Below are 114046 nucleotides of genomic sequence, written 5' to 3'. Positions count from 1 at the left end.
GAATTCGCCACGGGCGAGATCCCCGGCTTCGTCCACCTGTATGCCGGCGAAGAAGCCTCCGCCGCCGGGGTCATGGCCCACCTGCGCGACAGCGACTGCATCGCCTCGACCCACCGCGGCCATGGCCACTGTATCGCCAAGGGCGTGGACGTGTACGGCATGATGGCCGAGATCTACGGCAAGAAAACCGGGGTATGCGGCGGCAAGGGCGGCTCGATGCACATTGCCGACCTGGAAAAGGGAATGCTCGGTGCCAACGGCATCGTCGGTGCTGGCGCTCCGCTGGTGGCCGGGGCCGCGCTGGCGGCCAAACTCAAGGGCCGTGACGACGTGTCGGTGGCGTTCTTCGGCGATGGCGCCTCCAACGAGGGAGCCGTGTTCGAAGCCATGAACATGGCGTCGATCATGAACTTGCCGTGCATCTTCGTGGCCGAAAACAACGGCTACGCCGAGGCCACCGCCTCCAACTGGTCGGTCGCCTGCGACCACATCGCCGACCGCGCTGCTGGCTTTGGCATGCCAGGCGTCACCATCGACGGCTTCGACTTCTTTGCCGTGTACGAGGCCGCAGGCGCGGCCATCGAGCGCGCACGTTCCGGGCAAGGCCCGTCGCTGATCGAGGTCAAGCTCAGCCGCTACTACGGCCACTTCGAGGGCGATGCGCAAACCTACCGCGCCCCCGATGAAGTGAAAAACCTGCGCGAATCCCGCGACTGCCTGATGCAGTTCCGTAACAAGACCACCCGCGCCGGCCTGCTCACTGCCGAGCAACTGGACGCCATCGACGCGCGCATCGAGGACCTGATCGAAGACGCCGTGCGCCGCGCCAAATCCGATCCCAAGCCACAGCCCGCCGACCTGCTCACCGACGTCTACGTCGCCTACCCCTGAGCCGCGGATTACAAGAACAACAGGAGAACCACCATGGCAAGAAAGATCAGCTACCAGCAGGCCATCAACGAAGCCCTGGCCCAGGAAATGCGCCGTGACAATACCGTGTTCATCATCGGCGAAGACGTCGCCGGTGGTGCCGGTGCACCCGGCGAGGATGACGCCTGGGGTGGCGTGCTGGGGGTGACCAAAGGCCTGTACCACCAATTCCCGGCCGCGTGCTCGACGCGCCGCTGTCGGAAATCGGCTATGTCGGCGCCGCGGTCGGTGCCGCCACCCAGGGCCTGCGCCCGGTGTGCGAACTGATGTTCGTCGACTTCGCCGGCTGCTGCCTGGACCAGATCCTCAACCAGGCCGCCAAGTTCCGCTACATGTTCGGCGGCAAGGCGGTCACCCCGCTGGTGATGCGCACGATGTACGGCGCCGGCCTGCGCGCGGCAGCCCAGCATTCGCAGATGCTCACCTCGCTATGGACGCACATCCCCGGCCTGAAGGTGGTGTGTCCGTCCTCGCCCTACGATGCCAAGGGCCTGTTGATCCAGGCGATCCGTGACAACGACCCGGTAATTTTCTGCGAACACAAGCTGCTGTACAGCATGCAAGGCGAAGTGCCAGAAGAGGTGTACACCGTGCCGTTCGGCGAAGCCAACTTCCTGCGCGATGGCGACGACGTGACCCTGGTGACCTATGGACGCATGGTCCACGTGGCACTTGAAGCGGCCAACAATCTGGCCCGCCAGGGCATCGACTGCGAGGTGCTGGACTTGCGCACCACCAGCCCGCTGGACGAAGACAGCATTCTGGAAAGCGTGGAGAAGACCGGCCGGCTGGTGGTGATCGATGAAGCCAACCCGCGCTGTTCGATGGCCACCGACATCAGCGCGCTGGTGGCGCAGAAGGCCTTCGGCGCACTCAAGGGCCCGATCGAAATGGTCACCGCGCCGCACACCCCGGTGCCGTTCTCCGACGCACTGGAAGACCTGTACATCCCTGACGCGGCGAAGATCGAAACTGCCGTGCGCAAGGTGATCGAAGCTGCAAGGAGTGCCGCATGAGCCAGATCCATACCCTGACCATGCCCAAGTGGGGCTTGTCGATGACCGAGGGCCGGGTGGACGCCTGGCTCAAGCAGGAAGGTGACGAAATCAACAAGGGCGACGAGGTGCTGGACGTCGAGACCGACAAGATCAGCAGCAGCGTCGAAGCCCCGTTCAGTGGTGTACTGCGCCGCCAGGTGGCCAGGCCGGATGAAACCCTGCCGGTCGGCGCGCTACTGGCAGTGGTGGTGGAAGGCGAAGCCGAAGAAGCAGAAATCGATGCGCTGGTGCAACGCTTCCAGGCCGAGTTCGTCGCCGAAGGGGGCGCCGATCAGGCACAAGGGCCGGCCCCGCAGAAGGCGGAAGTCGGTGGCCGCCTGCTGCGCTGGTTCGAGCTGGGCGAAGGCGGCACGCCGCTGGTGCTGGTGCACGGTTTTGGCGGCGACCTCAACAACTGGCTGTTCAACCACCCGGCGCTGGCCGCCGAACGCCGCGTAATCGCCCTGGACCTGCCGGGGCACGGCGAGTCGGCCAAGGCCCTGCAACGGGGTGACCTGGACGAGCTGAGCGAAACCGTGCTGGCCTTGCTCGACCACCTGGACATCGCCAAGGCCCACCTGGCGGGCCATTCCATGGGCGGTGCGGTAAGCCTCAACGTGGCGCGCCTGGCGCCGCAGCGGGTGGCCAGCCTGAGCCTGGTGGCCAGTGCCGGGCTGGGTGACGCAATCAACGGGCAGTACCTGCAAGGTTTTGTCAGCGCCGCCAACCGCAATGCGCTTAAACCACAAATGGTGCAGCTGTTTGCCGACCCGGCGCTGGTCACCCGGCAAATGCTTGAGGACATGCTCAAGTTCAAGCGCCTGGAAGGTGTTGATGATGCCTTGCGCCAGCTGGCATCGGCCCTCGCCGACGGCGACCGGCAGCGCCACGACCTGCGCGGGGTGTTGGGACAGCACCCGGCACTGGTGGTGTGGGGCGGCAAGGACGCGATCATCTCGGCCAGCCATGCCGAAGGCCTGGAGGCAGAAGTACTGGTGCTGCCGGAGGCTGGGCATATGGTGCAGATGGAAGCGGCTGAACAGGTCAACCAGCAACTGCTCGCGTTCCTGCGCAAGCACTAAGCCCTTTCCGTGAGCCTGGAGAACAACAATGAACGACCTGAGCCACACCCATATGCGCGCCGCCGTCTGGCATGGCCGCAACGATATTCGCGTCGAACAGGTACCCCTGCCAGCCGACCCTGCGCCGGGCTGGGTACAGATCAAGGTGGACTGGTGCGGCATCTGCGGCTCCGACCTGCACGAATACGTCGCCGGCCCGGTATTCATCCCGGTGGAGGCCCCGCACCCACTGACTGGCATTCAGGGCCAGTGCATCCTCGGCCACGAATTTTGCGGCCAGATCGCCAAGCTGGGTGAAGGCGTGGAAGGCTTTGCGGTCGGCGACCCGGTGGCCGCAGACGCCTGCCAGCATTGCGGCAACTGCTACTACTGCACCCACGGCCTGTACAACATCTGCGAGCGCCTGGCCTTCACCGGCCTGATGAACAACGGCGCCTTCGCCGAGTTGGTCAACGTGCCTGCCAACCTGCTCTACCGGCTGCCGCAGGGCTTCCCTGCTGAAGCCGGGGCACTGATCGAGCCGCTGGCAGTGGGCATGCATGCAGTGAAAAAGGCGGGCAGCCTGCTCGGCCAAACCGTGGTGGTGGTGGGTGCTGGTACCATTGGCCTGTGTACCATCATGTGCGCCAAGGCTGCGGGAGCAGCGCAGGTCATTGCCCTTGAGATGTCCTCGGCGCGCAAGGCCAAAGCCAAGGAAGTCGGTGCCAGCGTGGTGCTGGACCCCAGCCAGTGCGATGCCCTGGCGCAAATCCGCGCACTCACTGCCGGGTTGGGGGCGGATGTGAGCTTTGAGTGCATCGGCAACAAGCACACGGCCAAGTTGGCCATCGACACCATCCGCAAGGCGGGCAAGTGTGTGCTGGTGGGCATTTTCGAAGAGCCTAGCGAGTTCAACTTTTTCGAGCTGGTGTCCACCGAGAAGCAGGTGCTGGGGGCGTTGGCGTACAACGGTGAATTTGCCGATGTGATTGCCTTTATCGCTGATGGACGACTGGATATTCGCCCCTTGGTGACCGGGCGGATCGGGCTGGAGCAGATTGTCGAGCTGGGCTTCGAGGAACTGGTGAACAACAAGGAAGAGAACGTGAAGATCATCGTTTCACCGGGCGTGCGCTGAAGCCATTGGTTGGGGCAAACACTTGCATATGGCACCAATCCCTGTGAGAGCGGGTTTACCCGCGAAGAATGCGACGCGGTGCATGGCACCGGCTTCGCCGGTGTTCGCGGCCAAAGCCGCTCCCACAGGTACCGCGTGAGCTTTAGGGGCCGTACAAGCCTTGCGCTCCCTGTCTCAGGATCCCATTCTGCGTCATACTCGGCAGACCTATTGCCCGGTCCTCGCCATGCGTCCACTGCTCCCCATTACCCTGGTCCTGCTGCTCGCCGCCTGTGGCGATGGCGAATCGCTGCTTCCGCCAGACGCGCGCCTGCCTGACGGCGGGCGTTACCGGGGGCAGGTGGTCGATGGCCTGCTGCAGGGTGAGGGCCGGATCGACTACCCCAACGGCAGCTGGTACGCCGGCAGCTTCAAGGATGGCCAGTGGCACGGCCAGGGCGAATGGCATGGCCAGAACGGCGAGGTGTACCGTGGCCAGTTCGCCGAGGGGCTGTTCCAGGGCCTGGGCGATTTGACCACCCCGGGCAGCCACTATGGCGGCACGTTCAAGCATGGCCGTCGCGACGGCGAAGGCACCCTCAAGCAGGCCGACCAGACCTACCGCGGCCAGTTCAAGGACGACCTCTACGACGGCGCGGGCGAGCTGGAACTGGCCGATGGCAGCCGCTACCAGGGGCTGTTCGCCAAAGGCAAGCCCAACGGTGCCGGCGTGCGCAGCGACGCCAGCGGCAACCAGTTCAGCGGCCACTTCATCAACGGCCAGTTACAAGGCAGCGGCACCTTCGACAGCGTTGACGGCGAGCAGTACATCGGTGAGTTCAAGGACAACCGCCTGGAGGGCCGTGGCCGCTACGAAAATGCCGATGGCGATGTATGGATCGGTGAATTCAAGGATGGCTCGCTGGTGGGTGAAGGCGAACTGCTGGGCAGCGATGGCAGCCACTACAAAGGCGAGTTCGCCGATTGGCGCCTATCGGGCCAAGGCAGCCTGCAACTGGCCGACGGCAGCCAGTACATCGGCGGCTTCCTCAATGATGCCTACCATGGCCATGGCCGATTGATCCTGCCCAGCGGCAAGGTTGAAAGCGGCGTGTGGGCAAATGGCGTGCGCGTGCGTGACCAGAAAGGCAAGCTGCTGCCCGACCCACTGGACCTGGCACTGCTCAACCAGGGCCGGCTGCTGGAAGAAGCGCTGGCCAGGGTGCCGCGCTCGGCGCCCCCGATCCAGCTGTACAGCCTGGTGGTGGCCGGCGATGGCCAGCAGAGCGTGTTCCTGCGTGAAGCCGATTATGTCAGCAACATGCTCAAGGTGCGCTTTGGTGCCCGTGGCCAGGTGACCCTGGTCAACCACCGCGACCATATGGCCACCCGCCCCATGGCCACCCGCGAGAACCTCACCCGTGCCGCCAGCACGCTGGCCGAACGCAGCGGCCCCGAAGACCTGGTGTTCATCTACCTCACCAGCCATGGCAGCCAGGACCACCAGTTGGTGCTCGACCAGCCGCGCCTGCAGCTGGCCGACCTGTCCGCCGACGAGCTGGCCACCGCCCTGGCGCCGTTGAAGGACCGCGACAAGGTAATCGTCATATCCGCCTGCTATTCAGGGGGCTATATCGCCCCTCTCAAAGATGAGCGCACGCTGATCATGACCGCCGCCCGGGCCGACCGCGTCTCCTTCGGCTGCTCGGAAGAGGCCGACTTCACCTACTTTGGCGATGCCTTGTTCGCCGAAGCGCTGAACCAGACCGACGACCTGAAACAGGCGTTTGAACTGGCGCGCGCCAGCGTTGCCGAACGAGAACAAAGGGAAGGCTTCGAGGCCTCTGAACCGCAGCTATGGGCGCCGCCAGCCGTGCTTGAACACTGGCAGCACCTGCGCCGCCAACAGGCCGAAGAAGCTTTGCGTAACGCCGCACAAGCCGCCGTGGGGGAACAGGCAAAAACGCCCCGCAGCCACTAAGCTTGTGTGTAACAAGGGAGAGACATCATGTATTTGACGCCTCAGCATGTCCTGCTTGCCGGTGCCACGGGCCTGACGGGTGAACACCTGCTGGACCGCCTGCTCAACGAGCCCACCATTACCCGCGTATTGGCGCCCACCCGCCGGCCACTGGCCGAGCACCCACACCTGGAAAACCCGGTGGGCGACCCGGCGGTGTTCCTCCCGCAGCTGGCCGGGCGCGTCGATATTGCCTATTGCTGCCTGGGCACCACGTTGAAACAGGCCGGCTCCGAGTCGGCCTTCCGCGCGGTGGACCTGGACATGGTGGTGGCGTTCAGCAAACGCGCAAGGGAAATGGGCGCACGGCATCTGCTGGTGGTCAGTGCAGTAGGCGCCGACCCCAAGTCGTCAATTTTCTATAACCGGGTCAAGGGCGAGATGGAAGAAGCGCTCAAGGCTCAGGACTGGCCACAGCTGACCATCGTGCGGCCCTCCTTCCTGCTGGGCGAGCGGATAGAGCCACGGCTCACTGAGCAGCTGGTTGCGCCACTTTCCAGGTTGATTCCTGGCAAGTACCGGGGGATCGAGGCGTGTACCCTGGCGCGGGCGTTGTGGCGACTGGCGCTTGAGGAAGAAGACGGGATACGGATTGTGGAGTCCGATGAATTGCGCAAGCTGGGCAAAAAATAGGGGGTTACCTGCCAGGGCCTCTTCGCGGGCAACCCAGCGAAAGGGCCCTTAAAGGCCGCCTGTGGCCTGGAAGCCTACACCTGCCGCTGTCAGTAAGGATAACGGCAACAACAGGGTATCGAGCAGCATGCTCCCCGGCAGGTCCAACCCCGGATAGGCCGGCGCATCAGCCCCATAATGATCACGCGGGCAGCACCCGCCGTTGATCACATACAAATCCAGCCGGGTGCCGGCATATACCACCGGTGCCCCAGGCTTGGCGGCATCCAGCGTGCGCACCGTGGCACAACCACTCAACAGCCCCAGCGCCAGCAAACTGGCCAGCGCTCGCTTCAATCATCCACCCCAAAATGATGCTCGCCCCAACGCGGCAGCATGTCCTGGGGGATGTTCAGCAGGTTGAGAATGCGCGCCACGACAAAGTCGACCAGGTCGTCGATGGTCTGTGGCTGGTGATAGAAGCCCGGCGCCGCCGGCAGGATCACCGCGCCCATTTGCGACAGCTTGAGCATGTTTTCCAGGTGGATGGTGGAGAACGGTGCTTCGCGTGGTACCAGGATCAGCTGGCGACGCTCCTTGAGGGTAACGTCGGCAGCCCGCTCGATCAGGTTGTTGCACGCACCGGTGGCAATCGCCGACAACGTGCCGGTAGAACTCGGCACCACCACCATCGCTGCTGGGGCGCCAGAGCCCGAGGCCACGGGCGACATCCAGTCCTCCTTGCCGTACACACGGATCTGCCCATCGGCGGCGCCGGTGTACTCCGTCAGAAAGGCCTGCATTGCCTGGGGCTTGGCCGGCAGCAACACATCCGTCTCGGTGGCCATTACCAACTGCGCGGCCTTTGAGATGAGGAAATGTACCTCGCGGTCCTCACGCACCAGGCAATCGAGCAAGCGCAGGCCATATTGGGCGCCAGAGGCGCCCGTCATGGCCAGGGTGATGCGTTGCGGCCCGTTCACTTCAGCGCCTCGGCCAACTTGCCGTGCAGGCCACCGAAACCGCCGTTGCTCATGATCACCACATGGGTGCCTGGGCGAGCCTGGCCTTTGACCCGTTCGATGATCGCTTCGAGGCTGTCGGCCACCACGCTCGGCACCTTGCATTGGGCGGCGGTGGCGGCCAGGTCCCAGCCGAGGTTGGCCGGTGCATACCAGATCACCTGGTCCGCATCGTTGACGCTTTCTGGCAGGCCGTCACGGTGAGCACCAAGCTTCATTGAGTTGGAGCGTGGCTCGATCACCGCGATCACCGGTGCCTCGCCAACACGCTTGCGCAGGCCGTCGAGGGTGGTGGCAATGGCGGTCGGGTGGTGGGCGAAGTCATCGTAGATGGTCACGCCCTGCACTTCGGCCACCTTCTCCATGCGCCGCTTGACGCTCTTGAAGGCACTCAGGCCAGCGATCCCCATGGCCGGCACCACGCCAACATGGCGGGCCGCAGCCAGGGTGGCCAAGGCGTTGGCGACGTTGTGCTGGCCGGTCAGTGCCCAGTCCACCACGCCCTGCGCCTCGCCTTCGAACAACACTTCGAAGCGCGAGCCATCAGGGCTGAGCAGGCGAGCTTGCCACTGGCCTCCTTCACCGGTGGTTTGCACCGGGGTCCAGCAGCCCATGCCGATCACTCGCTCCAGCGCTTGCTCGGTGGTCGGATGGATGACCAGGCCCTCGCTGGGGATGGTACGCACCAAGTGATGGAACTGTCGCTCGATCGAGGCCAGGTCCGGGAAGATGTCCGCGTGATCGAACTCAAGGTTGTTGAGGATCGCAGTACGTGGGTGGTAGTGAACGAACTTCGAGCGCTTGTCGAAGAACGCGCTGTCGTATTCGTCGGCTTCGACCACGAAGAACGGCGTGTCGCCCAAACGCGCCGACACCGAGAAGTTCTGCGGCACACCGCCAATCAGGAAGCCTGGGCTCATGCCGGCGTGCTCCAGCACCCAGGCCAGCATGCTGCTGGTGGTGGTCTTGCCGTGGGTACCGGCAACGGCCAGCACCCAACGGCCTTGCAGCACGTGGTCGGCCAGCCACTGCGGGCCGGAGACATAGGGCAGGCCCTTGTTCAGCACGTATTCAACCGCCGGGTTGCCGCGCGACATGGCGTTGCCGATGACCACCAGGTCTGGCGCCGGGTCCAGCTGAGCCGGGTCATAACCTTGGGTCAGTTCGATGCCCTGGGCTTCGAGCTGGGTGCTCATCGGGGGATAGACGTTGGCGTCCGAGCCGGTGACGCGGTGGCCAAGTTCCTTGGCCAGCACCGCCAGCGAGCCCATGAAAGTGCCGCAAATACCGAGAATGTGAATATGCATGGTCGACCTCGCAAAACATCGAGGCAGGGTAGCCCAGGGCGCGACAAATCGCACCCGCTGTTTCGCTCAGTCGGCCCTGGTGATGCCGTGTTTGCGCAGTTTTCGATACAAGGTATTGCGGCTGATGCCCAAGTGCTCGGCGACGCGGGTCAAGTGCCAGTGTTTTGCCTCCAGCATGGCCAGCAAAACTTGCCGTTCCGCATCCTGCAAAACCTGGTTACCCACGGATTCACCGTCAACTGCGGAATCAACGCAGGTTGTGCGGGAGCGGGCTTGCCCGCGAACGAGGGCAAAACCCTCGCCCTCATACGGCTGTGAGGCAGCCTTCGCGGGCAAGCCCGCTCCCACAGGATTGGCGTTGTTGCGGACGATGGTTGGGAGATCCGCCAATGCGATTCGGGAATCTTCGCAAAGCGCCACCAAGGTACGCAGCACATTGCGCATTTGCCGCACGTTCCCCGGCCAGGTGAATTCGAGCAGTGCCTGCCGCGCCCTGGGCTCGATGTCGATCAACTGCCCCTGCGCCTCCTGGCGCAGCAGGAAGTCCAGCAACTGCGCCTTGTCACTGCGCTCGCGCACCGCTGGCAACGCCACTTCCAGGCCATTGAGGCGGTAATAAAGGTCTTCGCGGAAACTGCCCTGCTCTACCCGCTCCAGCAAGTCACGGTGGGTGGCGCTGACAATGCGCACGTCCACCGCCTGCGGCTCGCCCCCGATCGGCACCACCTGGCGCTCCTCCAGTACCCGCAGCAGGCGGGTTTGCAGGGCCAGCGGCATGTCGCCGATCTCGTCCAGCAGCAAGGTGCCGCCGTCAGCCTGCAGCAGCTTGCCGCGCATGCCTTCCTTGCGCGCGCCGGTAAAACTGCCGCCACGGTACCCGAACAGCTCACTCTCGATCAGGCTTTCTGGGATCGACGCACAGTTGATGGCAACGAACGGCTTGCCGCGTCGCTCACTGGCCTGATGCACAGCCTGGGCGAAGGCCTCCTTGCCACAACCGGTCTCGCCGCGCAGCAGCAAGGGCACATCGCGCTCGAACACCCGCACGCTGCGCCGGAAGTCGTTTTGCAACGCCGGGTCGAGCAGGCAGACCAGCGGCTCTACTTCGCACGCGGGCCGCGGCTGGGCGGCTGGCACCGACCACACCGGCGCCCGGGCCTGCCCTCGCAGGCTGGCGAACACCTGGCGGCCGTCCAGGGTACGCAGCGGCCAGGCGGTGCTGCCGCCGGGCGTGGCGCGGCTGAACAATTCGTCATGGCTGCAGGCAAAAAATCGCTTCAATGGTTTGCCCAGCACACCGCCCCGCACAGTGCCCAGCAGGTTAAGCGCGCTCTGGTTGGCAGCGCAAATGCGCCCATCGCCGTCGAACGCCAGCAAGCCTTCGCTGAACAAGCCGACCGACTCGGCCTGCAGGTGAAAACGCAGCAGCCATTGCTGCTCGAAATGGCGAAGGAAGTAACAGCTTTCGATCATCTTCGCCGACAGGTTGACCAACGCCATGGTGTGGAACTGGCTTTGCCGTGATACGTCAGGACGCGCCGAGGACACGTCGAGTACCGCCAGCAACTCGCCATGCGGGTCGAACACTGGGCTGGCCGAGCAGGTCAGGCCGGTGTGGCGGCCACGGAAGTGCTCGTTCTGGTGGATAGTCAGCGCTTGGCGCTCGACCAGGCAGGTGCCGATGCCATTGGTGCCCTCGCGCGCCTCGCTCCAGTCGGCGCCCAGCCACAGCCCGGCACGCTCGAAGCTACGCCGCTCGGTGGGGGCGCTGACACAGTTGAGGATCACCCCGCGGGCGTCGGTCAGCAGCACTGCGTGGCCCGCGCCGGAAAGCTGCTGGTGCAGGCTGTTCATTTCATGGTCGGCAATTTGCAACACCTGGCGCAGGCGCTCGCGGCTTTCCAGCAGGCGCCCATGCTCAAGCACCACCGGCGCTTCGATCACCGTAGGGTCGAGGTGGTAGTCCTCCAGGCAGCGCAGCCAGGAGCGGGCGATGGACGGGTCACTGCCGCCCTCCCCAGCCCGACCATGGGCAACGCTATGGACCTGCTGGGCATGGCGACTGAAAGGGTTGCTCTGCATTGTTGTAGTTCTCCGCAGATAGAGCGTCAGCCCAGCATCCTCCACCCGGAAAGGCTTTGCAATGCACGCGCCTGTGACGTGTCGCAAATGGCACAAAATGTCACCCAGCGCGTACCGGCGCCGGCACAGCGACTGTTGATCAGCGCCGTGATACTGACCCAAGTCATTGATTTGCCTGGCACAGCCAACGCTGGCCCAACCTTTGCTCTACGCTTTTCAACTCCCTAACAAACACAATAGCCAGGAGACACACCATGCGTTACGCACATCCCGGTACCGAAGGCGCGAAGGTTTCCTTCAAGAGCCGCTACGGCAACTACATCGGTGGTGAGTTCGTTCCTCCGGTAAAGGGGCAGTACTTCGAAAATACCTCCCCGGTGAATGGCAAGCTGATCGCTGAATTCCCTCGCTCCACTGCCGAAGACATCGACAAGGCCCTGGATGCCGCCCATGCTGCGGCCGACGCCTGGGGCCGCACGTCGGTGCAGGACCGCTCCAACGTTCTGCTGAAGATTGCCGACCGTATCGAGCAGAACCTCGAGCTGCTGGCCATTACCGAAACCTGGGACAACGGCAAGCCAATCCGCGAAACCCTAAACGCCGACATCCCGCTGGCGGTCGACCACTTCCGCTACTTCGCTGGCTGCATCCGCGCCCAGGAAGGCGGCGCGGCCGAGATCAACGAAGGCACCGTGGCCTATCACATCCATGAGCCGCTGGGCGTGGTCGGGCAGATCATCCCGTGGAACTTCCCGATCCTGATGGCGGCCTGGAAGCTGGCGCCCGCGCTGGCCGCGGGTAACTGCGTGGTGCTCAAGCCTGCCGAGCAAACGCCCCTGGGCATCACCGTGCTGCTGGAAGTGATCGGCGACCTGCTGCCACCTGGCGTGCTGAACGTGGTGCAAGGCTATGGCCGCGAAGCCGGTGAAGCCCTGGCCACCAGCAAGCGCATCGCCAAGATCGCCTTCACCGGCTCGACTCCGGTTGGCTCGCACATCATGAAATGCGCCGCCGAGAACATCATCCCGTCAACTGTCGAACTGGGCGGCAAATCGCCGAACGTGTACTTCGAAGACATCATGCAAGCCGAGCCAAGCTTCATCGAGAAGGCGGCCGAAGGCATGGTGCTGGCATTCTTCAACCAGGGCGAAGTGTGCACCTGCCCATCGCGGGCACTGGTACAGGAGTCGATCTACCCGCAGTTCATGGAAGTGGTGATGAAGAAGGTGCTGCAGATCAAGCGCGGCGACCCGCTGGACACCGACACCATGGTCGGCGCCCAGGCCTCGCAGCAGCAGTTCGAGAAGATTCTGTCGTACCTCGACATCGCCCAGAAGGAAGGCGCCGAGCTGCTGACCGGCGGCAAGGTGGAAAAACTGGAAGGCTCGCTGGCCACCGGTTACTACATCCAACCGACCCTGCTCAAGGGCAACAACAAGATGCGCGTGTTCCAGGAAGAAATCTTCGGCCCGGTGGTCAGCGTCACCACCTTCAAGGACGAAGCCGAAGCGCTGGCGATTGCCAACGACACCGAGTTCGGCCTGGGCGCCGGCGTATGGACCCGCGACATCAACCGTGCCTACCGCATGGGCCGTGGCATCAAGGCTGGCCGTGTATGGACCAACTGCTACCACCTGTACCCGGCGCATGCCGCGTTTGGCGGGTACAAGAAGTCCGGTGTTGGCCGTGAGACGCACAAGATGATGCTCGACCACTATCAGCAGACCAAGAACCTGCTGGTGAGCTACGACATCAATCCGCTGGGCTTCTTCTAATCCGCGTCGCGGCCCTCGCGGGCTCGCCCGCTCCCACAAGCTCTGCACATGACTTGAATGTTGTGCAATCCCTGTGAGGGCGGGCAAGCGCGCGACGAGGCCGGGCCTGCATTTAACAATGCCAAAGCGGTTGCCGTGCACCAACCGCTCTGGCTCGCTTCCTGCAGTACCCATCACCATCGGCCCGGAACCCTTCCGGCCACCAAGAAAAACAACAGGTGAAACTATGCCAAGCGATCATTCCGCCGGCTCGCCGGCAGGCTCTTCCGTAGACTTCGAAAAAGTCGGTTCGGACTATTTCCAGCAACGTGAACTGAAAAAAGGCGCCGCCGGCTGGGTACTGCTGGTCGGCCTGGGCGTGGCCTATGTCATCTCCGGCGACTACGCTGGCTGGAACTTCGGCCTGGCCCAGGGCGGCTGGGGTGGCATGTTCCTGGCCACCCTGCTGATGGCCACCATGTACCTGTGCATGTGTTTCTCATTGGCCGAGCTGTCGTCGATGATCCCCACCGCAGGCGGCGGCTACGGCTTTGCCCGCAGCGCCTTCGGCCCGTGGGGCGGCTTCCTGACCGGGACGGCGATCCTCATCGAATACGCCATCGCACCCGCCGCCATCGCCGTGTTCATCGGCGCCTACTGCCAGTCACTGTTCGGCATCGGCGGCTGGATGATCTACCTGGCGTTCTACATCGTGTTCATCGGCATCCACATCTTTGGCGTGGGTGAGGCGTTGAAGCTGATGTTCATCATCACCGCTATCGCAGCCATCGCCCTGGCGGTGTTCCTGGTGAGCATGGTGCCCCATTTTGATGCAGCCAACCTGTTCGACATCGCCAAAACGGACGCGGTAGGCGCCAGCAGCTTCCTGCCGTTCGGCTATGTCGGTGTGTGGGCGGCGATTCCTTACGCCATCTGGTTCTTCCTTGCCGTAGAAGGTGTGCCACTGGCCGCCGAAGAGACCAAGAACCCCAAGCGCGACCTGCCACGCGGCCTGATCGGTGCCATGCTGGTACTGCTGGCCTTCGCCCTGCTGATCTTGGTGGTCGGGCCTGGCGGTGCGGGGTCCGAAGCCCTGAAAGCGTCCGGTAACCCGCTGGTCGAGGCATTGTCCAAGGCCTACGGCGGCAACACCTGGATGGGCGGTTTCGTCAACCTGGTGGGCCTGGCCGGGCTGATCGCCAGCTTCTTCTCGATCATCTACGCCTATTCCCGGCAGATCTTCGCCCTGTCCCGCGCGGGCTACCTGCCCCGCAAATTGTCGCAAACCAACAAGAGCAAGGCCCCGGTGCTGGCCTTGATCATCCCTGGCATCATCGGTTTTGCCTTGTCGCTGACCGGCCAGGGTGACCTGCTGATCCTGGTTGCCGTATTCGGCGCTACCCTGTCTTACGTGCTGATGATGGCCGCGCACATCACCTTGCGCATCCGCCGGCCGAAGATGGAACGCCCATACCGCACCCCGGGTGGCGTCTTCACCTCGGGCGTAGCCTTGGTGCTGGCGTGCATCGCCGTGGTCGCCGGCTTCCTGGTCGACCCACGGGTGGTGATTGGCGCCGCAGTGATCTATGCGGTATTAATTGCCTACTTTGCTTTCTACAGCCGCCACCACCTGGTCGCGGGCACACCGGAAGAGGAATTCGCCGCGATCCAGAAGGCCGAAGAGGCCCTGCACTGATCGCCGCCACCCGCCGCGGGGCAACCCGCGGCTCTGGAGATTCTGTATGGCAAGTTTCGTACACACGGTCGGCCACCTGGTCTACCGCTTCGACAGCCTCAAGGACGTAATGGCCAAGGCCAGCCCGGCACGCTCGGGGGACTACCTGGCGGGCGTCGCGGCCAGCAACGACGGCGAACGTGTCGCGGCGCAGATGGCGTTGGCCAATATCCCACTGACGCACTTCCTCAACGAAGCCCTGATCCCTTACGAGGATGACGAGGTCACCCGCCTTATCGTCGATACACACGACGCCCAGGCTTTCGCCCCGGTCAGCCACCTGACCGTGGGCGGCCTGCGCGACTGGCTGCTCAGCGAAGAGGCCGATGAAGACAGCCTTCGCGCCCTGGCGCCCGGGCTGACACCCGAAATGGCGGCAGCGGTGTCGAAGATCATGCGCGTGCAGGACCTGGTGCTGGTGGCGCAGAAGATCCGCGTGGTCACGCGCTTTCGCGGCACCATGGGCCTGCGCGGGCGCCTGTCGACGCGGTTGCAACCCAACCACCCGACCGACGAACCGGCCGGTATTGCCGCCAGCATTCTCGACGGCCTGCTGTACGGCAACGGCGACGCCATGATCGGCATCAACCCGGCCACCGACAGCATCGCCTCGATCTGCGCCCTGCTGGAAATGCTCGATGCCATCATCCAACGCTACGACATCCCTACTCAGTCCTGCGTGCTGACCCACGTCACCACCTCGATCGAAGCGATCAACCGTGGCGTGCCCCTGGACCTGGTGTTCCAGTCCATCGCCGGCACCGAGGCAGCCAACGCTGGCTTCGGTATCAACCTGAACGTGTTGCAGGAAGGCTACGAAGCCGGCCTGTCGTTGAAACGTGGCACCCTTGGGCAAAACCTGATGTATTTCGAAACCGGCCAGGGCAGCGCACTGTCGGCCAACGCCCACCATGGCGTCGACCAGCAAACCTGCGAAACCCGCGCCTATGCCGTGGCCCGCCACTTCAAGCCGTTTCTGGTCAACACCGTGGTCGGCTTCATTGGCCCGGAGTACCTGTACAACGGCAAGCAGATCATCCGCGCAGGCCTTGAAGACCACTTCTGCGGCAAGCTGCTGGGTGTGCCGATGGGCTGCGACATCTGCTACACCAACCACGCCGAAGCCGACCAGGATGACATGGACACCCTGCTGACCTTGCTGGGTGTGGCCGGGATCAACTTCATCATGGGCATCCCCGGCTCCGACGACATCATGCTCAACTACCAGACCACCTCGTTCCATGACGCGCTGTACGCGCGCCAGACCCTCGGCCTGAAGCCTGGGCCGGAATTCGAGGCATGGCTGGCCCGCACCGGCATCTTCACCCAGGCCGATGGCCGGGTGCGCTTTGGTGACAACCTGCCACCGGCCTTTCGCCAGGCCCTGGCACAGCTTGCATAGGGATGACCATGGACCATCGCACGCCTACCCCCGACAACCCTTGGCTGGCCCTGCGCAACCTGACCCCGGCGCGCATCGCCCTGGGCCGCACCGGCACCAGCCTGCCGACCGGCGCGCAACTGGACTTCCAGTTCGCCCATGCCCAGGCCCGCGATGCCGTACACCTGGCCTTCGACCACGCCGGCCTGGCCAGCCAGCTGAGTGATCGCGGGCGCGACAGCCTGGTGCTGCACAGCGCCGCCAGCGACCGCCACCAGTACCTGCAGCGCCCGGACTTGGGGCGACGGCTGAACGAAGACTCGATTGCCACCCTGCGCCAGCACACCCAGGCCAACCCCGGCGGCGTCGACCTGGCCATCGTGGTCGCCGACGGCCTCTCGGCGCTGGCCGTGCATCGCCACACCCTGCCGTTTCTGAACCGCTTCGAGGAGCAGGCCGCCGCCGACGGCTGGACCAGCGCCCCGGTGGTGCTGGTGCAGCAAGGCCGTGTGGCAGTGGCCGATGAGGTCGGCGAGCTGCTCGGCGCACGCATGACAGTGATGCTGATCGGCGAACGCCCGGGGCTGAGTTCGCCTGACAGCCTGGGCTTGTATTTCACCTATGCACCGAAGGTTGGCCTGACCGACGCCTACCGCAACTGCATTTCCAACATCCGCCTGGAGGGGCTGAGCTATGGCATGGCGGCTCACCGCCTGCTGTACTTGATGCGCGAAGCCTGCCGGCGCCAACTTTCCGGGGTGAATTTGAAGGACGAGGCCGAGGTCCATAGCCTGGAGAGTGAAGGCAGTGCCAGCCAGAAAGGTAACTTCCTGCTCGGCAAAGGGTAAAAAACATGTCACGGAAGGCGGATTGCACTTGTGCCGCGCATTGGGCAGCATGCCCTTGAAAGCTGCTGGCATTCCGCTGTTTCCCAAAATGGACTCTGAGGGCCGCACATGCGCATCATCAAGGCAACCCTGGAACACCTCGACCTGCTCACGCCATTGTTCGTCAAATACCGCGAGTTCTATGGTCAGCTGCCCTACCCCGACAGCTCGCGCAGCTTTTTGGAAAAGCGCCTGAAACGGGATGAATCGGTGATCTACCTGGCGCTACCGGATGATGACGACAGCAAACTGATGGGCTTCTGCCAGCTGTACCCCAGCTACTCGTCGCTGTCATTGAAGCGGGTGTGGATTCTCAACGATATCTATGTAGCCGAAGACTCGCGGCGCATGCTGGTGGCCGACCACCTGATGCGCGAAGCGAAGAAAATGGCCAAGGACACCAACGCCGTACGCATGCGGGTGTCGACCAGCGCGGACAACGAAGTTGCACACAAGACTTACGAATCCATCGGTTTTCGCGAAGACACCGAGTTCAAGAGCTATATCCTGCCGATCAGCCAGGATTGACCGGTGGCGGCCTTTTCGCGGGCACGCCCCCGAAGAGGCCGCCACAGGATTACCTCTATCGTAACCCCCCGCTACAAACTCCCCGGGCATGTTCCTGACTTAGCCGTATAATGCCTCTTCTGTCATGTGTGAAATTTTACCCATCCCCAGGTAACCGAGCCTACGCCCCAGAACACAGGTGCTGTACATGGATTTCAACCCGCTGGACCTTATCCTGCATCTCGATGCTTACCTCGATCTGCTGGTCACCAATTACGGTCCCTGGATCTACGCCATCCTGTTCACCGTGATCTTCTGCGAAACCGGGCTGGTGGTAATGCCCTTCCTGCCGGGCGATTCGCTACTGTTCATCGCCGGCGCCGTGGCTGCGGGTGGCGGTATGGACCCTGTCCTGCTGGCCGGCCTGCTGATGGTTGCCGCGATCCTGGGTGACAGCACCAATTACGTGATCGGCCGAACGGCCGGCGAGCGCTTGTTCAACAACCCCAACTCCAAGATATTCCGCCGCGATTACCTGCAACGCACCCACGAGTTCTATGAACGCCATGGCGGCAAGACCGTGACCCTCGCGCGCTTCCTGCCCATCCTGCGCACCTTCGCGCCGTTCGTCGCCGGCATCGCCCACATGCATTACCCACGCTTCCTTGGCTTCAGTGTCGCCGGCTCGCTGCTGTGGGTCGGCGGGCTGGTCACCCTGGGTTATTTCTTCGGCAACGTGCCGTTCATCAAGCAGCACCTGTCGCTGATGGTGGTGGGCATTATCATCCTGTCGCTGGTGCCGATGATTCTCGGCCTGCTGCGTGGGCGTCTGGGCCGCACGGCCAAGGCTCACTGAACACGCACAAGAGCAACCGGCATGTGGTCATTCAGCGCCTGGCGGCGCAAGCGCACTCTGGCGCGTTACCCGATCACGCCACAGCAATGGCAGGCCGTACGCGAGCGCCTGCCCATGCTGGACGGCATCACTGACGCAGAAGACCAATGGCTGCGCGAAGCCTGCATCCTGTTCCTGCTCGACAAGCACCTCACCTGCCTGCCCGGCGTCGAACTGGACGACGAGCAGCGCCTGTTGCTGGCCGCCCAGGCACAGTTGCCACTGCTGCACCTGGGCGAGCTGAACTGGTACCAGGGCTTCCACGAAATCATCCTGTACCCCGACGACTTCAAGAGCCCCCAGCGGCACCGCGATGCCAGTGGCGTGGAGCATGTGTGGGACGGCGAGCACAGCGGCGAAGCCTGGCAACAGGGGCCGATCATCCTCGCCTGGAACGGCGTGCTGGGCAGCGGTGGCTGGGAGGCCTACAACCTGGTCATCCATGAGCTGGCGCACAAGCTCGACATGCTCAACGGCGATGCCAACGGCCTGCCACCACTGCACAGCGGCATGCCGGTGGATGAGTGGGCAACAGCCATGCAGCAGGCTTACGACGACCTCAACCGCCAGTTGGATGCCGACCCTGACGCCGAAACCGCCATCGACCCATACGCTGCAGAAAACCCGGCAGAATTCTTTGCCGTCACCAGCGAATATTTCTTTAGTGCCCCCGACCTGCTGCATCAGGCTTATCCACAGGTCTACCGCCAGTTGTCGCAGTTCTACCGGCAAGACCCGCTGGCGCGCCTTTGCCGGCTGCAGGCCGAACACCCCGAGTACCGCGAAAGCCACGCCTGACGGGGCCGCACATCAGGCCAGACGTGGCATGCCCCGGCAGAATGTGCCTATAATCGCCGCCACTTTTTTGGTCAAACACGGGGGCACTGCCCAATGAGCTACAGCAAGATTCCGGCGGGCAAAGACCTGCCGAACGACATCTACGTCGCCATCGAGATCCCGGCCAACCACGCGCCGATCAAATACGAGATCGACAAGGACAGCGACACGCTGTTCGTCGACCGCTTCATGGCTACCCCAATGTTCTACCCAGCCAACTACGGTTTCATCCCGAACACCCTGGCTGACGACGGTGACCCGCTGGACGTGCTGGTGGTTACCCCTTATCCGGTAGCGCCAGGCTCGGTAATCCGCGCCCGCCCGGTTGGCGTACTGAACATGACCGACGACGGCGGCGGCGACGCCAAGGTCATCGCCGTTCCTCACGACAAGCTGTCGCAGCTGTACGTCGACGTGAAGGAATACACCGACCTGCCAGCCCTGCTGATCCAGCAAATCGAGCACTTCTTTGCCAACTACAAAGATCTCGAGAAGGGCAAGTGGGTCAAGATCGAAGGCTGGGAGGGCGCTGACGCTGCCCGTGCTGCGATCACCAAATCGGTTGCTGCCTACAAGGGCTGATACCGGTTGCATAAAAACCCCGCCTTGGCGGGGTTTTTTTACGCCTGAAAGGGCGATGCGCTGATTACTAGTAAGAAATCCTACGCAGTCCTACACCAACGCCCTACAGGCGGCCTCTTTTCACACAAACCCCATCAACACCCGGTTCATATCCTTGCTGGCACCCCGCCGCTACACTCGCTGCCATGAACACTTCCGGTGACCGCCTCAAGGCCCTGCTGCATGAATGCGGCCTGACCCCTTCCGATTTCGCCGCCCAGCGCAGCGTCACACCGCAGCACGTCAACAACTGGTTCAAACGCGGTGTGCCTTTGGCCCGGCTGGATGAGCTGGCCGACCTGTTTTGTGTGCACCGCCGTTGGCTGCGCACCGGTGAAGGGCCCAAACACCCCAACCCGATCCTGCGCAACGGCCCGCCAAAGCCGGCACTCGCCAACCCACCCACTCCGCTGTCGGTGCGACACGGCCGGGTACTGAACGTGCCTTATTACGAGATGCATAACAGCCTGCTGTCGCCAGTGGCGGGCAAAAACCTGCGCCTGCCGGCAAAGGCCCTGAAGGGGTTGGGTGTACAGGCCGGTAACGCGATCTGCCTGGCGATGCCGGCCGGCAACATGCTCCCGTTGATTCCGCTGGAGGCCACCCTGGCCATCGACCTGAGCATGACCCGAGTGGTCGATGGCGAGACCTATGCCCTGCTGCACAACGGCATGCTCAGGGTTAACAGCCTCAGCCTTGGCCTGCACGATACGCTCTATCTGCACAGCCATGACCGGCGTAACTATGCGGTCGAACGCTACACCCCAGCGCAGCGCCAGGCGCAGGGGCTGGAGATCCTTGGCTGGGTGTTCCACTGGTCACATTTCCGCCAGCAGCGGCCAGGCTGAAACACCCTGTGCCATTTTTTGCTGGGCATCCTGCGCGGGCCCTTGTATGCTACGCGGCACATTTAGCCCCGACCGGCGCAAGCCGCGGTCCAGAGGGCTCGGCGATATCCCACACGGGCATCTGCCATCTCTTTCAGGCCCTTGATGGCCACACAGTTAAGGCGATTGCGGCTTACCATAAATTAGTCGGAAGCGTCCCCGAGAAGCCGGCCACAAGCCGGCTTTTTAATACCCCGTCGTATACGCTACAACCGGCAGATCCTCGTACGTGGCGTCAGATGTGCGGGCTGGCCGAGAGCTTCAAGCTGCTCTTCAGGAATTCCTCACGAACCTGATGCATCTGCAAGTGGGTTTTCCCCGTCGCATAGTCCAGCCCCGCGAGCCCCATTTTCAGCGCCAGCTCGGGGTGCCGCGCCGCATATCGAATACGGTCAGCCAAACTGGACGGGTTACCGGTTTCAAACGTGAGCGCATTGTGCCTGCTGGTAATATCCTGCACCCCGGATGTGTCGGAGCCGATGACGGGAACGCCCTGGCTGAACGCATCGAATATGATTCGGGGTTGTTCCTGCTTCAATGTCGGGACCAACAGCCAGTCATGCTGGGCAATGATCGTGAAAAAGTCTTTGCCATAATCGACTGCGCTCTGAAACCTCACCGCGACGGCGCCACGGTACTCAGCGGCAAAGCGTAGGCAGTGCGCTTTCAAATCCCCGTCACCCATGAGAGTGATCGTGATTTCAACGCCTTCGACGTTCAGTTGTTCAATGGCTTCAAGAACGACCATGACACCTTTATCCACGACCAGGCGTGAGGGGTAAAGCAAGTTGAGTGTACGCTCACGCCTACCTTCGAATCGCCTCCTGACTGCCTCCGGGGCCGCCATGTACTGCTTATCGAGCCAGCTGGCAGGGTTAATTAACGTGTGGCTATTGTTGCCCCCGAGAAAATATTCCTTGTAGAAAGATTGAGTGAATATCCTGGCGTTTGCCAGCTTCAAACAGCGTTTCAACAGGAGGGAGTGTGCGTAGTGCTCGATGACTGCCCTGAACGTCCGCGTATCACCCTGGCCCAGCATCCAGAATGAAGACTCTATGACAACAACCCATTGAAAGCGAAACAGGGGTTTCAGGGGCAGCAGGTAGAAGGACAACGGAAATGCCCAACCGGCACCGTCGGAATGCACGACCCTCGCCGATTTACAGGCTTTGGCGACGCACATGAAATTGGGTAGGAAATTCTTTAATACAGAGGCAAGCCCATAGTCTTTTCTCAAGCCGTAAAGCCATTTCACATTCAGATGACTAATGCTTTGCAACCCTTCGACGTTGTTGCTTTTTTCAACAGGGCAGCAGATGCCGAAGTTTTCTATGTAGCTCAGATGAAGCTCTATATCCTTGACCCACAAAGGGTCAGTAAAAAGTTCACCTTGCTCGTTTACAACAATCGGTATTCGGGTAAACAGGATATATGGGTCTTCAATCATATTCCCCTCACAGGGATGCCTGGACACGATCAGTTGAATTGTCTACATGGGGCCTACTCCTCAAAACCAGCCGTCCATCTCAACAACGTTTCAGCGTCCTTGCAGACCTCCTGCACACGCAGTAAGCACTCCGCTAGGGCTACACTCTAGTGCGACTCAACCGATTGCACACGCAGTGCTGCAAAAAAACCAGGCGGTCATGGCGCCGGTAAGCCGGCGCCAAAAACAGTCATGCCAAACTAGCTATATATATCGTTCAATGAGCGCCGCACCTGGGATATCGACGCATCAGAAGTCATACCGCGCGCCAACCATCATGCTGCGCGACGGCCCGTAAAAGTTGAATGTCGAAGTTGACCCCACCCGCGACAGGTAGTCCCGATCGAACAGGTTGTTGACGTTGAAGGTGGCCGTCAGCTTCGAGGTAACCGGGTACGACAGCATCGCATCCACTGTGGCATAGCCCGGTGCATCGATACGCACACCGCCATTTTCGGAATAGAAGTTGCTCATCGCCGATATGCCGCCACCCACGGCCAGGCCAGTCAGCGGCCCTTGGTTGATGGTGTATTTGCTCCACAGTGATGCCTGGTTGCGCGGCATGATGAAGAAGGTGGTTTCGGCGTCACCCTTGACGGTTTCGGTTTCCATCCAGGTGTAGCCGGCCAGCAGTTCCCAATTTGCCGTCAGCTTGCCGCTCACTTCTACTTCCGCGCCCTTCACACGTGTCTTGCCGGCTGCAACGGAGTCGGTAGTTGCTACGCCATCAGCGTCGTACAGCGTGGTGGCGCGGTTCTTGTCGGTCAGCCGGAACACCGACAACCGGGTATTCAGGTCGCCGCCAAAGTAGCTGCTCTTCAGGCCGAGCTCATACTGCTCGCCTTCACGCGGCTTCAGCACGCGGCCGTTGCTGTCGGTGTCGGACTGCGGCTTGAACACCTGCGAGTAGCTGGCATACAACGCGTGGTTATCGGTCAGGTCGTAGACCAGGCCGCCATATGGAGTGAAGTGACCGTCCACGCGTTTGCTGTCATTGGTGGTGGCGCCGCTGCTCAGGGTAGTGGTGTAGAAGTCACCGCGATACCAGCTGAAACGACCACCGGCGATCAGCGCCAGGCGATCGATCGGGCGGAACGTAACCTTGGAGTACAGCCCGTATTCCTCTTCCTGCATGCCGGTTTCGGTGCTGTAGTTGGGCGACGGCTTGGCGAACTGCTTCGGCGAATAGGTGTTGACGTTGATGGCACCCAGGTTGGTGGTGCCGTTGAGGTACTCGGTATCGTAGTTCTTATAGTCGCTGCCGACCACGAACTCGCTGACCTGGCCGAATGTTTCGAACGGCTGGCTGTAGCTGGCGTCCAGCGAGTAGGTGTCCTGGGTGAAATCGCGGGCGCTGGCGCGTTCGGAGTTGGCACCGGTAGTGGCGTTGGTCGCAGTGAAGGCATACAGGTAATTTGTATCGCGGTGCGAGCCACGGGCAGCGACACGGCCGTAGCCACCGTTATCGAAGCGGTGGGTCAGTTCAGCAACCAGGTCGGTGGTCTTGCCGTCGAAGTAGTTCCAGTCGGCCCCCAGGAAACGCGAATGGCTGAAGTCGGGCACTTCACCGGACAACGTGGCCGGGTAGCCGTTGTGCGGGGTGATGTTCTTCACTTCGTGCATCAGCCCGAACGACAGCGTGGTGGCCTCGTCCAGGTCGATGTCCAGCGCACCGTAGTAGCTGTTACTGGTGTTGGCGTTGTAATCGACTTCGCCATTGGTGTCGTCACGGGATGCGATGAAGCGCCCGCGCACGCGGCCGGCGTCATCCAGCGGCCCGCTCAGGTCGATTTCCTCGTGGTTGGTGTCCCAGGTGCCGTAGCTGCCTTCGATGTGGCCCTGGAATTCGGCCGTCGGGCGCTTGCGCACCATGTTGACGATGCCACCCAGTTCACTGGTACTGCTGAACAGCCCAGCCGGGCCACGCATGATTTCGACTCGGTCGAACGCCGCCAGCGACGGCACAGTGCCGAAGATACTGGCCATGGGGGCCGGCAGGCCGTCGATGTTGAATTCGCTGTACTCGTAGCCACGGGCGTAGATTGACGAGCGGCCGCTATCGTTGGTCAGGGTGCGCAGGCCGGCGGTGTACTTGGCCAGGTCATCCAGGTGCACGAACTGGCGGTCCTTGACGTAGTCCTGGGTGTAGACGGTGATGGACTGGGGAATGTCCTTTAGCGCTGCTGGCGTCTTGGTGCCCACTGTAGCGGCATCGACGCTGTAGCCCCCGGTTTCTTCCGATGGCAGCATGTCGTAAAGGCGGTTGCCCTCGATGGTCAATGCTGGCAGGTCGAGCGAGGCATCCTCGGCTGCCGCCTGAGTCGCTACAGTTTCAGCCAGTGCCGACAACGAAAATGGCGCCAGCAGCCCCAGTACCAGCCAGCCCCGCACCCGTCGCGGGCTCCCCACACCTTTGAAACCGTTCATGCCACACCCTTCGCCCAAGTGATAATAATTCGCAAACGAAACAAGTTGCTTTTTGCGAACGATACCGGAGCGAAAACGGGGGTGCAGCATCATTAACCTTCTTAACACATTGGGGCGTTGCCCTCGGGCCGCTGGCAATGGGATGATTCGTAACTGATAGAAGTTCTCATTCAAGGCTCGCCGTGCCCACCTCACTTCTCCTTGTCGAAGACGACCCTCGCCTGCTTCAAGACCTGGAACGCCATTTCCTCAACCGCGGTTTCCAGGTGCACGCCTGCGCCAGCGGCACCCAGGCACTGAATGCCATACAGCAATCGCAGTTCGATTTGGTGCTGTTGGACATCATGCTGCCAGGCATCGACGGCCTCAGCCTGCTCGACGAGCTGCGCCGACAACAGGCGGTACCGGTCATGCTGATGTCGGCGCTAGGCGCCGAGCAAGATCGCATCAGCGGCTTTACCCGTGGCGCGGACGATTACCTGCCCAAGCCCTTCAGCCTGGCGGAGCTGGACGCCCGGGTCGACGCCTTGCTGCGGCGTGTGGCATTCGACCGTGGCACGGCGCTGCGTACCGACGTCGGCGAGGTGATGCTGGACCACGACCGTCAAGACGTTATCCACAACGGCAATGCCGCTGGCCTCACCGCTTCCGAATTCCGCTTGCTGGTGACGCTGCGGGCGCACCCCGGCGAAGCCTTGAGCAAACCCTTCCTGTACCGGAGCGTGCTGCACCGGGCCTATACCCGCCTGGACAGGGGCCTGGACGTGCATGTGTGCAACCTGCGCCGCAAGCTGGCCGACATCAGTGCCCAGCACCTGCAGATCCAGGCCGTGCGTGGCCAAGGGTATGTCCTGATCGACACGGAACAGCCCTGATGCGTCGCCACCCTTTGCTATGGAAACTGGCGGTACTGCAGGTCAGCTTCTGCCTGCTGCTGGTCTGGCTGATCTGGACCTGGGGCCTGTCGGTAGAGCGCAGTACCTACTTCCTGTCCCAGGGCGACCAGGATTACCTGGCCCGCTATGCACAACAAGCCGAACAGGCCTGGAACCAGGGCGGCGCGGAAGGCGCCGAGGCCTGGCGCAGGCAACTGGAACAAGCCGAGGACACCTGGGTTGCCTTGGTCGGGCCGCACCTGCAAAGCCTTGGCACCACGCCACTGAATGCCGAGCAAGCCAGCCACCTGACCTTCATGCGCAAACTCGACTGGCCAATGAGCCGGCGCCTGCAGGATGAGCTGCCGTATGTCAGCATCGAGTTCCCGCAACACCCCGAGCACGGCCGCCTGGTGCTGCAACTGCCCGAGCGCCTGCTGCCCACCGGCCTGACACCGTGGACCCATGTGATCACCCACGGCGTTGCACCCGCACTGCTCGCACTGCTGCTGGGCCTGGCGTTGTACCGACATTTGGTCGTACCGCTGAACCGCCTGCGCGACCGCGCCGACGCCCTGCGTGCCGACGACCTGGACAGCCCCGCCCTGCCCCTGCAGGAACGCCGTGACGAGCTGGGTGAACTGGCACAGGCCTTCGAACACATGGCCGGGCGCCTGCGCCAGAGCCTGGAACAACAGCGCCTGCTGTTGCGCACACTGTCTCACGAATTGCGCACGCCACTGGCGCGGCTGCGCATTGCCCATGACAGCGACTTGCCACCGCCACAACTGCGCGAACGCCTGGACCGCGAAGTCGCCGACATGCAAAAGCTGCTGGAAGACACGCTGGACCTGGCCTGGATGGACACCGAACAGCCCAGCCTGCCGACCGAACCGGTGTTGATGCTTTCGGTATGGGAAGCACTGTGCCAGGACGTTTGCTTCGAAAGCGGCTGGGCCCCGTCGCGCCTGCCGTGTTCGCTCGGTACCGACTGCCGGGTACAGGCTCACTTGGACAGCCTGGCCCAAGCCCTGGAAAACCTGCTGCGCAATGCCATTCGCCACTCGCCGGCCGAGGGCCGGGTGAGCCTGGATGGCTGGCGTGAGGGCGATTGCTGGCACCTGCGCCTGAGCGATCAAGGCCCCGGTGTGCCTGACATCGACCTGGAACGCATCTTCAAGCCTTACCAGCGCCTGGCCGGTAGCGGAGCGGGCTTCGGCCTGGGCCTGGCCATCGCCCGCCGCGCCATCGAGCTGCAAGGTGGCCGCTTGTGGGCCAGCAACGGCCACCCTGGCCTGTGCCTGCACATGACCTTGCCGCTTGCCAGGGACTGTTTAGAAAGTTAATGCGCTTTACGCCCAATCAGGACTGATTATCATCTTGGCGCACCCGCCTTGCGCTCCTCGCAAAGCCCTGACGAGACGCCTGATGAGCAAGATGACCCTGACGCTGGCTTTGGCACTGGCCCTTGCAGCCCCTGTCGCCCTGGCGCAGCCCGAGCACAACCAGAAAATGGACACTTCGCTGCTGCAGCGCAAGGGCCTGGCGTACCGCTTCAGCCATCTCGATATGGACTCGGCAGACGGCCAGCGCCACTACCGCCTGTGGGTCGGCCAGCCGAACCGCCCGGCACCCGCATCCGGGTATCCGGTGCTGTGGATGCTCGATGGCAATGCCGCGCTAGGGGCGCTGGACAGCCAGCAACTGGGCAAGCTCGCTGCCGGTCAGGCGCCATTGCTTGTGGCCGTGGGTTACCAGACCGACCAGCGTATCGAGCGAACTGCGCGCACCTATGACTACACCCCGGCATTGCCTGGGCGGACAGAACAACACGACCCGTTGACCGGGGAGCCCAGTGGCGGCGTGGAGGCGTTCGTTGACCTGCTGACCGGGCCCATGCGCAACAAGGTGGCTGGCGTGGCACCCATCGACCTGCGAAGGCAAACCCTGTGGGGCCACTCCTACGGCGGGCTGGCCGTGCTGCATACACTGTTCACCCGGCCCGGCGCATTCAGCGACTACGCCGCCGCCAGCCCATCACTGTGGTGGCATGACGGGGCCATCGTGCAGGAGGCGCGGGGGCTTGAGCAGCGCTTGGGCAACAACCCTGCGCGGCTGCTACTGATGCGGGGCAGCGAGGAACCTGCGAGCCCCAGGGCGCAGTTAAAGGGCGATGTGGAGAAGCCCGCGCGCGAACTGACGGCAGACCTGGCCAAGGTAAAAGGCCTTCAGGTGCGCTTCGAACGGTTCGAGGGGCTGGACCATGGGCAAATGCTGGGGGCTTCTTTGCGTACGGTGCTCAAGCAGCTGGCCAGATAACGACGTATCCGGCTGCAGTTGTTCGAGGCGCTCCTGGCTAGCCCTTCACACACACCACCTGCCGCAGGGTGTGAACCACCTCGACAAGCGCCTGCTGGGCACGCATCACCGCGTCGATGTCCTTGTACGCCATCGGGATTTCGTCGATTACATCCTTGTCCTTGCGGCATTCCACATGCGCCGTGGCCCGCCGTTGGTCCTCGACGGTGAAGCGGCTTTTGGCCTTGGTCCGGCTCATCACGCGCCCAGCGCCATGGCTGCAGGAGCAGAACGACTCCTCATTGCCCAGCCCACGCACGATGAAGCTTCTGGCGCCCATGGAGCCTGGGATGATGCCCAACTGCCCCTTCTGCGCCGACACCGCCCCCTTGCGCGTGACCAACACTTCGCGGCCAAAGTGCTGCTCACGCTGTACATAGTTGTGGTGGCAGTTCACCGCTTCCAGGCTGGCCTCGAACGGTTTGCCCAGCGCCTTGCGAGCAGCGCCGACCACGGCCAGCATCATCAGCTCGCGGTTCTGCCGGGCGTAGTCCTGTGCCCACTCCACGGCCTGGACGTAGTCCGCGAAATGGCGACTGCCTTCCTCGAAATACGCCAGGTCCTTGTCCGGCAGGTTGGCCAGGTGCTGACGCATGTCGGCCTGGGCCAGTTCGATGAACAGGTTGCCGATGGCATTGCCCACACCGCGCGAGCCGCTGTGCAGCATGAACCAGACGCGGTCGGCCTCATCCAGGCACACTTCGATGAAGTGGTTGCCACCGCCCAAGGTGCCCAGGTGGTGACGGTTGTTGGTCTTCTCCAGGCGCGGGTACTTGTCGGTAATGGCCTTGAAGCGCCCGGCCAACTGGCCCCAGGCCTTGTCTGCCTTGGCCGGCACATCGGCCCAGGCGCCCTGGTCACGTTTGCCGAAGGTTTTGCCATGGGGCACCGCCTGCTCGATGGCGCTGCGCAGGCCATGCAGGTTGTCTGGCAGGTCACGGGCGTGCAAAGAAGTGCGCGCAGCGATCATGCCGCAGCCGATGTCCACGCCAACCGCTGCGGGAATGATCGCACTGACCGTGGGGATCACGCTGCCGATGGTCGAGCCCTTGCCCAGGTGCACGTCCGGCATCACCGCCAGATGCTTGAAGATGAACGGCATCCTGGCCGTGTTCATCAGTTGCCGGCGGGCGTCCTCCTCGACCGGCACGCCATCAGTCCATAATTTGACCGGCTTGCCGCCGGCGACTTGGAGAATGTCCATGGGGGTACTCCAGAAAGGCCATGCCTGCATGATACCGCCGAAGGTCGTAGAACAGCGGGTTGCCAGTGGGGTGGCACTGTGCGGTATGCTTGCCCGGTCTTCAGGGCGGGGTGAAAGTCCCCACCGGCGGTAAATCGAAAGATGAGCCCGCGAGCGCCCCGGCCATGCCGGGGGTCAGCAGATCTGGTGCAACTCCAGAGCCGACGGTCATAGTCCGGATGAAAGAAGGCGTCAGGCAGGGGCCATTCGGGCGCCCTTGCGCGCGCATTTTGTTCGCCCCGAGACGTTCATCGATCATTCACGAGGAGCGTTTCATGTCCACCCAGCACCTTTCGCAATTTCCCAATGTTTCCGCCGCCATCGCCGCCTTCCAGGCCGGGCGCCCTGTACTGCTGCTCGACGATAACGACCGCGAGGACGAAGCGGACATCATTGCCGCCGCCGAGAACATTACGTTGCAGACCATGGCCATGATGATCCGCGACTGCAGCGGTATCGTCTGCCTGTGCCTGGATGAAGCCACCGTCGACGCGCTGCAGCTGGCACCGATGGTGCAGAACAACCAGGCCCGCCACGGCACCGGCTTCACCGTCACCATCGAGGCAGCAGAAGGCATTACCACCGGGGTTTCTGCCCAGGACCGTATCACCACCATCGACGCGGCACTGCGTTCCAGCGCCGAACAGCGCCATATCGTCAGCCCAGGCCATGTGTTCCCGCTGCGCGCCCGCAATGGCGGGGTACTGACCCGCCGTGGGCACACCGAAGGTTCGGTTGACCTGGCGCGCCTGGCTGGCCTGCGCCCGGCGGCTGTGTTGTGCGAACTGATGAACCCCGATGGCAGCATGGCCCGGGGCGAGCAGGTGGCGGTGTATGCGCGGCAGTACAATTTGCCGGTGCTCACCATCGAAGAACTGGCGCGGTATCGTGAGGCCTTGTTGGAGCTGGAAGCAGAGCCAGCCTGATAGGTCACCTTCAGGTTGTTCGCGTTCACGCCCGCTGCCACAGGTACCCCACAGTTCTTCAAGGCTGTGGAGTACCTGTGGCAGCGGGGGTGCCCGCGAAAGAGCCCTTGATACCCACCTCATTGCCCCTGAAGTTTGCTCCCCCGCCCCGCTCTGCTAGTGTCGCGCCGTTCTGAATGCCACCGAGACAGTCGCCATGGCCCGCAAAAAAGCCTCCCTCGATTTCGAGCAATCCCTCGCAGACCTGCAAGCACTGGTCGAGCGCCTGGAGAACGGCGAGTTGTCGCTGGAAGAGTCGCTGGCCGCCTTCGAACAAGGCATCGCCCTGACCCGTGATTGCCAGGGCGCCCTGGCCCAGGCCGAACAGAAGGTGCAAATTCTGCTGGAGCGCGACGGCGAGCTGGCTGCCCAGCCCTTCGACGCGGAGCCAGACGTATGATTGGTACCTACCAGGCCAGTTGCCAGGCGCGGGTCGATACCGCCCTCGAACCGCTGTTCATCGCCCCGACCAAAGAGCTGGAGCGCCTTTACGCCGCCATGCGCTACAGCGTGATGAACGGCGGCAAGCGCGTGCGCCCGTTGCTGGCCTACGCGGCCTGCGAAGCCCTGGGCGCACCCGCCGAACAGGCCAACGGCGCCGCCTGCGCGGTCGAGCTGATCCACGCTTACTCGCTGGTGCATGACGACCTGCCGGCCATGGACGACGACGACCTGCGTCGCGGCCAGCCAACCACTCACAAAGCGTTCGATGAAGCCTGCGCCATCCTGGCTGGCGACGGCCTGCAGAGCCTGGCGTTCAGCGCCCTGCTCGACCCACACCTGAGCCCGCAGGCAGACAACATCCGCCTGGCCATGGTCCAGGCATTGGCCAAGGCTGCCGGCCCGGCCGGCATGGTCGGCGGCCAGGCCATCGACCTCGGCTCAGTGGGCCTGAAGCTGGACCAGCAGGCGCTGGAATTCATGCACCGACACAAGACCGGCGCGCTGATCGAAGCCAGCGTCCGCCTCGGCGCCCTGGCCAGTGCCCGCGCCGAACAAGCGCAGCTCGATGCCCTGCAAACTTATGCACAGGCCATCGGCCTGGCATTCCAGGTGCAGGACGATATCCTCGATGTGGAAAGCGATACCGCCACCCTGGGTAAACGCCAGGGCGCCGACATAGCCCGTGACAAACCGACCTATCCGGCCCTGCTGGGCCTGGAAGCGGCCAAGGCCTATGCAATCGAACTGCGCGACCAGGCGCTGATCGCACTGCAAGGGTTCGGTGAAACGGCCGAGCCGCTGCGGGCGCTGGCGCGCTACATCGTCGAACGCCGTAACTGATGGATTGGGGCCGCTGCGCGCCCCATGCGACACCCGTCTGAATGGGCAGTATTTCCTACAATGGGGTAAACTGCCGCGTCTTCACACACCTATAACGACTCGCCTGATGCCCACGACGTTTCAAGAGATCCCCCGCGAACGCCCGGTCACGCCGTTGCTCGACCGCGCTGACACGCCTGCCGGCCTGCGCCGGTTGGCCGAAGCCGACCTGGAGACCCTGGCCGACGAATTGCGCCAGGAACTGCTCTATACCGTGGGGCAGACCGGTGGGCACTTTGGTGCCGGTCTGGGCGTGATCGAGCTGACCATCGCCCTGCACTACGTGTTCGACACCCCGGACGACCGGCTGGTGTGGGACGTGGGCCACCAGGCCTACCCGCACAAGATCCTCACCGGGCGCCGTAACCGCATGCTCAGCCTGCGCCAGAAGGACGGCATCGCCGCCTTCCCGCGCCGCAGCGAAAGCGAGTACGACACCTTTGGCGTCGGCCACTCCAGCACCTCCATCAGCGCCGCGCTGGGCATGGCCATTGCCGCCCGTCTGCAAAACAGTGCACGCAAGTCGATCGCGGTGATCGGCGATGGCGCGCTGACCGCCGGTATGGCCTTCGAGGCGTTGAACCACGCCCAGGAGGTCAACGCCGACATGCTGGTGATCCTCAACGACAACGACATGTCGATTTCGCGCAATGTCGGCGGCCTGTCCAACTACCTGGCCAAGATCCTCTCCAGCCGCACCTACGCGAGCATGCGCGAAGGCAGCAAGAAAGTGCTGTCGCGCCTGCCAGGTGCCTGGGAAATCGCCCGCCGCACCGAGGAGTACGCCAAGGGCATGCTGGTGCCAGGTACGCTGTTCGAAGAGCTGGGCTGGAACTACATCGGCCCGATCGACGGCCACGACCTGCCGACCATGATCGCCACCTTGCGCAACATGCGTGACCTGAAGGGCCCGCAGTTCCTGCACGTGGTGACCAAGAAGGGCAAGGGCTTCGCCCCGGCCGAGGTCGACCCGATCGGCTACCACGCCATCACCAAGCTGGAGCCAGCCGACAAGCCAGCCGCGCCGAAGAAAGTCAGCGGCCCGAAATATTCCGCCGTGTTCGGCCAGTGGCTGTGCGACATGGCCGCCGCCGACAACCGCCTGGTGGGCATTACCCCGGCGATGAAGGAAGGCTCGGACCTGGTCGACTTCAGCGAACGCTACCCGCAACGCTACTTCGACGTGGCCATCGCCGAGCAGCACGCCGTGACCCTGGCGGCCGGCATGGCCTGCGAGGGCAGCAAGCCGGTGGTGGCGATCTACTCCACCTTCCTGCAGCGTGCCTACGACCAGCTGATCCACGACGTGGCCGTGCAGAACCTCGACGTGCTGTTCGCCATCGACCGCGCCGGCCTGGTCGGCGAAGACGGCCCGACCCACGCCGGCAGCTACGACCTGTCGTACCTGCGCTGCATTCCGGGCATGCTGGTGATGACGCCTAGCGACGAGAACGAGCTGCGCAAGATGCTCAGCACCGGCCACCTGTACAACGGCCCAGCGGCCGTGCGCTACCCGCGTGGCACTGGCCCGAACGCGCCGATCAGCGGTGACCTGCAGCCACTGGAAATCGGCAAGGGCGTGGTTCGCCGCCAAGGCGAGAAAGTCGCCTTGCTGGTGTTCGGCGTGCAACTGGCCGAGGCCATGCAGGTGGCCGAGCAGATCAACGCCACGGTGGTCGACATGCGCTTCGTCAAGCCGCTGGACGAGGCCTTGGTGCTGGAGCTGGCTGGCAGCCACGAACTGCTGGTAACCATCGAAGAGAACGCCATCATGGGTGGTGCGGGCGCTGCCGTGGGTGAGTTCCTGGCCAGTCAGGCGGTGCTCAAGCCGCTGCTGCACCTGGGGCTGCCGGATATCTATGTCGAGCACGCCAAGCCTGCGCAAATGCTGGCAGAGTGCGGGCTGGATGCAGCCGGGATCGAGGCTTCGGTGAAGGCTCGCATGGCCAAGCTCGGGCTGTAACCCTCGGGGCCACTTTGCGGCCCATCGCAACACAAGGCCGCTTCTACAGAGGAACGCGGACTCCTGTAGGAGCGGCCTTGTGTCGCAATCGAGGGCGCAGCCCTCGCAATATGGTACTGCCCATGAAAACCCCAACCTTCGCCACCCTGCTCTGCCTCCCTCTTCCGCTGCTGGCCACTGAGCGCGACGACGCCCTCAAGCTCCCCGACGTATTGATCAGCGCCAGCCGCCAAGTCGAATCGCGCACCGCTACCAGCGCCGCCAACACCGTCTTCACCCGCACCGACATCGACCGCCTGCAACCCACCAGCGTCACCGACCTGCTCACCCGCGTGCCCGGCGTGCAGGTGGCACCTACCGGTGGCCGTGGCAGCCTGCCTGGCATCTTCATTCGCGGCACCAAGGCAGCACAAAGCCTGGTGCTGGTCGATGGCGTGCGCATCGCCAACGCCACCTCCGGCGACAGCGGCCTGCAGTTTCTCGACGTCGACCAGATCGAGCGCATCGAAGTGCTGCGCGGCTCGCGCTCGGCGGTGTACGGCAGCGATGCCATAGGCGGGGTGATCCAGATTTTCACCCGCCGTAGCAATGGCCCCGGCCTGCAGCCGCGCCTGCGCATGGCCGCTGGCAGCAACCAGACCTTTCAACGCAGCCTGGGGCTTTCTGGCGGCAACGATGCGACCCGCTTCAACCTGGGCGCCAGCCTGGATGAAACTGCCGGCATCGACTCGACCGGGCCGTCCTTCGACAGCGATGGCGACCACGATGCCTACCGCAACCGATCGCTCAACCTGAGCCTGAGCCATACGTTCAACGAACGTTTCGAGGCAGGTGTAAACCTGCTCGACAGCCGCGGGCGCAGTGAATACGACAATCCGTACGGGCGACTCGATGAAGATACCTGGCTGAGTTATCCACAACAGCCCTACACCGATTTCAGCGTCAGCAGCCTGGGCGGCTGGTTCGATGCCCAACTCAACGACGCCTGGCACTCGAGGCTGGAACTGGGCCACAGCGAAAACCGCGACGACAAACGCGACAAACTCAGCGACCAGCGCTTCATTTACAACACCTATCGTGATCAGGTCACCTGGCAGAACGATCTCGCCTTCGACGACCAAAACCAACTGATGCTCGGTGGCGATTGGTACGAGGAACGCTTCCATGGCACGGCGAACTTCAGCGAAGACAGCCGCTGGAACCGCGCCGCCTTCGCCCAGTACCGTTTTACCGGGGAACACTTCTCGAGCGAGCTCGGCGTACGTCACGACCGCAACCAACAGTACGGCGACCAGACCACTTGGAACGCCAGCCTTACCCTTCCATTGAATTCCCGCAACGACCTACTGGCGTCTTACAGCGAAGGGTTTCGCGCCCCCACTTTCAATGACCTCTACGACGTACAGTACGGTAACCCGGACCTGCGCCCCGAGCACTCGAAGAGTTACGAGCTGCAATGGCGCAGCCAACTGGCCAGCCATACCCGACTGGAAGCCTCGCTGTATCGCACCGACCTACGCGATGCGATCAACTACGACCCAACGCTCAGGCGACCCGGCAATGTCGACAATGCACGCATCAATGGCTTCGAGTTGTCGTTGCTGCAGGAGTGGGCTGGCTGGACCTCTCAGTTGGGGGTGAGCATGATTGATCCCCGAGACCGCGAAAGCGGACATACCCTGCAGCGACGCGCCCGCCGCACGTTGAACCTTGACCTGGATCGTCAGTTCGAACGCTTCAGCGTGGGCGCGAGCTGGCAGGCTGTCAGCGGCAGCTACGACGATCCATCGAACAATGAGCGCATAGGTGGCTATGGACTTGTAGGCCTACGAGGCGGCATGCGCCTGACGACGGATGTAAAGCTTGAACTGAAGCTCGACAACCTGTTGGACAAACAGTACAGCCGAGCCATGTACAGCTTCGATGGCAGCCAGTACGGCTACCGCGAAGAAGGCCGCACGCTGCTGTTCAGCGTTACCTGGACGCCGGTGCTTTAGCCGCGAGCAACGCGCACAGGCGGGCGGTGGCCTCGATCATCTGCCCGCTGGGGCGCTCCAGGCCTTTGTCAGGCACCACCAGCAGGCGCCCATCAGCCACGGCTCGAAGCTGCGGCCAGGCCTTCCAGCTGGCCAACTGTGCCTGATCGCCGGCCAGGATGACCTGCGGATCACGCAGCAGTACAGACTCCACACTCACCTGCGGTGCCGGCTGGCTGAGGTCGGCGAATACGTTGCGCGCCCCGCACACGGCCAGGGCGTCGCTCACCACCTGGCGGCCACCGAGCGTGTACAACGGCCTATCCCACACTTGATAGAACACCTGCAAGGGTTCGTCTCGCCCATACTGCTGGCGCAGCTGCTGCAGCCGCTTGCGCAGGGCTTGAGCGTACGCGTGGCCTTGCTCGGCACGCCCAATGCGCCCGGCAATGGCCTCGATCTGCTCGATCAGTTGGTCGATGTCATGGGGTTCGGCACTGAAGGTGGCAATGCCCAGGCGCTTGAGCTGGTCGCGCTGGGCGGGCGATACGCTGCCAGGCCACAGCAACAACAAGTCGGGGCGCAGGCTGAGCAAACGCTCCATGTCCAGCTGCCCTTGGCGCCCGACCGAGGGCAAGTCGCCCAGGGCAGCCGGCCGTTCGCCACCGTCGAGCACGCCCACCAACAAGTCGTCGGCCTGCAGCTCAAGCATGATTTCAGTCATCGAGGGGGCCAGGCTGACCACCCGCAAGGGGTCGGCGGCCAGCGCGGTGCAGGCTAACAGCGCCAGCAGGCCAGGCAGCAGGCGCATCAGCCGAGCTGACGCGGAATACGATAGAGGTACAGCACTACCACCGTGGACAATGCCAGCAGGATCTGCGGCACCGCCTCCAGACCGACAAGCACCGTCAGCGCTGCGACCCAGGCTGGGAAGCAGGCATACAGCATGGCCACGCGCCGTACCCGCGCCAGTTCGATCCAGGCGCCAGGCTCTTCGCCCGTGCCGAGCACTTTGGAGGTGGCGATCAGTGCACGCTTGTAGGCGCCGAAGCGCGGCAAGCTGAGGAACATGGTGGCCGCACCGGCAATGAACAGTGGCATGGCCAGCACCGGGATCAGCGCATCACCACCACCAAAGGCCCAGGCCATGACCGGCAGCGGCACCAGGCCCACGGCCAGGTACTGCCACCAGGCCAGCGCCAGGCGCCGCTTGACCTCGGCGCGTGTCACGCCTGTGGCGCCTCGCCCTGGTGCTCGTTGCCCAGCATGTGGCCCAACTTACCGGCCTTGGTCGCCAGGTAGTAACGGTTGTGCGGGTTGTGCCCGGTGTGCAGCGGCACACGCTCGGCAACCACGATATTCATGTCGGTCAGGGCTTTGACCTTGCGTGGGTTGTTGGTCATCAGGCGCAGCGACTTCACACCCAAGTGCTCGAGCATCGGCAGGCACATGGCGTAGTCACGCTGGTCGGCGGCAAAGCCCAGACGCTCGTTGGCTTCGACGGTGTCGGCGCCGCCATCCTGCAGTTCGTAGGCACGGATCTTGTTCAGCAGGCCGATGCCACGGCCTTCTTGACGCAGGTACAGCAGCACGCCACGGCCTTCGCGGGCGATGGCCTGCAGCGCGGCTTCCAGCTGCGAGCCGCAATCGCAGCGCTGGCTGAACAGGGCATCGCCGGTCAGGCACTCGGAGTGCAGGCGCCCCAGCACCGGCTGGCCGTCCGCGATATCACCCAGGCTGAGCACCACATGCTCACGGCCAGTGGCTTCGTCGAGAAAGCCATGCATGGTGAAGGTCGCGAAGGGAGTCGGGAGTTTAGAGGCGGCAACAAAGACGACGGGCACGTTGTGCTCCTGGAATAAGTTGAAAATTTCTCGTGGGCCGATTGTATCAGCAGGTAGCGGAATGTGGGCCGGCTCAATACCGTGGGTTAAGATCGAAAAGTTCGATGCTTAGGTCAAGCAGGCCCGGATTCAATGGGGTTTGCTATCGGCACTGAACGGATACGGCTGCTTCCAGCGTTCGAAGATCGGCTTCAGTTCGCCGCTGCGTACCAGCTCGGCCATGCGCTTGTCGAACAGGTCGCACAGAGCCTTGGCCTGGTCGTTGCGGGCGAAAGCCAGGTACAGCGGCAGTTCGGCCACATGGGTACGACGGAAGCGCTCGGGCTGCGAAGACTGGCTCAGGACATAATCGACTTCGGTCTGCGCATCGATATAGAAGTCCACGCGATCATGCTCGAGCATCGGCAAGATGCCTTCACGGCGCTGAATCTCGCGAAATTCGTGCACATCAGGCAAGTAGCTGCCGTAGTCGTAGCCACGCACCCAGGCCAAGCGATATTTGCCCACGTTCTGCGGTGTAGGCACTGGCTTGCTGGCCAGCCCCAGGGCGTAGATATGGTCCATGTCGAAGTGCCAGCGCGGGTACAGATTGTCGTCGTTTTCTTCCTTGTACGAGCCAACCCAGGCATCAGCCTCGCCGCGCTTCACCAGGCCGACCGCACGGCTGTAGGGCGCGCTCTGGGTAACCACCTTGACTCCGGCCGGCTCGAACACCTTGCGCAACACGTCCCAGGCCACCCCGGTACCGTCGGCGTTGGTGTAGTCGAGCCACTCCTCGCTGACCAGATGGATCTGCTTGGGTACGCCTTCGGCAGCGCTCACCCACGGGGCGACACTCAGCAGCATTGCCAGCAGCACAGTCCTTATGGCCATTCACGCGCTCCCTGTTTCAGGCAACCGCCCACACCAGAACCTGCATGCCCAGCCAGGCGAAAACACCGGCCAGGATATCGTCGAGCATGATGCCGACACCCCCGTGCACATGGCGGTCGATCCAGCGGATTGGCCACGGCTTGAGGATGTCGAAGAAGCGGAACATCAGGAACCCTGCCAACAGCCACTGCCAGCCTTCCGGCACTAGCCAGAGGGTGATCCACATGCCGACAATCTCGTCCCAGACAATGCCTTCATGGTCGTGTACGCGCAAGTCATTGGCAACTTTGCCGCACAACCAGAAGCCAAACAGCATGCTGACGCCGAGCAACAGCCAGTAACCCCAGTCGGGCAGCATCTGCCACAGCGGGATGAACGGTATGGCAACCAGCGAGCCCCAGGTACCCGGTGCCTTGGGCAAGGTGCCGGAACCGAAGCCAAACGCGATGAAGTGCCATGGGTTGCGCCAGACCGAGGGCGGAACGAACTCCGCAGGCACCTGATTGGGGTGATCGGTCACGGTGTCTCCCTAAAGTGTTGATAGCCCCGCTGCACGGGGGTGATGTCCTGGCCTTGGGCGTCGCGCAAGGTCACGCCCTGCCCTTCGAGCACTCGGCCGATGGTATGCACTTCGATAGTGTCGAAGGCAGCCAGGGGCGCGAGCGCCTCGGGCGGCAAAGTGAAGGCCAGTACGTAATCGTCGCCACCGGTGAGCGCTGCCCGCACCGCAGCTTCACGACCGAGGAAGGCTTCCAAAGCAGGAGACACTGGTACTTGCGCCAGGTTCACCTCCAGCGCAACGCCGGACGCCTTGGCGATATGCCCACAATCGGCGAGCAACCCGTCGGAGATATCCAGTGCCGCTGTGGCCCGGCCACGCAGCAGTGCGCCAAGGGTGAGCTGTGGCATTGGCGACCAGTAGTGGGCCAACAACGGCTCGGCTTGCGCAGCCGGCGCCTCGCGCTCACCGAGTACCAGCGGCAATGCACCGGCAGCCTTGCCCAGCGAACCACCGACACACAGCAGGTCGCCAGGCCGTGCGCCGCTGCGGCGCAAGGCCTGGCCTACCGGCACGCGACCAAACACGGTCACAGTGATACTCAACGGGCCGCGAGTGGTGTCGCCACCAATCAGGCTCATGCGGCAACGCTGGGCCATGCGGCTGAGGCCGTCGGCATAGGCCGACAGCCAGCCAGGGCCAACGTCAGGCAGGGTCAGGGCGAGGGTAAAGCCGATTGCAGTCGCGCCCATGGCTGCCAGGTCACTGGCCGCCACGGCCAACGAACGCTGGCCGAGCAGCAACGGATCGCAAGCAACAGGAAAATCCACCCCGGCGACCAGGGTGTCGGTGGACACCGCCAGTTGCTCACCGGGGGAAGATCCAGCAGGGCGCAGTCGTCGCCGATCCCCAGGGCCACGCCCTCGCCGCCCTGCGCACAGGGCGCGGCGGCGAAGTAATGGTTGATCAGCTCGAACTCACCCATGGCCAGGCTGCGCCAGGATCAGCGCTTGTTCGCCTTGACTTCTGCTTCACGCAGGGCCGGGGCGAGCTTGTCCAGCACGCCGTTGACAAACTTGTGGCCGTCGGTGGCACCGAAGACCTTGGCCAGCTCCACGCCTTCGTTGATCACCACGCGGTACGGAACGTCGACGCGCTTGATCAGCTCCCAGGTGGACAGGCGCAGCACGGCCAGCTCGACCGGGTCGAGCTCTTCCAGTGCGATGGTCATGCAAGGCACCAGTGCCTTGTCGATTTCGCCCTTGATTGCCGGGACCCGTGCAGGATCTCGCGGAAATAGGCACCGTCGACATCGGTGAAATCGTTATCGACCCGGAACTGCGCTTCGATCTCGTTCAGCGAATGCTGGGCCATGTGCCACTGGTAGAGGGCCTGGGTCGCGAGCTTGCGGGCTTCGCGGCGCTTGGCGCTCTTGGAGGGCTTGCCGGCATCCGCAGGTTTTGGATCGCGCGGGTTGAAACGATCGCTTTCGTCGCTAATCACTTGGCCTCCAACTGCGCCAGCAGGCTGACCATTTCCAGAGCGGACAGGGCAGCTTCAGCACCTTTGTTGCCAGCTTTGGTGCCGGAACGCTCGATGGCTTGCTCGATGGAGTCGACGGTCAGTACGCCGAAGGCCACCGGTACACCGAACTCCATGGACACCTGGGCCAGGCCCTTGGTGCATTCGCCCGCCACGTATTCGAAGTGCGGGGTACCACCACGAATCACGGCGCCCAGGGCGATGATCGCGTCGTAGGCGCCTTGCTGGGCGACCTTCTGTGCTACCAGCGGGATCTCGAATGCACCGGGGGCACGGATGATGGTGATGTCGCTTTCGCTGACACCGTGGCGAACCAGGGCATCAACGGCACCGCTTACCAGGCTTTCGACGACGAAGCTGTTGAAGCGGCCAACCACCAAAGCATAGCGACCTTTGGGGGCGATGAAGGTACCTTCGATGGTCTTCAGGGTCATTCCGATATTCTCATCTTCAAGAGCGAGGCCGCATACAAGCGGCCTCGACAGGGGTCTGGACTCGAGCAGAGGGCGTCAATGCCGCCTCAAGTCACTCGGAGGGCACGTATTCTACAACTTCCAGATCGAATCCGGATATCGCGTTGAACTTCATCGGCGAACTCATCAGGCGCATCTTGCGCACACCAAGGTCGCGCAGGATCTGCGAACCGGCACCCACGGTGCTGTAGGTGGTCGGTGCCTTGGTCGGTGCATCACCCGCGCTTTCACGAATGTGCGCCAGCAGCACGTCGCCATCCAGCGGGTGGCCCAGCAGCAAGACCACGCCACTGCCAGCCTCGGCCACGGCAGCCATGGCTGCGCGCAGGCTCCAGCGGCCCGGCTGCTTGACCAGCAGCAGGTCGCGCAGCGGGTCCATGTTGTGCACACGCACCAAGGTCGGCTCTTCGGCGCAGATCTTGCCCAGGGTCAGGGCCATGTGCACGTCGCCTTCCACCGCATCACGGTAGGTGACCAGGTTGAATTCACCCAGCTCGCTCTCCACCGGCTGCTCGGAAACACGCTGCACGGTGCGCTCGTGGATCATGCGGTAGTGGATCAGGTCGGCGATGGTGCCGATCTTCAGACCGTGCTCGGCGGCGAACACCTCCAGCTCGGCGCGACGCGACATGGTGCCATCGTCGTTCATCACTTCGCAGATCACGCCGCTTGGCTCGAAACCAGCCATGCGCGCAAGGTCGCAGGCGGCTTCGGTGTGGCCAGCGCGAGCCAGGGTGCCACCTGGCTGGGCCATCAACGGGAAGATGTGGCCAGGGCTGACGATGTCTTCGGCCTTGGCATCCTTGGCTGCGGCGGCCTGCACGGTGCGTGCGCGGTCAGCGGCGGAAATACCGGTGGTGACGCCTTCGGCGGCTTCGATCGATACGGTGAACTTGGTGCCGAAGCCCGAGCCGTTGCGCGGTGCCATCAGTGGCAGCTTCAGCGTTTCGCAACGCTCGCGGGTCATCGGCATGCAGATCAGACCACGGGCGTGCTTGGCCATGAAGTTGATGTGCTCGGGCAGGCAGCATTCGGCTGCCATGATGATGTCGCCTTCGTTCTCGCGGTCTTCGTCATCCATGAGGATGACCATTTTGCCCTGGCGGATGTCTTCGACCAGTTCTTCGATGCTGTTGAGCGCCACGCGGCACCCCCTTCTCAATCAGGATTTCAAGAAGCCGTTGGCGGCCAGGAAGCTTTCGGTAATGCCACTGCCCTTGCTCGGCTCGGCGGCCTTGTCACCCAAAAGCAAACGCTCCAGATAACGGGCCAGCAGGTCGACCTCAAGGTTTACCCGACGCCCTGCACGGTAGTCGGCCATGATGGTTTCGGACAGGGTGTGCGGGACAATGGTCAGCTCGAATTCGGCGCCATTGACCTCATTGACCGTCAGGCTGGTGCCGTCGACGGTGATCGAACCCTTGTGGGCGATGTACTTGGCCAGTTCCTTGGGTGCGCGTACGCGGAACTGGATGGCGCGGGCATTATCGCTGCGCGAAATGATTTCGCCGACCCCGTCGACGTGGCCGCTGACCAGGTGCCCACCCAGACGGGTGGTGGGAGTCAGGGCCTTTTCCAGGTTGACCTTGCTGCCGCTCTTGAGGTCGATGAAGGCGGTGCGCTTGAGGGTTTCGACGCTGACGTCGGCCCAGAAGCCGTCGCCCGGCAGCTCCACGGCGGTCAGGCACACACCGTTGACGGCGATGCTGTCGCCGAGCTTGACGTCACCCAGGTCGAGCTTGCCGGTTTCGACGTAGACGCGCACGTCGCCACCCTTGGGGGTCAGGCTGCGGATGGTGCCGATGGATTCGATGATGCCGGTGAACATGGGGTCTTCCTCAAAAAGCGGTTTGCGCGGGGCAAGCCCGGCATTATACGCCGGGCGCCGGCAAGGGGATGGCCGTGACCCGCCAGTCATCGCCCACTGCGCGCATTTCGGTAATTTTCAGCCTTGGTGCCTCGCTCATCTTGCCCAGCGGCCAGTCCAGCAGCGGCCGGGCCTGGGAGCCAAGGAAGATGCCGGCGACAAACAGCTGGTACTCATCGACAAGGCCTTGCTGGGCAAAGGCGCCGACCAGGCCGGCACCGGCTTCCAGCAGGATTTCGTTGACACCTCGGGCCGCCAGGGCTTGCAGCAGCGCCGGCAAGTCGACCTGGCCATTGTCACCCGGCAGGCTGAGCAACTCGTGGCCGGCAGCGGCATAACGCGGGTCATCTGCGACAGCAGCCACCACCAGCGCCGGCCCGGCTTGGAAGAAAGCCGCATCCAGCGGCAGGCGCAGGCGACTATCGACCAGCACCCTCAGCGGTGTACGGCTGAGTGCCAGGGCGGTGGTTTCGGCATCCAGGCCCAGCTCGGTGCCACGCACGGTCATTCGTGCATTGTCGGCCAGCACACTGGCAGCGCTGGTCAGCACCACGCTGGAACGGGCGCGCAAGCGCTGCACCGCCGAACGGGCAGCCGGGCCGGTGATCCACTGGCTTTCGCCACTGGCCATCGCGGTGCGGCCATCCAGGCTCATGGCCAGCTTGGCGCGGACGAACGGCAGGCCGTGCTCCATGCGCTTGAGGAAGCCCGGGTTCAGTGCGCGGGCTTCGGTTTCGAGCACGCCGCTGGCGACTTCAATGCCTGCCTCGGCCAAGCGCTGCAAGCCCTGGCCTGCCACTTGCGGGTTAGGGTCCTGCATGGCTGCCACCACCCGCGCCACACCGGCCTTGACCAGTGCTTCGGCGCACGGCGGCGTGCGGCCATGATGGCTGCACGGTTCAAGGGTGACGTAGGCACAGGCGCCAATGGCGCGCTCACCAGCCTGGCGCAGGGCGTGCACTTCGGCATGCGGCTCGCCGGCACGCACGTGCCAGCCTTCACCGACCACTTCGCCATCGCGCACGATCACGCAGCCCACGCGCGGGTTCGGGTGAGTGGTGTACAGGCCTTTGCGCGCCAGCTCCAGCGCGCGGGCCATGTAATGGGCGTCGAGGACGGCAGCTTGGCTGGGCATGTTCACTCTCTAGCAGGCTCACGGGCCAGGCGGTCGATTTCTTCGCGGAACTCGTCGAGGTCCTGGAAGCGCCGGTACACCGAGGCAAAGCGGATATAGGCCACTTCATCGAGCTTGCGCAGCTCGGCCATGACCATTTCACCTACCACCAGCGATTTGACTTCGCGCTCGCCGGTCGCGCGCAGGCGGCTCTTGATGTGCGCCAGCGCCGCTTCCAGGCGCTCGACGCTGACCGGGCGCTTTTCCAGAGCCCGTTGCATGCCGGCGCGCAGCTTTTCTTCGTCGAAGGGCTGGCGCGTGCCGTCCTGCTTGATCAGCCGGGGCAGCACCAGCTCGGCGGTTTCGAAGGTGGTGAAGCGTTCGCCACAGGCCACGCATTCGCGGCGGCGGCGCACCTGCTCGCCCTCGGCAACGAGGCGAGAGTCGATGACCTTGGTGTCGTTGGCACCGCAAAAGGGACAGTGCATGGTGGCAGGCAACAAAAAAAGGGAGGGCCATGGTAGCGCATTGCACTGGCAAGACAAGCCAAAGGGGTTAACATCCATGGGAAATCTGCCCGTGAAGGACTCCCCATGCACTACCGAGCGCTCGTCGTGCTGTGCTGCGCCGCCCTGCTCGCCGCCTGCGGCAGCGACAGGCCGAAGACCGACAACCTCCCAGCCCCCACGCCCGCCCGCTCGGCCAAGCAGGCCGAAGTACTGGGCCCGCTGCCGGCCTACCAGCGCGAGCTGAGTGGCACCTTGCTGGAAATTCCGGCCGGTGCCAACGTGGAGCTGGCCTTGCTGGTCATCGACGAACGCGACCGCCCGCAAGGCCTGCTGGCCAGCAGCACCCTGACCGGTACCGGCCAGGCCCTGCCCTATCACCTGCGCTTCAACCCCGAAGCCTTCCCGGCCGGTGCGCGGGTCGAGCTGCGTGGCCGTGCCAGCAGCTCCGGCCAACTGATCATGCACCTGCCCCCCGTGCGCATTACCCAGGCCCAAACCCAAGCCACTGGCCCGCTGCGTTTCGAGAAGGCGCCGTAAGTGGCACCGCTGGCCCTGCAACAGGCGCTCAGCGGCCTGATAGGCGAAGCGCGCCTGGTCGTCAGCGAACTGCCCGGCTGCGACCTGAAGCTGTGGCTGATCGATGACCAGAACATGGACCGGGCCTTCAGCAGCGAAGAAACCCGGCGCATTCTGGAAGAACCGCCCTACTGGAGCTTTTGCTGGGCCAGCGGCCTGGCCATGGCCCGCTACCTGGCCGAGCGCCCCGAATGGGTGGCGGGCAAGCGCGTGCTGGACTTCGGCGCAGGCTCCGGTATCGCCGGCATTGCCGCAGCACGCGCCGGTGCATTGGAGGTGGTGGCCTGCGACCTCGACCCGCTGGCCCTCGACGCCTGCCGCGCGAATGCCGCGCTGAACGGCGTCGAGCTGAGCTACAGCAGCGATTTCTTCGCAGAAGCCGACCGTTTCGACCTAATCCTGGTTGCAGACGTACTGTACGACCGCGCCAACTTGCCCTTGCTGGACGCCTTCCTTGGCCGCGGTCGCCAGGCCCTGGTGGCCGACTCACGAGTACGGGATTTCAGCCACCCGCTGTACCGGCAGTTGGGCGTGCTTGAAGCACTCACCCTGCCAGACCTGGCCGAGCCGCACGAATTCCGCCGGGTCAGCCTGTACCACGCCAGCCGCGACGCCTTATAGTGGTGCCATTCACGAGTTTGCGAGAGTCGCAATGAGCCAAGACACGCCTTACATTTTCGACGCCACCGATGCCACCTTCCAGCAACTGGTGATCGAGAACTCCTTCCACAAGCCGGTGCTGGTGGACTTCTGGGCCGAGTGGTGCGCGCCGTGCAAGGCGCTGATGCCGTTGCTGGCCAAGATCGCCGAGGGTTACCAGGGCGAACTGCTGCTGGCCAAGATCAATTGCGACGTGGAGCAACAGGTGGTTGCCCAGTTCGGCATCCGCAGCCTGCCGACCGTGGTCCTGTTCAAGGACGGCCAGCCGGTGGACGGTTTCGCCGGAGCACAGCCGGAATCGGCGATTCGCGCCATGCTCGAGCCGCATGTGCAAATGCCCGCCGCACCCGTCGCTTCGCCGCTGGAGCAGGCCAAGGCACTGTTTGCCGAAAGCCGCTTCGCCGAAGCCGAAGCACTGCTGCAGGTGCTGCTGGGTGAGGACAACAGCAATGCCGAAGCGCTGATTCTGTACGCTCGCTGCCTGGCCGAGCGTGGTGAGCTGGGCGAAGCGCAGGTGGTATTGGATGCGGTCAAGACTGACGAACACAAAGCTGCACTGGCGGGCGCCAAGGCCCAGCTGACCTTCCTGCGCCAGGCTGCCAGCCTGCCGGAAGTGGCTGACCTGAAAAGCCGCCTGGCGCAGAACCCGCAGGATGACGAGGCGGCTTATCAGCTGAGCATCCAGCAACTGGCGCGCCAGCAGTATGAGGCGGCGCTGGAGGGGTTGCTGAAGCTGTTCCAGCGTAACCGTGCCTATGAGAATGGGCTGCCGCAGAAGGCATTGCTGCAGGTGTTCGAGCTACTGGGCAATGATCACCCGCTGGTCAACGTTTACCGACGCAAGCTGTTCGCTGCGATGTATTGATAGCCAATGCCAGGTACGGCCGCCTGACATCGGGCGGCTGCATCGATCGACTCTATAGGTATTAGCCAATATCAAGGCTCAGCGCCGTCTGCGCGTCGATCAGTGGGACAGGCAAGATCAACACTGCCCAGATCAACGCCTCGCCCAGATCGCTGTGCGCCCGAATGATACAAAAGGGCTCATTATCAAACCGTTCGATAGCCCCATTGCTGGCAATAAAACAGTTAAGCCCATTCCAATAGGTTTTTTCATGGGGGATAACGACTTCCTGACCTCCCATTCGATAGCACAGCTTTACATGACCATGTAATGACGGCGTCAAACGAATATAGCCGGTCGGTACGCCTCGAAGAACCACAACTGTGGACGTGAACGCGCGGTTATCCACAGCGGCCTGAATAACGCAATACTCGCACAGTGTCTCGATACCAGATGCTTCCCGTTCGTCAGGTAGGAAGGTACACCCCCAACCCTTTGGCTCTACCTGACCGCCATATTGACTCCCCCACTTTGGAGGCTCACCTGTATTACTGGGCAAAAGGCTCAGCGTTACCGTTTGCGCCCCATTAATCACCCGCACCATGGGTTCAAGGCCGAACGACTGGCCCTCAACTTGCACCTGTGCGAATGGACGCTCATTCAGTTGACGTTCAAAGCGACTCCTAACAATTGAGCCATCCGTTTCCAAGACCCCACTCTGCACAAGCCCCGGTGGGATGAAGAGGCTGGGGCAGTCTTGTATATCCTGCTGGGCAAGCACTGCCCCAGGATAGCGCGTCGCATCCAGCACCATGGACACGCCTGCCGTTGATACAGGAATAGAAGGGTAGGTGTTGGGAAACGAACCGCTACCGTGCTCCCCAATCACTGGATGCAGGGCTAGAAACGATGATTGTGTATTTACCGGGGTTACCGAACGAAGCCAGAAATGCATGGGTTTGAGTACCCCGGTGCTCAACGGCTGAATTTTACCAAGCTGAATGAATTTGCTGGAATCAGCCTGCCCCTTGAAAAAGAGCGCATAGGGCAATGCCCCCTGTTCATCGCGAGTGGATGCTTGATAGGCACTGGAGAGATAGAAAACGGGATATTTAGCCCACCCTAGTGAAACCCGATGCTCACTGTCATAGCGTCCTGCGTTGGCTTCGAGGTCTATTTCCAGGCAGAGCTCAATACCTTGCTCCTCTATGACATGCCGTACTTGAGTGATGATCCTTGTCCGCCCACCCAATGAACGGGCCAGGTGAATAACTACACACGACAAGATTCTGCGTCTGACCACCCACCGTAACGGGCTACCGTCACCGCCCGTCACCTGCAATTTCAATGGCCCCAATGAGCATCGGAAGTACCGCGCCGATTCCATTGTCGTGTCGATTTCAAACTCGATATCCTTCGCACAGAACCCGTCGCCCTGCGGTTCTAGCGCATGAGCGTTCCAATACTCATTCACCTTGCGCCAGTCGAAGAACACCATGAAGGGCCAGCCGTAAAGGCTATCCTCGCCGGAGCGGACTTCATCGTTTGCGCCATTGCTGATATCCATTTTTTCCACCCGCGGTAGTGCCGTTCAGGTGACTGTCACGTATCACCCAAAGCGTCACAACTGGCAGAAATGACAGGTCATTCGGCTTTTCGTGGCCCCACCCAATGGTAAACCGGCGCATCACCCACGTTTTCAACCCGCACATCTGGACTATGGCGCAACCTGACCAACAATCGTTTACCTGCCGCGACACTTCCTACCAGCGCTTCCAATTGCTCCAACAGCTGAGGCCCTGCGACGTGCCCGGCCCGTTGCAGTAACTCACGTGCTGTTGCCCATTGCCCATCATCCTGACTTGGCGGGGCGTGGACCACTGCGGTTGCGTCTACAGACGCCTCACGCCCCGTCACCCGTTGCCCCAGCTGCGCCCACTCTTCTGGCGCCAGCTCAATGGTCAGGTCCACTGGCCATTCACCAATCTGTCCGCGAATTCTCATGATGCATTCCTTGAGCCCAGGTCAATGCAGCCATGCTACCGCAACATGAAACCTTAGCCACGCAGGCTGGCGGCGCGCAGAAAAATTGTTATAACATAACTCAATCTTCCAGCCCGCTCCGGAGTCGTCCATGCGTCGCCTGCTGCTCGCCCTGCCCTTCGCCTTGCTGCCACTGGCCGTGGCCCATGCCCACGATGACCATGATCACGACCACGCCCATGGCACACTCGGCGCCCATGAGCATGGCGTAGCCAAGCTCAACGTCGTACTCGATGGCAACACCCTGGAGCTTGAGCTGGACAGCCCGGCCATGAACCTGGTCGGTTTCGAGCACGCGGCCAGCAGCGATGCCGACAAGGCCAAGGTCGCCGCCGTACGCCAGCAGCTCGAACAACCGTTGACGCTGGTCGGCCTGGCTGCTGCCGCAGGCTGCAAAGAAGAACAGCAGGCGCTGGAAAGCCCGCTGTTCGGTGACGCCCCGAAAGCCGACGAGGATGGCGACGATCATGAGCATGGGCACCAACACAGCGACATTGGCGCCCATTACCAGCTGACCTGCGCCAACCCCGAGAAACTGACACAGGTGGACCTGGCACCACTGTTCAAGGCCTTCCCGGCCACCCAGAAAATCAACGTGCAACTGATCGGCCCCAATGGCCAGAAAGGTGTGGAAACCACGCCGGCCCAGGCAACGGTCGCCTTCTGAATGAGCCAGCCGTTGATCGAACTGCGTGACCTGGTGTTCGCCTGGCCAGGTCAGCCGCCGCTGCTGGACATTCCAGCCTTGCGCCTGAACGCTGGTGAAGCCTTGTTCCTCAAGGGCCCCAGCGGCAGTGGCAAGACCACCTTGCTGGGCCTGCTGGGCGGGGTGAGCGTGCCCGCCCAGGGCCGTATCGAGTTGCTCGGCCAGGACCTCGGCGGGCTGAGTCAGGGCGCCCGCGACCGTTTTCGGGTGGATCACACGGGGTACATCTTTCAGCAGTTCAACCTGCTGCCATTTCTGTCGGTACGTGAAAACGTCGAGCTGCCCTGCCGCTTCTCGCGCAGCCGCAAGGCCCGCGCCGAGCAGCGCCATGGCGGTGTCGACCAGGCAGCCAGCACGCTGTTGGCGCACCTGGGCCTGGACGACCCCGCCCTGCTCGCCCGCCGCGCCGACAGCCTGTCGATCGGCCAGCAGCAGCGGGTCGCCGCCGCCCGCGCACTGATCGGCCAGCCCGAGTTGGTGATTGCCGACGAGCCGACTTCGGCACTGGATACCGACACCCGCGAAGCGTTCATCCGCCTGCTGTTCGATGAGTGCCGCGCCGCCGGCGCAAGCTTGTTGTTCGTCAGCCACGATCAAAGCCTGGCACCGCTGTTCGACCGCCACCTTTCCCTGGCCGACCTCAACCGCGCCGCCAAGCCCCGGGAGGCCTGATGTACCTGCTCCGCCTTGCCCTGGCCAGCCTGGCCAACCGCCGTTTCACTGCGTTTCTGACCGCTTTTGCCATTGCCTTGTCGGTGTGCCTGCTGCTGGCCGTGGAGCGGGTCCGTACCGAGGCTCGCGCCAGCTTCGCCAGCACCATCAGCGGAACCGACCTGATCGTCGGCGCCCGCTCTGGCTCGGTGAACCTGCTGCTGTATTCGGTGTTCCGCATTGGTAACGCCACCAACAACATCCGTTGGGACAGCTTCCAGCATTATGCCCAGGACCCACGGGTGAAGTGGGCAATCCCGATCTCGCTGGGCGACTCCCACCGTGGCTACAGGGTGATGGGTACCACGGCGGATTACTTCAGCCATTACCAGTACGGTCGCCGCCAGCACCTGGAACTGAGCCAGGGACGTGAGTTCGCCAGCGACCCCTTCGAAGTGGTGCTCGGCGCCGAAGTGGCCGAGGCGCTGCATTACAAGCTGGGTGACAAGCTGGTACTGGCCCACGGCGTGGCCGCCATCAGCCTGGTCAAGCACGACGACAAACCATTCACCGTGGTCGGTGTGCTCAAACGCACCGGCACACCGGTCGATCGCACCCTGCATATCAGCCTGGGGGGTATGGAAGCGATCCATATCGACTGGCACAACGGCGTACCCGCCCGTGGCGCCGGGCGCATCAGCGCCGAGCAAGCACGCGCGATGGACCTGCAACCTGCCGCCATCACTGCATTCATGCTGGGGCTGAACAGCAAGATCGCGACCTTCAGCCTGCAGCGGGAGATCAATGAGTACCGCAGCGAGCCGCTGCTGGCGATCCTACCTGGGGTGGCCCTGCAGGAGCTCTGGAGCCTGATGGGCACTGCCGAACAAGCACTGTTCGTGGTGTCGCTGTTCGTGGTGCTGACCGGCCTGATTGGCATGCTCACGGCGATTCTTACCAGCCTCAACGAGCGCCGCCGGGAGATGGCGATCTTACGCTCGGTCGGTGCCAGGCCTTGGCATATCGCGGGGCTGCTGGTACTGGAGGCACTGTCACTGGCGGCGGTCGGGATCGTGGCCGGGCTTGGCTTGCTGTACGCGGGGATTGCCCTTGCGCAGGGGTATGTACAGGCGAACTATGGCTTGTATCTGCCACTGGCCCTACCTAGCGCTCATGAATGGACCTTGCTGGCTATCATCCTGGGGGCTGCGTTGCTGATGGGTAGCGTGCCTGCGTGGCGGGCGTATTGGCAGTCGCTGGCCGATGGTTTGTCCATACACCTCTGAGTGCGCGTAATGATCAAACACCTCATCGCCCTCTTCGCGGGTTCACCCGCGAAGAGGCCAGTAAAGGCAACACAATTTCTACTGGTCATATTGCTCTCGCTGACATTGCCTGCCTGGGCCTCAGAACCCCGTGAACTGGACTGGCCCGCCCTGATCCCCGAAGGCGCCCCGGTCATCCCACCACAACTGGCGCCGCTGCACGACATGTCGCAGCTAAGCAACGCCCTGTCTGCCGAGTCTGCCCCACCCGCGCGCCAGCAAGCCCCCGATGCCCCGGTGGTGAAAGGTCTCGACGGCCAGCAGGTCAAGCTGCCGGGCTACATCGTGCCACTGGAGGTCAGCGAAGAAGGCCGCACCACCGAATTCCTGCTGGTCCCTTACTACGGTGCGTGTATCCACGTGCCACCCCCACCGTCGAACCAGATCGTGCACATTTTCAGTGAGATGGGCGTGCGCGTCGAAGACCTCTACCAACCTTACTGGATCGAGGGGAAGATGCAGGTTAGAGCCTCCAGCAGCGAACTGGCCGACGCTGGCTACCAGATGGAGGCCGAGAAAATATACGCGTATGAGCTGAGATGAGAACTGTTTCGAATTCGTGAAGACGCTTCTTGAGCTGGGTCAAACTTTCTGTTTAACCAGCTCCGTACCATTGGACTACTCGATTAATAACGTCCTTTGGGAGCTTCCATGAACAAGTCCTTGCTCGGCGCCTCGCTTGTGGCCCTTGCGCTCGCCGCCCCTGTTGCCCACGCTCACCAGGCAGGCGATGTCATCGTCCGCGCAGGCGCCATCACCACCGCCCCTAACGAAAGCAGCGGCGACCTGAAATTCGATGGCAACAAGGTTTCGGGCACCAAGGCAACCCTGGACAGCGACACCCAGCTGGGCTTGACCTTTGCCTATATGCTCACCGACCACATCGGCCTGGAGCTGCTGGCAGCCACCCCGTTCAAGCACACCGTAGGCGTAAAAGGCCTGGGCGGCGGCCTGGACGGCAAGCTGGCCGACATCAAGCAACTGCCACCGACCCTGTCGCTGCAGTACTACCCGATGGAACCGAACTCCAAGTTCCAGCCCTATGCCGGCGTGGGCATCAACTACACCCTGTTCTTCGATGAAGACCTCAGCAGTGCCCGCAAGCAGCAAGGCTTCAGCAACCTGAAACTGCAGGACTCGATCGGGATCGCCGGCCAGCTGGGCATGGACTACATGATCACCGACAACCTGCTGGTCAACGCCTCGGTCTGGTACGTCGACATCGACACCAAGGCCAGCGTCAACGGCCCGACCGCTTTGGGCTACAGCAAGACCAAGGTCGACGTCGATGTCGACCCGTGGGTGTACATGGTCGGCCTTGGCTACAAGTTCTGACCTGAACACGGCAGGGCGGCTTCGGCCGCCCTCGCACGTTGCAGCCATAGCCAGTAGCCCAGCGCTACCGCGCTGATGGCCATGCCAAGCCCGCACACTGCGACCCACCCCCAATGGGCAAACACCCAGGCCGCCAACACCGCTCCCAGCCCGCTGCCAAGCGAGTAGCAACACATGTAGGCACCGATCAACCGGCTGGCCATCGCGCCACGCCCGGCCAGCAACAGGCTCTGGTTGGTGACATGTACCGCCTGCACGGCAAAGTCCAGCATCAGCACTCCCAGCACGAAGGCCATCAGTGAAGCCCCGACAAACGCCGTGGGCAACCACGACAGCGTCAGCAAGGCCAGCGCCAACCCAGTAGTGCGTTCACCCTGCCCCTGGTCAGCCAGACGACCGGCACGCGAAGCTGCCAAGGTACCCGCGACACCTGCCAGGCCGAACAGGCCGATCTCGGTATGGCTCAGCGCCAACGGCGCAGCACTGAGCGGCATGACCATGGCACTCCATAGCACGCTGAACGCGGCGAAGATCAACACTCCAAACATGCCTCGCTGGCGCAGCAACCTGTCGTGCCGGTACAGGTTGAACTGGGACACAATCAGCGCCCGGTAGCCAGACCGATGCATGACGGGCTGCACCGAGGGCAAGCTACGCCATATCACCAGTGCCAGCACTATCAAGACGCCTGCGGCCATCCAGTACACGCTGCGCCAACCGGCCAGGTCGGCCAACCCGCCCGAGACCAGGCGCGCAAGCAGAATGCCCAGCACCACACCACTGGTGACGGCGCCTACCGCCTGCCCTTGCTGGCCCGGTGAGGCCAGGCTCGCGGCATGCGCCACCATCACCTGCACCATCACGGCCATCAACCCGGTGACGGCTAGAGCCACCAGCAGCATTGCCCAACTTTGCGACATGCCGACGCCGATCAGCGCCAGAGCCGAGAACAGCAACTGGCCAAGCAACAGGCGCTTGCGATCGACCAAGTCACCCAGCGGCACGATCAGTAGCAACCCCAGGGCATAGCCCGCCTGGGTCGCGCCAACTACCCAGCCAATCTGCTGCTGCCCTACCCCCAGCTCGGCAGCCATCGACTCAAGCAGAGGCTGAGCGAAGTACACCGTCGCGACGGCCATGGCGCTGGTAATGGCAAGCAACAGGGTTGTCCAGCGTGTCAGTGAAGGTGCCATCGGACCAACCTCGTCAATCTGGTTTCGATTTGAAACCACACACTGGCTATTTAGCAAATGTGGTTTTAATCTGCAACCAGACGTTAAGCAGGTTTGCACCATGCTCGATGAACACAATGCGCAATGCCCCGTAGCCCGGGCCCTGGAGGTGCTGGGTGACCGTTGGGCGCTGATGATCCTGCGCGATGCCTTTGACGGCCTGCACCGGTTCAGTGAATTTCACAAGAACCTGGGGCTGGCGAAGAACATCCTCGCCTCGCGGCTCAAACTACTGGTGGAGAGCGAGTTGCTGGCCTTGCAGCCGGCATCGGATGGCAGTGCCTACAAGGAATATGTGCTGACCGCGAAAGGGCGGTCGGTGTTTCCAGTGGTGGTTGGCTTGAGGCAATGGGGGAGCGGTTTCTGTTCGAGGCGGGTGAGGCGCGTTCGGAATTGGTGGAGGGAGCTACCGGGCAGGCGCTTGAGACGTTGCAGGTGCGTGCCCAGGATGGGCGGGTTTTGCATGCCGAAGACTGCCTGCGCAGAATGGTGCGGCATGAATGATTTGGGGCTGCTGCGCAGCCCCCGGTTATCAGGCCTTGCCCAGAAGCCGCGCCAGCCCCTCGACCATCGGCGTCGCCTGCGCGAACTTGAACCGCGCCAGCAACCGCTGATTATCCGCCCGCGAATGGCGAATATCCCCGAACGGGCCGCGACATAGCTGATCGCTGGCAAGCTCCCCACCACCTTCTCCAGCGCTGCCAGCAACTGGTTCAGCGAAGTCGCCTGGTTGAGGCCGATGTTCACCGCCCCCTCCTCGACCTGCGGCTGCTCCAATGCTTGCACCATCACCTGCACCAGATCACCCACGTAGAGGAAATCACGGGTCTGCTCGCCATCGCCAAACACCGTGATCGGCAAGCCCTGTACAGCGCGCTCGCAGAAAATGCTGATCACACCGGAATACGGTGAGGACGGGTCCTGACGTGGCCCGAAAATATTGAAGAAGCGAAACACCACCGGCTCCAGACCATGCTGGCGGCGGTAGAAGTCCAGGTATTGCTCACTGGCCAGTTTGTCCACGGCATAGGGGGTCAGCGGCGCCTTGGGGGTCTCTTCGGCAATCGACTCGCCCTCGCCATTGTTGCCATACACCGCCGCACTGGAAGCGAACAGCACCCGACGCACGCCATGCACGCGCATGGCTTCACAGACATTGAGGGTGCCGATGAAGTTGCTCTGATGGGTGCGTACCGGGTCCTCGACCGAGGCCTGCACCGAGGCCACCGCCGCCAGGTGCACTACAGCACGGCAGCCAGCCGCTGTCTGTGTAACCAACCCGGCATCGGCTACATCGCCTTCAATCAGCTCCAACCGTGGGTGGTCGACCTGCAGGTTGCTCCTGCGGCCTGTGGAAAAGTCATCAAGAATGCGTACGGCGTAGCCTTTGTCCAACAACGCATCGCACAGGTGGGAGCCAATGAAGCCGGCACCGCCGGTGATCAGGATGGGGGCGTCAGCCATGGCGGTAGAACCGGTCCAGTAGAGGCGGCAAGCCAGCGCGCCAGGCACGCGGCTTGATACCGAAGGTATGAAGGATTTTCTTGCAGGCCAGTACCGCATGTTGCGGCTCTTCGCTGGCATCCGGGCGCGCGGCATGGGCTTGCGGTGTGGGGGCCTGCACGGCCAGTTGGCGGTGCTGGCCGGCCTCGGTGAGGATCGCCTGGCCCAGCGCCAGCGGCGTGGTCGCCTCGTTGCCAGCGTAATGGTAGGTGCCCCACAACGGCGCATTGCAATCGAGCTGCTTGAGCACCGACAGGATCACCCGGGCGGCATCATCGACAGGCGTCGGGTTGCCACGTCGATCATCGGCCAGCAGCAGCTCTTGTGGTTGCTCGGCACGTGTCAGGAAGCGGCCCAACGAGCCGTCGATGCTCTCGTCGAGCAGCCAGCCAAAGCGCAGCAGTACATGCTGTGGGCAGGCCGCACGCACGCTCTGCTCGATGCGCCACAAGGCCTGGCCACGCAGGCCCAGCGGCACGGGCTCGTCTTTTTCGCTATAGGCCGTGGCCCGCGAACCATCGAACACCCGGTAGCTGGAAGGCTGCACCAGGGTGATCTGGTGGTGCTGGCACAGCTCCGCCAGCCGCTCCACCGCCCGCTCCTGTTGAGCCAGGCGCTGCTCGCTGACCGACTCGGCCTGGAACCAGTCGAAGTAATAGGCCAGGTTGACCAGCGCGTCGGGGCGGTGATCGTCGAGCAACTGAGTGAGGCTGGCCGGCGTCCAACCGTTCTCGGGCGGGCGTGGCGCCAGGAATGCGATGTCCTCCTCGGCCCCAAGACGAATCAGCGCTTGCCCGAGGGCATTGCCACCACCCAACAGCATTAGGCGCATACGCATAGAGTCAGCAGATCCGGAGAGGTTGATGAAGGAAAGGGGCATTTTGCGGTTTCCGCTGCGGGAAGTCCAACGTCTGGCCCTGTGACTGCTTCAGGCGGTGCGGTTTCCGAGCTGCCAAAGCTCACTATCGCGACACACAGATATTTCCTACGGCATACCAGGAACGAGCTGACTACCACGCAAAAGCATAACTGCATTCAATAGTTCCCCCTTGCCAACAGGGGAGCCCCACAAAAATAAGTACAAGGAACGTTCAATGCCTCACTCGCAAGCCGCATACCTGGATTTTTCCCCCGAGCAAAGTCGGGCCATAGCCTTTGCAAGCCAAACCCTTGCAGACTCCGGCGGCCCGGAAGCAAAGGGGGTTGCAATCCAGGCACGTATATTGGCCGACCAAATCCAGAAATCCTTGACTGACGAGCAGCGTTCGCTGCTACAGCGCTTCGGCGAAGGCAGATTGTCTACGCTGATGTACAGGCACATGCCTTATGCCGACGAGCCGATACCTGAAAACCTTCCCGATATCACCGCCTTGGCGCAAAACCCTCGCTGCACATACCTCGCCTCGCGCAATCAGCTGCTGCTGGAGCTCGCACGACACCGAAATTTCGCTTTTGATATCGACAACGAGGGCAAGCAGGTCCGTCTGGTTGGCAACTTCAAGGGAGGAGGCCGAATTCCACGGGTTGGCGAACACCCACGCCTGGAAGTTGAAACCAGCTCGCATGCAGGCTTGTGCTTGGGGCCGCACACTGAAGCGCCTTACAACTGTTCAACAGTCTCCAGTGATGGTCACTCCCCTGCTCCCTCTGCACTTATCCTCACTGCTCGCTGGAACCCCGCCAATGACCCTACGCATGTCTTTCCCCTACAAGAAATCATCGAGCGCTTGAGCAGCCTGGATGCGCTCGCACTGACCTCAAAATCTTTCAACTTCACTCGCAGTGAGTGCTTGCTGACGGAAAAGGCAAAGCAGGTGAAGCAGTTTCAATGCTTCAGTTCGAGCCTAACGGTGGCTTCTCTGTACGCTTCAACAGTTACCGCTTCAGTTTGAATGAGCGTGCTTGCAGCGCTGCAGCACGCGCGTTCAGTACTTTTCGGAAAATGCTGAGTAGCGTACAACCACTGGTGTTTGTCTTGCAGCCCGACCGTGCATTGTTAATCAACAACAGCAGAGCGTTGCACGGTCGCCAGACAGTTGAGGACAACCGGCGCCTTCTCCTTCGTCAATTCGGATACTCCCCCTTCGCAGCACCGTTGGTACTTGTTGAGGATCCGCTGCTGGTGCGTGGCTGATTAGCGAAAAATACCCAATGATTGAAATCGATTTAACGCTTGTCCTGATACTGGCACTCGTCGCACTCACGGCCGGCTTTTTCGACGCTATCGCCGGAGGCGGTGGCCTGATCACGCTCCCGTACTGTTCATCGCCGGTATAGAGCCCTTGGCGGCAATTGCCACTAATAAATTCCAGGCAGCTTCAGCGACGGTTTCGGCTACTTGCGCCTTTGCCCGCAAAGGCATGATCGACTGGAGACGAGGCAGCTCGATGGCGGTCATGTCGTTTATTGGCGGCGCTCTGGGAGCCTTGTCGATAACGTATGTGCCCAAAAGCCTTTTACAGGCATGCGTCCCCCCGCTGCTGATCCTGATAGCAGCCTACTTTGCCTTTAGTCCAAGCCCGAATGAACAAGCGCGCAAGGCGAAGATGTCGACTAGCCTGTTTTGTGTGGCGGTTACACCGTTCATTGGGTTTTATGATGGAGTATTTGGCCCTGGCGTCGGCTCGTTCTTCATGCTGGCCTGCGTAATTCTCTTGGGCCAGCACTTGATACAGGCCGTGTGCACCAGCAAGCTTTTGAACGCAGCCTGCAACCTGGGCGCACTGTCAGTCTTTTCACTCAGCGGAGCGATTATCTGGTCGCTGGCGCTGGCAATGGCGCTTGCCGCCTTTCTGGGCGCGCAATTGGGTGCACGCTGCGCAGTTCGTTTCGGCACGAGGCTCATAAGGCCGCTGCTGGTCAGTGTCTGCATCCTCATGGCACTCAAATTACTGCTCGACACGAGCAATCCACTCGGCGAGTGGCTTAACCTGTTACTTTAGAGGGCACCATGCACTTGCAAACGGGATCTTCTCAGCGCCTGAAATGGCAGTTTGACGAACCCGCCCCAGGCAAAGAACTTTTCATCGACGAAGTATTCGGAACCTACCAGCAACAGGCCCGATTGCTGGTACCCGATATCGAGCGCGCAGGGCCTGCATTCGTCCTGGGTGGCGCGCGCTCCGACTTTACCCGGCTCAACCCCCTGCTCTATCGCTTGCAAGCCGCAGGCATAGGTTCGCTCACTGCTAATCTGTCAGGCCATAGCCTTGCCAGTGAACCTGGTGCAGCTTCGCCTTCACTGGCTACGAACCTTGATGAGGCACGACGCTTCCACGCGCATATCGCACCTCAATGCCGAACGATAATTGGCCACAGCCTGGGCGCGGCAATTGCGCTGAAACTTGCAGCACAATTGCCGCAGGTGAACAGCATCGTGCTGGTCTGCCCAGCAGTCTATCCAGACCATGCTCACCAGGCCCCCTTCGGTCCGGCATTCACAGCCGCCATCAGAAAACCCTATGGCTTTCTCGATTGCGACAGTTACGCCTTCCTCAAGCAGTTCCAAGGCAGAGTGCTGATGGTGATAGGCGAATATGACGGGCTCAACTCACAGCGATTCGGCAAAGGCCCAGGCACCAGCGCAGGCAGCCTGTGGCTGACCGGCGCCGAGCGCTACAGCCCGATTCCTGAGGAGGTCACCCAGGCCCTGATGCAATCAGTTGCAGCCGCGCGTTTGCAATGCGTGTTTCTTACAGACTGCGACCATGGCATCGCCGCCCATTTACGCAGTACGCCAGCGATTGCGGATCAGGTTGCGAGCGCCGTGGAAACCTTCATCCTCGAAGACGCCTGACCGTAGGCAGTTACTCGATTTCAAACAAACCGTTACTCAGTGGCCTCACGCTTAGCCGCTCACGTACATCATCATCGATACGCGGATCATCCGGCCGGTACAGTTTCACTTGCCGGTAAGCATTGATGCGATTGATCTCCTCACCCAGGTACTCCCACACCACCCTGGTGCAGGCCGGGTTGCGCCGGTCGCCGCTGGACACACCGGCCTTCAGGCCGTTCAGGCGAGTGATTCGGCTTTTGAAGCTGGGGATGAGGATGGTCTGGCTCATTTCGTTGAACGTCAGCGACTCGTAGTCGATGAGGAACAAACGGTCCTGCAGCTGGAACGCCGCCCCCAGATAACGGCAACGCACCTCGGCATGCTGGTCAGTGGCGCTGGAGCGCTCCTGACGCTCCCGGCGCTCGAACAGGAAGCGGCCACGCTCCTCCCACAGGTGCACCAGTGACACCAGGATCGTGCCCGGCACCGACATGCAGTTGGAATACTCGAAGTAGTAACCGCAATAGCGCGACAGGTTGCCGGCATGATCGTGCAGCGGGCGGAACAGTTCACTGATCGGGTCGCTGGGCTGCTCGGCCAGGGTCGACACCCGTGCGCCAATCAGCCGGGCAAACTGCTCGGCCGGCAGGTTCAACTCGTAATCCTCAACGCCGAAGAAATCGCCGATGCGCTTCAGGTTGAAAGCCGTCGGACGGCTCTGCCCGCTCAGGTACTTGTTGAACTGTGCGCGGTTGATCGACAGCTGGCGGCAAACTTCGGAAATAGAGCGGTAATGGCTGCAGGCCAGCTTGAGGTTGGTAGCGAAATGATCGCTCATGTGCGTAATCCAGGTGACGCGAATGACGCCATTGTAGCATCAAGTCGCATCAACTCAGAGCAATCCGCGAAATTGTAACCACTCTTGTCATAGCCAACCATGCGCCCCAACGAATAGCGGTGCGCCTGCCGTCCGCTGGTCTTTCCACACGAAGAATAAGAATCGAGGTCATTTTCCAATGCTCGAAGTAATCAACGATTTCCTTTCGGGGAAACTCCTCATCGTGCTGATCGTAGGGCTGGGTAGCTACTTCACCCTCCGCTCCCGGTTCGTCCAGTTCCGCCATTTCGCCCATATGTTCAGCGTGTTCAAGGAATCGCTGCGTGGCCAGGCAGGCCAGCTGAGCTCCTTCCAGGCGCTGATGCTGAGCCTGGCCGGCCGCGTAGGTGCCGGTAACATCGCTGGTGTCGGTATCGCTGTGACCCTGGGTGGCCCAGGTGCCGTGTTCTGGATGTGGGTCACCGCACTGGTGGGTATGTCCAGCAGCTTCTTCGAATGTACCCTGGCCCAAGTGTACAAGCGCGCGGATGGCGATGGCCTGTACCGCGGTGGCCCGGCCTACTACATCCAGCACGGGCTGAAGCTGAAAAGCATGGCCATCGTGTTCTCGATCCTGCTGCTGGTCACCTACGGCTTCGCCTTCATCGGCCTGCAGTCTTACACCGTGACTCACTCGCTGCAGAACGCCTTCGCCTTCGACCCGAAACACACCGGTATCGTCCTGGCCGTGCTGCTGGCCGTCACCTTCATCGGCGGCATCAAGCGTATCGCTGCGGTGTCGGACCTGCTGGTGCCGGTCAAGACCCTGGCCTACATCGGCGTGACCCTGTACGTGATCGGCACCCAGATCGAACATGTGCCGGCCATGCTTGAAACCATCTTCAAGAGCGCCTTCGGCCTCGACCCGGCCTTCGGTGGCCTGCTCGGCAGCGCCATCGTCATGGGCGTCAAACGTGGCGTATTCGCCAACGAAGCGGGCCTGGGCAGTGCGCCGAACGTGGCGGCCGTGGCGGCCGTGAAACACCCGGGTGCGCAGGGCGTGGTGCAGGCTTTCAGCGTGTTCCTCGACACCTTCGTGATCTGCACCTGCACCGCACTGCTGATTCTTCTGTCGGGCTTCTACACCCCTGGTTTCGAGGGCGACGGCATTGTCCTGACCCAGAACTCGCTGGCCGCCGTGGTGGGTGACTGGGGCCGCGTGTTCGTCAGCGTGGCGCTGTCGCTGTTCGTGTTCACCTGCATCCTCTACAACTACTACCTGGGCGAGAACAGCCTGCAGTTCCTGAGCCGCAACCGTGTGGTGCTGATGGTGTTCCGTGGCCTGGTGCTGGCGTTGGTGGTTTGGGGGTCGATGCAAGACCTGTCGACTGTGTTCGCCTTCGCCGACATCACCATGACTTGCCTGGCCTTCGTCAACCTGGTCGCCCTGGCCCTGCTGTTCAAGGTCGGCCTGCGCGTCATGCGCGACTACGACGACCAGCGCAAGGCCGGTGTGCATCAGCCAGTGTTCGACTCATCTAAGTTCGCCGACCTGGACCTGGACCGTAATGCCTGGCCTGCCAATCCGCAGGTGGAAACAGCCGCTGACAAAGCAGCCGGCCAAGCTCAGCCGCAGCGCTGATATCCTCCCTGCCCAGCCGCCCCTTCCGCGGGCGGCTTTTCTTCTCCGCTCACCGCTACGGATGCTTGCCATGCGTGCAGTAAAGAATCTTCTCGTTCTCTATACCGGTGGCACCATCGGCATGCTCGAAACCCCGGAAGGCCTGGCGCCGGCCGGTGGCTTCGAAGCGCGGATGCGTGAACACTTTGCCCAGATGGCCGATGCACCCAAGCTGCAATGGGCGCTGCAAGAGCTGAACCCGCTGCTGGACAGCGCCAACATGCAACAGCACAACTGGTTGGCGATGCGCGATGCCATCGTCGAAGCCGTGGATGTTGCAGGCCATGATGGCGTGTTGGTGTTGCATGGCACCGACAGCATGGCTTACAGCGCTGCAGCGTTGTCGTTCCTGTTGCTGGGCCTGCCCGTACCGGTGCTGTTGACCGGCTCGATGCTGCCTGCTGGTGCACCGGGTAGCGATGCCTGGGCCAACCTGTGCGGCGCATTGCGCCAGTTCGAACAAGGCCTGGAAGGTGGGGTGCATCTGTACTTCCACGGCCAACTGCTGCATGGCTGCCGGGCGTCCAAGCTGCGCAGCGAAGCGTTCGATGCCTTTGCCGCTCTACCGCGCCATCGGGGTGGTGAGCGGGCCTCGGCGATTCCCGCCGAACTTGGCTACATGCATCCACGCCAGCCGGTCAACCTGGCCGTAGTGCCGGTGTTCCCAGGGCTGCAGGCCGAGCACTTGCAGGGGCTGATCGACAGCGGTGTACAAGGGGTTCTGCTGGAGTGCTATGGCAGCGGTACGGGTCCATCGGATGACCAAGCGCTGCTTGATGTGCTGAGCGCGGCACGCCAGCGCGGCGTGATGCTGGCGGCTATCAGCCAGTGCCCAGAAGGCTCCGTGGTGTTCGATACCTATGCGGCAGGTAACCGCTTGCGCGGGGCCGGCCTGATCAGTGGTGGCGGCATGACCCGTGAGGCAGCGCTGGGCAAGATGGTTGCGCTGCTGGGGGCTGGGTTGGATGTCGAAGCCGCCGAGCAGTGGTTTGCGCTGGACCTGTGTGGGGAACGGGCGTAGAAGCGGCCTTGGTACCCAGAAAAATGGCGGAAGGCAGCGGGAGTCGAACCTGCCCGGGAACGGCTGCCGTCCCCAACCGGGTTTGAAGCCCGGCCGCGCCACCGGGCGCGATTGCCTTCCTTGAATTCAGTGCCTGGCCTGCTGTTGGGCCAGGGTGCTGTCGGCGCGGATGTGACGCTGGTCGGCCACCCTCCGGGTCAGGCCGATGCGGTCGAAGTACTCCAGAATCTGCACACTGCGCTTGCGACCGATGCCCAACATATCGCGAAACGCGGCAACCTGCACTATTGGCGTTTCGCGGGCCTGCCCCAGCAGCAGCTCTGCCATGCGCTGTAACGTCGCCTCTGGGTAGAACAGGTCACGCACCACCTGATGCACCAAGCCCAGCCGAGCCAACTTGCGCAGCAACAGGCGCACATCGGCTTCGGCGCAACTCTCCTCACTCGCCAGCGTCCGGACCCAGGGTGGATCGTATTGCCCTGCCAGCAACCTGGGCTGCAAACGTGCCCACAATGCACTGTCGGCTTCGCTCAACTGCACCTTGTGATCGGGCAGATGCAGCCAGGGCCCGCTGCTGGCCAGGGCGCCGTTTTCGAGCAATTCATCCAGCAGGCTGACGAACGCCGGCCGTTCCAGGGGCAAGGCTACGAAGCGGCGCAGGCGGTCACGGTCCGGGCCGAGCTGGTCGGGCTCTTGCTCATGGAAACGCGCCAGTTGCGCCAGCACCTGCTGCTTGAGCGCCTGCCATTGGGCGTTGGCGAACAACAGTTGGCCCTGCCGCGTAGCCACCACCAGTACATCCTTCGGCAAATGCCAGGTTTCGCGCAGGCGATTGAACTGCCGCTCTAGTCGCTGTGGGTCGATACCGGCCGGGGCGCTGGCGAGCAGCGCTGGCAGCGCCTGCTCCAGATCCACGGCATCACGCAGCACCTGCAACTGCCGTAGGCGCTCATCGGTGCGGCGTTGGCGGCTGGGGGCGAACGGGTCGAGCACCTTGCCGCCGCCCAGTGTGCGCTGGGCACGTTGGTCGCGCAGCACCAGGCGGTCGCCGTGCACCGCTTGCAGCGGCGCATTCAGCAGCAACTGGGCAAACGTGCGTTGGCCGGCCGCCAGGCTTTGGCCTTCAAGCAAGGCGACCCTGGCGGTTACATCCTGGGTGCCAAGGTGCACATGCACGGCGCTGAAGTGTTCGAAGGTATGCGTTTCGCCCGGCAACAGGTTCAGCTCGATATCCACCCTTACACTGGGTGCGTGCAACCATTCGGGTACCAGCCAGTCGCCCCGGTGCACCTGCTCCACGGTCAGGCGCTCGGCAGCGATGTTCAGCGCCACCCGCTGACCCGCCTCAGCCACCAGCGCGGCCTGGTTCTGTGCATGCAGGCCACGCACGCGCACCGGCTTGCCGGCCTTACCCAGCAACAACGTATCACCAGCACTGACCCGCCCGGCCAGTGCCGTGCCGGTGACCACCACACCGGCGCCGGTAACCGCAAAGGCACGGTCGACGGCCAAGCGAAAGCCACCGCGCGCACTCCGTTGTCGCACACCTGCTTCGGCTTCCAGCAGCGCCTGACGTAGCGCTTCGATGCCTTCCCCGCTGATGCTCGACAATGGGAACTGCCGCGCCCCGGCATACGGCCCAGGCGCCAGCAGTTCACTAACTTGTATCTGCACCTCGGCCAGGCGCGACGGCTCGACCCGGTCGCACTTGCTGATCGCCACCAGGGCCTGGGAAATGCCCAGCAGTTCGATGATCGCCAGGTGCTCACGGGTCTGCGGCATGACCCCATCGTCGGCAGCCACGACCAACAGCACCAAGTCGATGCCATGGGCGCCGGCCAGCATGTTGTGGATAAAACGCTCGTGGCCCGGCACATCGATGAAGCCGGTCAACGGCGCGCCTTCACTCAACGCCGCGTAGCGATAACCAAGGTCGATGGTCATGCCACGGGCGCGCTCTTCCTGGCGTTGGTCACCGGCCTGGCCGGTCAACGCCTGCAGCAGCGCGGTCTTGCCGTGATCAATGTGGCCGGCTGTACCAACGATCACTGCACCGGCCCCAACTGCAGGGCTGGCAATTGAGCGAGCCACTGGGCTTCGTCATCCAGTTGGCGCAGGTCCAGCCAGAGGGCATCGTCGTCGAGGCGGCCCAACACCGGCACCGGGAGGTCGCGCAGGGCTCGCTCCAGCACATGCAGGCTGCGCCCGCGCAACTTCTTCGACACCTGCGGGCGCAGACACAGTGCAGCGCTGGGCAAGCGCGCCACCGGCTGGCTGCCACTGCCGATCATGCCCAAAGCAGGCGCTACGCTGACGGCCCATTGCTCGCCGAGGTGCGCCTTGACTTCAGGCGCCAGACGCTCGGCTTGGGCTTGGATCTCGGCCTGGCTACGGGTCAGCAGACGCAGGCTGGGCAGGCGCTCGGCCAAGCGGTCAGGGTTGCGGTACAGCGCTAGGACCGCTTCGAGTGCGGCGAGGGTGATCTTGTCGACGCGCAGCGCACGCTTGAGCGGGTTTTTCTTGATCCTGGCGATCAAGTCCTTGCGGCCGACAATGATCCCGGCTTGCGGCCCGCCCAACAGTTTGTCGCCACTGAAGGTGACGATATCGGCGCCGTCGGCCAAGGCCTGGCGTACGGTCGGCTCGGCGGGCAGGCCCCAGCGGGTAAGGTCGAGCAAGCTGCCGCTGCCCAAGTCTTCAAGCAGCGGTAGGTCACGTTGGTGGGCGATGCTCGCCAGCTCGGCCGTGGGCACCTGGGTGGTGAAGCCCTGGATGCTGTAGTTGCTGCAATGCACGCGCATCAGCAAGCCGGTACGTGGGCCGATGGCGGCCTCGTAGTCGCGGGCGTGGGTGCGGTTGGTAGTGCCGATCTCGTGCAGCTTCACGCCGGCACGGGCCATGATGTCGGGGATGCGGAAGGCGCCGCCGATCTCGATCAGCTCGCCACGAGAGATGATGCCCTCCTTGCGCGCGCCCAGGCTGTTGAGCGCCAGTAGCACGGCGGCGGCATTGTTGTTGACCACGGTGACGGCCTCGGCGCCGGTCAACTCACGGATCAAACCCTCGATCAAATCGTCACGGTCGCCGCGCTTACCGGTAGCCAGGTCAAATTCCAGGTTGAGTGGATAGCGGGCGGCAGTCTGCATGGCCTCGATGGCCGCTTCAGGCAACAGGGCGCGACCGAGGTTGGTGTGCAGCACAGTACCGGTGAGGTTGAACACGCGGCGGACCTGGCTGCGTTGCTGAGCGGCAAGGCGTTCGCCCGTGCGGCCCAGGAGGATTTCGGGGGCCAGTTCGGCGGGGGTGAGCTCACCGTTGCGGACAAGGTTGCGCAGGTCGTCGAGCAATTGCCGCAGGGTGGCCAGGACGCCTTCGCGACCGTGGCGGTCGATCAGCGGAAGGCAGGCCTGGTGGCGCAGGAGGGTATCGATTGAAGGCAGGCGTGGGGTGTCGCTGGCGAGGCTGGAAGACATGCGGTACTACCTTGGCTAATCCGGTGTCTGTACTGGCCTCTTCGCGGACCGGCCGCGAAAAGGGCAACTCGAAACGTCAGTGTAGACACTTACCCTCTACCCAGGTGCGAGCATCAAGTTGGGTGCCAGGCGATGAAAACCCTCCTCGTCCAGGCGCATATCCAGCGCCAGGCTGGCCAGGTCGTCGGCCAGCGGCTCGGCCGCCGCATCGTTCTCCAGGTAGTTCTGTTTCAGGTAGCTTTCGCACCCTGGGCAGCATTCGGCGCGCAGCGGCGCCTTGCCCGGGGCATGGCGGTCATCCTCGAGGCTGGTGTAGCGCAAGTCCTTGCTCGACTCGCAGTACACACATTTAACCCGCACCACATGCCATTCACAGGCACACAGCGAACACGCCAGGTAACGCAAGCCATTGTGCTTGCCACGGTTGCGCACCACCCCGGCCATCGCCGGCGAACCACAGGCCGGGCACTGGGCCAGGCTGCCGGCAGGTTTGAGCTCAGGCGTCGGCAACGCCAGCAACCAACTGGACCAGGCCGCCTGAAGCGCAGCCCCGAGGAACGGCACCAATGCTGCCGGCACCGCGTCGTACTGGCCAGCTAGCAAAGCGATGCCCCAGCCCTTGCGTTGGTCGTCATCACTGCCGCGCAGTACCTGCAGCGCCTCACCCAGCGGGCCGCTGGTTTCGCCGCTCAATGGCTGTAGCAAGGCCTGCAACCAGACCAACCAAGGCCCCTCACGCACCAGGCTGTCAGCCGCCAGCGGCGGCAATCCATGACTTATGCACAGGCGCTGACGCTCCTCGGCCACCGGCATGCCGCCGGGCGGGTTATCCACAAGCTGTTGCTGGATGCGGCACAACCGTGCGACCAGTTTCAGGTAGTCGCCAAGGGCGTTGCCCTCGACCAGGTGCTCAAGTCGCAAGGCGCGCAGCTCGAACAGATTGGCGGGGGCAGGTGCAGAAACGGCGGCGTCACCGCCGACGCTTCGATCTGCCCGGGTTCAAGTATCGTGCTCAAGCGCTCATCCTTCTTTTCGTCCGTGATTGCCCGGCGTCTTGTCGCCGGTCACGTCGCGGTACCACAACTCATGGTGCTTGCGTGCCCAGGCGCGGCTGACCCAGCCATGTAGCATGGCGCCGATCGAGCCCTTGATCCAGATACCGGCGTAGATGTGCACGATGATGCTGAGGATCAGCACAAACGCCGCCAGCGCATGCAGCAGCGCAGACAGGCGAATGGCATCGATGCCGAACCAATGGCTGAAATAGGCGCGCCAGATCACCACACCACTGACCAGCAGCACCAGCATGCACACCAGCAGGGTCCAGAACAGCAGCTTCTGCCCGGCGTTGTATTTGCCGATCGGCGGCACGCCATCTTCACGATTGACCATCACCCGATCGATGCGGCGCAGCCACAAGCGATCGTTGGCGGTGATGATATTAGCCCGCCAGAAACGAATCACCAAGCCGAGGAAAAACACGAACATCGCCACCCCCATGAACGGGTGCAGGATGCGTGTCCACGGCCCGCCGCCGAACAGGTGGCTAAGCCAGAACAGCGCCGGATGGAACAGCGCCAGCCCGGAAAGCCCGGCCATGAAGAACAGGATGGCGACGATCCAGTGGTTGGTCCGCTCGTTGGCGTTGTAGCGCAGGATGGGTTTGTTGTCGCTCATGGCCGCTGCTCCCCTTGCCCACCGGGCTGCTTCGGATCGTAGACATGCACCGCCGGGTCCACCTGGTGGACGCTGTCATCGGGCGCCGTGGGGTGCTCATCGTCCTCTACCCGCTGTGGCCCGACCCGTACGTAATGGAAGAACCCGGCCAGCACCGCCGCGCCCATCGCCAGCAGCGCCAACGGCTTGGTGAAGCCCTTCCACAGGCCCACCAGCGGGCTGATCACCGGCTGGTCCGGCAGGCCGGCGTACAGCTTCGGCGTGTCGGCATGGTGCAGCACGTACATCACGTGGGTACCACCGACCCCGTCAGGGTCGTATAACCCGGCCTTGTCGTAACCCCGTGACTTCAGGTCGACGATGCGCTCGGCAGCGTGCACCTTCATCTCGTCCTTGCTGCCGAACACGATCGCCCCAGTCGGGCAGGTTTTCACGCAAGCCGGCTCCAGGCCCACGGTCACGCGGTCGGAACACAGGGTGCACTTGTATGCTTTGTGGTCCTTCTGCGAAATGCGCGGGATGTTGAACGGGCAGCCGGTGATGCAGTAGCCGCAGCCGATGCAGTGATCCTGGTTGAAGTCGACGATACCGTTGGCGTGCTTGATGATCGCCCCTGGGCTCGGGCAGGCCTTCAGGCATCCTGGGTCGGCGCAGTGCATGCAGCCATCCTTGCGGATCAGCCACTCCAGGTTGCCGTCGTCGCGCTCGTGCTCGGTAAAGCGCATCAGCGTCCAGGTCTCGGCAGTGAGGTCCTGGGGGTTGTCGTAGGTGCCGTGGTTGTGGCCCACCTCGTCGCGCAGTTCGTTCCACTCCGAGCACGCCACCTGGCAGGCCTTGCAGCCGATGCACTTGGTGGTGTCGATCAGCTTGGCGACCTCCTGCTGCTGGCGTACCGAGGACGGCACGGTGGTGGTGGCCGAGCGGGCGATGATGTCTTGGCTGGCCATCAGAGTTTCTCCACTTTGACGAGGAACGACTTGGACTCTGGGGTCTGCGTATTGCCATCACCGAGGAACGGCACCAGGGTGTTGGTCAGGTAGCCATGCCGGGTAGCGCCGGTGAACCCCCAGTGCAGCGGGATGCCGATCTGGTGCACGGTCTGGTTGTTGACCTGCAGCGGACGAATCCGCTTGGTCACCACCGCCACCGCGTCGATATGCCCACGCTTGCTCGACACCCGCACTCGGTCGCCAGCCTTGATGCCTTTCTCGTTGGCCAGCACCTCGCCGATCTCGACGAATTGCTCGGGTTGGGCAATGGCGTTGAGCCGGCAGTGCTTGCTCCAGAAGTGGAAGTGCTCGGTCAGCCGGTACGTGGTCGCCGCATAGGGAAACTCGTCGTGCGTGCCGAGGGTGTCCCACACCGAGTCGAAAATGCGCCCGGCCGGGTTGCTGGTGGCCTTCTTGTTCTGCGGGTGCAGCGGGTTGATGCCGATTGGCGTTTCAAATGGCTCGTAGTGCTCGGGGAACGGGCCTTCGGCCATCTTGTCGATGGCGAAGAAACGCGCCACACCTTCGGGGTTCATGATGAACGGGTTCATGCCCGCCTCGGGCGGCGAATCGACCTTGAAGTCCGGCACGTCGGTGCCGGTCCAGGCCTTGCCGTTCCACCACACCAGGCGCTTTTTCTCCGGGTCCCACGGTTTGCCTTGCGGGTCGCTGGAGGCACGGTTGTAGAGGATGCGGCGGTTGGCCGGCCAGGCCCAGGCCCAGTTCTGCACCTGGTGCATGCCGTATGGGTCGCTGTTGTCGCGACGGGCCATCTGGTTGCCCTGCTCGGTCCAACAGCCAGCAAAGATCCAGCAACCGGATGCCGTGCTGCCGTCGTCCTTCATCTGGGCAAAGCCCGACAGCTGCTGGCCGGCCTTGAGCGTGGCGCCGGTAGTGTCGGTAAGGTCGGTGACCGCCCAGCCGTTCATTTCCTTGGCCAGTTCCTCTGGAGACGGCTCGTCAGGAATCTTGTACGGCCAGCTGATGTTCATCATCGCGTCTGGGTAGGCGCCGCCTTCAGCCTGGTAGCGTTGGCGCAGGCGCAGGAACAACTCGCTCATGATCTGCACATCGGTACGGGTCTCGCCCGGCCCGTCGGCGCCCTTCCAGTGCCACTGCAGCCAACGGCTGCTGTTGACCAGCGAGCCGTCTTCCTCGGCGAAGCAAGTGGTGGGCAGGCGTATCACTTCGGTCTGGATGTTGGCCGTGTCGACATCGTTAAACGGCCCGGCGTTGCGCCAGAACTCCGAGGTCTCGGTGGCCAGCGGGTCCATGATCACCAGCCACTTGAGCTTGCCCAGCGCCGCCGTGACGCGGTTCTTGTCCGGCAGCGCGGCGATTGGGTTGAAACCCTGGCACATGTAACCGTTGACCTTGCCCTGGCCCATCATCTCGAACATGCGCAGCACGTCGTAGGCCGGTACGTCGAGCTTCGGCAGCCAGTCATAGCCCCAGTTGTTTTCCGCCGTGGCGTTGGCACCGTACCAGGCCTTCATCAGGCTGACGTGGAACTTGCCGTAGTTCTGCCAGTACGACAGCTGCCCAGGACGCAGCGGCTTGGAAGCGCGTTTGTCGATATAGGTGGCGTAATCCTGCTCGGCATCGCCGGCCAAGGTCAGGTAACCCGGCAGCGAGTTGGACAGCAGGCCGAGGTCGGTCAGGCCCTGGATGTTGGAGTGCCCCCGCAGGGCGTTGACCCCGCCACCCGGCATGCCGACGTTGCCCAACAGCAACTGGACCATGGCTGCACTGCGGATGATTTGCGCACCGATCGAGTGTTGCGTCCAGCCCAGTGCATAGAGAATCGTCATGGTCTTGCCCGGTGCCGAGCATGTGGCGATCTCTTCCCAGACCTTCATCATGGCGTCCTGCGGCATGCCACAGGTCATGCTCGCCAGTTCCGGGGTATAGCGGCTGTAATGCTGCTTCATCAGCTGGAACACGCAGCGCGGGTGCTGCAGGGTCGGGTCGACCTTGGCATAGCCGTCCTCACCCAGCTCATAACCCCAGCCGGACTTGTCGGCGTACACACGCTTGGCTTCGTCGTAGCCGCTGAACAGCCCATCCTCGAAGCCATAGTTCTCTTTGACGATGAACGACACGTCGGTGTAGTTGCGCACGTACTCGTGCTGGATCTTGTCGGTGCTCAGCAGGTAGTTGATCAGCCCGCCCATGAAGGCGATGTCGGTACCGGTGCGAATTGGCGCGTAGTAGTCCGCGACCGAAGCGGTACGGGTAAACCGCGGGTCGACCACGATCAGCCGCGCCTTGTTGTGCGCCTTGGCCTCGGTCACCCACTTGAAGCCGCACGGATGCGCTTCTGCTGCGTTGCCACCCATCACCAGGACCAGATTCGCGTTGGCGATATCGGACCAGTGGTTGGTCATGGCGCCACGGCCGTACGTCGGGGCAAGACTTGCCACCGTCGGGCCATGTCAGACACGTGCCTGGTTATCGAACCCCAGCATGCCTGTTGCGCGGACGACCTTGTGGGTCAGGTAACCAGCCTCGCTGGAGGCAGCGGAGGCAGCCAGAAAACCGGTGGTTAGCCAACGGTTGACGGTTTGCCCCTGGGCGTTTTTCTCGATGAAGTTGGCGTCGCGGTCCTGCTTCATCAGGTCGGCGACGCGGTCGAGCGCCTCGTCCCAGCTCACCCGCACCCACTCCTTGCTGCCCGGCTTGCGTACCTCGGGGTACTGCAGGCGGCTCGGGCTGTGGATAAAGTCCAGCAGGCCGGCGCCTTTCGGGCACAGGGTGCCACGGTTGACCGGGTGGTCGGCGTCACCTTCGATATGGATGATGTTCTGTTTGACGTTCTTGCCTGCATCGCCCTGGCTGTACAGGATCAGGCCGCAGCCGACCGAGCAGTAGGGGCAGGTGTTACGCGCTTCTTTGGTGTGCGCCAGCTTGAAGTGACGCACCTGCTCGGCGAAGGCCGGCGTCGGGGCCATGCCCAACGCCGCCAGGCTCGAGCCTCCAAGGCCGACAGCGGCGACCTTGAAGAATTGCCGACGGTTGAGGTCCATCGTGCACTCCTGATCAGGTGGTGGACGCGCGGAACATGGCCGGCGCCTCTTGGTAGTCACGGTGGCGGTTTTGACGGCCGCCAATAGATAAGACTAGTCAAGAATCGAGAAGGTGCGATGACTTGAGTCAGGAGTTAAGGCACCTGCCTCAGCGTTTTTTGTGTCTGTGAAATCGAGCGGCGTTCGAGCGGCGCCCGATTTCATAGCGGTGCCGATGCTGCGACAAGCAACGTGTGGCATTCACCTTTCTATTGGCATGCCCCGAAAGCAATAAAAAACCCAGGGCAACTGCCCTGGGTTTCTGGTCTTGCTAGACGCCTGACTGTTCTGATCAGAACGGAATATCGTCATCGAAGCTGTCGAAGTCAGCGGCCGGCTGCGGTGCAGGCTGCTGTGGCGCTGGGCGCTGAGGGGCCTGTTGCGGGCGCTGGGCCTGCTGACGAGGCGGAGCCTGGTTGTACTGCTGCTGTTGGCCGCCACCGTAGTTGCCACCCCCCTGGTTGTAGGGGTCACCGCCCTGCTGCTGGCCCTGCGGACGACCGCCAAGCAGCTGCATGGTGCCGTTGATGTCGACGATGATCTCGGTGGTGTAGCGCTTGATACCGTCTTTTTCCCACTCGCGGGTCTGCAGCTTGCCCTCGATGTAGCACTGCGAACCTTTGCGCAGGTACTCGCCGGCGATTTCGGCAACCTTGCCGAACAACGACACACGGTGCCACTCGGTACGCTCGACCTTCTGGCCCGACTGCTTGTCGGTCCACTGCTCGCTGGTAGCCAGGCTCAGGTTGGTCACGGCGTTACCGTTGGGCAGGTAGCGGACTTCGGGATCCTGGCCACAGGTGCCGACCAGAATGACTTTGTTAACCCCACGGGCCATAACGTTCTCCTAGGCTTCGCACGCCGAAGAGGCTGGATTCACCAGTCGCTCGAGGGTCGCACGGTCCAAAATTTTCGTATCCAGTTTGATATAGATGGCGGCCTCTTCTGCCACCACCACAGCGTCGGTCACACCCGGCACGGCCATCAGGCGCTCGGTCAGGCCGGCTTCACGGACTGCTTCGGGCGTCAGCGGCATACGCAGGCTGGTCACATACGGCGGCTCGTTCATGCGCAAGGCGACGATCAGCCAGATGGCACACAGCACCGCGCAACCAAGGAACACCGTGTCCAGCCCACCGTGCTGGAACAACCAGCCACCGAGGATTCCGCCCAGTGCCGCACCGAGGAACTGGCTGGTGGAATACACCCCCATCGCCGTCCCCTTGCCACCGGCAGGCGACACCTTGCTCACCAGCGAAGGCAACGAAGCCTCCAACAGGTTGAATGCGGTAAAGAATACCACGGTGCCAATCACCAGTCCGCGCAAACCGTCAGCCCACTCCCAGAAGTATATCTCTGTCAGCAGCAGGACACTGACCGCGCCAGCCAACACGCGTTTCATCTTGCGCTTTTTTTCGCCGTAGATGATGAACGGGACCATTGCAAAAAATGAGATGAACAGCGCGGTCAGGTACACCCACCAATGCTCTTCCTTGGGCAGGCCGCCACGCTCGACGAAGGCCAGCGGCAGCGCGACGAAGCTGGCCATGAGGATGGCGTGCAGGATGAAGATGCCCACGTCCAGGCGCAGAAGGTCCGGGTGGCGCAGGGTTGGGCCGAGTGCCTTGCGGGCCACACCCGACTCGCGGTGCTGCAGGATGCTGTGGGTGTTGGGCACGACGAACGCGATCAGCGCTATGCCAACCAGGGCAAGCCCTGCCGTGGCGAAGAACAAACCTGACAAACCAAAGGCACTTGTCAGCAAGGGGCCGACGACCATGGCGACAGCGAACGACAAGCCGATGCTCATGCCAATCATGGCCATGGCCTTGGTCCGGTGTTGTTCGCGGGTGAGGTCGGACAGCAACGCCATGACTGCGGCAGAAATCGCCCCGGCGCCCTGCAGGATGCGCCCGGCAATCACGCCCCAGATGGAGTCGGCCTGGGCTGCCAGCACACTGCCGAGGGCGAAGATCACCAACCCCAGGTAAATCACTGGACGACGGCCAATGCGGTCGGAAATCATCCCGAATGGAATCTGCAGTACCGCCTGAGTCAGGCCATAGGCACCAATGGCCAGGCCGATCAGCGCAGGTGTGGCGCCGGCCAGGTCCATGCCGTAGGTGGCCAGTACCGGCAAGACCATGAACATGCCCAGCATACGAAAGGCAAAGACCAGGGCAAGGCCGCCAGCGGCGCGGGTTTCGCCGCCACTCATGCGCTCGTTGTGGGTGTCGTGCATGGATTAACCTCGTGTGAACCGGCGGCGATTCTATCAGTCCGACAGCTTGACGGCATCTACGCGACGCTTTGCCGCGTCATACTGGCGCGCCGTATACTTCCTTGTTTATGCCCGCCGAGCGAGGCCGCAGTGGACAAGATCCTGATTCGTGGGGCACGTACCCACAACCTGAAGAACATCGACCTGACCCTGCCCCGGGACAAGCTGATCGTGATCACCGGCCTGTCCGGTTCCGGCAAGTCGTCCCTGGCGTTCGATACCTTGTACGCCGAAGGCCAACGCCGCTACGTCGAATCGCTGTCGGCCTACGCCCGGCAGTTCCTGTCGATGATGGAAAAGCCCGACGTCGACACCATCGAAGGCCTGTCGCCGGCGATTTCCATCGAGCAGAAGTCGACCTCGCACAACCCGCGCTCCACGGTCGGCACCATTACCGAAATCTACGACTACCTGCGCCTGCTGTACGCCCGAGTCGGCACCCCCCGCTGCCCGGACCACGACATCCCGCTGGAGGCGCAAACGATCAGCCAGATGGTCGACCTGGTGCTGGAGCGCCCGGAAGGCAGCAAGTTGATGCTGCTGGCACCGGTAGTGCGCGAACGCAAGGGCGAGCATCTGGCGGTGTTCGACGAACTGCGGGCCCAGGGCTTCGTGCGGGCCCGGGTCAACGGCAAGCTCTACGAGCTCGATGAGCTGCCCAAGCTGGACAAGCAGAAAAAGCACAGCATCGATGTGGTGGTGGACCGCTTCAAGGTCCGCGCCGACCTGCAGCAGCGCCTGGCGGAGTCGTTCGAGACCGCCTTGAAGCTGGCGGACGGCATCGCTCTGGTGGCGCCGATGGACGACGAGCAAGGCGAAGAAATGATCTTCTCCGCGCGCTTCGCATGCCCGGTGTGCGGCCACGCGATCAGCGAGCTGGAGCCGAAGCTGTTTTCCTTCAACAACCCGGCCGGTGCCTGCCCGACCTGCGATGGCCTGGGGGTAAAACAGTTCTTCGACACCAAGCGCCTGGTCAATGCCGAACTCACCCTTGCCGAAGGCGCGATCCGCGGCTGGGACCGGCGTAACGTGTACTACTTCCAGATGCTCGGCTCGCTGGCCGCACATTATGGCTTCAGCCTCGAAGAGCCATTCGGCGAATTGTCGGCCGAACACCAGAAGGTGATTCTGCAGGGCAGTGGCAAGCAGAGTGTCGACTTCAAGTACCTCAACGACCGTGGCGATATCGTCAAGCGCTCACACCCGTTCGAAGGCATTGTGCCAAACCTGGAGCGCCGCTACCGCGAAACCGAATCGGCCACCGTGCGTGAAGAACTGGCCAAGTTCCTCGGCACGCAACCTTGCCCAGATTGCCGAGGTACACGCCTGCGCCGCGAGGCACGCCATGTATGGGTGGGCGAAAAGACCCTGCCAGCCGTCACCAACCTGCCGATCGGTGAAGCCAGCAACTACTTTGGCGAGCTGACCCTGACCGGACGCCGTGGCGAAATCGCGGCGAAGATCCTCAAGGAGATCTGCGAGCGCCTGCAGTTTCTGGTCAATGTCGGCCTCGACTACCTGACCCTGGACCGTAGCGCTGACACCCTGTCAGGTGGTGAAGCACAACGTATCCGCCTGGCTAGCCAGATCGGCGCGGGCTTGGTGGGGGTGATGTACATTCTTGATGAACCGTCCATCGGCCTTCATCAACGCGATAACGACCGCTTGCTGGCCACCCTCAACCACTTGCGCGACCTGGGTAACACGGTGATCGTGGTGGAACACGACGAGGACGCCATTCGCCTGGCCGACTACGTCGTCGACATCGGCCCAGGTGCCGGTGTGCACGGTGGGCAGATCGTCGCGGAGGGCTCGCCACAGGAGGTCATGGACCATCCCGATTCGTTGACGGGCAAGTACCTGTCCGGGCGCAAGAAGATCGCCGTACCGGCCAAGCGCACGCCGCGCAACAAGAAACTGCAGCTCAAGCTCAAGGGCGCGCGAGGCAACAACCTGCAGAACGTCGACCTGGAAATCCCGGTGGGCCTGATGACCTGCGTGACCGGGGTGTCCGGGTCGGGCAAATCGACGCTGATCAACAACACCCTGTTCCCCTTGGCCGCCACCGCCCTCAATGGCGCAAGCAGCCTGGAAGCCGCACCGCATGGCAGCATGGACGGCCTGCAACACCTGGACAAAGTGGTGGACATCGACCAGAGCCCGATCGGCCGCACCCCGCGTTCCAACCCGGCGACCTACACCGGTATCTTCACGCCGATCCGCGAGCTGTTCTCAGGGGTGCCGGAATCGCGTTCACGTGGTTATGGCCCAGGGCGCTTCTCGTTCAACGTCAAAGGCGGCCGTTGCGAGGCCTGTCAGGGCGATGGCCTGATCAAGGTGGAAATGCACTTCCTGCCGGACATCTACGTGCCGTGCGACGTGTGCAAGAGCAAGCGCTACAACCGAGAAACGCTGGAGATCAAGTACAAGGGCAAGAACATCCACGAGGTGCTGGAAATGACCATCGAGGATGCCCGCGAGTTCTTCGATGCGGTACCGGCGCTGGCGCGCAAGCTGCAAACGCTGATGGATGTGGGCTTGTCGTACATCAAGCTGGGGCAGTCGGCAACCACGCTGTCCGGTGGTGAAGCGCAGCGGGTGAAGCTGTCACGCGAGCTGTCCAAGCGCGATACCGGCAAGACCCTGTACATCCTCGACGAGCCGACCACGGGCCTGCACTTCGCCGACATCCAGCAGTTGTTGGACGTGTTGCATCGCCTGCGCGACCACGGCAATACCGTGGTGGTGATCGAGCATAACCTGGATGTGATCAAGACCGCCGACTGGCTGGTGGACCTGGGGCCCGAGGGTGGCTCCAAGGGTGGGCAGATCATTGCCTGCGGCACGCCGGAAGAGCTGAGCGAGATGAAACAGTCGTACACCGGCCATTACCTGAAACCGCTGCTGGAGCGGGACCGAGCCTGACTGCCGCCGATGCAATGAAAAAGCCCCTGGTACCGTTGGTGCCAGGGGCTTTTTCTTGAGTCTGTGGATAACTTACATCTGCGACTGCAGGTAGTTTTCCAGGCCGATGGCCTTGATCAGGCCCTGCTGCTTCTCCAGCCAGTAGGTGTGATCTTCTTCGGTATCGGCCAACTGTGCACGCAGGATGTCACGGCTGATGTAGTCCTTGTGCAGTTCACACAGCTCGATACCTTTGCAAAGCGCGCCGCGCACCTTGTACTCGAGCTTGAGGTCAGCCTCGATCATTTCCGGTACGGTGCTGCCGACTTCCAGATCGTCCGCACGCATGTCGGGGGTGCCTTCAAGCATGAGGATGCGACGCATCAGAGCATCGGCGTGCTGGGTCTCTTCTTCCATTTCGTGGTTGATGCGCTCGTAGAGCTTGGACAGGCCCCAGTCTTCGTACATGCGCGAATGAATGAAGTACTGGTCGCGTGCCGCCAGTTCGCCCTTCAGCAGCGTGACGAGGTAGTTGATTACGTCCGGGTGGCCTTGCATCGCCCTGATTCTCCATGTGAAAACGACTATGCCACATAGTGTGAACCAGCTTTTGCCTGCGGTCACTGAAAAACGCGCAATTAGACGCAAAAAATCGGTTAAACAGTAGTGATATTCATTGAAAAACCGCCCAAATGAGGGCGGTTCTGCTTATCACTTAGAGTTAGGCGAGATGGACGCCCAACGCCTTGGCAATCCCTTCGCCATAGGCCGGATCGGCCTTGAAGAAGTACTGCAACTGACGCTGAATCACGTCCTCGCTGACACCCACCATGGTACCGGCGATGTTGCTGATCAACAGGGCTTTCTGCTCAGCGTTCATCAAGCGGAACAGCGCGCCGGCGTGGCTGAAGTAGTCGGTGTCCTCACGGTGATCGTACCGGTCCGCCGAACCGTTCAAGGCCAGCGCTGGCTCGGCATGGCGTGGCGACTGCTTCGGCGCATCAGCGTGGCTATTGGGCTCGTAGTTTGGTGCACTGCCGTAGCTGCCAGTGGCCATGGAACCGTCGCGCTGGTAGCTATTAACCGGGCAGCGAGGCGCATTCACCGGCAACTGCTGGTGGTTGGTGCCCACGCGGTAACGGTGCGCGTCGGCGTAGGCGAATACACGGCCCTGCAACATCCGGTCCGGCGACAGGCCGACCCCTGGCACCATATTGCTGGGCCCGAACGCTGCTTGCTCGACTTCCGCGAAGTAGTTGAGCGGGTTACGGTTGAGCTCCAGCACGCCCACCTCGATCAGCGGGTAGTCCCTCTGCGACCAAGTCTTGGTCACGTCGAAGGGGTTCTCGTCGCGACTCGCAGCCTCGGCTTCGCTCATCACCTGGATACAAACCGTCCAACGCGGGTAGTCGCCACGCTCGATCGCTTCGAACAGGTCGCGCTGGGCGTAGTCCGGGTCAGTACCCGCCAGGCGCGCTGCTTCTGCCGGAGCGAGGTTCTTGATGCCTTGTTGGGTCTTGAAGTGCCACTTCGCCCAAGTACGCTCACCCTTGGCATTGGTCAGGCTGTAGGTGTGGCTGCCAAAGCCGTGCATGTGGCGATAGCCATCCGGGATACCACGGTCGGAAAACAGTATGGTGACCTGGTGCAGCGCCTCAGGGGAGTGGGACCAGAAGTCCCACATCATCTGGGCATTCTTCAGGTTGGACTGCGGGTGGCGCTTCTGGGTGTGGATAAAGTCCGGGAACTTCAGCGGGTCGCGAATGAAGAACACGGGCGTGTTGTTGCCAACGATGTCCCAGTTGCCTTCTTCGGTGTAGAACTTGACCGCGAAACCACGCGGGTCGCGCTCGGTATCCGCAGAGCCACGCTCGCCACCGACAGTGGAGAAGCGCAGGAAGGTCTCGGTCTGTTTGCCGATCTGTTCAAACAGCTTGGCGCTGGTATAGCCGGTAATGTCGCGGGTAACAGTAAAGGTGCCATAGGCGCCCGAGCCCTTGGCGTGCACACGGCGCTCAGGAATGTTCTCGCGGTTGAAGTGGGCGAGTTTCTCGATCAGGTGAAAGTCGTCGAGCAACAATGGGCCACGCGGGCCGGCGGAGCGGGAGTTCTGGTTATCGGCTACTGGCGCACCGCTGGCGGTAGTAAGAATCTTGCTCATGGGCTCTCCTTATCGGTCTTCAAGCGCCGGCTAATCGGCTTGGAGAGAGTATTGACGAGCAAGGTTACAGGGACAAATTCATTACATGACTTGAATCAATAGAAATAAACAATGTACGTAGAAACAAAAAACCGGGCACTAGGCCCGGTTCTTGTAGCAGACAGAACGTCTTACTCAGCAGCTTCTACAGCACCGCCGACCGGACGATCAACCAGCTCGACGTACGCCATAGGCGCGTTGTCGCCAGCGCGGAAACCGCACTTCAGGATGCGCAGGTAGCCGCCCTGACGGGTGGCGTAACGCTTGCCCAGGTCGTTGAACAGTTTGCCAACAGCGGACTTCGAACGGGTACGATCGAAGGCCAGACGACGGTTAGCAACGCTGTCTTCCTTGGCCAGGGTGATCAGCGGCTCGGCAACGCGGCGCAGTTCCTTGGCTTTCGGCAGGGTGGTTTTGATCAGCTCGTGCTCGATCAGCGACACTGCCATGTTCTGGAACATAGCCTTGCGGTGAGAGCTGGTACGGCTCAGGTGACGTCCACTTTTACGATGACGCATGATTCATTCCTTACCAAACACTACGTTCGGTGATTACGACGATCAGGCGGTCGCCTTGTCGTCTTTCTTAAGACTTGCAGGCGGCCAGTTGTCGAGGCGCATGCCGAGAGACAGACCACGAGAGGCCAGCACGTCCTTGATTTCAGTCAGGGACTTCTTGCCCAGGTTAGGAGTCTTCAACAGCTCTACTTCGGTACGCTGAATCAGGTCGCCGATGTAGTAGATGTTCTCCGCCTTGAGGCAGTTGGCCGAACGTACAGTCAGTTCCAGGTCGTCAACCGGACGCAGCAGGATCGGATCGATCTCGTCTTCCTGCTCGACTACGACAGGCTCGCTGTCACCTTTGAGGTCGACGAACGCGGCCAACTGCTGTTGCAGGATGGTCGCAGCGCGGCGGATAGCCTCTTCAGGATCCAGGGTGCCGTTGGTTTCCAGATCAATGACCAGTTTGTCCAGGTTGGTACGCTGTTCAACACGGGCGTTTTCGACCACATAGGCGATACGACGCACCGGGCTGAACGAAGCGTCCAACTGCAGACGGCCAATGCTACGGCTTTCGTCTTCGTCGGTTTGACGGGAGTCGGCCGGCTCGTAACCACGACCACGAGCTACGGTGAGCTTCATGTTCAGGGCGCCATTCGACGCCAGGTTCGCGATTACGTGATCGGGGTTGACGATCTCGACATCGTGATCCAGCTGAATATCGGCAGCGGTAACCACCCCCGAACCCTTTTTCGACAAGGTCAGCGTAACTTCGTCACGACCGTGCAGTTTGATAGCCAGGCCTTTCAGGTTCAACAGGATTTCAATTACGTCTTCCTGAACACCTTCGATCGCGGAGTACTCGTGGAGTACGCCATCGATCTCGGCCTCGACTACTGCACAGCCAGGCATAGAGGACAACAGGATGCGGCGCAGCGCGTTGCCCAGGGTGTGGCCAAAGCCACGCTCGAGAGGCTCGAGCGTGATCTTGGCGCGGGTCGGACTGACTACCTGCACATCAATGTGGCGGGGAGTCAGGAACTCATTTACCGAAATCTGCATGGATGCACCTATTTTCTAGCCCTTACTTGGAGTAGAGCTCGACAATCAGGTTTTCGTTGATGTCGGCAGACAGGTCGCTGCGAGCAGGAACGTTCTTGAAAACGCCCGACTTTTTAGCAGCATCCACGTCAACCCACTCAACGCGGCCACGCTGGGCGCACAGTTCAAGGGCTTGAACAATGCGCAGCTGGGCCAGCGACTTCTCGCGGACCGCGACCACGTCACCCGGACGAACTTGGTAGGATGGAATGTTTACAGTCTTACCGTTGACGCTGATCGCTTTGTGCGAAACCAGCTGACGCGACTCGGAACGAGTCGAGCCGAAGCCCATACGGTAAACGACGTTATCCAGACGGCACTCGAGCAGTTGCAGCAGGTTCTCACCGGTTGCGCCTTTTTTCGAGGCAGCAGCTTGGTAGTAACCGCGGAACTGACGCTCCAGAACACCGTAGATACGACGGACTTTTTGTTTCTCACGCAGCTGGGTGCCGTAGTCGGACTGACGGCCACGGCGCTGGCCGTGGATACCTGGGGCTGCTTCGATGTTGCACTTCGATTCCAGAGCGCGAACGCCGCTCTTCAGGAACAGATCGGTGCCTTCACGACGAGACAGTTTGCATTTTGGACCAATGTAACGTGCCATTCTTCTGTCTCCTGATTACACGCGACGCTTCTTCGGCGGACGGCACCCGTTATGCGGGATAGGCGTCACGTCGGTGATGCTGGCGATCTTGTAGCCGCAGCTGTTCAATGCACGAACGGCGGACTCACGACCTGGACCTGGACCCTTGACGTTAACGTCGAGGTTCTTCAGACCGTATTCCAGCGCAGCTTGACCAGCACGCTCAGCAGCGATCTGAGCTGCGAACGGGGTGGATTTGCGCGAACCACGGAAACCCGAACCACCGGAGGTCGCCCAGGACAAAGCATTGCCCTGACGGTCGGTGATGGTCACGATGGTGTTGTTGAAAGACGCATGGATGTGGGCGATGCCATCAACCACTGTCTTTTTGATTTTCTTACGAGGACGAGCAGCAGGTTTTGCCATGTCTATATTCCTGGGCGATTACTTGCGGATCGGCTTACGCGGGCCCTTACGGGTGCGTGCGTTGGTCTTGGTGCGCTGACCGCGAACCGGCAGACCTTTACGATGACGCAGGCCGCGGTAGCAACCCAGGTCCATCAAGCGCTTGATCTTCATGTTGATGTCACGACGCAGGTCACCTTCGGTGGTGAACTTCGCAACTTCGCCACGCAGGGTTTCGATTTGCTCGTCGCTCAGATCCTTGATCTTAGCGGCTGGATTTACACCAGCGTCTGCACAGATCTTCTGTGCAGTTGTGCGACCGACACCATAGATGTAGGTCAGCGAGATAACAGTATGCTTGTTATCTGGAATGTTGACGCCTGCAATACGGGCCATTCAGTGGGACTCCAATTGACAGCTACCTACGCCCCGGAAGCCAAGAAATAGGGCGCGAGATAATATCGCTGTAGAAACGAATAATCAACCCAGCAGCACACTAGCTGCTGGGTTTGAAGCGCAGATCACACTCAGCCTTGGCGCTGTTTGTGACGCGGTTCCGCGCTGCAGATCACTCGTACGACGCCTTCGCGACGGATGATCTTGCAGTTACGGCACAGCTTTTTCACCGATGCACGAACTTTCATTACCGACTCCTCGAACCTTAGGGGCGTATCAGCGCAGCAGACCGCTGCCACCGTAGCCTTTCAGGTTGGCTTTCTTCATCAGGGATTCGTACTGGTGCGAAACGAGGTGCGATTGTACTTGGGACATGAAGTCCATCACAACCACTACCACAATCAGCAACGAGGTCCCGCCAAGGTAGAACGGCACATTTGCTGCCACCACCAGGAACTGGGGCAGAAGGCAGACGGCCATCATGTAAAGAGCACCGAACATGGTCAAACGGGTCAGAACGCCATCAATGTAGCGCGCCGACTGCTCACCAGGACGGATACCCGGAATAAAGGCACCGGACTTCTTCAGGTTTTCCGCTACGTCTTTCGGATTGAACATCAATGCTGTGTAGAAGAAGCAGAAGAAAATGATCCCTGCACTAAACAGCAGAATGTTCAACGGCTGACCAGGAGCGATCGACTGCGAGATGTCCTGCAGCCAGCCCATACCTTCGGACTGACCGAACCAGGCACCCAGCGAAGCCGGGAACAGCAAAATGCTGCTCGCGAAAATGGCCGGGATAACCCCCGCCATGTTCACCTTCAACGGCAAGTGGCTGGTCTGCGCAGCGAAGACCTTGCGGCCCTGCTGACGCTTGGCGTAGTGAACGGCGATACGACGCTGACCACGCTCAATGAACACCACGAAACCGATAATCGCTACTGCCAGCAAACCGATAGCGACCAAGGCGAAAATGTTGATATCGCCTGTGCGTGCAGACTCGAAAGACTGCCCGATTGCTCTCGGAAGACCGGCAACGATACCTGCGAAGATCAACATCGAGATACCGTTGCCCACACCGCGCTCGGTGATCTGCTCGCCCAGCCACATCATGAACATCGCGCCTGCCACGAAGGTGGAGACGGCGACGACATGGAAGCCCAGGCCCACAGAAAACGCCACGCCCTGGTTGGCCAGGCCAATGGACATGCCAATGGCTTGAACCAGTGCCAGGATAACGGTGCCGTAGCGGGTGTACTGGCTGATCTTGCGACGGCCAGCTTCACCTTCCTTCTTCAACTGCTCCAGTTGCGGGCTGACCGCGGTCATCAGCTGCATGATGATCGATGCCGAAATGTACGGCATGATCCCCAGTGCAAAGATGCTCATGCGCTCGAGCGCGCCACCGGAAAACATGTTGAACAAGCTAAGAATGGTCCCCTCATTCTGCCGAAACAGATCCGCCAGACGGTCCGGATTGATGCCGGGAACCGGGATATGCGCACCTATCCGATAGACGATGATCGCCATGAACAGAAAGCGCAGACGAGCCCAGAGTTCCGACATCCCGCCCTTACCGAGCGAAGAGAGAGCACCTTGCTTAGCCATTTATTCCTCGAATTTGCCGCCAGCTGCTTCGATAGCCGCACGCGCACCCTTGGTGGCTGCGATGCCCTTGATGGTGACTGCGCGAGTAACTTCGCCAGACAGCATGATTTTCACACGCTGAATGTGCTGGTTGATCACGTTGGCATCCTTCAGGGATTGCACGGAGATCACGTCGCCTTCCACTTTGGCCAGCTCGGACAGACGCACTTCTGCGCGGTCCATGGCTTTCAGGGAAACGAAGCCGAACTTCGGCAGACGACGGTGCAGCGGCTGTTGACCGCCTTCGAAGCCAGGAGCGATCGAACCACCCGAACGGGAAGTCTGACCTTTGTGGCCACGGCCGCCGGTCTTACCCAGACCGCTACCGATACCACGACCTGGACGATGCTTCTCGCGACGGGAACCCGGCGCTGGACTCAGATCATTGAGTTTCATCGATTAGCCCTCGACCTTCAGCATGTAGTAAGCCTTGTTGATCATCCCGCGGTTCTCGGGAGTATCCTGGACTTCTACAGTGTGACCGATACGACGCAGACCCAGGCCTTTAACGCACAACTTGTGGTTAGGCAGACGGCCCGAGACGCTCTTGATCAGCGTTACTTTTACGGTTGCCATGATCAGAAGATCTCCTCGACGCTCTTGCCGCGCTTGGCAGCAATGGATTCAGGAGATTGCATGGCTTTCAGACCCTTGAAGGTGGCGTAAACCACGTTCACTGGGTTGGTCGAACCGTAGCACTTGGCCAGAACGTTCTGAACACCAGCAACTTCCAGGACAGCACGCATTGCGCCACCGGCGATGATACCGGTACCTTCCGAGGCAGGCTGCATGTAAACCTTCGAGGCGCCGTGGGCAGCCTTGGTGGCGTACTGCAGGGTGGTGCCCTTCAGGTCAACCTGAATCATGTTGCGGCGAGCAGCTTCCATGGCTTTCTGGATCGCGGCTGGTACTTCGCGCGACTTGCCACGGCCGAAGCCAACACGACCTTTACCATCACCTACCACGGTCAGCGCGGTGAAGGTGAAGATACGGCCGCCTTTTACGGTTTTGGCAACGCGGTTAACTTGAACCAGCTTCTCGATGTAGCCTTCGTCGCGCTTTTGATCGTTATTTGCCATAACTTAGAACTCCAGCCCGCCTTCACGAGCAGCATCAGCCAGCGCTTTGACGCGGCCATGGTACTTGAAGCCGGAACGGTCAAAGGCAACTTGAGATACACCGGCGGCTTTCGCACGCTCAGCTACCAGCTTGCCAACCTTAGTGGCCGCGTCGATGTTGCCAGTGGCGCCATCACGCAGGTCTTTGTCCAAGGTCGAGGCGCTTGCCAGAACCTTGCTGCCGTCGGCCGAAATGACCTGGGCGTAGATGTGCTGCGAGGAGCGGAACACGCACAGGCGCACGACTTCGAGTTCGTGCATCTTGAGACGTGCTTTGCGAGCGCGACGCAGTCGAATAACTTTTTTGTCGGTCATTTACTAGGCCCTACTTCTTCTTGGCTTCTTTACGACGGACTACTTCGTCCGCGTAACGCACACCTTTACCTTTGTAAGGCTCTGGCGGACGGAAGTCGCGGATTTCAGCGGCCACCTGACCTACCAGCTGCTTATCGATACCCTTGATCAGGATGTCGGTCTGGCTAGGTGTTTCAGCGGTGATACCGGCTGGCAGTTCGTAGTCCACTGGGTGAGAGAAGCCCAGGGCCAGGTTCAGGACGGTGCCCTTGGCCTGTGCCTTGTAACCAACACCGACCAGCTGGAGCTTACGCTCGAAGCCTTGGCTTACGCCTTGGACCATGTTGTTGACCAGGGCACGGGTAGTACCGGCCATGGCACGAGCTTGCTGGTCACCATTGCGAGCGACGAAACGCAGCTCACCAGACTCTTCGGTAACTTCAACAGACGAGTGAACGTTCAGTTCGAGAGTGCCTTTAGCACCCTTCACCGAAAGCTGCTGGCCAGCGAATTTGACTTCGACACCGGATGGCAGCTTAACGGGGTTCTTAGCGACGCGAGACATGTCTATCCCCCCTTAGAACACTGTGCACAGAACTTCGCCGCCGACACCGGCAGCGCGCGCAGCGCGATCAGTCATCACACCTTTGTTGGTGGAGACGATAGACACGCCCAGACCGCCACGTACTTTCGGCAGATCGGTGACGGCCTTGTACTGGCGCAGGCCTGGACGGCTGGAGCGCTTCAGTTCCTCGATGACCGGACGGCCTTCGAAGTACTTCAGTTCGATCGACAGGGAAGGCTTGGCCTCACCAGTTACCTGGTAGCCAGCGATGTAACCTTCGTCCTTCAGAACTTTGGCAACCGCGACCTTCAGGGTAGAGGAAGGCATGCTTACGACGGACTTTTCAGCCATCTGGGCATTACGGATGCGAGTTAGCATGTCCGCTAACGGGTCCTGCATACTCATGGGCTAGATGCTCCTGATACAAGAATTATTAGCCTTGCGGCTATGACAACCACCCGAGCGGATTGGGCAAAAAACCCAGGCTCAGGTGAGCCGGTCATTCTAGACACAAGGCAGAAACGAAACAAGCCCCATATAGGGGCTTGTTTGATGGCAAGGTCACCGGCGGTCGGAAGATTGCTCCCCTTCCACCAGGATCTTGCCTGCAGCGATTACCAGGAGGCTTTAACCAGACCTGGTACGTCACCGCGCATTGCAGCTTGACGCAGCATGTTACGGCCCAGGCCGAACTTACGGTATACACCGTGAGGACGACCGGTCAGGCGGCAACGGTTGCGCAGACGCGCAGCGCTGGCATCACGCGGCTGCTTCTGCAGAGCGACAACGGCAGCGAAACGCTCTTCTGGAGAGGCGTTAACGTTGACGATGGTCGCTTTCAGCTCAGCACGCTTCTTAGCGAACTTGGCTACCGTGAGCTGACGCTTCAGCTCGCGGTTTTTCATGCTCTTCTTGGCCATTTTCCTACTCCAATCAGTTGCGGAACGGGAACTTGAAAGCACGCAGCAGAGCGCGGCCTTCGTCGTCCGAACGAGCAGTGGTGGTCAGGGTGATGTCCAAACCGCGCAGAGCATCGATCTTGTCGTAATCGATTTCCGGGAAGATGATCTGCTCTTTCACGCCCATGCTGTAGTTGCCACGGCCATCGAAGGACTTGGCATTCAGGCCGCGGAAGTCGCGAACCCGAGGCAGGGAGATCGCCAGCAGGCGGTCCAGGAATTCGTACATCTTGTCGCTACGCAGGGTCACCTTGACGCCGATCGGCCAGCCTTCGCGGACTTTGAAGCCAGCGATGGATTTGCGAGCGAAAGTCACGACCGGCTTTTGACCGGTGATCTTTTCCAGGTCGGCAACAGCGTGCTCGATGACTTTCTTGTCGCCGATCGCTTCGCCCAGACCCATGTTCAGGGTGATCTTGGTAACGCGCGGAACTTCCATCACGTTCGACAGCTTAAGTTCTTCCTTAAGCTTAGGAGCGATTTCGTTCCGGTAAATCTCTTTCAGTCGTGCCATGGTCTTCTACCTAGCAGTGTTCAAGCATCAACCGCTTTTTGGGTCGACTTGAAGACACGAATTTTTTTACCGTCTTCTACTTTGAAACCAACGCGGTCAGCCTTGTTGGTTTCGCCGTTGAAGATGGCAACGTTGGAAGCGTGCAGAGGCGCTTCTTTCTCGACGATACCGCCCTGTACGCCCGCCATCGGGTTAGGCTTGGTATGACGCTTGACCAGGTTCACACCACCGATGACCAGACGGTCATCAGCGAGAACCTTCAGCACCTTACCGCGCTTACCTTTGTCTTTGCCGGCGATCACGATGATCTCGTCGTCACGACGAATCTTTTGCATGTCGGATCTCCTTACAGCACTTCAGGGGCGAGCGAGACGATCTTCATGAACTTCTCAGTACGAAGTTCACGGGTCACTGGCCCGAAGATGCGAGTGCCGATCGGCTCTTGCTTGTTGTTCAGCAGAACAGCAGCGTTGCCGTCGAAACGAATGATGGAACCGTCAGCGCGACGAACACCGTGACGGGTGCGCACGACAACAGCGGTCATCACTTGGCCTTTTTTGACCTTACCGCGTGGAATTGCTTCCTTGACGGTAACCTTGATGATGTCACCGATGCCGGCGTAACGACGGTGCGAACCGCCGAGCACCTTGATGCACATGACGCGACGAGCGCCGCTGTTATCGGCCACATCGAGCATGGATTGAGTCTGAATCATAAAATTTCTCCGACCCCTAGCCCTTAGACTTCAACAGCGCGTTCGAGGACTTCAACCAGTGCCCAGGACTTGGTCTTGGCCAGCGGACGGGTTTCACGGATGGAAACCTTGTCGCCGATCTTGCACTGGTTGGATTCGTCGTGCGCGTGCAGCTTAGTCGAACGCTTAACGTATTTACCGTAGATCGGGTGCTTTACGCGACGCTCGATCAGTACGGTGATGGTCTTGTCCATTTTGTCGCTGACGACACGGCCAGTCAGCGTACGGACGGTTTTTTCAGCTTCAGCCATGATCACTTACCTGCCTGCTGGTTGAGCACAGTTTTCACGCGAGCGATGTCACGCTTAACTTGCGAGAGCAGGTGCGACTGCCCCAACTGGCCAGTTGCTTTCTGCATACGCAGATTGAACTGGTCGCGCAGCAAGCCGAGCAGTTGCTCGTTCAGCTGCTGTGCCGATTTTTCACGAAGTTCATTCGCTTTCATCACATCACCGTCCGCTTAACAAAGGAGGTGGCGAGAGGCAGCTTTGCAGCAGCCAGGGCGAAAGCTTCGCGCGCCAGCTCTTCAGAAACACCCTCGATCTCGTACAGGACTTTGCCTGGCTGAATCTGGGCAACCCAGTATTCCACGGAGCCCTTACCTTTACCCATACGAACCTCGAGAGGCTTCTTGGAGATCGGCTTGTCCGGGAACACACGGATCCAGATCTTACCGCCACGTTTAACGTGACGGGTCAGCGCACGACGTGCGGACTCGATCTGGCGAGCGGTGAGGCGACCGCGAGCAACAGCTTTCAGAGCGAATTCGCCGAAGCTGACTTTGCTACCGCGCAGTGCCAGACCACGGTTGTGGCCAGTCATCTGCTTGCGGAATTTTGTACGCTTTGGTTGCAACATTTGGCGTACCCCTTACTTAGCAGCTTTTTTACGAGGCGCTGGTGCTTGTGGTTTCAGTTCTTCTTGGCGACCACCAATAACTTCGCCTTTGAAGATCCAAACCTTCACACCGATCACACCGTAAGTGGTGTGAGCTTCGTAGGTGTTGTAGTCGATATCGGCACGCAGGGTGTGCAGAGGCACACGACCTTCGCGATACCACTCGGTACGAGCAATCTCAGCACCGCCGAGACGACCGCTCACCTGGATCTTGATGCCCTTGGCACCAATACGCATGGCGTTCTGTACTGCGCGCTTCATGGCGCGACGGAACATTACGCGGCGTTCCAGCTGCTGAGCTACGCTCTGCGCAACCAGCATAGCGTCGAGTTCCGGCTTGCGGATCTCTTCGATGTTGATGTGCACAGGCACACCCATCTGCTTGGTCAGGTCCTGACGCAGCTTCTCGACATCTTCACCTTTCTTACCGATAACGATACCGGGACGAGCGGTGTGGATGGTGATGCGTGCAGTTTGAGCCGGACGATGAATATCGATACGGCTTACGGACGCGCTTTTTAGTTTGTCTTGGAGGTACTCACGCGTTTTCAGATCCTTCAACAGGTAATCTGCGTAAGTAGCACCGTCTGCGTACCAGACGGAGGTGTGCTCCTTGACGATTCCCAGGCGAATGCCAGTGGGATGTACTTTCTGACCCATCTGATCGACTCCGTTACTTGTCCGCAACCTTGACAGTGATATGGCAAGACCGCTTGACGATGCGATCAGCACGGCCTTTGGCACGTGGCATGATGCGCTTCAGCGAACGCCCTTCGTTGACGAAGACGGTGGAGACCTTCAGGTCATCAACGTCTGCGCCTTCGTTGTGTTCGGCGTTGGCAACGGCCGACTCGAGGACTTTCTTCATGATTTCAGCGGCTTTTTTGCTGCTGAAGGCCAACAGGTTGAGCGCTTCGCCCACCTTCTTCCCGCGGATCTGGTCGGCGACCAAGCGGGCTTTCTGGGCGGAGATGCGAGCGCCCGACAACTTAGCGGCTACTTCCATTTCCTTACCCCTTAACGCTTGGCTTTCTTGTCAGCCACGTGCCCGCGATAGGTGCGGGTACCGGCGAACTCGCCCAGTTTGTGGCCGACCATGTCTTCGTTCACGAGAACTGGAACATGCTGGCGACCGTTGTGAACCGCGATGGTCAGACCGACCATTTGTGGCAGGATCATCGAGCGACGCGACCAGGTTTTAACTGGCTTGCGATCGTTCTTCTCCACCGCCACTTCGACCTTCTTCAACAGGTGAAGATCGATAAAAGGACCTTTTTTCAGAGAACGTGGCACTGTCGTATCCCTCTAGTTACTTGCGACGACGGACGATCATGTTGTCGGTACGCTTATTACCACGGGTTTTAGCACCCTTGGTTGGGAAGCCCCATGGCGATACCGGATGACGACCACCGGAGGTACGACCTTCACCACCACCATGCGGGTGGTCAACCGGGTTCATGGCAACGCCACGAACGGTTGGGCGAACGCCGCGCCAGCGTTTGGCACCAGCTTTACCCAGCGAACGCAGGCTGTGCTCGGAGTTCGAGACTTCGCCCAGGGTCGCACGGCATTCAGCCAGTACTTTACGCATCTCACCGGAACGCAGACGCAGAGTCACGTATACGCCGTCACGAGCGATCAGCTGAGCCGAAGCACCAGCGGAACGAGCGATCTGAGCACCTTTACCCGGCTTCAGTTCGACGCCGTGAATGGTGCTACCTACTGGGATGTTACGCAGTTGCAGGGAGTTACCGGCCTTGATTGGGGCCAGGGCACCTGCGATCAGCTGGTCACCAGCGCTCACGCCTTTAGGGGCGATGATGTAGCGACGCTCACCGTCTGCATAGCACAGCAGGGCGATGTGAGCAGTACGGTTTGGATCGTATTCGATACGCTCGACAGTGGCTGGAATGCCATCTTTGTCGTTGCGACGGAAGTCGACCAGACGGTAATGCTGCTTATGACCACCACCAACGTGACGAGTGGTAATGCGGCCATTGTTGTTACGACCACCAGACTTCGATTTCTTCTCGAGCAGCGGTGCGTGAGGAGCGCCTTTGTGCAGCTCCTTGTTGACCACCTTGACCACGAAACGGCGGCCAGGGGAAGTCGGTTTGCATTTAACGATTGCCATGATGCACCCCTTCCTTACTCAGCACTGCTGCTGAAATCGAGATCTTGGCCTGGCTGAAGGGATACGATCGCCTTCTTCCAGTCATTACGCTTGCCCAGACCACGTGCGGTACGCTTGGTTTTACCCAGAACGTTAACAGTCGACACGTTTTCAACTTTTACGTTGAACAGGCCTTCGACAGCTTTCTTGATTTCCAGCTTGGTTGCATCGGTAGCAACCTTGAATACGAACTGGCCTTTTTTCTCAGCCAGAACGGTAGCCTTCTCGGAAACGTGCGGGCCAAGGAGGACTTTAAATACGCGTTCCTGGTTCATCCCAGCAGCTCCTCGAATTTCTTCACGGCCGAGACAGTGATCAACACTTTCTCGTATGCGATCAGACTGACCGGGTCGGAACCCTGTACGTCACGTACGTCGACGTGCGGCAGGTTGCGAGCAGCCAGGTACAGGTTCTGATCAACAGCGTCGGAGACGATCAGTACGTCGCTCAGACCCATGCCGTTCAGCTTGTTCAGCAGATCTTTGGTTTTCGGTGCTTCAACAGCGAAGTCCTGAACCACGACCAGACGGTCGCTACGCACCAGCTCAGCGAGGATGGAGCGCAGAGCTGCGCGGTACATCTTCTTGTTGAGCTTTTGCGAGTGATCTTGAGGGCGAGCTGCGAAGGTTGCACCACCGCCACGCCAGATCGGACCACGAGTGGTACCAGCACGAGCACGACCAGTACCCTTCTGACGCCATGGGCGCTTACCGCCACCAGCCACGTCGGAACGGGTCTTCTGCTGCTTGGTACCCTGACGGCCGCCGGCCATGTAGGCCACGACTGCTTGGTGAACCAGCGTCTCGTTGAATTCGCCACCGAAAGTCAGTTCGGAAACTTCGATCGCCTGAGCGTCATTTACATTAAGTTGCATGTCAGTTTCCCCTTAACCGCGAGCCTTGACAGCTGGACGTACAACCACGTCGCCGCCAGTAGCGCCAGGTACGGCACCCTTGATCAGCAGCAGGTTGCGTTCAGCGTCTACGCGAACTACTTCCAGGGACTGAACAGTCACGCGCTCGGCGCCCATGTGACCGGACATCTTCTTGCCCTTGAACACACGACCAGGAGTCTGGCACTGGCCGATGGAACCAGGAACACGGTGCGACACGGAGTTACCGTGGGTGTTGTCCTGACCACGGAAGTTCCAGCGCTTGATGGTACCGGCGAAGCCTTTACCTTTGGACTGACCAGTAACGTCAACCAGCTGGCCTGCAGTGAAGAGTTCAGCTTTGATCAGATCGCCAGCCTGGAAATCGCCTTCTTCAAGACGGAACTCCCAAACACCGCGACCAGCGGCAACGTTGGCCTTGGCGAAGTGGCCTGCCTGAGCGGCAGTCACACGCGAAGCACGACGCTCGCCGACAGTGACTTGCACTGCACGGTAGCCATCGGTTTCTTCAGTTTTGAACTGGGTGACGCGATTCGGCTCGATCTCAATGACCGTGACCGGAATGGAGACACCTTCTTCGGTGAAAATGCGGGTCATACCGCACTTGCGACCGATTACACCAATAGTCATGTTGTAAACCTCATGAGTGTACGGGGCTTTCACCCGCTATGGCCGCCCATTTCAGAGCGTTACACGACTAGACCGAAGTCTTAGCCGAGGCTGATCTGTACTTCCACACCTGCCGCCAGATCAAGCTTCATCAGCGCGTCAACGGTTTTATCCGTTGGCTGGACGATGTCCAGAACACGCTTATGAGTGCGAATCTCGTACTGGTCACGCGCGTCTTTGTTGACGTGCGGAGAGACCAGAACGGTGAAACGCTCTTTGCGGGTAGGCAGTGGAATTGGACCACGCACTTGTGCACCAGTACGTTTCGCGGTTTCCACGATTTCCTGGGTGGATTGGTCGATCAGGCGATGGTCGAAAGCCTTCAACCTGATACGGATTTGCTGATTTTGCATTGGATTTCAGACTCCAGGCTGTTCCCAACGGACGCACTACGCCCGCTAAAAGGAGGCGTGATTCTATAGACGCCCCCATTTAGTGTCAACCCAATAAAAAAAACCCCCGCTGAGCGGGGGTTTTTTCAATCGGTCGAGTGATTACTCGATGATTTTGGCCACAACGCCGGCGCCGACGGTACGACCGCCTTCACGGATAGCGAAGCGCAGACCGTCTTCCATTGCGATGGTCTTGATCAGGGTAACAGTCATCTGAATGTTGTCACCTGGCATTACCATTTCAACGCCTTCCGGCAGTTCGCAGTTACCGGTCACGTCAGTGGTACGGAAGTAGAACTGAGGACGGTAGCCTTTGAAGAACGGAGTGTGACGACCGCCTTCTTCCTTCGACAGAACGTAGACTTCTGCGGTGAACTTGGTGTGCGGCTTGACCGAACCTGGCTTGACCAGAACCTGGCCACGCTCAACGTCGTCACGCTTGGTACCACGCAGCAGAACGCCGCAGTTCTCGCCAGCACGACCTTCGTCCAGCAGCTTGCGGAACATCTCAACGCCGGTGCAGGTGGTGGTGGTGGTGTCACGCAGACCAACGATTTCCAGCGGATCCTGAACGCGGACGATACCACGCTCGATACGACCGGTAACAACGGTACCACGACCCGAGATCGAGAATACGTCTTCGATCGGCATCAGGAACGGCTGGTCGATGGCACGAACTGGCTCAGGAATGTAGCTGTCCAGAGTCTCTACCAGCTTCTTAACAGCGGTAGTGCCCATTTCGTTGTCGTCTTTGCCTTCCAGGGCCATACGAGCGGAACCGATGATGATCGGAGTGTCGTCGCCTGGGAAGTCGTAGGTGGACAGCAGGTCGCGAACTTCCATCTCGACCAGTTCCAGCAGCTCAGCGTCGTCTACCAGGTCAGCCTTGTTCAGGAAGACCACGATGTACGGAACGCCAACCTGACGGGACAGCAGGATGTGCTCACGGGTTTGTGGCATCGGACCATCGGCGGCCGAGCAAACCAGGATCGCGCCGTCCATCTGGGCAGCACCGGTGATCATGTTCTTCACGTAGTCAGCGTGACCTGGGCAGTCAACGTGAGCGTAGTGACGAATGGTCGAGTTGTACTCAACGTGAGCGGTGTTGATGGTGATACCGCGCGCTTTTTCTTCCGGAGCCGAGTCGATCTTGTCGAACTCAACGATTGCCGAACCGAAAACTTCGGAGCAAACGCGAGTCAGAGCTGCGGTCAGAGTGGTCTTACCGTGGTCAACGTGGCCGATGGTGCCGACGTTAACGTGGGGAAGGGAACGATCAAATTTTTCTTTAGCCACGACAGTGAACCTCTTGCCTAAAGGGGATTAGCCTTGTTTTTTAACGAGTGCTTCGACGATGTTCGACGGAGCTTCGGCGTATTTGGAGAATTCCATGGAGTAGCTTGCGCGACCCTGAGACATGGAACGAACGTCGGTTGCGTAACCGAACATTTCTCCGAGCGGTACTTCAGCACGGACGACACGGCCAGAGACCGATTCATCCATACCCTGGACCAGACCACGACGACGGTTCAGGTCACCCATCACGTCACCCAGGTAGTCTTCCGGGGTTACAACTTCGACCTTCATGATCGGCTCGAGAACCACACCGCCGCCTTTAGTGGCCAGCTGTTTGGTCGCCATCGAAGCAGCGATCTTGAACGCCATTTCGTTGGAGTCGACGTCGTGGTACGAACCGTCGAATACCGCGGCCTTCAGGCCGATCAGAGGATAGCCGGCAACAACGCCGTTCTTCATCTGCTCTTCGATACCCTTCTGGATCGGGGCGATGAATTCCTTAGGAATTACACCACCAACGACTTCGTTGGAGAACACCAGACCTTCGGTGATGTTGCCTTTCTCGTCGACTTCTGGCTCCGAGAAACGGATCCAGCAGTGACCGAACTGACCACGACCGCCCGACTGACGAACGAACTTGCCTTCGATCTCGACGTTGGACTTGGTGATCTTCTCGCGGTACGAAACCTGCGGCTTGCCGATGTTGGCTTCGACGTTGAATTCGCGCTTCATGCGATCAACGAGGATGTCCAAGTGCAGCTCACCCATGCCCGAGATGATGGTCTGGCCAGTCTCTTCGTCGGTCTTGACGCGGAACGACGGGTCTTCCTGGGCCAGCTTGCCCAGTGCAATACCCATCTTCTCCTGGTCAGCCTTGGTTTTCGGCTCTACGGAGAGCGAAATAACCGGCTCAGGGAAGTCCATACGCTCAAGAATGATTGGCTTGTCGGCGTTGCACAGGGTTTCGCCCGTGGTCACGTCCTTCATACCGATCAGTGCGGCGATGTCGCCAGCGCGCACTTCCTTGATCTCTTCACGCTGGTTGGCGTGCATCTGCACCATACGGCCAACGCGCTCTTTCTTACCTTTGACCGAGTTGATGACCGAGTCACCAGAGGTCAGAACGCCCGAGTAGACGCGAACGAAGGTCAGAGTACCCACGAACGGGTCAGTCGCGATCTTGAACGCCAGAGCCGAGAACGGCTCGTCGTCGTCAGCGTGACGCACATCTTTACGAACAGCCGGATCTTCTTTGTCCAGCTCTTTGTCGTCCGGATTGATACCCTGGATTGCAGGGATCTCGGTCGGAGCAGGCAGGTAGTCGATGACGGCGTCGAGAACCAGGGGAACGCCCTTGTTCTTGAACGACGAACCGCAGACGGCCGGTACGATTTCGCTAGCCAGGGTGCGCGCGCGCAGACCGGCCTTGATCTCTTCGACGGTCAGCTCTTCGCCTTCCAGGTACTTGTTCATCAGCTCTTCGCTGGACTCGGCAGCCGCTTCAACCATGTTGGAGCGCCACTCTTGAGCCAGCTCCAGCATATCGGCAGGAATTTCTTCCTCGCGATAGGTGGTACCCTTGTCGTCGTCGTTCCAGTAGATAGCCTTCATCTTGATCAGGTCGACCTGACCCTGGAAGTTATCTTCCGAACCGATGGCCAGCTGAACAGGAACCGGGGTGTGACCCAGACGGTTCTTGATCTGACCTACGACGCGCAGGAAGTTTGCACCGGCACGGTCCATCTTGTTCACGTAAACAACACGTGGAACGCCGTATTTGTTGGCCTGACGCCATACGGTTTCGGACTGAGGCTCAACACCGGAGGTACCGCAGAACACAACGACCGCGCCGTCGAGTACGCGCAGCGAACGCTCTACTTCAATGGTGAAGTCAACGTGGCCGGGGGTGTCGATAACGTTTACACGGTAGTTGTCATACTGACCAACGGAGCCTTTCCAGAAGGTGGTAACGGCAGCGGAGGTAATGGTGATACCCCGCTCCTGCTCCTGCACCATCCAGTCGGTGGTCGCGGCGCCGTCATGCACCTCGCCCATTTTGTGGCTCAGACCTGTGTAGAACAGGATCCGCTCGGTAGTGGTGGTCTTGCCCGCGTCAACGTGGGCACAGATACCAATGTTACGGTAGCGGTTAATTGCTGTAGTACGAGCCATAAAGCCCTCGCAAAATGATTGATGCTTGAATTAGAAGCGGTAGTGCGAGAACGCTTTGTTGGCTTCAGCCATACGGTGAACGTCTTCACGCTTCTTGACTGCAGCACCCTTGCCTTCGGCAGCATCCAGCAGTTCGCCGGCCAAACGCAGAGCCATCGACTTCTCGCCGCGCTTGCGGGCGTAGTCTACGAGCCAGCGCATTGCCAGAGCGTTACGACGGGATGGACGAACTTCAACCGGAACCTGGTAAGTAGCACCGCCTACACGACGGGACTTAACTTCGACCAGCGGAGCGATGGCGTCGAGAGCTTTCTCGAAGATTTCCAGGGGGTCGCTGTTCTTGCGTGCTTTGACGGTATCCAGGGCACCGTAAACGATGCGCTCGGCTACGGCCTTCTTGCCGCTTTCCATCACGTGGTTCATGAACTTGGCGAGGATCTGGGATCCGTACTTCGGATCGTCAAGGATCTCACGTTTTGCTGCTACACGACGTCTTGGCATGATAAGCCCTCAAACGGTCTTCAGGTTAGCCCGGGACGTGGGTCTTCGACCCCTGCCCGACCTTACTCTTATCGACTCAAAAAAATGGATGTCTGCAAACGGCCGATTACTTCGGACGCTTGGTACCGTACTTCGAACGACCCTGGTTACGGCCTTTAACGCCCGAAGTATCCAGAGAGCCGCGAACGGTGTGGTAACGAACACCTGGCAAGTCTTTTACACGGCCGCCACGGATCAGGACGACGCTGTGCTCTTGCAGGTTGTGGCCTTCACCACCGATGTACGAGGAAACCTCGAAACCGTTGGTCAGACGCACACGGCATACTTTACGCAGTGCCGAGTTAGGTTTTTTCGGCGTGGTGGTGTACACACGGGTGCACACGCCACGACGTTGCGGGCAGTTCTGCAGCGCAGGAACGTCGGACTTCTCGACCGAACGCTTACGCGGCTGACGTACCAGCTGGTTGATAGTTGCCATCTACTAGCTCCACTGATTGTCTTGCGACTCTATTGTCTTGCAAGAAAGCCAAAAATTGGCGAGACGGAGCCTCACCAAATTTAAGGGTACAAAAGTCTAAAGAGGATCTTGCACCCAGTCAAGACGAGGCCCCGACCAACCCCGCCCGATCATCGGCAACATTTTATGTCGCCGATGCCCGTTCGAGGCTGGTCGGGGCCCTGCCCTGTACTTAGTTACCGCTGGAATTCAGCGCTTCGGTCAGTGCGGCTTCCACCTCACTGGCACTTACGCGCAGCGGCTTGTCGGCATCACGGCGACGCTTGCGCTCGCTGTGGTAGGCCAGACCAGTACCAGCCGGGATCAGACGACCCACGACCACGTTCTCTTTCAGGCCGCGCAGGTAATCGCGCTTGCCGGTTACCGCCGCTTCGGTCAGTACGCGGGTGGTTTCCTGGAAGGAAGCCGCGGAGATGAACGATTCGGTCGACAGCGACGCCTTGGTGATACCCAGCAGCACGCGAGTGAACTTCGAGATGAACTTGTCCTCGCCGGCGAGACGCTCGTTCTCGACCAGTACGTGAGTCAGTTCCATCTGGTCGCCCTTGATGAAGCTGGAATCGCCCGACTCGGAGATCTCGACCTTGCGCAGCATCTGACGCAGGATGGTCTCGATGTGCTTGTCGTTGATCTTCACGCCTTGCAGACGGTAAACGTCCTGGATCTCGTTGACGATGTACTTCGCCAGCGCGCTCACACCCAGCAGACGCAGGATGTCGTGCGGATCGCTCGGGCCGTCGGAGATAACTTCACCGCGGTTTACCTGCTCACCTTCGAAGACGTTCAGGTGGCGCCACTTCGGAATCAGCTCTTCGTACGGATCGCTACCGTCGGTCGGAGTGATTACCAGGCGACGCTTGCCCTTGGTCTCTTTACCGAATGCGATGGTGCCGCTGACTTCAGCCAGAATCGAGGCTTCTTTCGGACGGCGCGCTTCGAACAAGTCGGCAACGCGCGGCAGACCACCGGTGATGTCACGGGTTTTCGACGTTTCTTGCGGGATACGCGCGATAACGTCACCAACACCGATCTGGGCACCGTCAGCCACACCAACGAGGGCGTTGGCTGGCAGGAAGTACTGAGCCGGTACGTCGGTACCAGGCAGGTACAGATCCTTGCCATTGGCATCGACCATCTTGATTGCCGGACGGATTTCCTTGCCTGCGGCAGGGCGATCCTTGACGTCCAGTACTTCAATGTTGGTCAAGCCGGTCAGCTCATCGGTCTGACGCTTGATGGTGATGTTTTCTTCCATGCCCACGAAGGTCACGGTACCTTTCAGCTCGGTAACGATCGGGTGGGTGTGCGGGTCCCACTTGGCGACGATGGCGCCAGCTTCGACCTTTTCACCTTCCTTGACCGAAATCACCGCACCGTAAGGCAGCTTGTAACGCTCACGCTCACGACCGAATTCGTCGGCGATGGCCAACTCACCGGAACGCGATACAGCAACCAAGTTGCCGTCGGCACGCTCAACCTGCTTCAGGTTGTGCAGACGCACCATACCGCCGTTCTTAACCTGGACGCTGTCAGCTGCCGAAGTACGGCTTGCAGCACCACCGATGTGGAACGTACGCATGGTCAGCTGGGTACCCGGCTCACCGATCGACTGCGCAGCGATAACGCCGACAGCTTCACCGATGTTCACCTGGTGACCACGCGCCAGGTCACGACCGTAGCACTTGGCGCAGATGCCGTAGCGGGTTTCGCAGTTGATCGGCGAGCGTACGATAACTTCGTCGATGCTGTTCAGCTCGATGAATTCGACCCACTGCTCGTCGACCAGCGTACCGGCTGGAACGATGACATCTTCGGTACCTGGCTTGAATACGTCACGGGCGATTACACGACCCAGTACACGCTCACCCAGCGGCTCTACAACGTCACCGCCTTCGATGTGCGGAGTCATCAGCAGGCCATGGTCGGTGCCGCAGTCGATCTCGGTCACGACCAGGTCTTGCGCCACGTCTACCAGACGACGAGTCAGGTAACCGGAGTTAGCAGTCTTCAAGGCGGTATCCGCCAGACCCTTACGAGCACCGTGAGTCGAGATGAAGTACTGAAGTACGCTCAGACCTTCACGGAAGTTCGCAGTGATCGGCGTCTCGATGATCGAGCCGTCCGGCTTGGCCATCAGACCACGCATACCGGCCAGCTGACGGATCTGGGCCGCAGAACCCCGCGCACCCGAGTCAGCCATCATGTACATCGAGTTGAAGGACTCTTGCTCGACTTCCTTACCCTCGCGGTCGATGACCTTCTCTTTCGAGAGGTTGGCCATCATCGCCTTGGACACTTCGTCGTTCGCCTTGGACCACAAGTCGATGACTTTGTTGTACTTCTCGCCCTGGGTTACCAGGCCGGAAGCGTACTGGCTCTCGATTTCCTTCACTTCATCGGTAGCGCTGTTGATGATGCGCGCTTTCTCATCAGGGATGACAAAGTCGTTCACACCAATGGACACGCCAGAGATGGTGGAGTAAGCGAAACCGGTGTACATCAGTTGGTCAGCGAAGATGACGGTCTCTTTCAGACCCACCACGCGGTAGCACTGGTTGATCAGCTTGGAGATCGCTTTCTTCTTCATCGGCTGGTTGACCACGTCGTACGGCAGACCTGCCGGTACAACCTGGAACAGCAGCGCACGGCCAACGGTGGTGTCGACGATGCGGGTGTTCTTGGTCACGCTGCCATCACGATCTTTCACGGTTTCGTTGATACGAACCTTGATTTTCGCGTGCAAGGCAGCCTCGCCGGCGCGGAATACGCGGTCGACTTCCTGCAGGTCGGCAAATACGCGACCTTCACCCTTGGCGTTGATGGCTTCACGGGTCATGTAGTACAGACCCAGTACAACGTCCTGCGACGGAACGATGATTGGCTCACCGTTGGCTGGCGACAGGATGTTGTTGGTCGACATCATCAGCGCGCGCGCTTCGAGCTGGGCTTCCAGCGTCAGCGGCACGTGAACAGCCATCTGGTCACCGTCGAAGTCGGCGTTGTACGCGGCACAGACCAGCGGGTGCAGCTGAATAGCCTTACCTTCGATCAGTACCGGCTCAAAGGCCTGGATACCCAGACGGTGCAGTGTTGGTGCACGGTTGAGCAGTACGGGGTGTTCGCGAATCACTTCGGCGAGAACGTCCCACACCTCTGGCAGCTCGCGCTCGACCATCTTCTTGGCAGCCTTGATGGTGGTCGCCAGACCACGCATTTCAAGCTTGCCGAAAATGAACGGCTTGAACAGCTCGAGGGCCATCTTCTTCGGCAGACCGCACTGGTGCAGACGCAGGGTCGGGCCTACGGTAATTACCGAACGACCGGAGTAGTCCACGCGCTTACCGAGCAAGTTCTGACGGAAACGACCTTGCTTACCTTTGATCATGTCAGCCAGGGACTTCAGCGGACGCTTGTTCGAGCCAGTGATGGCGCGACCGCGACGGCCGTTGTCCAGCAGGGCGTCGACCGCTTCCTGCAGCATGCGCTTTTCGTTGCGCACGATGATGTCTGGCGCCGACAGATCCAGCAGGCGCTTCAGACGGTTGTTACGGTTGATCACCCGACGATACAGGTCGTTCAGGTCGGAGGTCGCGAAGCGGCCACCATCCAGCGGTACCAGCGGACGCAGATCCGGCGGCAGCACTGGCAGGACGGTCAGGACCATCCACTCAGGCAGGTTGCCCGAGCCCTGGAAAGCTTCCATCAGCTTCAGGCGCTTGGACAGCTTCTTGATCTTGGTTTCCGAGTTGGTCTGCGGAATTTCTTCGCGCAGGCGGCCAATCTCGTGCTCCAGGTCGATAGCGTGCAGCAGCTCGCGGACAGCCTCGGCACCCATGCGGGCGTCGAAGTCGTCACCGAACTCTTCCAGCGCTTCGAAGTACTGCTCATCGTTCAGCAGCTGGCCCTTCTCCAGGGTGGTCATGCCCGGATCGATAACGACATAGCTCTCGAAGTAGAGCACGCGCTCGATGTCACGCAGGGTCATGTCCATCAGCAAGCCGATACGGGACGGCAGCGATTTCAGGAACCAGATGTGAGCAACTGGCGAGGCCAGTTCGATGTGCGCCATGCGCTCACGACGAACCTTCGCCAAGGCAACTTCAACGCCGCACTTCTCGCAGATCACACCGCGGTGCTTGAGGCGCTTGTACTTGCCGCACAGGCACTCGTAGTCCTTGACTGGGCCAAAGATCTTGGCGCAGAACAGGCCGTCGCGCTCAGGCTTGAACGTACGGTAGTTGATGGTTTCCGGCTTCTTAACTTCACCGAACGACCACGAACGGATCATTTCAGGCGACGCCAGACCGATACGGATGGCGTCGAACTCTTCGACTTGACCCTGGTTTTTCAGCAAATTCAGTAGGTCTTTCAAGGCCTTTCCTCCTGGCGGAGCAGGGAGCGGGCATTACCTGCCCCACTCCCCTTCGCGTCACGTGTTATTCGGTTTCCAGATCGATATCGATACCGAGCGAACGGATCTCTTTGATCAACACGTTGAAGGACTCGGGCATGCCCGGCTCCATACGGTGATCGCCATCCACGATGTTCTTGTACATCTTGGTACGGCCGTTCACGTCGTCCGACTTCACTGTGAGCATTTCTTGCAGGGTGTATGCCGCGCCGTATGCTTCCAGCGCCCACACTTCCATCTCCCCGAAACGCTGACCACCGAACTGCGCCTTACCACCCAGCGGCTGTTGGGTAACCAGACTGTAGGAACCAGTGGAACGCGCGTGCATCTTGTCGTCCACCAAGTGGTTCAGCTTGAGCATGTACATGTAACCAACGGTCACAGGGCGCTCGAACTTGTTGCCGGTACGGCCATCGAACAGCACCATCTGGCCGCTCTCTGGCAGGTCGGCCAGCTTCAGCATGGCCTTGATCTCGCGTTCCTTGGCACCATCGAAGACCGGGGTAGCCATAGGCACGCCTTTCTTCAGGTTGTTGGCCAGGGCCAGGATCTCTTCGTCGGTGAACTCGTCGAGGTTTTCCTGACGACCGCCGATCTCGTTGTAGACCTCGGTCAGGAACACGCGCAGCTCAGCGGCTTTGCGCTGCTCTTCGAGCATGCGGTCGATCTTCTCGCCCAGGCCCTTGGCCGCCAGGCCCAGGTGGGTTTCAAGGATCTGACCAACGTTCATACGCGAAGGTACGCCCAGCGGGTTCAGTACGACGTCAACCGGAGTACCGTTGGCATCGTGCGGCATGTCTTCTACCGGCATGATTACCGAGACAACACCTTTGTTACCGTGACGACCGGCCATCTTGTCACCCGGCTGGATGCGACGGCGGATTGCCAGGTAAACCTTGACGATCTTCAGTACGCCCGGCGCCAGGTCATCGCCCTGCTGCAGCTTGCGCTTCTTTGTCTTCGAACTTGTCGTCCAGCAGACGGCGACGGTCGACGATGTACTGCTGAGCCTTTTCCAGCTGCTCGTTCAGTGCATCTTCAGCCATGCGCAGCTTGAACCACTGGCCGTGCTCCAGACCGTCCAGCACTTCGTCAGTGATCACGGTGCCTTTCTTCAGGCCCGCGCCACCGTCGACCACCTGGCCGTTCAGGGCAGAACGCAGACGCTCGAAGGTTGCACCTTCGACGATGCGGAACTCTTCGTTGAGGTCCTTGCGGATCTCGTCCAGCTGCATCTTCTCGATGGCCAGGGCGCGGCTGTCGCGCTCGACGCCATCACGGGTGAAGACCTGTACGTCGATGACAGTACCCTTGGTGCCGGTTGGCACACGCAGGGAGGTGTCCTTAACGTCGCTGGCCTTCTCACCGAAGATTGCGCGCAGCAGTTTTTCTTCCGGAGTCAGCTGGGTTTCGCCTTTTGGCGTGACTTTGCCGACCAGGATGTCGCCAGCGCCGACTTCAGCACCTACGTAAACGATACCGGCTTCGTCCAGCTTGTTCAGTGCAGCTTCACCCACGTTCGGGATGTCCGCAGTGATTTCCTCTGGGCCAAGCTTGGTGTCACGCGCCACACAGGTCAGTTCCTGAATGTGGATGGTGGTGAAGCGGTCTTCCTGAACCACACGCTCGGACAGGCAGATGGAGTCTTCGAAGTTGAAGCCGTTCCACGCCATGAACGCGATGCGCATGTTCTGACCCAGTGCCAGCTCACCCATGTCGGTGGACGGGCCGTCGGCCATGATGTCGCTACGCTGAACCTTGTCACCCTTGCTCACCAGCGGACGCTGGTTGATGCAGGTGTTCTGGTTCGAACGGGTGTATTTGGTCAGGTTGTAGATATCTACACCTGCTTCACCGGTTTCCACCTCGTCGTCGTTAACGCGAACAACGATACGGCTGGCGTCGACCGAATCGATTACACCACCGCGGCGAGCAACCACGCATACACCGGAGTCACGGGCAACGTTGCGCTCCATGCCGGTACCTACCAGCGGCTTGTCAGCACGCAGGGTCGGTACAGCCTGACGCTGCATGTTCGAGCCCATCAATGCACGGTTGGCGTCGTCGTGCTCAAGGAACGGAATCAGCGACGCAGCAACAGAAACAACCTGCTTCGGCGAAACGTCCATCAGGGTGACGTCTTCCGGCGCCTTGACGGTGAATTCGTTGAGGTGACGAACAGCTACCAGCTCATCGATCAGTTGCTTCTTCTCGTTCATCGCGGCCGAAGCCTGGGCGATGACGTGATCCGCTTCTTCAATGGCCGACAGGAACACGATGTCGTCGCTGACAACGCCTTCCTTCACCACGCGGTACGGGCTTTCCAGGAAACCGTACTGGTTGGTGCGGGCATAGGCCGCCAGGGAGTTGATCAGGCCGATGTTCGGACCTTCAGGGGTCTCGATCGGGCACACACGGCCGTAGTGGGTCGGGTGTACGTCACGAACTTCGAAGCCGGCACGCTCACGGGTCAGACCGCCAGGGCCGAGTGCGGAAACGCGGCGCTTGTGGGTGATCTCGGAGAGCGGGTTGTTCTGGTCCATGAACTGGGACAGCTGGCTGGAACCGAAGAACTCTTTCACCGCCGCCGCAACCGGCTTGGCGTTGATCAGGTCTTGCGGCATCAGGCCTTCGCTTTCTGCCATCGACAGACGTTCCTTGACCGCACGCTCGACGCGCACCAGACCAACACGGAACTGGTTTTCAGCCATTTCGCCGACGCAACGTACGCGACGGTTACCCAGGTGGTCGATGTCGTCGACGATGCCCTTGCCGTTACGGATATCGACCAGGGTCTTCAGGACCTCGACGATGTCTTCCTTGCTCAGCACGCCCGAACCTTCGATCTCGGTACGACCGATACGACGGTTGAACTTCATGCGGCCTACGGCCGACAGGTCGTAACGCTCGGCGCTGAAGAACAGGTTGTTGAACAGGGTCTCGGCTGCATCCTTGGTTGGCGGCTCGCCTGGACGCATCATGCGGTAGATTTCGACCAGAGCTTCCAGCTGGTTGCTGGTGGTGTCGATCTTCAGGGTGTCGGAGATGAACGGACCGCAATCAATGTCGTTGGTGTACAGGGTCTCGATACGGACAACCTGCGCCTTGGCGACCTTGATCAGCAGTTCGGTGGTCATCTCGGTGTTGCATTCAGCGAGGATCTCGCCGGTAGCCGGATGCACGATAGCCTTGGCGGTAGTGCGACCCAGGACGTATTCCATTGGAACGTCCAGCTGCTTGACGCCGGCTTTTTCGAGCTGGTTGATGTGGCGCGCGGTGATACGACGGCCTTGCTCAACGATGACTTTGCCGGTTTCGTCATGGATGTCCATGACTGCAACTTCACCACGCAGACGCTGCGGCACCAGTTCCAGGCTGAGTTTCTCGCCGGAAATGTGGAACACGTTGGTGGTATAGAAGGTGTTCAGCACTTCTTCAGTGCTGTAACCCAGGGCGCGCAGAAGCACCGAGGCCGGCAGTTTGCGGCGACGGTCGATACGCACGAACACGCAGTCCTTCGGGTCGAACTCGAAGTCCAGCCAGGAGCCGCGGTAAGGGATGATGCGAGCGGAGTACAGCAGCTTGCCGGAGCTGTGAGTCTTGCCACGGTCGTGGTCGAAGAACACACCAGGCGAACGGTGCAGCTGGGAAACGATCACACGCTCGGTACCGTTGATAACGAAGGTACCGTTCTCAGTCATCAGGGGGATTTCACCCATGTAGACTTCTTGCTCTTTGATGTCCTTGATCGCTTTGTTCGACGATTCCTTGTCGAAGATGATCAGGCGCACCTTGACCCGCAGTGGGACCGCGAAGGTCACGCCACGCAGGACACATTCCTTCACATCGAAGGCGGGCTCGCCCAGGCGATAGCCTACGTACTCCAGGGCAGCATTGCCGGAGTAGCTGATGATCGGGAATACCGATTTGAAGGCCGCGTGCAGGCCGACGTCGCGGAAGTGATCCTTGGATGCTCCCGCTTGCAGGAATTCGCGATACGAATCCAGCTGGATGGCCAGGAGGTAAGGCACATCCATTACGTCCGGCAACTTGCTAAAGTCCTTGCGGATACGTTTTTTCTCAGTGTATGAGTAAGCCATCAGCGTTCCCCAGCTTGGTCACCTGCTTGTTTGGCTTCTCCCGGCGGGAGCAGCCAGAAAATCGTGCAAACCCCTTGGTTTGCGCCACCCACATGGGTGTCTTGCAGCTCGTTATCGGGACCGGCCTGACCGGCCACCAATAACGGAAAAAGGCCGGTGGCATAAGCCACCAGCCATCAGCCTTCGCTCAACGCTCAGGCTGGCATCGCACAGTCGAGATTACTTCAGCTCGACTTTGGCGCCTGCTTCTTCCAGCTTCTTCTTAGCGTCTTCAGCGGCTTCTTTCGAAACGCCTTCAGCTACTACCTGAGGAGCGCCATCGACTTTCTCTTTGGCTTCTTTCAGGCCCAGACCGGTCAGTTCGCGAACGGCTTTGATCACGTTCACTTTCTTGTCGCCGGCTTCAACCAGAACAACGTTGAACTCGGTCTGCTCTTCAACAACGGCAGCAGCAGCAGCTGGGCCAGCAGCGGCAACAGCAGCGGTAACGCCGAAGGTTTCTTCCATTGCTTTGATCAGCTCAACAACTTCCAGAACGGTTTTCTGGCCGATTGCTTCGATGATTTGTTCGTTAGTCAGAGACATGACTTAAATCCTGTATTGGGGTGACAGCCTACGCAGCCATCAAATTAAACGTATGATTTTGAAAGAGTTCGCGTGCCTTAGGCAGCGGTAGCTTCTTTCTGGTCGCGAATGGCTGCCAGAGTACGAGCCAGCTTGCTGGTGGCGCCTTGGATAACGCTCATCAGTCGTGCAATAGCTTCGTCGCGGGTCGGCAGGGTAGCCAACACGTCGATCTGGTTCGCTGCAATGAAATTGCCGTCAAACGCAGCTGCCTTGATCTCGAACTTGTCCTGACCCTTGGCGAACTCTTTGAACAGACGAGCAGCAGCGCCCGGGTGTTCGTTGGAGAAAGCAATCAGGGTCGGGCCTTTGAACGCGTCGTTGAGGATCGAAAATTCGGTGCCTTCAACAGCGCGCTTGAGCAGGGTGTTACGTACAACACGTACGTAAACGCCAGCTTCGCGGGCCTCTTTACGGAGTCCGGTCATTGCGCTTACAGTCACACCACGGGCATCGGCCACGACAGCGGACAGAGCGACTTTGGCAGCCTCGTTGACTTCAGCGACGATGGCCTTCTTGTCTTCGAGTTTAATTGCCACGGGTTTACTCCTGGTTTTTACCGTTTCATCTGGCCGAAGCCGGATGTCGTTTTGGTGTCTGATTCGGTAACGAATCGGGAGCACCATCTGCGTGGGCTGGTGTTTTAAGGCTTGCGCCGCCTACGGTCTTGGATAGCCCCCGCCAGGCAGGGACCCCAATTTTTGCTGGCGGCGCGACTGGTCGCGCCGCCATGTTCTTACACGTTCAGCGAGCTCTGATCGATGACCAGACCTGGGCCCATGGTGGTGCTCAGGGTAACGCGCTTGACGTAGATACCTTTCGAAGAAGCTGGCTTGATACGCTTCAGATCAGCGATCAGGGCCTCAACGTTTTCCTTCAGCTTGCCAGCTTCAAAGCCGACCTTGCCAACGGAAGTGTGGATGATACCGTTTTTGTCGGTACGGTAGCGAACCTGACCAGCCTTGGCGTTTTTCACGGCAGTGGCTACGTCTGGGCTAACGGTACCAACTTTCGGGTTAGGCATCAGGCCGCGAGGACCCAGAACCTGACCCAGTTGACCTACAACGCGCATGGCATCAGGCGATGCGATGACGACGTCATAGTTCAGGTCGCCGGCTTTCATTTCGGCAGCCAGATCGTCCATACCTACACGGTCAGCGCCGGCAGCCAGAGCGGCTTCAGCAGCTGGACCCTGGGTGAAGACAGCAACGCGAACGGTCTTACCAGTGCCGTGTGGCAGCACAGTAGCGCTACGTACGACCTGGTCGGATTTACGCGGGTCAACACCGAGGTTAACGGCGATGTCGTAGGACTCGACGAACTTGGCAGCAGGCAGCGAAGCCAGCAGAGTTGCCGCTTCTTCGAAGTTGTAGGACTTGCCTGCTTCGATTTTTTCGGCGATTGCCTTTTGGCGCTTGGTCAGCTTAGCCATTACACACCCTCCACGTTCAGGCCCATGCTGCGGGCAGAGCCAGCGATGGTGCGTACAGCAGCATCCAGGTCAGCGGCAGTCAGATCAGCCTGTTTAGCTTTGGCGATGTCTTCCAGCTGAGCACGGGTAACGGTACCGACTTTAACGGTGTTCGGACGAGCCGAACCACTGGTCAGGCCAGCAGCTTTCTTCAGCAGAACCGAGGCAGGGGTGCTCTTGGTCTCGAAGGTGAAGCTACGGTCGCTGTAGACAGTGATGATCACTGGAGTCGGCAGGCCGGCTTCTTGACCCTGAGTACGGGCGTTGAAGGCCTTGCAGAATTCCATGATGTTCACACCATGTTGACCCAGTGCTGGACCAACGGGTGGGCTTGGGTTGGCCTGGCCGGCCTTAACTTGCAGCTTGATGTAAGCCTGAATCTTCTTAGCCATGAGCTACTCCAAAATCGGGTACAAACGCCTGATGGCTCCCCGGATGACTTGCGTTTTATCCCAGTGACGACAAAACCCCGCAACACACAGGGCTGCGGGGTTTGGGATGCTTCGTCCGCCTAGACCTTTTCGACCTGGCTGAACTCGAGCTCCACCGGAGTAGAGCGACCGAAAATGAGCACTGCAACCTGCAGGCGGCTCTTTTCGTAGTTAACCTCTTCGACACTACCATTGAAGTCAGCGAACGGACCGTCAATGACTCGAACCACTTCACCTGGCTCGAACAGCGTCTTCGGCTTCGGCTTGTCGCTGCCGTCGGCAACACGACGCAGGATAGCCTCAGCTTCTTTATCAGTGATCGGCGCAGGCTTATCTGCAGTACCACCGATAAAGCCCATCACACGAGGGGTATCCTTGACCAAGTGCCAAGTCCCTTCGTTCATCTCCATCTGGACCAATACATAGCCAGGGAAGAATTTACGCTCACTCTTGCGCTTCTGGCCGTTGCGCATTTCGACGACTTCTTCGGTCGGGACCAGGATCTCGCCGAAACCGTCTTCCATGCCAGCCAGCTTGACGCGCTCAATCAGGGAGCGCATTACATGCTTCTCGTAACCCGAGTAAGCATGCACAACATACCAACGCTTAGCCACGGGACACCTTTAGCCAACGATCAAGGAGACCGCCCAGCCGAGCAGGGAATCAAGACCCCACAGCAGCAGTGCCATAACCAGCACAACAGCCACGACAATCAGCGTGGTCTGGGTGGTTTCCTGGCGGGTCGGCCACACGACTTTACGAATCTCGGTACGAGCTTCCTTCGCAAGCGAAAAGAACGACTTGCCCTTCGCAGTCTGCAGAGCTACAAAGCCCGCGACAGCAGCCAGGACGAGAAGTGCGAGAACGCGATACAGGATTGGAGAGGCGGAGTAGTATTGATTACCCACAACACCAACAACCACCAAAGCCACTACAGCCAGCCACTTGAACAGATCAAAACGCGATTCTTGGGCTTCAGTTTTGGGAGTCATCGAGGAGGATCCTGTAAGAAGAAAGCCATCACACCGAAGTGAAATGGCAGGTCAGGAGGGAATCGAACCCCCAACCTACGGTTTTGGAGACCGTCGCTCTGCCAATTGAGCTACTGACCTGTAACGCTGTATCAGGCCGGCAATTATACCGGCCTGATCAAGTAAATCAACTACTTATTCAATAATTTTTGCTACGACACCGGCGCCGACGGTACGACCGCCTTCACGGATTGCGAAGCGCAGACCGTCTTCCATTGCGATGGTCTTGATCAGGGTAACAGTCATCTGAATGTTGTCACCTGGCATTACCATTTCAACGCCTTCCGGCAGTTCGCAGTTACCGGTCACGTCAGTGGTACGGAAGTAGAACTGTGGACGGTAGCCTTTGAAGAACGGAGTGTGACGACCGCCTTCTTCTTTCGACAGAACGTAGACTTCTGCGGTGAACTTGGTGTGCGGCTTGACCGAACCTGGCTTGACCAGAACCTGGCCACGCTCAACGTCGTCACGCTTGGTACCACGCAGCAGAACGCCGCAGTTCTCGCCAGCACGACCTTCGTCCAGCAGCTTGCGGAACATCTCAACGCCGGTGCAGGTGGTGGTGGTGGTGTCACGCAGACCAACGATTTCCAGCGGATCCTGAACGCGGACGATACCACGCTCGATACGACCGGTAACAACGGTACCACGACCCGAGATCGAGAATACGTCTTCGATCGGCATCAGGAACGGCTGGTCGATGGCACGAACTGGCTCAGGAATGTAGCTGTCCAGAGTCTCTACCAGCTTCTTAACAGCGGTAGTGCCCATTTCGTTGTCGTCTTTGCCTTCCAGGGCCATACGAGCGGAACCGATGATGATCGGAGTGTCGTCGCCTGGGAAGTCGTAGGTGGACAGCAGGTCGCGAACTTCCATCTCGACCAGTTCCAGCAGCTCAGCGTCGTCTACCAGGTCAGCCTTGTTCAGGAAGACCACGATGTACGGAACGCCAACCTGACGGGACAGCAGGATGTGCTCACGGGTTTGCGGCATCGGACCATCGGCGGCCGAGCAAACCAGGATCGCGCCGTCCATCTGGGCAGCACCGGTGATCATGTTCTTCACGTAGTCAGCGTGACCTGGGCAGTCAACGTGAGCGTAGTGACGAATGGTCGAGTTGTACTCAACGTGAGCGGTGTTGATGGTGATACCGCGCGCTTTTTCTTCCGGAGCCGAGTCGATCTTGTCGAACTCAACGATTGCCGAACCGAAAACTTCGGAGCAAACGCGAGTCAGAGCTGCGGTCAGAGTGGTCTTACCGTGGTCAACGTGGCCGATAGTGCCGACGTTAACGTGGGGAGGGGAACGATCAAACTTTTCCTTAGCCATCGATACAATCCTCCGCAGAAGAAATAGTCTTGCGCTGATAAAACAAAGGCAGATATTTTCATATCTGCCTTGTTTATATGGAGCTCTTGAGCGGACTTGAACCGCTGACCTCACCCTTACCAAGGGTGTGCTCTACCAACTGAGCTACAAGAGCGAAACACTTTGTGCAAAACCCAGCAAACTTGGAGCGGGTAGCGGGAATCGAACCCGCATCATCAGCTTGGAAGGCTGAGGTTCTACCACTAAACTATACCCGCGGAGCTTGCGGCTCTCGCTAAAACTGGTGGAGGGAGAAGGATTCGAACCTTCGAAGCTCTCGCAACGGATTTACAGTCCGTCCCCTTTGACCGCTCGGGAATCCCTCCAGATGTGGCCGGCATTCTATTTGTCTGCCGTCCTAGTGTCAAGCGTTTTTTCAAATTTTTTCAATCAAATCTGAAACTTAGCTGCTTTGACACCGCTTCCAGCTCTACCACCTGAGTGGTGTTCCCTGTGAAGCGGGCGCCATTCTATCAAGCTATTCGCCAGTTGCAATACCCTGGCAGAAAATAATTTTATGTTTTAAGTCTTTGAAATCATTGGAAAGAGCCGAGAGTACCGTTTGGTCCAGCAAACGCTCGCTTTCCGGGGCCACCTTGAGCCAGCGCCCATCCGCTCCAGGCAACTGCCCCATCACTGGCAGGGTGGCAATATCCAGGCTCAGCAGGCGCTGGCGCAGTGCTTCCAACTGCTCCTGCTGCTCCACTCCCCCCACTACCAGGCATTCATCACGGCGCTTGGCTGGCGCCGACACACCCGTTTCACGTAACAGACGGATTTCTTGCTGATTCCCCTTGTACAGAGACAGTGGGGCGACTTCCTTGACCTTCAGCGGTGCTTCCTGCTGATGCCACACGTAATAGAAGACGTTAAGCACCAGTAACAGCAGAAACAACCAACGCATAGGCACCTCAATCCAATGGGCAGGCCATGGCCAGGCCAACGAAAACCAGGTCCGGTACGACACGCGCCTGCGGTACGGCCTCCCTCACCAGCGGTGCATCGCCGCCAGTAAGGAACACTGTGAATGCCTCCCCCCAAAGCGCGCGTGCCTGCTCGAGCTGGGTGCGGGCAAAGCCCTGAAGCATTAACACGCAACCGCGCTCTACCGCCTCGACGGTGGAGCGACCCGGTGACAAGCTAGTCAGTGCACGCTCAGCGGAAGCATCGTCATAGCGGATACGCCGGGTGTGAGTACGCAACTGGCTGCGCATCAAGGGCATCCCCGGGCAGATGTAGCCGCCCAGGTGCTCGCCGTCCGCAGCAACAAAGTCCGCTTTGGCGGCAGTCCCCAGGTCGATTACCAGGCACGCGCCCCCGGCCAGGTGAAATGCACCCAGCGCAGCCAGCCAACGGTCCATACCCAGGCGCTGATAGTCGTCATAACCGTTGCGCACACCGGCCATGCTCTGTGCCGGATGCGCAACGCGCGCCTGCACGGCAAAAGCCTGGGCAATCAACGCACAAAGCGCATCGGTTTCTTCCTCGCTGCGCACACTGACAATACGACAGCCCGTTAGACGCACTGAAGCCAGCGCCGCCACTGCAGCCAGCAGCGCTTGATCGGAATCGACGATCCCGCCACCTTCAATCACTGCGTCAGCAGCATGAATTACCCGCCACTTGATGAAGCTGTTACCGCAGTCGAGCTCAAGAATCATCACGCAACCTCAAACTGAGCTCACCACCACTGAAGCTCTTTTCAACTCCGTCCACCTCAAGGCGCAAGCCGCCCTGCCCGTCGACGCCAAGAACCACGCCATCAATACGCGTACTGCCGGCAACCAGTGAAACATTGCGCCCTTGCCAAAGGTGCGCCTGCTCCCACTCCTCTTGGAATGCGGCAAACCCATAGCGACGATGACGTGCCAATTCATGCTGCAATTGCTGATTGAGCGACGCTACCAAGTGGTTGCGATCTATTGCCGCACCCACCTCACGTCGCATCGAGGTCCACTCCTGGTCGACCTGGTCGTTGGCCTGCATGTTCACATTGATACCGATACCCAGTACCACATGACAGACGTCGGCCGGATCACCCACCAGCTCCAGGAGAATACCGGTGATCTTCTGCCCGCGAACCAACACGTCATTGGGCCATTTGAGCCCTACATCTTTTACGCCGAACGCCTGCAGAGTGCGCATTACCGCAACCCCCACCACCAGGCTCAAGCCTTCGAGCTGGCGCATGCCGCCATCCACACGCAAGACAAGGCTGTAATAGAGGTTCTCGGCAAATGGGCTGACCCATTGGCGGCCACGTCGACCGCGGCCGGCACTCTGCCGCTCAGCCAGCACCACAAATGGCGCTGCCTGCCCCTGATTGGCAAGCCTCAAGCCTTCGGCATTGGTCGAGTCGACGCTTTCATGGATGAAAACCGGCCACTGCTCGCTTTCGGCAAAGCCGGCTATTGCCTGAGCCTCGAGCAAAGCTAGTGGTGTCGCCAGCTGATAGCCGCGCCCACGAACCTTGTGAATGGTGAGGTTCAGCTCGCCTTCCAGGTGCTGCAGCTGTTTCCAAACGGCGCTGCGACTCACCCCGAGGGCTTCCCCCAGAGCTTCTCCGGAATGGAACCGGCCATCCTTGAGAAGATTCAACAACTTCAGCATGCCAGTCTCGACTTGGAATAAGGCAGGCATGATAGCCATGGGCTGTTGGCTTGCATAGGAAAAGGGCCTGCCGCCGGAGCGTTTGCAGATGCAGGCGCGAACACCGCGTCGCCTGCGTCGCAGGCTTGCCCGTTCCTACAGGCGCCAGAATTTTTTCGCCACAAAGACAAAACCCCTACCTGCATGCGCAGATAGGGGTTTTGCGAAATGAATCTTGACGATGACCTACTCTCACATGGGGAAACCCCACACTACCATCGGCGATGCATCGTTTCACTGCTGAGTTCGGGATGGGATCAGGTGGTTCCAATGCTCTATGGTCGTCAAGAAATTCTGTAGCCAGAATGTCCAGATGGACAGCCCAGCGAATTCGGATATGTGATTGTGTGGTTCGTTGCGAACTTTCGGTTCGTATCATCTTCACCACCGCAATTTGGCTGACGCACAAATTGCTTGGGTGTTATATGGTCAAGCCTCACGGGCAATTAGTATTGGTTAGCTCAACGCCTCACAGCGCTTACACACCCAACCTATCAACGTCGTAGTCTTCGACGGCCCTTTAGGGGATTCAAGATCCCAGTGAGATCTCATCTTGAGGCAAGTTTCCCGCTTAGATGCTTTCAGCGGTTATCTCTTCCGAACATAGCTACCCGGCAATGCCACTGGCGTGACAACCGGAACACCAGAGGTTCGTCCACTCCGGTCCTCTCGTACTAGGAGCAGCCCCTCTCAAATCTCAAACGTCCACGGCAGATAGGGACCGAACTGTCTCACGACGTTCTAAACCCAGCTCGCGTACCACTTTAAATGGCGAACAGCCATACCCTTGGGACCGGCTTCAGCCCCAGGATGTGATGAGCCGACA

110 protein-coding genes, 5 tRNA genes, 2 rRNA genes, 9 pseudogenes and 1 riboswitch (2 of these 127 running past the window's edge) are annotated in these 114046 nt (G+C 60.9%); of the genes and pseudogenes, 39 read left to right on the top strand and 87 right to left on the bottom strand.

What is annotated here, in order from left to right; translation table 11 throughout:
* The 7 genes and pseudogenes from AB5975_13045 to AB5975_13015 form a co-directional block, all read left to right on the top strand.
* A protein-coding gene (locus AB5975_13045) for a thiamine pyrophosphate-dependent dehydrogenase E1 component subunit alpha (GenBank protein XDR22642.1) crosses the window boundary here: on the top strand, positions 1-891 show its 3' portion. The gene continues 87 nt to the left of window position 1, outside the view; only the last 891 of its 978 coding nucleotides appear in the window; its start codon lies beyond the left edge, outside the window; the stop codon is at positions 889-891.
* A 33-nt stretch (positions 892-924) separates the two neighbouring features.
* Positions 925-1427 (top strand): annotated as a pseudogene (locus AB5975_13040) (alpha-ketoacid dehydrogenase subunit beta).
* Positions 1428-1487: 60 nt separating this feature from the next.
* The gene (locus AB5975_13035) at positions 1488-1946 is read left to right on the top strand and encodes a transketolase C-terminal domain-containing protein (GenBank protein XDR22966.1); all 459 of its coding nucleotides are present in this window, start codon (positions 1488-1490) and stop codon (positions 1944-1946) included.
* Positions 1943-3049 carry an acetoin dehydrogenase dihydrolipoyllysine-residue acetyltransferase subunit gene (locus tag AB5975_13030; GenBank protein ID XDR22641.1) on the top strand — a complete coding sequence of 369 codons (1107 nt, stop codon included), beginning with the start codon at positions 1943-1945 and terminating at the stop codon, positions 3047-3049. The genes AB5975_13035 and AB5975_13030 overlap by 4 nt, the downstream gene beginning before the upstream one ends.
* A gap of 52 nt (positions 3050-3101) precedes the next feature.
* Positions 3102-4166, top strand: coding sequence for a 2,3-butanediol dehydrogenase (locus tag AB5975_13025; protein XDR22965.1), 1065 nt, complete (start codon positions 3102-3104; stop codon positions 4164-4166).
* A 226-nt stretch (positions 4167-4392) separates the two neighbouring features.
* Positions 4393-6126, top strand: a complete 1734-nt coding sequence (locus tag AB5975_13020) for a C13 family peptidase (GenBank protein ID XDR22640.1) — start codon at positions 4393-4395, stop codon at positions 6124-6126.
* Positions 6127-6153: 27 nt separating this feature from the next.
* Positions 6154-6798 carry an oxidoreductase gene (locus AB5975_13015; GenBank protein XDR22639.1) on the top strand — a complete coding sequence of 215 codons (645 nt, stop codon included), beginning with the start codon at positions 6154-6156 and terminating at the stop codon, positions 6796-6798.
* Positions 6799-6846: 48 nt separating this feature from the next.
* Here the strand turns inward: AB5975_13015 and AB5975_13010 are convergent, their stop codons facing one another.
* From AB5975_13010 to AB5975_12995, 4 genes are all read right to left on the bottom strand, one after another.
* Complete coding sequence (locus AB5975_13010; protein XDR22638.1) at positions 6847-7134, bottom strand: YceK/YidQ family lipoprotein; 288 nt, start codon at positions 7132-7134, stop codon at positions 6847-6849.
* Positions 7131-7760 carry a flavin prenyltransferase UbiX gene (ubiX, locus tag AB5975_13005; protein XDR22637.1) on the bottom strand — a complete coding sequence of 210 codons (630 nt, stop codon included), beginning with the start codon at positions 7758-7760 and terminating at the stop codon, positions 7131-7133. Before ubiX ends, AB5975_13010 begins: the two co-directional genes overlap by 4 nt.
* Complete coding sequence (mpl, locus tag AB5975_13000; GenBank protein ID XDR22636.1) at positions 7757-9106, bottom strand: UDP-N-acetylmuramate:L-alanyl-gamma-D-glutamyl-meso-diaminopimelate ligase; 1350 nt, start codon at positions 9104-9106, stop codon at positions 7757-7759. The genes ubiX and mpl overlap by 4 nt, the downstream gene beginning before the upstream one ends.
* A gap of 66 nt (positions 9107-9172) precedes the next feature.
* Positions 9173-11188, bottom strand: a complete 2016-nt coding sequence (locus AB5975_12995) for a sigma-54-dependent Fis family transcriptional regulator (GenBank protein ID XDR22635.1) — start codon at positions 11186-11188, stop codon at positions 9173-9175.
* A gap of 254 nt (positions 11189-11442) precedes the next feature.
* On the opposite strand from AB5975_12995, the gene AB5975_12990 reads away from it, so the two are divergent.
* From AB5975_12990 to AB5975_12950, 9 genes are all read left to right on the top strand, one after another.
* A complete protein-coding gene (locus tag AB5975_12990; GenBank protein XDR22634.1) occupies positions 11443-12963 on the top strand; it encodes an aldehyde dehydrogenase family protein in 1521 nt (506 codons plus the stop codon).
* 226 nt (positions 12964-13189) lie between these two features.
* Positions 13190-14638 (top strand): ethanolamine permease, encoded by a 1449-nt coding sequence (eat, locus tag AB5975_12985; protein XDR22633.1) that lies wholly within the window; start codon positions 13190-13192, stop codon positions 14636-14638.
* A gap of 46 nt (positions 14639-14684) precedes the next feature.
* Complete coding sequence (locus tag AB5975_12980; GenBank protein XDR22632.1) at positions 14685-16079, top strand: ethanolamine ammonia-lyase subunit EutB; 1395 nt, start codon at positions 14685-14687, stop codon at positions 16077-16079.
* A gap of 8 nt (positions 16080-16087) precedes the next feature.
* The gene (eutC, locus tag AB5975_12975; GenBank protein ID XDR22631.1) at positions 16088-16906 is read left to right on the top strand and encodes an ethanolamine ammonia-lyase subunit EutC; all 819 of its coding nucleotides are present in this window, start codon (positions 16088-16090) and stop codon (positions 16904-16906) included.
* Positions 16907-17014: 108 nt separating this feature from the next.
* A complete protein-coding gene (locus AB5975_12970; protein XDR22630.1) occupies positions 17015-17473 on the top strand; it encodes an N-acetyltransferase family protein in 459 nt (152 codons plus the stop codon).
* Positions 17474-17660: 187 nt separating this feature from the next.
* Complete coding sequence (locus AB5975_12965; GenBank protein XDR22629.1) at positions 17661-18308, top strand: DedA family protein; 648 nt, start codon at positions 17661-17663, stop codon at positions 18306-18308.
* A 21-nt stretch (positions 18309-18329) separates the two neighbouring features.
* A complete protein-coding gene (locus AB5975_12960; protein ID XDR22628.1) occupies positions 18330-19145 on the top strand; it encodes a zinc-dependent peptidase in 816 nt (271 codons plus the stop codon).
* A 93-nt stretch (positions 19146-19238) separates the two neighbouring features.
* Positions 19239-19766 carry an inorganic diphosphatase gene (gene ppa / locus AB5975_12955; protein ID XDR22627.1) on the top strand — a complete coding sequence of 176 codons (528 nt, stop codon included), beginning with the start codon at positions 19239-19241 and terminating at the stop codon, positions 19764-19766.
* Positions 19767-19951: 185 nt separating this feature from the next.
* Entirely contained in the window at positions 19952-20653 is a 702-nt protein-coding gene (locus AB5975_12950; protein ID XDR22626.1) for a helix-turn-helix transcriptional regulator, read from the top strand.
* Positions 20654-20927: 274 nt separating this feature from the next.
* On the opposite strand, the gene AB5975_12945 is transcribed toward AB5975_12950, so the two are convergent.
* Together AB5975_12945 and AB5975_12940 are read right to left on the bottom strand one after the other, a co-directional pair.
* Positions 20928-22139 (bottom strand): glycosyltransferase family 4 protein, encoded by a 1212-nt coding sequence (locus tag AB5975_12945; GenBank protein ID XDR22625.1) that lies wholly within the window; start codon positions 22137-22139, stop codon positions 20928-20930.
* A 288-nt stretch (positions 22140-22427) separates the two neighbouring features.
* On the bottom strand, positions 22428-24605 hold the full coding sequence (locus AB5975_12940) for a TonB-dependent siderophore receptor (protein ID XDR22624.1): 2178 nt from the start codon (positions 24603-24605) through the stop codon (positions 22428-22430).
* Positions 24606-24787: 182 nt separating this feature from the next.
* Here AB5975_12940 and AB5975_12935 point away from each other — a divergent pair, with 182 nt between their 5' ends.
* The 3 genes from AB5975_12935 (at position 24788) to AB5975_12925 (ending at position 27799) form a co-directional block, all read left to right on the top strand.
* Complete coding sequence (locus tag AB5975_12935) at positions 24788-25480, top strand: response regulator transcription factor (protein XDR22623.1); 693 nt, start codon at positions 24788-24790, stop codon at positions 25478-25480.
* The gene (locus AB5975_12930) at positions 25480-26826 is read left to right on the top strand and encodes a histidine kinase sensor domain-containing protein (GenBank protein XDR22622.1); all 1347 of its coding nucleotides are present in this window, start codon (positions 25480-25482) and stop codon (positions 26824-26826) included. Before AB5975_12935 ends, AB5975_12930 begins: the two co-directional genes overlap by 1 nt.
* Before the next feature lie 82 nt (positions 26827-26908).
* Positions 26909-27799 (top strand): alpha/beta hydrolase, encoded by an 891-nt coding sequence (locus AB5975_12925; protein XDR22621.1) that lies wholly within the window; start codon positions 26909-26911, stop codon positions 27797-27799.
* A 37-nt stretch (positions 27800-27836) separates the two neighbouring features.
* Here the strand turns inward: AB5975_12925 and AB5975_12920 are convergent, their stop codons facing one another.
* Positions 27837-29042, bottom strand: coding sequence for an RtcB family protein (locus tag AB5975_12920; GenBank protein XDR22620.1), 1206 nt, complete (start codon positions 29040-29042; stop codon positions 27837-27839).
* A gap of 92 nt (positions 29043-29134) precedes the next feature.
* A riboswitch (FMN riboswitch) is annotated at positions 29135-29276 on the top strand.
* Positions 29277-29356: 80 nt separating this feature from the next.
* Here AB5975_12920 and ribB point away from each other — a divergent pair.
* The 5 genes from ribB (at position 29357) to AB5975_12895 (ending at position 35329) form a co-directional block, all read left to right on the top strand.
* Positions 29357-30007 (top strand): 3,4-dihydroxy-2-butanone-4-phosphate synthase, encoded by a 651-nt coding sequence (gene ribB, locus AB5975_12915; protein XDR22619.1) that lies wholly within the window; start codon positions 29357-29359, stop codon positions 30005-30007.
* 196 nt (positions 30008-30203) lie between these two features.
* Positions 30204-30446, top strand: a complete 243-nt coding sequence (locus tag AB5975_12910) for an exodeoxyribonuclease VII small subunit (protein ID XDR22618.1) — start codon at positions 30204-30206, stop codon at positions 30444-30446.
* Positions 30443-31330: a (2E,6E)-farnesyl diphosphate synthase gene (gene ispA / locus AB5975_12905; protein XDR22617.1), complete on the top strand. Its 888-nt coding sequence runs from the start codon at positions 30443-30445 to the stop codon at positions 31328-31330. The genes AB5975_12910 and ispA overlap by 4 nt, the downstream gene beginning before the upstream one ends.
* 106 nt (positions 31331-31436) lie before the next feature.
* Positions 31437-33332, top strand: coding sequence for a 1-deoxy-D-xylulose-5-phosphate synthase (dxs, locus tag AB5975_12900; protein XDR22616.1), 1896 nt, complete (start codon positions 31437-31439; stop codon positions 33330-33332).
* A gap of 122 nt (positions 33333-33454) precedes the next feature.
* Positions 33455-35329 (top strand): TonB-dependent receptor, encoded by a 1875-nt coding sequence (locus AB5975_12895; protein ID XDR22615.1) that lies wholly within the window; start codon positions 33455-33457, stop codon positions 35327-35329.
* Here the strand turns inward: AB5975_12895 and AB5975_12890 are convergent.
* The 12 genes and pseudogenes from AB5975_12890 to nrdR form a co-directional block, all read right to left on the bottom strand.
* Entirely contained in the window at positions 35307-36119 is an 813-nt protein-coding gene (locus tag AB5975_12890; GenBank protein ID XDR22614.1) for a cobalamin-binding protein, read from the bottom strand. The two genes, AB5975_12895 and AB5975_12890, sit on opposite strands and share 23 nt — an antisense overlap.
* Positions 36119-36538 carry an MFS transporter gene (locus AB5975_12885; GenBank protein ID XDR22613.1) on the bottom strand — a complete coding sequence of 140 codons (420 nt, stop codon included), beginning with the start codon at positions 36536-36538 and terminating at the stop codon, positions 36119-36121. The genes AB5975_12890 and AB5975_12885 overlap by 1 nt, the downstream gene beginning before the upstream one ends.
* Entirely contained in the window at positions 36535-37152 is a 618-nt protein-coding gene (gene ribA, locus AB5975_12880; GenBank protein ID XDR22612.1) for a GTP cyclohydrolase II, read from the bottom strand. Before ribA ends, AB5975_12885 begins: the two co-directional genes overlap by 4 nt.
* Before the next feature lie 129 nt (positions 37153-37281).
* On the bottom strand, positions 37282-38025 hold the full coding sequence (locus tag AB5975_12875; GenBank protein XDR22611.1) for a substrate-binding periplasmic protein: 744 nt from the start codon (positions 38023-38025) through the stop codon (positions 37282-37284).
* A 16-nt stretch (positions 38026-38041) separates the two neighbouring features.
* On the bottom strand, positions 38042-38545 hold the full coding sequence (locus tag AB5975_12870) for a phosphatidylglycerophosphatase A (protein XDR22610.1): 504 nt from the start codon (positions 38543-38545) through the stop codon (positions 38042-38044).
* Positions 38542-39509 (bottom strand): annotated as a pseudogene (thiL, locus tag AB5975_12865) (thiamine-phosphate kinase). Before thiL ends, AB5975_12870 begins: the two are co-directional and overlap by 4 nt.
* 18 nt (positions 39510-39527) lie before the next feature.
* Positions 39528-40027, bottom strand: a pseudogene (nusB, locus tag AB5975_12860) (transcription antitermination factor NusB).
* Positions 40024-40500 (bottom strand): 6,7-dimethyl-8-ribityllumazine synthase, encoded by a 477-nt coding sequence (gene ribE / locus AB5975_12855; GenBank protein ID XDR22609.1) that lies wholly within the window; start codon positions 40498-40500, stop codon positions 40024-40026. The pseudogene nusB and the gene ribE overlap by 4 nt, the downstream one beginning before the upstream one ends.
* A 91-nt stretch (positions 40501-40591) precedes the next feature.
* Positions 40592-41683, bottom strand: coding sequence for a bifunctional 3,4-dihydroxy-2-butanone-4-phosphate synthase/GTP cyclohydrolase II (gene ribBA, locus AB5975_12850; GenBank protein ID XDR22608.1), 1092 nt, complete (start codon positions 41681-41683; stop codon positions 40592-40594).
* A gap of 18 nt (positions 41684-41701) precedes the next feature.
* Entirely contained in the window at positions 41702-42367 is a 666-nt protein-coding gene (locus AB5975_12845; protein ID XDR22607.1) for a riboflavin synthase, read from the bottom strand.
* Between the two features lie 43 nt (positions 42368-42410).
* Complete coding sequence (ribD, locus tag AB5975_12840) at positions 42411-43541, bottom strand: bifunctional diaminohydroxyphosphoribosylaminopyrimidine deaminase/5-amino-6-(5-phosphoribosylamino)uracil reductase RibD (GenBank protein ID XDR22606.1); 1131 nt, start codon at positions 43539-43541, stop codon at positions 42411-42413.
* A 2-nt stretch (positions 43542-43543) separates the two neighbouring features.
* Complete coding sequence (gene nrdR / locus AB5975_12835; GenBank protein XDR22605.1) at positions 43544-44008, bottom strand: transcriptional regulator NrdR; 465 nt, start codon at positions 44006-44008, stop codon at positions 43544-43546.
* A 105-nt stretch (positions 44009-44113) separates the two neighbouring features.
* Here nrdR and AB5975_12830 point away from each other — a divergent pair, with 105 nt between their 5' ends.
* Genes AB5975_12830 through trxA form a run of 3 tightly spaced genes read left to right on the top strand, consistent with a single transcriptional unit; the run spans position 44114 to position 46130 of the window.
* Complete coding sequence (locus AB5975_12830) at positions 44114-44566, top strand: YbaY family lipoprotein (GenBank protein XDR22604.1); 453 nt, start codon at positions 44114-44116, stop codon at positions 44564-44566.
* The gene (locus AB5975_12825; protein ID XDR22603.1) at positions 44567-45226 is read left to right on the top strand and encodes a methyltransferase; all 660 of its coding nucleotides are present in this window, start codon (positions 44567-44569) and stop codon (positions 45224-45226) included. It abuts the gene before it with no gap.
* A 31-nt stretch (positions 45227-45257) separates the two neighbouring features.
* Positions 45258-46130 carry a thioredoxin gene (gene trxA / locus AB5975_12820; GenBank protein XDR22602.1) on the top strand — a complete coding sequence of 291 codons (873 nt, stop codon included), beginning with the start codon at positions 45258-45260 and terminating at the stop codon, positions 46128-46130.
* A gap of 61 nt (positions 46131-46191) precedes the next feature.
* Here trxA and AB5975_12815 read toward each other — a convergent pair whose 3' ends face one another.
* Entirely contained in the window at positions 46192-47676 is a 1485-nt protein-coding gene (locus AB5975_12815; protein ID XDR22601.1) for a hypothetical protein, read from the bottom strand.
* Positions 47677-47753: 77 nt separating this feature from the next.
* The gene (locus AB5975_12810) at positions 47754-48113 is read right to left on the bottom strand and encodes a hypothetical protein (protein XDR22600.1); all 360 of its coding nucleotides are present in this window, start codon (positions 48111-48113) and stop codon (positions 47754-47756) included.
* A gap of 130 nt (positions 48114-48243) precedes the next feature.
* On the opposite strand from AB5975_12810, the gene AB5975_12805 reads away from it, so the two are divergent.
* The 5 genes from AB5975_12805 to AB5975_12785 all read left to right on the top strand — a co-directional run bounded on the left by AB5975_12805 (position 48244) and on the right by AB5975_12785 (position 52169).
* Positions 48244-48819, top strand: a complete 576-nt coding sequence (locus tag AB5975_12805; protein ID XDR22599.1) for a DUF2796 domain-containing protein — start codon at positions 48244-48246, stop codon at positions 48817-48819.
* Positions 48820-49530, top strand: coding sequence for an ABC transporter ATP-binding protein (locus tag AB5975_12800; protein XDR22598.1), 711 nt, complete (start codon positions 48820-48822; stop codon positions 49528-49530).
* Entirely contained in the window at positions 49530-50795 is a 1266-nt protein-coding gene (locus tag AB5975_12795; protein ID XDR22597.1) for an ABC transporter permease, read from the top strand. Before AB5975_12800 ends, AB5975_12795 begins: the two co-directional genes overlap by 1 nt.
* 9 nt (positions 50796-50804) lie before the next feature.
* Positions 50805-51377, top strand: a complete 573-nt coding sequence (locus AB5975_12790) for a DUF3299 domain-containing protein (protein XDR22596.1) — start codon at positions 50805-50807, stop codon at positions 51375-51377.
* A 108-nt stretch (positions 51378-51485) separates the two neighbouring features.
* Complete coding sequence (locus AB5975_12785) at positions 51486-52169, top strand: OmpW family protein (GenBank protein XDR22595.1); 684 nt, start codon at positions 51486-51488, stop codon at positions 52167-52169.
* On the opposite strand, the gene AB5975_12780 is transcribed toward AB5975_12785, so the two are convergent.
* Together AB5975_12780 and AB5975_12775 are read right to left on the bottom strand one after the other, a co-directional pair.
* Positions 52157-53362, bottom strand: coding sequence for an MFS transporter (locus AB5975_12780; GenBank protein ID XDR22594.1), 1206 nt, complete (start codon positions 53360-53362; stop codon positions 52157-52159). The two genes, AB5975_12785 and AB5975_12780, sit on opposite strands and share 13 nt — an antisense overlap.
* A 46-nt stretch (positions 53363-53408) precedes the next feature.
* The gene (locus AB5975_12775) at positions 53409-53585 is read right to left on the bottom strand and encodes a hypothetical protein (GenBank protein XDR23068.1); all 177 of its coding nucleotides are present in this window, start codon (positions 53583-53585) and stop codon (positions 53409-53411) included.
* On the opposite strand from AB5975_12775, the pseudogene AB5975_12770 reads away from it, so the two are divergent.
* Positions 53511-53905 (top strand): annotated as a pseudogene (locus AB5975_12770) (winged helix-turn-helix transcriptional regulator). The gene AB5975_12775 and the pseudogene AB5975_12770 sit on opposite strands and share 75 nt — an antisense overlap.
* Before the next feature lie 28 nt (positions 53906-53933).
* On the opposite strand, the pseudogene AB5975_12765 reads toward AB5975_12770, so the two are convergent.
* Both AB5975_12765 and AB5975_12760 read right to left on the bottom strand, forming a co-directional pair.
* Positions 53934-54865, bottom strand: a pseudogene (locus AB5975_12765) (NAD-dependent epimerase/dehydratase family protein).
* The gene (locus AB5975_12760) at positions 54858-55742 is read right to left on the bottom strand and encodes a sugar nucleotide-binding protein (GenBank protein ID XDR22593.1); all 885 of its coding nucleotides are present in this window, start codon (positions 55740-55742) and stop codon (positions 54858-54860) included. Before AB5975_12760 ends, AB5975_12765 begins: the two are co-directional and overlap by 8 nt.
* 256 nt (positions 55743-55998) lie before the next feature.
* Here AB5975_12760 and AB5975_12755 point away from each other — a divergent pair.
* The 3 genes and pseudogenes from AB5975_12755 (at position 55999) to AB5975_12745 (ending at position 58700) form a co-directional block, all read left to right on the top strand.
* A pseudogene (locus tag AB5975_12755) lies at positions 55999-57038 on the top strand (hypothetical protein).
* Positions 57039-57055: 17 nt separating this feature from the next.
* A pseudogene (locus AB5975_12750) lies at positions 57056-57846 on the top strand (TSUP family transporter).
* An 8-nt stretch (positions 57847-57854) separates the two neighbouring features.
* Positions 57855-58700 (top strand): alpha/beta hydrolase, encoded by an 846-nt coding sequence (locus tag AB5975_12745; GenBank protein ID XDR22592.1) that lies wholly within the window; start codon positions 57855-57857, stop codon positions 58698-58700.
* Positions 58701-58710: 10 nt separating this feature from the next.
* Here AB5975_12745 and AB5975_12740 read toward each other — a convergent pair whose 3' ends face one another.
* Positions 58711-59520: a helix-turn-helix domain-containing protein gene (locus AB5975_12740; protein ID XDR22591.1), complete on the bottom strand. Its 810-nt coding sequence runs from the start codon at positions 59518-59520 to the stop codon at positions 58711-58713.
* Positions 59521-59698: 178 nt separating this feature from the next.
* On the opposite strand from AB5975_12740, the gene AB5975_12735 reads away from it, so the two are divergent.
* Both AB5975_12735 and AB5975_12730 read left to right on the top strand, forming a co-directional pair.
* Positions 59699-61141: an alanine/glycine:cation symporter family protein gene (locus AB5975_12735; protein ID XDR22590.1), complete on the top strand. Its 1443-nt coding sequence runs from the start codon at positions 59699-59701 to the stop codon at positions 61139-61141.
* A gap of 61 nt (positions 61142-61202) precedes the next feature.
* Positions 61203-62201 (top strand): asparaginase, encoded by a 999-nt coding sequence (locus AB5975_12730; protein ID XDR22589.1) that lies wholly within the window; start codon positions 61203-61205, stop codon positions 62199-62201.
* 24 nt (positions 62202-62225) lie between these two features.
* Here the strand turns inward: AB5975_12730 and AB5975_12725 are convergent.
* From AB5975_12725 to AB5975_12685, 9 genes and pseudogenes are all read right to left on the bottom strand, one after another.
* Positions 62226-62321 (bottom strand) — tRNA-Sec (locus AB5975_12725).
* A 6-nt stretch (positions 62322-62327) separates the two neighbouring features.
* Positions 62328-64250: a selenocysteine-specific translation elongation factor gene (gene selB / locus AB5975_12720; protein ID XDR22588.1), complete on the bottom strand. Its 1923-nt coding sequence runs from the start codon at positions 64248-64250 to the stop codon at positions 62328-62330.
* Positions 64247-65674: an L-seryl-tRNA(Sec) selenium transferase gene (gene selA, locus AB5975_12715; protein XDR22587.1), complete on the bottom strand. Its 1428-nt coding sequence runs from the start codon at positions 65672-65674 to the stop codon at positions 64247-64249. Before selA ends, selB begins: the two co-directional genes overlap by 4 nt.
* Positions 65675-65770: 96 nt before the next feature.
* Positions 65771-66690, bottom strand: a pseudogene (fdhE, locus tag AB5975_12710) (formate dehydrogenase accessory protein FdhE).
* A 4-nt stretch (positions 66691-66694) separates the two neighbouring features.
* On the bottom strand, positions 66695-67351 hold the full coding sequence (locus AB5975_12705) for a formate dehydrogenase subunit gamma (GenBank protein XDR22586.1): 657 nt from the start codon (positions 67349-67351) through the stop codon (positions 66695-66697).
* The gene (fdxH, locus tag AB5975_12700) at positions 67348-68298 is read right to left on the bottom strand and encodes a formate dehydrogenase subunit beta (protein XDR22585.1); all 951 of its coding nucleotides are present in this window, start codon (positions 68296-68298) and stop codon (positions 67348-67350) included. Before fdxH ends, AB5975_12705 begins: the two co-directional genes overlap by 4 nt.
* Positions 68298-71366, bottom strand: coding sequence for a formate dehydrogenase-N subunit alpha (gene fdnG / locus AB5975_12695; GenBank protein ID XDR22584.1), 3069 nt, complete (start codon positions 71364-71366; stop codon positions 68298-68300). Before fdnG ends, fdxH begins: the two co-directional genes overlap by 1 nt.
* Before the next feature lie 331 nt (positions 71367-71697).
* A complete protein-coding gene (locus AB5975_12690) occupies positions 71698-72243 on the bottom strand; it encodes a single-stranded DNA-binding protein (GenBank protein XDR22583.1) in 546 nt (181 codons plus the stop codon).
* 9 nt (positions 72244-72252) lie between these two features.
* Positions 72253-73647 (bottom strand): MFS transporter, encoded by a 1395-nt coding sequence (locus tag AB5975_12685; GenBank protein ID XDR22582.1) that lies wholly within the window; start codon positions 73645-73647, stop codon positions 72253-72255.
* Between the two features lie 129 nt (positions 73648-73776).
* Here AB5975_12685 and uvrA point away from each other — a divergent pair, with 129 nt between their 5' ends.
* On the top strand, positions 73777-76611 hold the full coding sequence (gene uvrA / locus AB5975_12680; protein XDR22581.1) for an excinuclease ABC subunit UvrA: 2835 nt from the start codon (positions 73777-73779) through the stop codon (positions 76609-76611).
* Positions 76612-76683: 72 nt separating this feature from the next.
* On the opposite strand, the gene bfr is transcribed toward uvrA, so the two are convergent.
* From bfr to AB5975_12420, 52 genes and pseudogenes are all read right to left on the bottom strand, one after another.
* A complete protein-coding gene (bfr, locus tag AB5975_12675) occupies positions 76684-77148 on the bottom strand; it encodes a bacterioferritin (protein XDR22580.1) in 465 nt (154 codons plus the stop codon).
* Between the two features lie 163 nt (positions 77149-77311).
* Entirely contained in the window at positions 77312-78751 is a 1440-nt protein-coding gene (locus AB5975_12670) for a catalase (GenBank protein ID XDR22579.1), read from the bottom strand.
* 170 nt (positions 78752-78921) lie between these two features.
* Positions 78922-79308: a 50S ribosomal protein L17 gene (gene rplQ / locus AB5975_12665; protein ID XDR22578.1), complete on the bottom strand. Its 387-nt coding sequence runs from the start codon at positions 79306-79308 to the stop codon at positions 78922-78924.
* A gap of 42 nt (positions 79309-79350) precedes the next feature.
* Positions 79351-80352 (bottom strand): DNA-directed RNA polymerase subunit alpha, encoded by a 1002-nt coding sequence (rpoA, locus tag AB5975_12660; protein ID XDR22577.1) that lies wholly within the window; start codon positions 80350-80352, stop codon positions 79351-79353.
* Positions 80353-80374: 22 nt separating this feature from the next.
* Positions 80375-80995 (bottom strand): 30S ribosomal protein S4, encoded by a 621-nt coding sequence (gene rpsD / locus AB5975_12655; GenBank protein ID XDR22576.1) that lies wholly within the window; start codon positions 80993-80995, stop codon positions 80375-80377.
* A gap of 15 nt (positions 80996-81010) precedes the next feature.
* A complete protein-coding gene (gene rpsK / locus AB5975_12650) occupies positions 81011-81400 on the bottom strand; it encodes a 30S ribosomal protein S11 (protein XDR22575.1) in 390 nt (129 codons plus the stop codon).
* An 18-nt stretch (positions 81401-81418) separates the two neighbouring features.
* On the bottom strand, positions 81419-81775 hold the full coding sequence (rpsM, locus tag AB5975_12645) for a 30S ribosomal protein S13 (GenBank protein XDR22574.1): 357 nt from the start codon (positions 81773-81775) through the stop codon (positions 81419-81421).
* 131 nt (positions 81776-81906) lie between these two features.
* The gene (gene rpmJ, locus AB5975_12640; GenBank protein XDR22573.1) at positions 81907-82023 is read right to left on the bottom strand and encodes a 50S ribosomal protein L36; all 117 of its coding nucleotides are present in this window, start codon (positions 82021-82023) and stop codon (positions 81907-81909) included.
* A gap of 28 nt (positions 82024-82051) precedes the next feature.
* Positions 82052-83383 carry a preprotein translocase subunit SecY gene (secY, locus tag AB5975_12635; protein XDR22572.1) on the bottom strand — a complete coding sequence of 444 codons (1332 nt, stop codon included), beginning with the start codon at positions 83381-83383 and terminating at the stop codon, positions 82052-82054.
* Positions 83384-83818 (bottom strand): 50S ribosomal protein L15, encoded by a 435-nt coding sequence (rplO, locus tag AB5975_12630; protein ID XDR22571.1) that lies wholly within the window; start codon positions 83816-83818, stop codon positions 83384-83386. It lies immediately after the preceding gene.
* Positions 83819-83821: 3 nt separating this feature from the next.
* On the bottom strand, positions 83822-83998 hold the full coding sequence (rpmD, locus tag AB5975_12625) for a 50S ribosomal protein L30 (GenBank protein XDR22570.1): 177 nt from the start codon (positions 83996-83998) through the stop codon (positions 83822-83824).
* Between the two features lie 2 nt (positions 83999-84000).
* Complete coding sequence (rpsE, locus tag AB5975_12620; protein XDR22569.1) at positions 84001-84501, bottom strand: 30S ribosomal protein S5; 501 nt, start codon at positions 84499-84501, stop codon at positions 84001-84003.
* Between the two features lie 3 nt (positions 84502-84504).
* Positions 84505-84855: a 50S ribosomal protein L18 gene (gene rplR / locus AB5975_12615; GenBank protein XDR22568.1), complete on the bottom strand. Its 351-nt coding sequence runs from the start codon at positions 84853-84855 to the stop codon at positions 84505-84507.
* A 10-nt stretch (positions 84856-84865) separates the two neighbouring features.
* Positions 84866-85399 (bottom strand): 50S ribosomal protein L6, encoded by a 534-nt coding sequence (gene rplF, locus AB5975_12610; GenBank protein XDR22567.1) that lies wholly within the window; start codon positions 85397-85399, stop codon positions 84866-84868.
* A 12-nt stretch (positions 85400-85411) separates the two neighbouring features.
* On the bottom strand, positions 85412-85804 hold the full coding sequence (gene rpsH, locus AB5975_12605; protein ID XDR22566.1) for a 30S ribosomal protein S8: 393 nt from the start codon (positions 85802-85804) through the stop codon (positions 85412-85414).
* 209 nt (positions 85805-86013) lie between these two features.
* Positions 86014-86319, bottom strand: a complete 306-nt coding sequence (gene rpsN / locus AB5975_12600) for a 30S ribosomal protein S14 (GenBank protein XDR22565.1) — start codon at positions 86317-86319, stop codon at positions 86014-86016.
* Between the two features lie 13 nt (positions 86320-86332).
* Entirely contained in the window at positions 86333-86872 is a 540-nt protein-coding gene (rplE, locus tag AB5975_12595) for a 50S ribosomal protein L5 (GenBank protein XDR22564.1), read from the bottom strand.
* Between the two features lie 20 nt (positions 86873-86892).
* Positions 86893-87207 (bottom strand): 50S ribosomal protein L24, encoded by a 315-nt coding sequence (gene rplX, locus AB5975_12590; protein XDR22563.1) that lies wholly within the window; start codon positions 87205-87207, stop codon positions 86893-86895.
* 11 nt (positions 87208-87218) lie between these two features.
* A complete protein-coding gene (rplN, locus tag AB5975_12585; GenBank protein ID XDR22562.1) occupies positions 87219-87587 on the bottom strand; it encodes a 50S ribosomal protein L14 in 369 nt (122 codons plus the stop codon).
* Between the two features lie 23 nt (positions 87588-87610).
* Positions 87611-87877 (bottom strand): 30S ribosomal protein S17, encoded by a 267-nt coding sequence (gene rpsQ / locus AB5975_12580; GenBank protein XDR22561.1) that lies wholly within the window; start codon positions 87875-87877, stop codon positions 87611-87613.
* A 2-nt stretch (positions 87878-87879) separates the two neighbouring features.
* Positions 87880-88071: a 50S ribosomal protein L29 gene (gene rpmC / locus AB5975_12575; GenBank protein XDR22560.1), complete on the bottom strand. Its 192-nt coding sequence runs from the start codon at positions 88069-88071 to the stop codon at positions 87880-87882.
* Positions 88071-88484: a 50S ribosomal protein L16 gene (rplP, locus tag AB5975_12570; GenBank protein XDR22559.1), complete on the bottom strand. Its 414-nt coding sequence runs from the start codon at positions 88482-88484 to the stop codon at positions 88071-88073. Before rplP ends, rpmC begins: the two co-directional genes overlap by 1 nt.
* 12 nt (positions 88485-88496) lie before the next feature.
* Positions 88497-89183, bottom strand: coding sequence for a 30S ribosomal protein S3 (rpsC, locus tag AB5975_12565; protein XDR22558.1), 687 nt, complete (start codon positions 89181-89183; stop codon positions 88497-88499).
* Positions 89184-89196: 13 nt separating this feature from the next.
* The gene (rplV, locus tag AB5975_12560) at positions 89197-89529 is read right to left on the bottom strand and encodes a 50S ribosomal protein L22 (protein XDR22557.1); all 333 of its coding nucleotides are present in this window, start codon (positions 89527-89529) and stop codon (positions 89197-89199) included.
* Between the two features lie 11 nt (positions 89530-89540).
* Positions 89541-89816, bottom strand: coding sequence for a 30S ribosomal protein S19 (gene rpsS / locus AB5975_12555; GenBank protein XDR22556.1), 276 nt, complete (start codon positions 89814-89816; stop codon positions 89541-89543).
* A gap of 16 nt (positions 89817-89832) precedes the next feature.
* Positions 89833-90657 (bottom strand): 50S ribosomal protein L2, encoded by an 825-nt coding sequence (gene rplB / locus AB5975_12550; protein ID XDR22555.1) that lies wholly within the window; start codon positions 90655-90657, stop codon positions 89833-89835.
* A 14-nt stretch (positions 90658-90671) separates the two neighbouring features.
* Entirely contained in the window at positions 90672-90971 is a 300-nt protein-coding gene (gene rplW / locus AB5975_12545; GenBank protein ID XDR22554.1) for a 50S ribosomal protein L23, read from the bottom strand.
* Entirely contained in the window at positions 90968-91570 is a 603-nt protein-coding gene (gene rplD, locus AB5975_12540; protein ID XDR22553.1) for a 50S ribosomal protein L4, read from the bottom strand. The genes rplW and rplD overlap by 4 nt, the downstream gene beginning before the upstream one ends.
* Before the next feature lie 12 nt (positions 91571-91582).
* Entirely contained in the window at positions 91583-92218 is a 636-nt protein-coding gene (gene rplC / locus AB5975_12535) for a 50S ribosomal protein L3 (protein ID XDR22552.1), read from the bottom strand.
* Positions 92219-92298: 80 nt separating this feature from the next.
* The gene (gene rpsJ, locus AB5975_12530; GenBank protein XDR22551.1) at positions 92299-92610 is read right to left on the bottom strand and encodes a 30S ribosomal protein S10; all 312 of its coding nucleotides are present in this window, start codon (positions 92608-92610) and stop codon (positions 92299-92301) included.
* Between the two features lie 141 nt (positions 92611-92751).
* Positions 92752-93945 carry an elongation factor Tu gene (gene tuf / locus AB5975_12525; GenBank protein XDR22550.1) on the bottom strand — a complete coding sequence of 398 codons (1194 nt, stop codon included), beginning with the start codon at positions 93943-93945 and terminating at the stop codon, positions 92752-92754.
* Positions 93946-93972: 27 nt separating this feature from the next.
* Complete coding sequence (fusA, locus tag AB5975_12520; protein XDR22549.1) at positions 93973-96117, bottom strand: elongation factor G; 2145 nt, start codon at positions 96115-96117, stop codon at positions 93973-93975.
* A 30-nt stretch (positions 96118-96147) separates the two neighbouring features.
* On the bottom strand, positions 96148-96618 hold the full coding sequence (gene rpsG, locus AB5975_12515; protein XDR22548.1) for a 30S ribosomal protein S7: 471 nt from the start codon (positions 96616-96618) through the stop codon (positions 96148-96150).
* Positions 96619-96724: 106 nt separating this feature from the next.
* Positions 96725-97096 (bottom strand): 30S ribosomal protein S12, encoded by a 372-nt coding sequence (gene rpsL / locus AB5975_12510; protein XDR22547.1) that lies wholly within the window; start codon positions 97094-97096, stop codon positions 96725-96727.
* A 211-nt stretch (positions 97097-97307) separates the two neighbouring features.
* Complete coding sequence (rpoC, locus tag AB5975_12505; GenBank protein ID XDR22546.1) at positions 97308-101507, bottom strand: DNA-directed RNA polymerase subunit beta'; 4200 nt, start codon at positions 101505-101507, stop codon at positions 97308-97310.
* 64 nt (positions 101508-101571) lie between these two features.
* Positions 101572-105646, bottom strand: a pseudogene (gene rpoB, locus AB5975_12500) (DNA-directed RNA polymerase subunit beta).
* A 219-nt stretch (positions 105647-105865) separates the two neighbouring features.
* Positions 105866-106231 (bottom strand): 50S ribosomal protein L7/L12, encoded by a 366-nt coding sequence (rplL, locus tag AB5975_12495; protein ID XDR22545.1) that lies wholly within the window; start codon positions 106229-106231, stop codon positions 105866-105868.
* 77 nt (positions 106232-106308) lie between these two features.
* Positions 106309-106809, bottom strand: coding sequence for a 50S ribosomal protein L10 (rplJ, locus tag AB5975_12490; GenBank protein ID XDR22544.1), 501 nt, complete (start codon positions 106807-106809; stop codon positions 106309-106311).
* A gap of 197 nt (positions 106810-107006) precedes the next feature.
* Entirely contained in the window at positions 107007-107702 is a 696-nt protein-coding gene (gene rplA, locus AB5975_12485) for a 50S ribosomal protein L1 (protein ID XDR22543.1), read from the bottom strand.
* Complete coding sequence (rplK, locus tag AB5975_12480; GenBank protein XDR22542.1) at positions 107702-108133, bottom strand: 50S ribosomal protein L11; 432 nt, start codon at positions 108131-108133, stop codon at positions 107702-107704. The genes rplA and rplK overlap by 1 nt, the downstream gene beginning before the upstream one ends.
* A 119-nt stretch (positions 108134-108252) precedes the next feature.
* Positions 108253-108786 (bottom strand): transcription termination/antitermination protein NusG, encoded by a 534-nt coding sequence (nusG, locus tag AB5975_12475; protein ID XDR22541.1) that lies wholly within the window; start codon positions 108784-108786, stop codon positions 108253-108255.
* A 9-nt stretch (positions 108787-108795) separates the two neighbouring features.
* On the bottom strand, positions 108796-109164 hold the full coding sequence (gene secE, locus AB5975_12470; GenBank protein XDR22540.1) for a preprotein translocase subunit SecE: 369 nt from the start codon (positions 109162-109164) through the stop codon (positions 108796-108798).
* Positions 109165-109208: 44 nt separating this feature from the next.
* A tRNA-Trp gene (locus tag AB5975_12465) sits at positions 109209-109284 on the bottom strand.
* A gap of 54 nt (positions 109285-109338) precedes the next feature.
* Positions 109339-110532, bottom strand: coding sequence for an elongation factor Tu (gene tuf, locus AB5975_12460; protein ID XDR22539.1), 1194 nt, complete (start codon positions 110530-110532; stop codon positions 109339-109341).
* 78 nt (positions 110533-110610) lie between these two features.
* Positions 110611-110686: transfer RNA gene (locus AB5975_12455), tRNA-Thr, on the bottom strand.
* Positions 110687-110715: 29 nt separating this feature from the next.
* A tRNA-Gly gene (locus AB5975_12450) sits at positions 110716-110789 on the bottom strand.
* A gap of 24 nt (positions 110790-110813) precedes the next feature.
* Positions 110814-110897 (bottom strand) — tRNA-Tyr (locus AB5975_12445).
* 152 nt (positions 110898-111049) lie between these two features.
* Positions 111050-111475 carry a hypothetical protein gene (locus tag AB5975_12440; protein ID XDR22538.1) on the bottom strand — a complete coding sequence of 142 codons (426 nt, stop codon included), beginning with the start codon at positions 111473-111475 and terminating at the stop codon, positions 111050-111052.
* A gap of 7 nt (positions 111476-111482) precedes the next feature.
* Positions 111483-112232 (bottom strand): pantothenate kinase, encoded by a 750-nt coding sequence (locus AB5975_12435; GenBank protein XDR22537.1) that lies wholly within the window; start codon positions 112230-112232, stop codon positions 111483-111485.
* A complete protein-coding gene (gene birA, locus AB5975_12430) occupies positions 112222-113181 on the bottom strand; it encodes a bifunctional biotin--[acetyl-CoA-carboxylase] ligase/biotin operon repressor BirA (GenBank protein ID XDR22536.1) in 960 nt (319 codons plus the stop codon). Before birA ends, AB5975_12435 begins: the two co-directional genes overlap by 11 nt.
* 212 nt (positions 113182-113393) lie before the next feature.
* Positions 113394-113509 (bottom strand): 5S ribosomal RNA (gene rrf, locus AB5975_12425).
* A gap of 136 nt (positions 113510-113645) precedes the next feature.
* Positions 113646-114046 (bottom strand): 23S ribosomal RNA (locus tag AB5975_12420) (it continues 2491 nt past the right edge of the window).

Source organism: Pseudomonas putida (assembly GCA_041071465.1).
Classification (GTDB): domain Bacteria; phylum Pseudomonadota; class Gammaproteobacteria; order Pseudomonadales; family Pseudomonadaceae; genus Aquipseudomonas; species Aquipseudomonas putida_P.
The sequence above is the reverse complement of the archived record's forward strand: the minus strand, read 5'-3'. Positions and strand labels throughout refer to the sequence as shown.

Excerpts from the sequence above, each read along its gene's own strand:
- AB5975_13035 (XDR22966.1), top strand. The coding sequence starts at position 1,488 with ATGCAAGGCGAAGTGCCAGAAGAGGTGTACACCGTGCCGTTCGGCGAA.
- AB5975_13030 (XDR22641.1), top strand. The coding sequence starts at position 1,943 with ATGAGCCAGATCCATACCCTGACCATGCCCAAGTGGGGCTTGTCGATG.
- AB5975_13025 (XDR22965.1), top strand. The coding sequence starts at position 3,102 with ATGCGCGCCGCCGTCTGGCATGGCCGCAACGATATTCGCGTCGAACAG.
- AB5975_13020 (XDR22640.1), top strand. The coding sequence starts at position 4,393 with ATGCGTCCACTGCTCCCCATTACCCTGGTCCTGCTGCTCGCCGCCTGT.
- AB5975_13015 (XDR22639.1), top strand. The coding sequence starts at position 6,154 with ATGTATTTGACGCCTCAGCATGTCCTGCTTGCCGGTGCCACGGGCCTG.
- mpl (XDR22636.1), bottom strand. The coding sequence starts at position 9,106 with ATGCATATTCACATTCTCGGTATTTGCGGCACTTTCATGGGCTCGCTG.
- AB5975_12995 (XDR22635.1), bottom strand. The coding sequence starts at position 11,188 with ATGCAGAGCAACCCTTTCAGTCGCCATGCCCAGCAGGTCCATAGCGTT.
- AB5975_12990 (XDR22634.1), top strand. The coding sequence starts at position 11,443 with ATGCGTTACGCACATCCCGGTACCGAAGGCGCGAAGGTTTCCTTCAAG.
- eat (XDR22633.1), top strand. The coding sequence starts at position 13,190 with ATGCCAAGCGATCATTCCGCCGGCTCGCCGGCAGGCTCTTCCGTAGAC.
- AB5975_12980 (XDR22632.1), top strand. The coding sequence starts at position 14,685 with ATGGCAAGTTTCGTACACACGGTCGGCCACCTGGTCTACCGCTTCGAC.
- eutC (XDR22631.1), top strand. The coding sequence starts at position 16,088 with ATGGACCATCGCACGCCTACCCCCGACAACCCTTGGCTGGCCCTGCGC.
- AB5975_12970 (XDR22630.1), top strand. The coding sequence starts at position 17,015 with ATGCGCATCATCAAGGCAACCCTGGAACACCTCGACCTGCTCACGCCA.
- AB5975_12965 (XDR22629.1), top strand. The coding sequence starts at position 17,661 with ATGGATTTCAACCCGCTGGACCTTATCCTGCATCTCGATGCTTACCTC.
- AB5975_12960 (XDR22628.1), top strand. The coding sequence starts at position 18,330 with ATGTGGTCATTCAGCGCCTGGCGGCGCAAGCGCACTCTGGCGCGTTAC.
- ppa (XDR22627.1), top strand. The coding sequence starts at position 19,239 with ATGAGCTACAGCAAGATTCCGGCGGGCAAAGACCTGCCGAACGACATC.
- AB5975_12950 (XDR22626.1), top strand. The coding sequence starts at position 19,952 with ATGAACACTTCCGGTGACCGCCTCAAGGCCCTGCTGCATGAATGCGGC.
- AB5975_12945 (XDR22625.1), bottom strand. The coding sequence starts at position 22,139 with ATGATTGAAGACCCATATATCCTGTTTACCCGAATACCGATTGTTGTA.
- AB5975_12940 (XDR22624.1), bottom strand. The coding sequence starts at position 24,605 with ATGAACGGTTTCAAAGGTGTGGGGAGCCCGCGACGGGTGCGGGGCTGG.
- AB5975_12930 (XDR22622.1), top strand. The coding sequence starts at position 25,480 with ATGCGTCGCCACCCTTTGCTATGGAAACTGGCGGTACTGCAGGTCAGC.
- AB5975_12925 (XDR22621.1), top strand. The coding sequence starts at position 26,909 with ATGAGCAAGATGACCCTGACGCTGGCTTTGGCACTGGCCCTTGCAGCC.
- AB5975_12920 (XDR22620.1), bottom strand. The coding sequence starts at position 29,042 with ATGGACATTCTCCAAGTCGCCGGCGGCAAGCCGGTCAAATTATGGACT.
- ribB (XDR22619.1), top strand. The coding sequence starts at position 29,357 with ATGTCCACCCAGCACCTTTCGCAATTTCCCAATGTTTCCGCCGCCATC.
- AB5975_12910 (XDR22618.1), top strand. The coding sequence starts at position 30,204 with ATGGCCCGCAAAAAAGCCTCCCTCGATTTCGAGCAATCCCTCGCAGAC.
- ispA (XDR22617.1), top strand. The coding sequence starts at position 30,443 with ATGATTGGTACCTACCAGGCCAGTTGCCAGGCGCGGGTCGATACCGCC.
- dxs (XDR22616.1), top strand. The coding sequence starts at position 31,437 with ATGCCCACGACGTTTCAAGAGATCCCCCGCGAACGCCCGGTCACGCCG.
- AB5975_12895 (XDR22615.1), top strand. The coding sequence starts at position 33,455 with ATGAAAACCCCAACCTTCGCCACCCTGCTCTGCCTCCCTCTTCCGCTG.
- AB5975_12890 (XDR22614.1), bottom strand. The coding sequence starts at position 36,119 with ATGCGCCTGCTGCCTGGCCTGCTGGCGCTGTTAGCCTGCACCGCGCTG.
- AB5975_12875 (XDR22611.1), bottom strand. The coding sequence starts at position 38,025 with ATGGCCATAAGGACTGTGCTGCTGGCAATGCTGCTGAGTGTCGCCCCG.
- ribE (XDR22609.1), bottom strand. The coding sequence starts at position 40,500 with ATGACCCTGAAGACCATCGAAGGTACCTTCATCGCCCCCAAAGGTCGC.
- AB5975_12845 (XDR22607.1), bottom strand. The coding sequence starts at position 42,367 with ATGTTCACCGGCATCATCGAATCCATCGGCACCATCCGCAGCCTGACC.
- ribD (XDR22606.1), bottom strand. The coding sequence starts at position 43,541 with ATGCCCAGCCAAGCTGCCGTCCTCGACGCCCATTACATGGCCCGCGCG.
- nrdR (XDR22605.1), bottom strand. The coding sequence starts at position 44,008 with ATGCACTGTCCCTTTTGCGGTGCCAACGACACCAAGGTCATCGACTCT.
- AB5975_12830 (XDR22604.1), top strand. The coding sequence starts at position 44,114 with ATGCACTACCGAGCGCTCGTCGTGCTGTGCTGCGCCGCCCTGCTCGCC.
- trxA (XDR22602.1), top strand. The coding sequence starts at position 45,258 with ATGAGCCAAGACACGCCTTACATTTTCGACGCCACCGATGCCACCTTC.
- AB5975_12815 (XDR22601.1), bottom strand. The coding sequence starts at position 47,676 with ATGGATATCAGCAATGGCGCAAACGATGAAGTCCGCTCCGGCGAGGAT.
- AB5975_12810 (XDR22600.1), bottom strand. The coding sequence starts at position 48,113 with ATGAGAATTCGCGGACAGATTGGTGAATGGCCAGTGGACCTGACCATT.
- AB5975_12805 (XDR22599.1), top strand. The coding sequence starts at position 48,244 with ATGCGTCGCCTGCTGCTCGCCCTGCCCTTCGCCTTGCTGCCACTGGCC.
- AB5975_12800 (XDR22598.1), top strand. The coding sequence starts at position 48,820 with ATGAGCCAGCCGTTGATCGAACTGCGTGACCTGGTGTTCGCCTGGCCA.
- AB5975_12795 (XDR22597.1), top strand. The coding sequence starts at position 49,530 with ATGTACCTGCTCCGCCTTGCCCTGGCCAGCCTGGCCAACCGCCGTTTC.
- AB5975_12790 (XDR22596.1), top strand. The coding sequence starts at position 50,805 with ATGATCAAACACCTCATCGCCCTCTTCGCGGGTTCACCCGCGAAGAGG.
- AB5975_12785 (XDR22595.1), top strand. The coding sequence starts at position 51,486 with ATGAACAAGTCCTTGCTCGGCGCCTCGCTTGTGGCCCTTGCGCTCGCC.
- AB5975_12780 (XDR22594.1), bottom strand. The coding sequence starts at position 53,362 with ATGGCACCTTCACTGACACGCTGGACAACCCTGTTGCTTGCCATTACC.
- AB5975_12760 (XDR22593.1), bottom strand. The coding sequence starts at position 55,742 with ATGCGTATGCGCCTAATGCTGTTGGGTGGTGGCAATGCCCTCGGGCAA.
- AB5975_12745 (XDR22592.1), top strand. The coding sequence starts at position 57,855 with ATGCACTTGCAAACGGGATCTTCTCAGCGCCTGAAATGGCAGTTTGAC.
- AB5975_12740 (XDR22591.1), bottom strand. The coding sequence starts at position 59,520 with ATGAGCGATCATTTCGCTACCAACCTCAAGCTGGCCTGCAGCCATTAC.
- AB5975_12735 (XDR22590.1), top strand. The coding sequence starts at position 59,699 with ATGCTCGAAGTAATCAACGATTTCCTTTCGGGGAAACTCCTCATCGTG.
- AB5975_12730 (XDR22589.1), top strand. The coding sequence starts at position 61,203 with ATGCTTGCCATGCGTGCAGTAAAGAATCTTCTCGTTCTCTATACCGGT.
- selA (XDR22587.1), bottom strand. The coding sequence starts at position 65,674 with ATGTCTTCCAGCCTCGCCAGCGACACCCCACGCCTGCCTTCAATCGAT.
- AB5975_12705 (XDR22586.1), bottom strand. The coding sequence starts at position 67,351 with ATGAGCGACAACAAACCCATCCTGCGCTACAACGCCAACGAGCGGACC.
- fdxH (XDR22585.1), bottom strand. The coding sequence starts at position 68,298 with ATGGCCAGCCAAGACATCATCGCCCGCTCGGCCACCACCACCGTGCCG.
- AB5975_12690 (XDR22583.1), bottom strand. The coding sequence starts at position 72,243 with ATGGCCCGTGGGGTTAACAAAGTCATTCTGGTCGGCACCTGTGGCCAG.
- AB5975_12685 (XDR22582.1), bottom strand. The coding sequence starts at position 73,647 with ATGCACGACACCCACAACGAGCGCATGAGTGGCGGCGAAACCCGCGCC.
- bfr (XDR22580.1), bottom strand. The coding sequence starts at position 77,148 with ATGCAAGGCCACCCGGACGTAATCAACTACCTCGTCACGCTGCTGAAG.
- AB5975_12670 (XDR22579.1), bottom strand. The coding sequence starts at position 78,751 with ATGAGCAAGATTCTTACTACCGCCAGCGGTGCGCCAGTAGCCGATAAC.
- rplQ (XDR22578.1), bottom strand. The coding sequence starts at position 79,308 with ATGCGTCATCGTAAAAGTGGACGTCACCTGAGCCGTACCAGCTCTCAC.
- rpoA (XDR22577.1), bottom strand. The coding sequence starts at position 80,352 with ATGCAGATTTCGGTAAATGAGTTCCTGACTCCCCGCCACATTGATGTG.
- rpsD (XDR22576.1), bottom strand. The coding sequence starts at position 80,995 with ATGGCACGTTACATTGGTCCAAAATGCAAACTGTCTCGTCGTGAAGGC.
- rpsK (XDR22575.1), bottom strand. The coding sequence starts at position 81,400 with ATGGCAAAACCTGCTGCTCGTCCTCGTAAGAAAATCAAAAAGACAGTG.
- rpsM (XDR22574.1), bottom strand. The coding sequence starts at position 81,775 with ATGGCCCGTATTGCAGGCGTCAACATTCCAGATAACAAGCATACTGTT.
- rpmJ (XDR22573.1), bottom strand. The coding sequence starts at position 82,023 with ATGAAAGTTCGTGCATCGGTGAAAAAGCTGTGCCGTAACTGCAAGATC.
- secY (XDR22572.1), bottom strand. The coding sequence starts at position 83,383 with ATGGCTAAGCAAGGTGCTCTCTCTTCGCTCGGTAAGGGCGGGATGTCG.
- rplO (XDR22571.1), bottom strand. The coding sequence starts at position 83,818 with ATGAAACTCAATGATCTGAGTCCAGCGCCGGGTTCCCGTCGCGAGAAG.
- rpmD (XDR22570.1), bottom strand. The coding sequence starts at position 83,998 with ATGGCAACCGTAAAAGTAACGCTGATCAAGAGCGTCTCGGGCCGTCTG.
- rpsE (XDR22569.1), bottom strand. The coding sequence starts at position 84,501 with ATGGCAAATAACGATCAAAAGCGCGACGAAGGCTACATCGAGAAGCTG.
- rplR (XDR22568.1), bottom strand. The coding sequence starts at position 84,855 with ATGACCGACAAAAAAGTTATTCGACTGCGTCGCGCTCGCAAAGCACGT.
- rplF (XDR22567.1), bottom strand. The coding sequence starts at position 85,399 with ATGTCTCGCGTCGCTAAGAACCCCGTTAAGCTGCCATCCGGTGTCGAA.
- rpsH (XDR22566.1), bottom strand. The coding sequence starts at position 85,804 with ATGAGTATGCAGGACCCGTTAGCGGACATGCTAACTCGCATCCGTAAT.
- rpsN (XDR22565.1), bottom strand. The coding sequence starts at position 86,319 with ATGGCCAAGAAGAGCATGAAAAACCGCGAGCTGAAGCGTCAGCTCACG.
- rplE (XDR22564.1), bottom strand. The coding sequence starts at position 86,872 with ATGGCACGACTGAAAGAGATTTACCGGAACGAAATCGCTCCTAAGCTT.
- rplX (XDR22563.1), bottom strand. The coding sequence starts at position 87,207 with ATGCAAAAGATTCGTCGTGACGACGAGATCATCGTGATCGCCGGCAAA.
- rplN (XDR22562.1), bottom strand. The coding sequence starts at position 87,587 with ATGATTCAGACTCAATCCATGCTCGATGTGGCCGATAACAGCGGCGCT.
- rpsQ (XDR22561.1), bottom strand. The coding sequence starts at position 87,877 with ATGGCTGAAGCTGAAAAAACCGTCCGTACGCTGACTGGCCGTGTCGTC.
- rpmC (XDR22560.1), bottom strand. The coding sequence starts at position 88,071 with ATGAAAGCGAATGAACTTCGTGAAAAATCGGCACAGCAGCTGAACGAG.
- rplP (XDR22559.1), bottom strand. The coding sequence starts at position 88,484 with ATGTTGCAACCAAAGCGTACAAAATTCCGCAAGCAGATGACTGGCCAC.
- rpsC (XDR22558.1), bottom strand. The coding sequence starts at position 89,183 with ATGGGTCAGAAAGTACATCCCACTGGCATTCGCCTGGGAATCGTCAAG.
- rplV (XDR22557.1), bottom strand. The coding sequence starts at position 89,529 with ATGGAAGTAGCCGCTAAGTTGTCGGGCGCTCGCATCTCCGCCCAGAAA.
- rplB (XDR22555.1), bottom strand. The coding sequence starts at position 90,657 with ATGGCAATCGTTAAATGCAAACCGACTTCCCCTGGCCGCCGTTTCGTG.
- rplW (XDR22554.1), bottom strand. The coding sequence starts at position 90,971 with ATGAACCAGGAACGCGTATTTAAAGTCCTCCTTGGCCCGCACGTTTCC.
- rplD (XDR22553.1), bottom strand. The coding sequence starts at position 91,570 with ATGCAACTTAATGTAAATGACGCTCAGGCGATCGAAGTTTCCGAACTG.
- rplC (XDR22552.1), bottom strand. The coding sequence starts at position 92,218 with ATGACTATTGGTGTAATCGGTCGCAAGTGCGGTATGACCCGCATTTTC.
- rpsJ (XDR22551.1), bottom strand. The coding sequence starts at position 92,610 with ATGCAAAATCAGCAAATCCGTATCAGGTTGAAGGCTTTCGACCATCGC.
- fusA (XDR22549.1), bottom strand. The coding sequence starts at position 96,117 with ATGGCTCGTACTACAGCAATTAACCGCTACCGTAACATTGGTATCTGT.
- rpsG (XDR22548.1), bottom strand. The coding sequence starts at position 96,618 with ATGCCAAGACGTCGTGTAGCAGCAAAACGTGAGATCCTTGACGATCCG.
- rpsL (XDR22547.1), bottom strand. The coding sequence starts at position 97,096 with ATGGCAACTATCAACCAGCTGGTACGTCAGCCGCGTAAGCGTTCGGTC.
- rplL (XDR22545.1), bottom strand. The coding sequence starts at position 106,231 with ATGTCTCTGACTAACGAACAAATCATCGAAGCAATCGGCCAGAAAACC.
- rplA (XDR22543.1), bottom strand. The coding sequence starts at position 107,702 with ATGGCTAAGCTGACCAAGCGCCAAAAGGCAATCGCCGAAAAAATCGAA.
- rplK (XDR22542.1), bottom strand. The coding sequence starts at position 108,133 with ATGGCTAAGAAGATTCAGGCTTACATCAAGCTGCAAGTTAAGGCCGGC.
- secE (XDR22540.1), bottom strand. The coding sequence starts at position 109,164 with ATGACTCCCAAAACTGAAGCCCAAGAATCGCGTTTTGATCTGTTCAAG.
- tuf (XDR22539.1), bottom strand. The coding sequence starts at position 110,532 with ATGGCTAAGGAAAAGTTTGATCGTTCCCCTCCCCACGTTAACGTCGGC.
- AB5975_12440 (XDR22538.1), bottom strand. The coding sequence starts at position 111,475 with ATGCGTTGGTTGTTTCTGCTGTTACTGGTGCTTAACGTCTTCTATTAC.
- AB5975_12435 (XDR22537.1), bottom strand. The coding sequence starts at position 112,232 with ATGATTCTTGAGCTCGACTGCGGTAACAGCTTCATCAAGTGGCGGGTA.
- birA (XDR22536.1), bottom strand. The coding sequence starts at position 113,181 with ATGCTGAAGTTGTTGAATCTTCTCAAGGATGGCCGGTTCCATTCCGGA.